At 56.9% G+C, this 115,343-nt stretch carries 92 protein-coding genes, 3 tRNA genes, 1 pseudogene and 1 riboswitch (2 of these 97 cut by a window edge); of the genes and pseudogenes, 17 read left to right on the top strand and 79 right to left on the bottom strand.

Translation table 11 applies throughout. The features are described from left to right. The 14 genes from NTX17_07125 to glmM all read right to left on the bottom strand — a co-directional run. A protein-coding gene (locus NTX17_07125) for a tetratricopeptide repeat protein (GenBank protein ID MCX5801141.1) crosses the window boundary here: on the bottom strand, nucleotides 1-1,160 show its beginning. It extends 2,386 nt beyond the left edge of the window; the window shows 1,160 of its 3,546 coding nt (coding positions 1-1,160); it begins with the start codon at nucleotides 1,158-1,160; the stop codon falls past the left edge of the window. 64 nt (nucleotides 1,161-1,224) lie between these two features. Further along, a complete protein-coding gene (locus NTX17_07120; protein MCX5801140.1) occupies nucleotides 1,225-1,584 on the bottom strand; it encodes a hypothetical protein in 360 nt (119 codons plus the stop codon). Nucleotides 1,585-2,082: 498 nt separating this feature from the next. Next, nucleotides 2,083-3,033, bottom strand: coding sequence for a restriction endonuclease (locus NTX17_07115; GenBank protein MCX5801139.1), 951 nt, complete (start codon nucleotides 3,031-3,033; stop codon nucleotides 2,083-2,085). A gap of 66 nt (nucleotides 3,034-3,099) precedes the next feature. Then, on the bottom strand, nucleotides 3,100-4,851 hold the full coding sequence (locus NTX17_07110) for a sigma-70 family RNA polymerase sigma factor (protein MCX5801138.1): 1,752 nt from the start codon (nucleotides 4,849-4,851) through the stop codon (nucleotides 3,100-3,102). Continuing rightward, nucleotides 4,848-5,153 carry a hypothetical protein gene (locus NTX17_07105; GenBank protein MCX5801137.1) on the bottom strand — a complete coding sequence of 102 codons (306 nt, stop codon included), beginning with the start codon at nucleotides 5,151-5,153 and terminating at the stop codon, nucleotides 4,848-4,850. Before NTX17_07105 ends, NTX17_07110 begins: the two co-directional genes overlap by 4 nt. Nucleotides 5,154-5,456: 303 nt before the next feature. Further along, a complete protein-coding gene (gene dnaJ, locus NTX17_07100; protein MCX5801136.1) occupies nucleotides 5,457-6,608 on the bottom strand; it encodes a molecular chaperone DnaJ in 1,152 nt (383 codons plus the stop codon). A gap of 65 nt (nucleotides 6,609-6,673) precedes the next feature. Next, nucleotides 6,674-7,342, bottom strand: a complete 669-nt coding sequence (lepB, locus tag NTX17_07095; GenBank protein MCX5801135.1) for a signal peptidase I — start codon at nucleotides 7,340-7,342, stop codon at nucleotides 6,674-6,676. Nucleotides 7,343-7,361: 19 nt separating this feature from the next. Then, nucleotides 7,362-9,167, bottom strand: a complete 1,806-nt coding sequence (gene lepA / locus NTX17_07090) for a translation elongation factor 4 (GenBank protein MCX5801134.1) — start codon at nucleotides 9,165-9,167, stop codon at nucleotides 7,362-7,364. Between the two features lie 51 nt (nucleotides 9,168-9,218). Next, complete coding sequence (locus NTX17_07085; protein ID MCX5801133.1) at nucleotides 9,219-9,890, bottom strand: DUF5683 domain-containing protein; 672 nt, start codon at nucleotides 9,888-9,890, stop codon at nucleotides 9,219-9,221. A gap of 52 nt (nucleotides 9,891-9,942) precedes the next feature. Then, nucleotides 9,943-10,040 (bottom strand) — tRNA-Sec (locus tag NTX17_07080). Nucleotides 10,041-10,049: 9 nt separating this feature from the next. After that, the gene (gene selD, locus NTX17_07075) at nucleotides 10,050-11,039 is read right to left on the bottom strand and encodes a selenide, water dikinase SelD (GenBank protein ID MCX5801132.1); all 990 of its coding nucleotides are present in this window, start codon (nucleotides 11,037-11,039) and stop codon (nucleotides 10,050-10,052) included. Between the two features lie 104 nt (nucleotides 11,040-11,143). Further along, nucleotides 11,144-11,539, bottom strand: a complete 396-nt coding sequence (locus NTX17_07070; protein MCX5801131.1) for a RidA family protein — start codon at nucleotides 11,537-11,539, stop codon at nucleotides 11,144-11,146. 162 nt (nucleotides 11,540-11,701) lie between these two features. Continuing rightward, nucleotides 11,702-13,528, bottom strand: coding sequence for a glutamine--fructose-6-phosphate transaminase (isomerizing) (gene glmS, locus NTX17_07065; protein ID MCX5801130.1), 1,827 nt, complete (start codon nucleotides 13,526-13,528; stop codon nucleotides 11,702-11,704). Between the two features lie 36 nt (nucleotides 13,529-13,564). Next, the gene (gene glmM / locus NTX17_07060) at nucleotides 13,565-14,908 is read right to left on the bottom strand and encodes a phosphoglucosamine mutase (protein ID MCX5801129.1); all 1,344 of its coding nucleotides are present in this window, start codon (nucleotides 14,906-14,908) and stop codon (nucleotides 13,565-13,567) included. 322 nt (nucleotides 14,909-15,230) lie between these two features. On the opposite strand from glmM, the gene NTX17_07055 reads away from it, so the two are divergent. The 3 genes from NTX17_07055 to rarD all read left to right on the top strand — a co-directional run bounded on the left by NTX17_07055 (nucleotide 15,231) and on the right by rarD (nucleotide 19,235). Further along, nucleotides 15,231-16,682, top strand: coding sequence for a pyridoxal-dependent decarboxylase (locus tag NTX17_07055; protein ID MCX5801128.1), 1,452 nt, complete (start codon nucleotides 15,231-15,233; stop codon nucleotides 16,680-16,682). Between the two features lie 84 nt (nucleotides 16,683-16,766). Continuing rightward, nucleotides 16,767-18,290, top strand: coding sequence for an aromatic amino acid ammonia-lyase (locus NTX17_07050; GenBank protein ID MCX5801127.1), 1,524 nt, complete (start codon nucleotides 16,767-16,769; stop codon nucleotides 18,288-18,290). A gap of 39 nt (nucleotides 18,291-18,329) precedes the next feature. Next, nucleotides 18,330-19,235, top strand: coding sequence for an EamA family transporter RarD (rarD, locus tag NTX17_07045; GenBank protein ID MCX5801126.1), 906 nt, complete (start codon nucleotides 18,330-18,332; stop codon nucleotides 19,233-19,235). 34 nt (nucleotides 19,236-19,269) lie between these two features. On the opposite strand, the gene NTX17_07040 is transcribed toward rarD, so the two are convergent. From NTX17_07040 to NTX17_07025, 4 genes are all read right to left on the bottom strand, one after another. Next, nucleotides 19,270-19,345: transfer RNA gene (locus NTX17_07040), tRNA-Thr, on the bottom strand. A 44-nt stretch (nucleotides 19,346-19,389) separates the two neighbouring features. Then, a tRNA-Phe gene (locus NTX17_07035) sits at nucleotides 19,390-19,465 on the bottom strand. A gap of 119 nt (nucleotides 19,466-19,584) precedes the next feature. Continuing rightward, nucleotides 19,585-19,953 carry a response regulator gene (locus NTX17_07030; GenBank protein MCX5801125.1) on the bottom strand — a complete coding sequence of 123 codons (369 nt, stop codon included), beginning with the start codon at nucleotides 19,951-19,953 and terminating at the stop codon, nucleotides 19,585-19,587. Nucleotides 19,954-19,982: 29 nt separating this feature from the next. Then, entirely contained in the window at nucleotides 19,983-21,932 is a 1,950-nt protein-coding gene (locus NTX17_07025; protein MCX5801124.1) for a GAF domain-containing protein, read from the bottom strand. Nucleotides 21,933-22,182: 250 nt separating this feature from the next. Between NTX17_07025 and NTX17_07020 the strand changes: the two genes are divergently transcribed. Continuing rightward, nucleotides 22,183-22,473, top strand: coding sequence for a DUF3467 domain-containing protein (locus tag NTX17_07020; protein ID MCX5801123.1), 291 nt, complete (start codon nucleotides 22,183-22,185; stop codon nucleotides 22,471-22,473). A 31-nt stretch (nucleotides 22,474-22,504) separates the two neighbouring features. Here NTX17_07020 and NTX17_07015 read toward each other — a convergent pair whose 3' ends face one another. The 48 genes and pseudogenes from NTX17_07015 to NTX17_06780 form a co-directional block, all read right to left on the bottom strand. Continuing rightward, nucleotides 22,505-23,395 carry a lysophospholipid acyltransferase family protein gene (locus tag NTX17_07015; GenBank protein MCX5801122.1) on the bottom strand — a complete coding sequence of 297 codons (891 nt, stop codon included), beginning with the start codon at nucleotides 23,393-23,395 and terminating at the stop codon, nucleotides 22,505-22,507. Further along, a complete protein-coding gene (locus NTX17_07010; GenBank protein MCX5801121.1) occupies nucleotides 23,395-24,516 on the bottom strand; it encodes a DUF362 domain-containing protein in 1,122 nt (373 codons plus the stop codon). Before NTX17_07010 ends, NTX17_07015 begins: the two co-directional genes overlap by 1 nt. Then, nucleotides 24,516-25,622 carry a DNA-processing protein DprA gene (dprA, locus tag NTX17_07005; GenBank protein MCX5801120.1) on the bottom strand — a complete coding sequence of 369 codons (1,107 nt, stop codon included), beginning with the start codon at nucleotides 25,620-25,622 and terminating at the stop codon, nucleotides 24,516-24,518. The genes NTX17_07010 and dprA overlap by 1 nt, the downstream gene beginning before the upstream one ends. Further along, entirely contained in the window at nucleotides 25,594-26,313 is a 720-nt protein-coding gene (locus tag NTX17_07000) for a hypothetical protein (GenBank protein MCX5801119.1), read from the bottom strand. Before NTX17_07000 ends, dprA begins: the two co-directional genes overlap by 29 nt. Before the next feature lie 43 nt (nucleotides 26,314-26,356). Further along, entirely contained in the window at nucleotides 26,357-27,343 is a 987-nt protein-coding gene (gene obgE / locus NTX17_06995; GenBank protein ID MCX5801118.1) for a GTPase ObgE, read from the bottom strand. Between the two features lie 14 nt (nucleotides 27,344-27,357). Continuing rightward, nucleotides 27,358-27,858: a 3-isopropylmalate dehydratase small subunit gene (locus NTX17_06990; protein ID MCX5801117.1), complete on the bottom strand. Its 501-nt coding sequence runs from the start codon at nucleotides 27,856-27,858 to the stop codon at nucleotides 27,358-27,360. Continuing rightward, on the bottom strand, nucleotides 27,858-29,111 hold the full coding sequence (locus NTX17_06985) for a 3-isopropylmalate dehydratase large subunit (GenBank protein MCX5801116.1): 1,254 nt from the start codon (nucleotides 29,109-29,111) through the stop codon (nucleotides 27,858-27,860). The genes NTX17_06990 and NTX17_06985 overlap by 1 nt, the downstream gene beginning before the upstream one ends. Nucleotides 29,112-29,257: 146 nt before the next feature. Continuing rightward, the gene (locus NTX17_06980) at nucleotides 29,258-30,616 is read right to left on the bottom strand and encodes an FAD-binding protein (protein MCX5801115.1); all 1,359 of its coding nucleotides are present in this window, start codon (nucleotides 30,614-30,616) and stop codon (nucleotides 29,258-29,260) included. A gap of 31 nt (nucleotides 30,617-30,647) precedes the next feature. Then, the gene (locus NTX17_06975; protein ID MCX5801114.1) at nucleotides 30,648-30,977 is read right to left on the bottom strand and encodes a zinc ribbon domain-containing protein; all 330 of its coding nucleotides are present in this window, start codon (nucleotides 30,975-30,977) and stop codon (nucleotides 30,648-30,650) included. Nucleotides 30,978-31,052: 75 nt separating this feature from the next. Beyond that, a complete protein-coding gene (gene coaD / locus NTX17_06970) occupies nucleotides 31,053-31,544 on the bottom strand; it encodes a pantetheine-phosphate adenylyltransferase (protein ID MCX5801113.1) in 492 nt (163 codons plus the stop codon). After that, a complete protein-coding gene (rsmD, locus tag NTX17_06965) occupies nucleotides 31,541-32,227 on the bottom strand; it encodes a 16S rRNA (guanine(966)-N(2))-methyltransferase RsmD (GenBank protein MCX5801112.1) in 687 nt (228 codons plus the stop codon). The genes coaD and rsmD overlap by 4 nt, the downstream gene beginning before the upstream one ends. 93 nt (nucleotides 32,228-32,320) lie before the next feature. After that, nucleotides 32,321-33,967, bottom strand: a complete 1,647-nt coding sequence (locus NTX17_06960) for an AMIN domain-containing protein (protein MCX5801111.1) — start codon at nucleotides 33,965-33,967, stop codon at nucleotides 32,321-32,323. Further along, on the bottom strand, nucleotides 33,957-34,451 hold the full coding sequence (locus tag NTX17_06955; protein MCX5801110.1) for a hypothetical protein: 495 nt from the start codon (nucleotides 34,449-34,451) through the stop codon (nucleotides 33,957-33,959). The genes NTX17_06960 and NTX17_06955 overlap by 11 nt, the downstream gene beginning before the upstream one ends. Beyond that, nucleotides 34,423-35,022: a type 4a pilus biogenesis protein PilO gene (pilO, locus tag NTX17_06950; GenBank protein MCX5801109.1), complete on the bottom strand. Its 600-nt coding sequence runs from the start codon at nucleotides 35,020-35,022 to the stop codon at nucleotides 34,423-34,425. The genes NTX17_06955 and pilO overlap by 29 nt, the downstream gene beginning before the upstream one ends. 9 nt (nucleotides 35,023-35,031) lie before the next feature. Continuing rightward, the gene (locus NTX17_06945; protein ID MCX5801108.1) at nucleotides 35,032-35,586 is read right to left on the bottom strand and encodes a PilN domain-containing protein; all 555 of its coding nucleotides are present in this window, start codon (nucleotides 35,584-35,586) and stop codon (nucleotides 35,032-35,034) included. After that, nucleotides 35,583-36,632: a type IV pilus assembly protein PilM gene (gene pilM / locus NTX17_06940; GenBank protein ID MCX5801107.1), complete on the bottom strand. Its 1,050-nt coding sequence runs from the start codon at nucleotides 36,630-36,632 to the stop codon at nucleotides 35,583-35,585. The genes NTX17_06945 and pilM overlap by 4 nt, the downstream gene beginning before the upstream one ends. A 168-nt stretch (nucleotides 36,633-36,800) precedes the next feature. Further along, the gene (locus tag NTX17_06935; protein MCX5801106.1) at nucleotides 36,801-37,568 is read right to left on the bottom strand and encodes a prepilin peptidase; all 768 of its coding nucleotides are present in this window, start codon (nucleotides 37,566-37,568) and stop codon (nucleotides 36,801-36,803) included. Nucleotides 37,569-37,673: 105 nt separating this feature from the next. Then, complete coding sequence (locus NTX17_06930) at nucleotides 37,674-38,381, bottom strand: hypothetical protein (GenBank protein ID MCX5801105.1); 708 nt, start codon at nucleotides 38,379-38,381, stop codon at nucleotides 37,674-37,676. After that, a complete protein-coding gene (locus NTX17_06925; protein MCX5801104.1) occupies nucleotides 38,381-39,148 on the bottom strand; it encodes an ABC transporter permease subunit in 768 nt (255 codons plus the stop codon). The genes NTX17_06930 and NTX17_06925 overlap by 1 nt, the downstream gene beginning before the upstream one ends. Before the next feature lie 42 nt (nucleotides 39,149-39,190). Then, nucleotides 39,191-40,318 (bottom strand): ABC transporter ATP-binding protein, encoded by a 1,128-nt coding sequence (locus tag NTX17_06920; protein MCX5801103.1) that lies wholly within the window; start codon nucleotides 40,316-40,318, stop codon nucleotides 39,191-39,193. A gap of 555 nt (nucleotides 40,319-40,873) precedes the next feature. Further along, nucleotides 40,874-40,963, bottom strand: a pseudogene (locus NTX17_06915) (prepilin-type N-terminal cleavage/methylation domain-containing protein). A gap of 229 nt (nucleotides 40,964-41,192) precedes the next feature. Continuing rightward, complete coding sequence (locus NTX17_06910) at nucleotides 41,193-42,572, bottom strand: sigma-54 dependent transcriptional regulator (protein ID MCX5801102.1); 1,380 nt, start codon at nucleotides 42,570-42,572, stop codon at nucleotides 41,193-41,195. Between the two features lie 11 nt (nucleotides 42,573-42,583). Beyond that, nucleotides 42,584-44,329, bottom strand: a complete 1,746-nt coding sequence (locus NTX17_06905) for an ATP-binding protein (protein MCX5801101.1) — start codon at nucleotides 44,327-44,329, stop codon at nucleotides 42,584-42,586. A gap of 29 nt (nucleotides 44,330-44,358) precedes the next feature. After that, the gene (locus NTX17_06900; GenBank protein ID MCX5801100.1) at nucleotides 44,359-45,567 is read right to left on the bottom strand and encodes a type II secretion system F family protein; all 1,209 of its coding nucleotides are present in this window, start codon (nucleotides 45,565-45,567) and stop codon (nucleotides 44,359-44,361) included. Nucleotides 45,568-45,582: 15 nt separating this feature from the next. Then, entirely contained in the window at nucleotides 45,583-46,659 is a 1,077-nt protein-coding gene (locus NTX17_06895) for a type IV pilus twitching motility protein PilT (GenBank protein ID MCX5801099.1), read from the bottom strand. Between the two features lie 6 nt (nucleotides 46,660-46,665). Then, complete coding sequence (gene pilB, locus NTX17_06890; protein ID MCX5801098.1) at nucleotides 46,666-48,357, bottom strand: type IV-A pilus assembly ATPase PilB; 1,692 nt, start codon at nucleotides 48,355-48,357, stop codon at nucleotides 46,666-46,668. Between the two features lie 231 nt (nucleotides 48,358-48,588). After that, nucleotides 48,589-49,071 (bottom strand): helix-hairpin-helix domain-containing protein, encoded by a 483-nt coding sequence (locus NTX17_06885; protein ID MCX5801097.1) that lies wholly within the window; start codon nucleotides 49,069-49,071, stop codon nucleotides 48,589-48,591. 111 nt (nucleotides 49,072-49,182) lie between these two features. Then, the gene (locus tag NTX17_06880) at nucleotides 49,183-51,267 is read right to left on the bottom strand and encodes a TonB-dependent receptor (protein ID MCX5801096.1); all 2,085 of its coding nucleotides are present in this window, start codon (nucleotides 51,265-51,267) and stop codon (nucleotides 49,183-49,185) included. A gap of 17 nt (nucleotides 51,268-51,284) precedes the next feature. Then, nucleotides 51,285-51,869, bottom strand: coding sequence for a hypothetical protein (locus tag NTX17_06875; GenBank protein MCX5801095.1), 585 nt, complete (start codon nucleotides 51,867-51,869; stop codon nucleotides 51,285-51,287). A gap of 85 nt (nucleotides 51,870-51,954) precedes the next feature. Continuing rightward, a riboswitch (cobalamin riboswitch) is annotated at nucleotides 51,955-52,133 on the bottom strand. Nucleotides 52,134-52,306: 173 nt separating this feature from the next. Then, the gene (locus NTX17_06870) at nucleotides 52,307-53,179 is read right to left on the bottom strand and encodes a PHP domain-containing protein (protein ID MCX5801094.1); all 873 of its coding nucleotides are present in this window, start codon (nucleotides 53,177-53,179) and stop codon (nucleotides 52,307-52,309) included. After that, entirely contained in the window at nucleotides 53,176-54,426 is a 1,251-nt protein-coding gene (locus NTX17_06865; GenBank protein ID MCX5801093.1) for a tetratricopeptide repeat protein, read from the bottom strand. The genes NTX17_06870 and NTX17_06865 overlap by 4 nt, the downstream gene beginning before the upstream one ends. A 31-nt stretch (nucleotides 54,427-54,457) precedes the next feature. Beyond that, nucleotides 54,458-55,996 carry a glutamate formimidoyltransferase gene (gene ftcD / locus NTX17_06860; protein MCX5801092.1) on the bottom strand — a complete coding sequence of 513 codons (1,539 nt, stop codon included), beginning with the start codon at nucleotides 55,994-55,996 and terminating at the stop codon, nucleotides 54,458-54,460. A gap of 48 nt (nucleotides 55,997-56,044) precedes the next feature. Further along, nucleotides 56,045-57,367: an imidazolonepropionase gene (gene hutI / locus NTX17_06855; GenBank protein ID MCX5801091.1), complete on the bottom strand. Its 1,323-nt coding sequence runs from the start codon at nucleotides 57,365-57,367 to the stop codon at nucleotides 56,045-56,047. 40 nt (nucleotides 57,368-57,407) lie between these two features. Continuing rightward, on the bottom strand, nucleotides 57,408-59,069 hold the full coding sequence (gene hutU, locus NTX17_06850) for a urocanate hydratase (GenBank protein ID MCX5801090.1): 1,662 nt from the start codon (nucleotides 59,067-59,069) through the stop codon (nucleotides 57,408-57,410). Then, nucleotides 59,066-61,195: a hypothetical protein gene (locus tag NTX17_06845; protein MCX5801089.1), complete on the bottom strand. Its 2,130-nt coding sequence runs from the start codon at nucleotides 61,193-61,195 to the stop codon at nucleotides 59,066-59,068. The genes hutU and NTX17_06845 overlap by 4 nt, the downstream gene beginning before the upstream one ends. A gap of 47 nt (nucleotides 61,196-61,242) precedes the next feature. Continuing rightward, complete coding sequence (gene thiC / locus NTX17_06840; GenBank protein ID MCX5801088.1) at nucleotides 61,243-62,532, bottom strand: phosphomethylpyrimidine synthase ThiC; 1,290 nt, start codon at nucleotides 62,530-62,532, stop codon at nucleotides 61,243-61,245. Nucleotides 62,533-62,701: 169 nt separating this feature from the next. Next, nucleotides 62,702-64,528, bottom strand: a complete 1,827-nt coding sequence (locus NTX17_06835; GenBank protein ID MCX5801087.1) for a BamA/TamA family outer membrane protein — start codon at nucleotides 64,526-64,528, stop codon at nucleotides 62,702-62,704. Between the two features lie 38 nt (nucleotides 64,529-64,566). Next, entirely contained in the window at nucleotides 64,567-68,127 is a 3,561-nt protein-coding gene (locus NTX17_06830; protein ID MCX5801086.1) for a hypothetical protein, read from the bottom strand. Continuing rightward, nucleotides 68,105-69,055: an NHL repeat-containing protein gene (locus NTX17_06825; GenBank protein MCX5801085.1), complete on the bottom strand. Its 951-nt coding sequence runs from the start codon at nucleotides 69,053-69,055 to the stop codon at nucleotides 68,105-68,107. The genes NTX17_06830 and NTX17_06825 overlap by 23 nt, the downstream gene beginning before the upstream one ends. Before the next feature lie 74 nt (nucleotides 69,056-69,129). After that, on the bottom strand, nucleotides 69,130-69,963 hold the full coding sequence (locus NTX17_06820; protein ID MCX5801084.1) for a hypothetical protein: 834 nt from the start codon (nucleotides 69,961-69,963) through the stop codon (nucleotides 69,130-69,132). Nucleotides 69,964-70,026: 63 nt separating this feature from the next. After that, nucleotides 70,027-70,833: a hypothetical protein gene (locus NTX17_06815; protein MCX5801083.1), complete on the bottom strand. Its 807-nt coding sequence runs from the start codon at nucleotides 70,831-70,833 to the stop codon at nucleotides 70,027-70,029. Between the two features lie 73 nt (nucleotides 70,834-70,906). Continuing rightward, nucleotides 70,907-74,104, bottom strand: a complete 3,198-nt coding sequence (locus NTX17_06810; protein MCX5801082.1) for an immune inhibitor A — start codon at nucleotides 74,102-74,104, stop codon at nucleotides 70,907-70,909. Between the two features lie 15 nt (nucleotides 74,105-74,119). Next, the gene (locus NTX17_06805; GenBank protein ID MCX5801081.1) at nucleotides 74,120-75,103 is read right to left on the bottom strand and encodes a PorV/PorQ family protein; all 984 of its coding nucleotides are present in this window, start codon (nucleotides 75,101-75,103) and stop codon (nucleotides 74,120-74,122) included. Nucleotides 75,104-75,235: 132 nt separating this feature from the next. Then, on the bottom strand, nucleotides 75,236-79,402 hold the full coding sequence (gene porU / locus NTX17_06800; protein ID MCX5801080.1) for a type IX secretion system sortase PorU: 4,167 nt from the start codon (nucleotides 79,400-79,402) through the stop codon (nucleotides 75,236-75,238). Between the two features lie 68 nt (nucleotides 79,403-79,470). Beyond that, nucleotides 79,471-79,635: a Trm112 family protein gene (locus NTX17_06795; protein ID MCX5801079.1), complete on the bottom strand. Its 165-nt coding sequence runs from the start codon at nucleotides 79,633-79,635 to the stop codon at nucleotides 79,471-79,473. 31 nt (nucleotides 79,636-79,666) lie between these two features. Beyond that, nucleotides 79,667-80,632: an acetyl-CoA carboxylase carboxyltransferase subunit alpha gene (locus NTX17_06790; protein MCX5801078.1), complete on the bottom strand. Its 966-nt coding sequence runs from the start codon at nucleotides 80,630-80,632 to the stop codon at nucleotides 79,667-79,669. Between the two features lie 8 nt (nucleotides 80,633-80,640). Continuing rightward, a complete protein-coding gene (locus NTX17_06785; protein MCX5801077.1) occupies nucleotides 80,641-84,222 on the bottom strand; it encodes a DNA polymerase III subunit alpha in 3,582 nt (1,193 codons plus the stop codon). Nucleotides 84,223-84,227: 5 nt separating this feature from the next. Next, nucleotides 84,228-86,564, bottom strand: a complete 2,337-nt coding sequence (locus NTX17_06780) for a M23 family metallopeptidase (protein MCX5801076.1) — start codon at nucleotides 86,562-86,564, stop codon at nucleotides 84,228-84,230. Between the two features lie 520 nt (nucleotides 86,565-87,084). On the opposite strand from NTX17_06780, the gene NTX17_06775 reads away from it, so the two are divergent. Beyond that, nucleotides 87,085-87,540 carry a fibronectin type III domain-containing protein gene (locus NTX17_06775; GenBank protein ID MCX5801075.1) on the top strand — a complete coding sequence of 152 codons (456 nt, stop codon included), beginning with the start codon at nucleotides 87,085-87,087 and terminating at the stop codon, nucleotides 87,538-87,540. Nucleotides 87,541-87,707: 167 nt separating this feature from the next. Here NTX17_06775 and NTX17_06770 read toward each other — a convergent pair whose 3' ends face one another. Beyond that, nucleotides 87,708-91,127 (bottom strand): S8 family serine peptidase, encoded by a 3,420-nt coding sequence (locus NTX17_06770; protein MCX5801074.1) that lies wholly within the window; start codon nucleotides 91,125-91,127, stop codon nucleotides 87,708-87,710. 354 nt (nucleotides 91,128-91,481) lie between these two features. Between NTX17_06770 and pyrE the strand changes: the two genes are divergently transcribed. Next, nucleotides 91,482-92,069: an orotate phosphoribosyltransferase gene (gene pyrE / locus NTX17_06765; GenBank protein MCX5801073.1), complete on the top strand. Its 588-nt coding sequence runs from the start codon at nucleotides 91,482-91,484 to the stop codon at nucleotides 92,067-92,069. A 411-nt stretch (nucleotides 92,070-92,480) separates the two neighbouring features. Continuing rightward, on the top strand, nucleotides 92,481-94,631 hold the full coding sequence (locus NTX17_06760) for a S8 family serine peptidase (GenBank protein ID MCX5801072.1): 2,151 nt from the start codon (nucleotides 92,481-92,483) through the stop codon (nucleotides 94,629-94,631). An 85-nt stretch (nucleotides 94,632-94,716) separates the two neighbouring features. Here the strand turns inward: NTX17_06760 and NTX17_06755 are convergent, their stop codons facing one another. Together NTX17_06755 and ade are read right to left on the bottom strand one after the other, a co-directional pair. Beyond that, nucleotides 94,717-94,983 (bottom strand): hypothetical protein, encoded by a 267-nt coding sequence (locus NTX17_06755; protein ID MCX5801071.1) that lies wholly within the window; start codon nucleotides 94,981-94,983, stop codon nucleotides 94,717-94,719. Nucleotides 94,984-95,124: 141 nt separating this feature from the next. Next, on the bottom strand, nucleotides 95,125-96,837 hold the full coding sequence (ade, locus tag NTX17_06750; protein MCX5801070.1) for an adenine deaminase: 1,713 nt from the start codon (nucleotides 96,835-96,837) through the stop codon (nucleotides 95,125-95,127). An 853-nt stretch (nucleotides 96,838-97,690) separates the two neighbouring features. Here ade and NTX17_06745 point away from each other — a divergent pair. Next, complete coding sequence (locus NTX17_06745; GenBank protein ID MCX5801069.1) at nucleotides 97,691-99,457, top strand: SpoIIE family protein phosphatase; 1,767 nt, start codon at nucleotides 97,691-97,693, stop codon at nucleotides 99,455-99,457. Nucleotides 99,458-99,488: 31 nt separating this feature from the next. Here NTX17_06745 and NTX17_06740 read toward each other — a convergent pair whose 3' ends face one another. The 3 genes from NTX17_06740 to NTX17_06730 form a co-directional block, all read right to left on the bottom strand. Beyond that, nucleotides 99,489-100,652, bottom strand: coding sequence for an FAD-dependent oxidoreductase (locus NTX17_06740; GenBank protein ID MCX5801068.1), 1,164 nt, complete (start codon nucleotides 100,650-100,652; stop codon nucleotides 99,489-99,491). A 40-nt stretch (nucleotides 100,653-100,692) separates the two neighbouring features. Further along, nucleotides 100,693-102,816 carry an FAD-dependent oxidoreductase gene (locus NTX17_06735; protein ID MCX5801067.1) on the bottom strand — a complete coding sequence of 708 codons (2,124 nt, stop codon included), beginning with the start codon at nucleotides 102,814-102,816 and terminating at the stop codon, nucleotides 100,693-100,695. 85 nt (nucleotides 102,817-102,901) lie between these two features. Next, entirely contained in the window at nucleotides 102,902-104,908 is a 2,007-nt protein-coding gene (locus tag NTX17_06730) for an FAD-dependent oxidoreductase (protein MCX5801066.1), read from the bottom strand. A 546-nt stretch (nucleotides 104,909-105,454) separates the two neighbouring features. Here NTX17_06730 and NTX17_06725 point away from each other — a divergent pair. From NTX17_06725 to NTX17_06705, 5 genes are all read left to right on the top strand, one after another. Next, on the top strand, nucleotides 105,455-106,279 hold the full coding sequence (locus NTX17_06725; GenBank protein MCX5801065.1) for a hypothetical protein: 825 nt from the start codon (nucleotides 105,455-105,457) through the stop codon (nucleotides 106,277-106,279). Nucleotides 106,280-106,320: 41 nt separating this feature from the next. Then, nucleotides 106,321-106,395, top strand: a complete 75-nt coding sequence (locus NTX17_06720) for an SEC-C metal-binding domain-containing protein (protein MCX5801064.1) — start codon at nucleotides 106,321-106,323, stop codon at nucleotides 106,393-106,395. Between the two features lie 208 nt (nucleotides 106,396-106,603). Beyond that, entirely contained in the window at nucleotides 106,604-107,152 is a 549-nt protein-coding gene (locus NTX17_06715; protein ID MCX5801063.1) for a hypothetical protein, read from the top strand. Further along, a complete protein-coding gene (locus NTX17_06710; protein MCX5801062.1) occupies nucleotides 107,145-107,396 on the top strand; it encodes a hypothetical protein in 252 nt (83 codons plus the stop codon). Before NTX17_06715 ends, NTX17_06710 begins: the two co-directional genes overlap by 8 nt. Before the next feature lie 120 nt (nucleotides 107,397-107,516). Further along, nucleotides 107,517-107,834, top strand: coding sequence for a cupin domain-containing protein (locus NTX17_06705; GenBank protein MCX5801061.1), 318 nt, complete (start codon nucleotides 107,517-107,519; stop codon nucleotides 107,832-107,834). A gap of 33 nt (nucleotides 107,835-107,867) precedes the next feature. Here NTX17_06705 and NTX17_06700 read toward each other — a convergent pair whose 3' ends face one another. The 7 genes from NTX17_06700 to NTX17_06670 form a co-directional block, all read right to left on the bottom strand. Beyond that, nucleotides 107,868-108,245: a NifB/NifX family molybdenum-iron cluster-binding protein gene (locus NTX17_06700; protein MCX5801060.1), complete on the bottom strand. Its 378-nt coding sequence runs from the start codon at nucleotides 108,243-108,245 to the stop codon at nucleotides 107,868-107,870. Then, nucleotides 108,242-108,715 carry a DUF134 domain-containing protein gene (locus NTX17_06695; GenBank protein MCX5801059.1) on the bottom strand — a complete coding sequence of 158 codons (474 nt, stop codon included), beginning with the start codon at nucleotides 108,713-108,715 and terminating at the stop codon, nucleotides 108,242-108,244. Before NTX17_06695 ends, NTX17_06700 begins: the two co-directional genes overlap by 4 nt. Before the next feature lie 224 nt (nucleotides 108,716-108,939). Next, nucleotides 108,940-110,217, bottom strand: a complete 1,278-nt coding sequence (locus NTX17_06690) for a citrate (Si)-synthase (protein ID MCX5801058.1) — start codon at nucleotides 110,215-110,217, stop codon at nucleotides 108,940-108,942. Between the two features lie 453 nt (nucleotides 110,218-110,670). Beyond that, on the bottom strand, nucleotides 110,671-111,615 hold the full coding sequence (locus NTX17_06685; GenBank protein MCX5801057.1) for a hypothetical protein: 945 nt from the start codon (nucleotides 111,613-111,615) through the stop codon (nucleotides 110,671-110,673). 36 nt (nucleotides 111,616-111,651) lie between these two features. After that, complete coding sequence (locus NTX17_06680; GenBank protein ID MCX5801056.1) at nucleotides 111,652-112,221, bottom strand: periplasmic heavy metal sensor; 570 nt, start codon at nucleotides 112,219-112,221, stop codon at nucleotides 111,652-111,654. Nucleotides 112,222-112,233: 12 nt separating this feature from the next. Next, entirely contained in the window at nucleotides 112,234-112,731 is a 498-nt protein-coding gene (locus NTX17_06675; GenBank protein MCX5801055.1) for a hypothetical protein, read from the bottom strand. A 44-nt stretch (nucleotides 112,732-112,775) separates the two neighbouring features. Beyond that, entirely contained in the window at nucleotides 112,776-113,348 is a 573-nt protein-coding gene (locus NTX17_06670) for a sigma-70 family RNA polymerase sigma factor (GenBank protein ID MCX5801054.1), read from the bottom strand. Between the two features lie 124 nt (nucleotides 113,349-113,472). On the opposite strand from NTX17_06670, the gene NTX17_06665 reads away from it, so the two are divergent. The 4 genes from NTX17_06665 to NTX17_06650 all read left to right on the top strand — a co-directional run. Next, nucleotides 113,473-113,718: a hypothetical protein gene (locus NTX17_06665; protein MCX5801053.1), complete on the top strand. Its 246-nt coding sequence runs from the start codon at nucleotides 113,473-113,475 to the stop codon at nucleotides 113,716-113,718. 401 nt (nucleotides 113,719-114,119) lie between these two features. Then, nucleotides 114,120-114,548 (top strand): type II secretion system protein, encoded by a 429-nt coding sequence (locus NTX17_06660; GenBank protein MCX5801052.1) that lies wholly within the window; start codon nucleotides 114,120-114,122, stop codon nucleotides 114,546-114,548. A gap of 15 nt (nucleotides 114,549-114,563) precedes the next feature. After that, on the top strand, nucleotides 114,564-114,920 hold the full coding sequence (locus NTX17_06655; protein MCX5801051.1) for a prepilin-type N-terminal cleavage/methylation domain-containing protein: 357 nt from the start codon (nucleotides 114,564-114,566) through the stop codon (nucleotides 114,918-114,920). Between the two features lie 19 nt (nucleotides 114,921-114,939). After that, nucleotides 114,940-115,343: the 5' portion of a prepilin-type N-terminal cleavage/methylation domain-containing protein gene (locus NTX17_06650; protein MCX5801050.1), read on the top strand. Its footprint extends 181 nt past the window's final position; only the first 404 of its 585 coding nucleotides appear in the window; its start codon is at nucleotides 114,940-114,942; its stop codon lies beyond the right edge, outside the window.

Here is a 115,343-nt window from a genome sequence, read left to right as displayed (position 1 = left end):
GGGAAGCTGATTTCGCGACGGGCATAGTGGACCGGCACGATCCAGTCTTCGAGTGGCATCAAACCTCTAGGGCTGGGACGCAGGGCCCTACGGTGTAATTCACACCGTCCTTCTATGACGGCTTGAGAAACCGAGTAGCCAGCAAAGAGAGCTTCGTAGAAAAGCGCCATGAACTCTGCGGCTGCCACAGCGTACACGCTGTAACCCATGGCCACCACAGCACCGGCACCTTCCTGCAGCAGACGCGTCGCCACAGTAGCCTCTGGTCCCACTCCCGACACCACCGTCCCAGATCTGCACGCATTGAAGATTAGTAGCGGAATCTCGGCATCCTTCATGAGTGTCGCGAAATCAGTGGCACTCACCGGGTCCGGTTCACCTGACTCTTTCTCAAACACCAGATACCCTTCTGGTGACCGGTAACGCCATGGATCAAGCTGAGCGCGCCCCCCCAAGACTTCTCCGAATGTCCCGTGTCCGTCGAAGTGAAAAATATCAAATGGGTCACCGTTTTCCTTGACTTCCCTAAGCCGCGCCCTCAGTGCTTCAAATGTGGGCGGACGCAGCACCTCCAGACTCACTTGCCCTGAGATCGCTCTCAGAAGCTCCAACAGGGGTCGCGCAATCATCTGATACGGGACGTCTCTCGTTGCGTATGGTCTGGCAATCACCATCAGCACTTGCAGGCGATCACCGCGCCGGATCTCTGCAGCCTTCTCACCTGGCGTCGGAATGGTTCGGTTGATCCCTGCTGGAGACAGGGCCACAGCAGTAGGACGCTCAGGATCATGGAGGAGTTCCCAGGGTAGGCCCAGAAATGCCGGTGACGACGATTGCAGCCATAGGTCGAACCTACGACTTTCGCGTGCTTGAACGTAGGCGTCCCGACCAGGCTTGCCTGTACCGAAGACCGCCTCGAATAGCTGCTCGCCCCACCTCCTTAGCTCGGTCTGTATAGCTAATCCTCTGTTTTCCCAAACTGCAAACGGGGCCCGCAAGTATTCTTCCAAATACCAGCGCAGGTCCTCAAGATTTTCTTGAGTCAGCGGAGATGAAAACGAGAGCTCAGTACCGAACTGTTCGGGTGAGACCTGACCCTTTCGATGCAAGAAAACGCGGATCCGACCCGCTTGCTCCTGAACAATTAGCCTATTGGGCATACGAAACTCCCCTTGCGGGGTCCAAACGACATGCAGCGACTCCGTACTGCCAACCCACGTGTCATCAAGGGATTTCCATCTTCATGGCCTCGTCAATCACAACCTCAATGATGCGGTCACGTTGTGAAACCGAAACTCCATCTGGCCGACCCACCTTCAACGTGATCCTACGCTGGATCACGTCCCGATTCGACTTGGAGGTCTTTTGGGGCCGATCCTGACACATACTCCACACCAGACTTGCAATGCTCACCACTAGCGAAGCCAAGTTGATTGCGGTGGCACTGTCAAGGTATTGATCCGGCACCCCACGGGCATCTGGCATGTCGAGCGCCTTCTCGGTCATCTGTGGCAGTTCCGAGCCCAAGGTAGCAGCAAGCCTAGCCGCAGCGTTCCGTGCAATCTGCTCATACGGTTCTAGCATAGGTCGTCCTCCGTAGCATGAATGACACCGTAGTCAAGAAGCCCAATGTTACTTCCAGCTTGGTTGTGTGAAGTACAGTCATCTGGTTGGATCCGTAGTGTTGTCGAAGTGTATCACACGAGTGGATTAGCATCCACAAGAAAGTTCTGCTGGAGATGGGAGTGCCACTGCGAGCTAGTCCTGTCACTCGTCCTTGCAATGCGCAAAACGGAAGGCACTCACACAGATGTGCGGGTCCCTTTCACCCAAGAACTCTAATTGCTTGTATCCCTAAAACCTCAGCACCCTTGCATACACCCACTCATTCTGCCGCAAGTGAAGCAGGGTTCGTTGGGAAATCAGTCGCACGCTGAGGTCGCCGCGGGGTCAAAAGGTCGGGAAACTCTGCTTCTTGACTGGATCAGTTTCTGGATAGGGCTCATAGATGGCCGATGTTAAGTGACCCCTGACAGAATCCGGCCCCGCAGGAAGGGAAGATATCCCAGCTTTGATTCGATACTAGAGTCCATAGGCTCGGATTAGATCGCGAATGGCTACACCGTCTTTTAGAAACAACCGCAGTCGATTCTCTGGGAGCTGGGATTCTCTGATCACACCAGCAGAAAAGCGCCCGGATGTCACAAACATCAGCGCAGGGAATTGGCGGTTCTGGTAAAGAGCCTTGTCGAGCTCGGGCCGATCAACGTATTGTCGGTGCTTCACTTCTATCGCTATGTACACTAATTCAGTTCCCGGAATGAGAGCTCCTCTAGCGACAATATCGCGGCCACCCTGAGGAGAATTCCTGATTGCGTGAATCTCCATGCCACTGGCCCGAAGTACTTCAGCAACAATGTCTTCGAATTGGCGCCAAGTAAGGTCCTTCAGTTCGCGTTTCTGATGCTGGAGAGCGATCAATATAGGCAGAGCGCAACTCTTAAGCTGTTCGCTTTGCTCTCTCTGCATTCTCGGGGTCCACAGCTGCGGCGAAATAAGAGTAGCTGGTCCAATTCGAGGACAGCTAACTTGCTTCTCCAAGTTCTGAATTATATCCTGCGCGGAAGGTAGCACGACTGAGGGATTGTCGACTATTTCATCAATTAACTCACTTCTCGTTTCTGCCAATCGCCCCATTTCCAATATCTGGCTATAGGTCCATGCCCGCCAAGGCACCTCTTGCGCGCAGTCTATATGACCGGGCATGAACCAGACTCCCTCTGGAGTCCTGAAAAAGGGATGAGGCGTTGGATCAACTACTTTCGGATGAATGTCGAATTGCAGATTTCCCCCGGCGACGTATTCTCTAAAGCCAGACGCAATCAGACATTGCGGATGCTCGTTCAGCCAGTTGAGGAATTCAGACAAAGAATCGCCAAAGCGACGCTTCTGGGTGCCTATATAAGCATATCCAGTCTGGAAATCAGAGTAGGCTTCGATAAACTCCTGGACATCTTCAGATCTGATAATCATTTCTCGGCACGAACCCACCCGTACTGTAATACAAACCTAGACTCTTCGTTCTGACATCATAGGTTACTATCCGTTCTGCAACAGTCTGCGTGAAAGCTCACTAATCAACATTCTCTGATTCTTCTTCAATGCATTCAGTTCAATGAAGTGCACCTGTAGGAATGAAAGGCCGAGATGATCGGCTATCTCGGCGATTGCGCGAGGAGTGCCATCTCGGATACCGTAACGCATCTCCACTACTGCTCTCTCGATCTCTGACAATTCGCTTATGAGTTGCCTCATTTGCACGCGGAGCATCGCGCGGGCCGCCGACTGGTCAGGGGCCAGGGCGGAGGTGTCTTCGAGCAGGTCGCCCAGGCTGGCGTCGTCGTCCTCGTCAATCTGTCGGTCGAGCGAAATCGGCTCGACCCTCGCTTCCATGAGACTCTTGACCTTTCCGACCGAGCAGTTGAGCTTATGAGCCACTTCCTCAGGGCTGGGCTCGCGTTCGAGCTCTTGGATGAGCCTGCGCTGCGTCCGTGCCACCTTGTTGATTGCCTCGATCATCTTGACAGGCACCCGGATCGTGCGCGCCTGATCGGCGATGGCCCGCGTGATGGCCTGCCTTATCCACCAGGCGGCGTATCCGCTGAACTTGTAACCCTTTCGATAGTCGAACTCATCGACGGCACGCATGAGCCCGCTGTTCCCCTCCTGGACGAGATCAAGGAACTCCAGGCCGCGGTTCGTATAGCGCTCCGCGATCAAGATGACGAGACGCACGTTCGCCTCGATCATCTCCTGTTTCGCCCTCTGTGAGCTACGCTCCCCTTCAACGATATCCTGAACGATCTTCCTCAGATCGTCGTAGCGAACGTTCTCCTCTCTCTCAATTGCGTGCACAGTGTTCTCGAGATCTCGGATTCTCTGTGCGAACGTGAGGAGGTCGGCTAGCGCCCACCGACCTTTCCTCTTGTTCAGGGCTTGCGGACTCTCTGGTGAGTCGTGCGCGATCACCCTGATCGAGCGATCTATCTCTGCAGCACTCATCCCTGCCAGCTTCTCGCATTCTTGGATCTGCTTGCGCGAAAAGTCCATGCGCCGGAGGATTTCCTTAGCCTTGCCATCTAGCTCATGGACCAGGCGCGGACTGAACCTGATCTTGCGATACTCTTCCCGGAGCTCGTCGTTACGCGCCTCGAGCTGCTTACGGAGCTGCGCGGCCGATGCGCCCCTCTGGCACTTGTGGAGCCTCGTGCCAAGCCCAATTGTCTCCCTGCGGAGCTTGATGATCCTCCTGAGGATCCCGACGTACCTCTCTTGCTCCTTCGTGCCGGGAGTGTGCGCATACAGCCAGCTGCTCCCGAGCCCGAAGATATCCTCAGGGCGCATCGTGCCCTTCTCGACCCGCCGGGCGTATCCTATGAGCTCCTTCGTCGCTGCGTCGAGCTTGAAGATAGCCTGGGAGACACGCAGGTGGCCGTCCTCTATGCGCTTGGCGATCTCTATCTCGCTATCGCTGTCGAGAAACGGCGAGTTCCGCATCTCGCGCAGATACATCGCCACGGGATCGTCAAGGCGGATCGGCTGCACGGCAAGCAAGCGACTCTCCGCTCGTCTCCCTTCCTGTCGTTTTGCCTTCTTGAGGTTCTCCCTGGCCTCTTCCACGGTGTCGAAGACGTCGATCTTCATCCCCGCGAGGGATATGTAAACTTCATCCAGCTCGTCGGGAGAAGCGTCTTCATCCAGTAAGGACTCAATCTGCTCGTGAGTCACAAAACCCTGCTTCACGGCCAAGGTCTTGATCTCATCGAAGCTCTGCGTCCTCTTCTTCTTCATTGACTGTTTTCTCTCCTCGGCTGAACCACATTTTCCGACGGCTTTTGACGCCCGCCGTCCAGAGCACTTCTTTCGGCAGCAAGGGCCTGGAGCTTGGCGAACAGGCTCTGCAGCTCCTTGCTTTCGTTAGCTCTTTCCTTCTTCCTGATTTCCTCCTCGAGAGACCTGATAGACTCCTTCAACCATCGTTGCTTGAGCTTGCGAAGGTAGTCCGTCTTTCTATGACCCGGAAAGAGATCGAGAAGGGAAAGCGTCTTGGCTCCCGTCACTGTTCTGGCGGTCCCGCGTTTCCTTCCCGGCATGGTTCTCACTCCGGTGTCTGGTCTTCGAACTCTGAGGGCGGCATAACTACGGCTTATGCCGTTTCCGGATAACACTCGTTGCCCGCACGTCTCCAACGACCCTGCGGTATCCATCGTATCACCAAAGTACCTGCTGTACAAGCGAAAACGCCTAGTGGCGTTCCAGTGGCAAACAACAAGAGGCCTGACGTTTGTCAGACCCCTCAAGACTGGCAATCTCCAACTGCTTAGGCCGCTAGAAGCTCAGTGCCCTCGCATAGGCCCACTCACTATTGCCGCAGGTAAAGCACGGTTCACCTGGACTCAGCCCTCCCCTCGATGGACTTCCCGAGGCCTTCCGACGAATCTCTTCCCTCTTCCCCCGTCCTCTTTCTCCAATCTTGCCAGTTCCTCGAGAAGCTCCCTTTCGCGCTGAGAGAGCTTTGACGGCGTCGCGACGTGCACGTACACGAGCTGGTCGCCGTGTCTTCGACCATGAAGTGGGCGGATGCCCTTTCCCGCAATCTTGAGAATCGAGCCCGACTGGGTGCCACGAGGAATCTTCAGGCGCTCCGGGCCTCGGATCCCCGGGACTTCAATTTCGCAACCGAGGGCGGCCTCGCAGAAAGAGATTTCCGCCTGGCAGACGACGTTGTCTCCGTCTCTGCCGAGTGTCTCGTGCGGCGTCTCCTCGATGAGGACGATCAGATCTCCGGCATGCCCTCCACGCGAACCCGCGTTGCCCAGCCCCCTCTTCGCAATGTAGTTCCCAGTTGAGACGCCGGCCGGTATATCCAGGCTCAGAGTTTCCTCTGCCTCCACCCGACCCTGGCCGTTGCAGTCGGGGCAGGGATTCTGCACGACGCTGCCTGTGCCCCGGCAGCCCGCACACGTTGCCACGCTCACAAACTGTCCCAGGAAAGATCGTTGCACGTGTCTTATCTGCCCGGTCCCTCCGCAACTCTTACATGCAGTTTTCCCGGTCCCGGTTCGCGCGCCTGAACCCTTGCAGGCATCGCACGAGACGAGTTTTTTCACCCGCACCTTCTTGGTCACGCCGTCCGCGACCTCCTCCAGTGAGAGGTTGAGCCGAATCCGAACGTCGCTCCCGCGCGTCTCCAGAGTCCCCGCCGAGGTCACTCCCCCGAACAAGTCTCCCAATCCGAAATCGCCGAAGTCCCTCATGAAGGCACGCAGGGCGTCCGCAAGGTCCAGGGCGCCGAAGTCGAAATCAAACCCGCTCCCTCTCTTCAACCCTTCGTGTCCGTATCTATCGTAGAGCGCTCTCTTCTCTGGATCCCTCAGGACCTCGTATGCTTCGGTCGTCTCCTTGAATTTGTCCTCGCTGCCCTTGTCTTCCGGATTTCTGTCTGGATGGTACTTGAGGGCAAGCGCACGGTACGCCTTCTTTATCTCTGCCTCGCCGGCGCCTTGCGAGACACCGAGTATTTCGTAATAATCTCTTCTTTTCGTCACAACTGAACCGACTTTGCCCTCAAAAGGACGCGGGTGAAGCCAAAGGTAGGCCCGTACGTCCGCTCTCAGTGGATTATGTGGAACAGTCTATCAAACCTGGGTAAATGTCTTTCGCCATTCCATGACCAGTAGAGAATCATGGCTTTGCCTTTCACGAGCCTGACGTCAAGCGGACCCCAGAATCTACTGTCGTGACTGTTGTCGCGATTGTCGCCCATCATGAAAATGTATCCTTCGGGGACGTACAGCGGGGCCATGTTGTCTCGAGGCGAGATTTCTTTCGGGAAAATCCGTGGGTCGCCGCGAATAACGTAAGGTTCATCGCGCGCTACCCCGTCCACGTAAACCACCTTGTCCCTTATCTCCACGGTCTGCCCCCCGACGGCGATACACCTCTTGATGAAATCCCTCTTGAGGTCCGCGGGATACTTGAACACGATAATGTCCCCCGGTTTCGGCTGCCTTATGGCGGGCAGGTTCGAGTCAGTCAACGGGACCTTTGCGCCGTACACGAACTTGTTCACAAAAAGAAAGTCTCCGACAAGCAGAGTGTCCATCATGGAGCCCGTAGGGATTCTGAAAGCTTGTATGACGAAGGCTCTCACGAAGAAAGTGAGCACCAAGGCTATGATTATGGCCTCGGCATACTCCCTGGCAACCGATTTTCTCTTGGATCTCTCGGTCAGGGCGTGCACGGTGGAAGGTCTCATGTTGTGTGACCTTTTCTCTTTCATGTTTCGAATCCTCGCGATCTCATGATCTGTCTCCAACTTTCAGGACGGCAAGAAACGCCTCGTGTGGAACCGTGACGTGACCCAGTAGTTTCATCTTCTTCTTGCCGGCTTTCTGTTTCTCAAGCAGCTTTCTCTTTCTCGTGATATCGCCTCCGTAACACTTCCCGGTCACGTGTTTCCTCAGGGCACCGACTGTCTCCCTGGCAATGACCTTGTTACCCACGGCGGCCTGTATCGCGACCAGGAAGAGTTGCTTCGGAATAATCTGCTTCAGCCTGGCCACCGTCTCCCTGCCCCACGCGTAAGCTTTGTCCTGATGAACAATCGCCGAGAAAGCGTCGACCGACTCTCCGTTCAAAAGTATGTCCATCTTTACCAGTTTCGACTCTCGATATCCACAGAATTCATAGTCAAAAGAGGCGTAACCCCTCGACGTCGATTTTAGCCGATCGTGAAAATCCAGCACGATCTCCGAGAGAGGGAGCTCACATGCCACCTGCACGGTCGTCTCACTGAGATAGTGCATGCCACAATGAATACCACGCTTCTCTGCGCATAGTTTCAGCAGATTTCCGAGGAACTCGGCTTGCGTGAGTATCTCAGTCAGAACGTAGGGTTCTTCCACGGACACAATGTCGCCCGAAGGAGGCATTTTGCTCGGATTCTCAACGTACACGGCCTCGCCACTCTTGAGGTTCACCCTCACCTTCACGTTCGGTGCGGTGGCTATGAGCGAGACGCCGTACTCGCGCTCGAGTCTCTCCTTCACTATTTCCATGTGAAGAAGTCCCAAGAATCCGCACCTGAAACCCAAACCCAGAGCCGCCGACGTCTCAGGTTCAAAAACGAGGGAGGCATCATTGAGCTGGAGCTTTGCCAGCGAATCCTTGAGGGGTTCGAATTCTTCACCTTCCACGGGGTGAATGCCGCAAAAAACCATCGGCTTGACTTGACGATAACCCGGCAGGGGCGTAACGTCTTCGCAGTCTGCGTCGGCCACGGTGTCCCCCACCTTTGCATCCGCCACCCTTTTTATTCCCGCCATCACGTAACCGACATTCCCGGCCCTCAGTATACTACAAGCCACCATCGCGGGTCTGAACGTGCCCAGCTCCGTCACCTCGAATTCCTTCTCGGAGAACAGAAATCTTATCCGCCTTCCGACGCCGAGAGTACCTTCCATAACTCTCACGTACGTGATGACTCCCTTGAACTGATCGAACTCCGAATCGAACGCAAGCGCCCTCAACGGGTTCTTGTCGGAACCCGAAGGAGGCGGGATCTCCCTCACGACTCTGTCCAAAACCTCCAGGACACCCTGACCTGTTCTGGCGCTGCAGTAGCTGATTTGGACGTCTTCTCCCAGCAGCGAGCAAAGCTGCTTCCTTGCATCGTCGGTTCTTGCCGAGGAAAGATCTATCTTGTTTACCACGGGAATGATAGTCAGCCCCACTTCTCTGGCCATGTTGAGGTTGCTCACCGTCTGAGCCTGCACACCCTGCGCAGCATCCACGAGCAGCAGGGCCCCCTCGCACGCCGCCAGACTCCTCGACACCTCGTAGGAAAAATCAACGTGACCCGGCGTGTCTATCAAGTTGATGACGTACTTCTCGCCCGCCAGCGAATAGTGCATCGTGACGGGGTGAGACTTGATCGTGATGCCTCTTTCACGCTCAAGGTCCATGTCGTCAAGCACCTGCTCGCGCATCTTTTCTCGTGATATGGTGCCGGTGATCTCAAGAAACCTGTCCGCGAGCGTGGACTTGCCATGGTCTATGTGCGCGATGATGCAGAAGTTTCGCGTGTTGTCAGACGTGCCGGTCATAATCCGCCTCTCTCAATCGGGCCGTCACTGCGTTGCGGCAGCCCGCTGCCGTCAGAAAACATACTTTATCCCCACGAACCCGCCCTTTGAGTAGCCGCCGGTCGTGAGAGAAATGTCCTTAGTCTGCCGTGGCTCACCGAACTCTTCGTCGAAAGTGAACAGGTGCGCGTCCACGTACGCGTCGGCGAGACTGAAAAGCACCAGACCGGCCGTCCACCAAATGAGAGAGTCTCTTCTCTCAAAGTGTTTCTCATACTCTGCGTACAGCCTCTCGGAAGTGGCCAGGTCGGGCGTGACCAAGTGGTCGTTGTAGGCTCTGGATGCCTCCCTTGATTCGGTGTAGATCATGCCAAGTAGCGTTGCCTCCGAAGCAAGCACTGCCAGCGCCTTCATATACTTTCTGTTGTAAAGCTGCCCCCAGCCCGGATAGACGAGCGACCTCAAGACAATCCTGTAGGGGGGCTCGACATGCGCTTCACCTTTCAACGACTTCGAAGGGGCCTCCGCACTACGGGAACTGTCAACCTGGGAAGAGACCTCCGCACTCACGGAAACATCAGTGCCCGAGGAGATGACGCTGTCAGGAGAGGCATCGCCGCCCTGGGAGGTCACAGTGTCAGGGAAGATCACAATGTCAGGAGAGATCACAGCGTCCGAAGAGGCTCCTGCGCTCACCTGTACAGTCGTGAGGGAGACAAGGAGAACCAGAACAAATACGCCCAAGTACTTCAGGTACTATCACCTCTCATGGTCACGCAGAATGACGACCTAGTGTTGGCGGGAACGTGTGGGAATCGAACCCACCTCGGACGTTATCAGCGCCCAACAGAAGGATTTGAAGTCCTTGGAGTCCACCAGAACTCATCCGCTCCCGCAATCCGGTTAGTATATCACAAGCGGCACTTTCTCTCTGGGCACCACCCTGCCGATGACCGCTGCCGGTCCACCCGCGCTTTGCGTTATTCCACGCACGAGCGCACCGGCCTTTTTTCCGGGCACGCACATGAGAAGTCCGCCGGAGGTCTGAGGATCACACATGCCGTAAACCGCCTCGTCCCTCACTCTTCCCTCGACCCTCATCTTTCCTTTGAGGAATTTGTGGACGGAGGAAAGCCCACCTGGAAACACACCCTTCCCTATGAGGCCCAATACATCACTCATGAACGGTACGGCGGAGGAGTCTATTCTCAAGGTGCGCTTGCTTGCCACCGCCATTTCGCAAGCGTGGCCGAGAAGACCAAACCCGGTCACATCCGTGCAGGCGTTCACTCCGACCCTCATCATGACCCGCGACGCCTCACAATTGAGAGTGGCCATCTGCTTCGTGATCTCTCGCTCTCTCTTCCTGCCCAGCATTCCGGCCTTGAGCGCCGTGCTCAGCACCCCCGTGCCCAGGGGCTTCGTGAGCACCAGCGCGTCCCCGCTTCGCGCTCCGGACTTGAGGACGAGCCTGGAGGGATCCGCCGTTCCGGTCACCGCAAATCCGAACTTCAATTCCTTGTCCTTGACCGAATGCCCTCCGAGCAGCTCGGCCCCTCCTTCTCTGAGCTTGTCTATGCCGCCACGAAGCATTTGCTTGAGGATTCCCAGGTCCATGTCGCCCGTGGGAAAGCAGACTATGCAAAGAGCGCTCAGGGGTCTCGCGCCCATCGCGTAAATGTCGCTCAAGGCATTAGCGGCGGCAATCGCCCCGAAATCGTAGGCGTCGTCCACAATAGGCGTAAAGAAATCCACGGTGTGGACGAGCGCAAGATTCCTTCGAATTAGGTACACTCCAGCGTCGTCCGGGGCAGCAAGCCCGACGAGGACTTTCCTGCTCCGGGACTTTCTAGGAATCCCGGTGAGTAGCTTCTCAAGGTCTCCCGGACCTATCTTGGATGCTCACCCGGAGCACGCGACTCTCGTCGTGAGCCGGATCTTCTCTTTTCTGGTCATCCCATCTCCAATTCCTGCCTCTAGGCCGCGCACCCGCGGAGCTACTTTGCGCTCTCCCTCACGGCGATAACGTCCATTTCAACGAGCGCGCCCTTCGGCAGAGCCTTGACCTCCACGCACGAGCGCGCCGGAAACGGTTCGGTGAAATATTCCGTGTACACCTGGTTCATTACTCCGAACTCTCCCAGGTTTGACATGTACACCGTTGTCTTGACCACGTCAGAAAGACCGAAATCCGCGGCCTCCAGAACCGCCTTGACGTTCTCGAGAACCTGTCTTGTTTGCTCCTCCACTCCGCCAGGTCTCATTTGACCCGTTGCGGGGTCAAGGGGAATTTGCCCCGCGCTGAACAGAACGTCGCCCGGCCGCGCTAGGACTGCCTGGCTGTACGGACCGACCGGAGCCGGAGCGGATTCGGATCTTATGGACCTTACCATGGGCACTCCTCTTCGCAATTCGAGTGTCACATAACTACCCCGAGACGCCGGTGAAACCTCACTCAAACCCGACTCCCGAGACCATCCTTCCAAGGACGGCGTCTCCGGAACGCAAGTTCGGCCGGCAGCACGGTGCTCTTTGCGCAAGAACGCAGCGCTATTCTACTCTACTGTTACGCTTTTGGCAAGGTTGCGGGGCTGGTCGACGTCGCAGCCCCTCTGGACTGCGATGTAGTATGCGAGTAGCTGGAATGGAATGACGGTGAGGAACGGGGTAAGCATGCCCAGAGTGTCCGGGACATAGATGACGTGGTCTGCTCTTTTCTGAATCTCCCTGTCGCCCTCCGTGGCAACGGCGATTATCTTCCCCCGGCGTGCGCGCACTTCTTCCATGTTGCTCATTATCTTGTCGTAGGCGCTGTCCTTTATGCAGATGAACACGACGGGCATGTTCTCGTCGATGAGAGCAATCGGACCGTGTTTCATCTCTGCCGCCGGGTAACCCTCGGCATGGATGTACGAAATCTCCTTGAGCTTGAGCGCTCCTTCCAAGGCAACGGGGAAATTGTATCCCCGTCCAAGGTAGAGGAAGTTGGAGTGCGTGTAGTATTCCTTTGCTATGGCCTCGATTTTCGAGCTTTCGGCCAGTATTCTCTCTATCTTCTCTGGAATTGTGCGGAGCTCATTGACTATGAGCTTTCCCTCATCGATGGACATCGTTCTCATGCGGCCGAAGTACACCGTGAGAATCGCGAGAACGGCGAGCTGCGACGTGAAGGCCTTCGTGGACGCGACACCGATCTCGGGTCCGGCGTGAATGTACACTCCTCCGTCCGCCTCTCGGGCTATGGTGCTACCGACCACGTTGCAGATTCCCAGCACCTTGGCGCCCTTCTTCTTGGCTTCCCTCATTGCCGCAAGTGTGTCGGCAGTCTCACCGGATTGGCTGATGACCGTGACGACGGTTCCCTTTCTCAGGATTGGATTGCGATATCTGAACTCGGAAGCGTACTCGACCTCGACCGGAATCCTGCCGTGCTCCTCAAGCATGTACTCGCCTATCGACGCCGCATGCCAGGACGTGCCGCAAGCCGTGATGATCAGCCTGTCCATCTTGCGCAGCTCGCTGTCGGAGAGATTGAGACCGCCCAACCTCGTGGCGCCGTCCTCGGGAATCAGCCTTCCCCTCATGGCGTTCCGCAAACATTGCGGCTGCTCAAAGATCTCCTTCAACATGAAGTGCCGGAAGCCGGCCTTCTCGATCATCTCAAGGTTCCACGAGATTTCTTCAATCTTCTTCGAGACTCTCTGCTGGCTTATAGTAGTCGTACGGAAGCCATCGCTCTCGAGCACGACCATCTCGCCGTCGTCCAGATAAATGACCTGGTTTGTGTGCCTCAGCATCGCCGCCACGTCGGAGGCAAGCAGGTACTCGCCCTTCCCGATTCCCACGACGAGAGGGCTTCCGTTTCTTGCACCGACTATTTTGTTCGGCGTGTCGGCGCACACTACCGCGATCCCGTAGGTACCCTTGACCATTGAAAGCGCGTTCCCGACCGCCACCTCGAGATTTCCTTCGTAGTACTTCTCGATCAGATGGGCGAGCACCTCGGTGTCCGTCTCAGTCGTGAAAACGTGTCCTTCATCCTGAAGCTTCTCCTTCAGGACGGTGTAGTTCTCGATTATTCCGTTGTGTACGACTGCGATTCTGCGGCTGCAATCGAGGTGGGGATGAGCGTTCTCAGTTGAAGGCTCGCCGTGGGTGGCCCATCTCGTGTGGGCGATTCCGGCGTAACCGCTCGGATGCCCGTGCTTGAGCTTTTCCTCGAGAAGGCCAATCTTACCGGCCGTCTTCTCTACAATCACGCTGTTCTGCGTGAGGACGGCGATACCCGAGGAATCATAGCCCCTGTATTCCAGTCTCCTCAGGCCCTCGAGAAGTATTGGAACGCAGTCTTTCTTTCCGATGTACCCTACTATGCCACACATGATGTTCTTACTCTATGTTACCACGGTCTGGCGCCCCTACGCCCTCGCTGCGCGCACGAGCGTAGAGATTTCCTCAGCGAGAGAAGCGGAATCGTCCGCAGAGGACGACTCCACGATGACCCTGACCACGGGTTCCGTGCGGGATTTCCTCACGTGTAACCATTTACCCGGCCAGGAGATGCGTATGCCGTCTACATAACTTATCGACCCATCCTTGAATCTATTGAGCAGAATCTCTTTGATCGCCTCCCCCGCAATACCCACGGCGTCGATTTTCTTCTTGACCATCTGGTACCTGGGAAACGATCTGTCCAGTTCCGAGAGCTTCTTCCCGCTTTCGGCCATGAATTGGAGCGTGAGGGCCGCGGCCAGGAGTCCGTCTCTTCCGTAGTGAAGGGCGGGGAGAATCGCACCGCCGTTTCCCTCTCCACCCACAATGCTGCCGGTCTTCTTCATCTTTTCAACGACGTGAGCCTCGCCGACCTTCGACCTGTAGAGTTTGCATCCGTGGGACCGAGTGATGTCCTCAAGGGCGGCGGTAGTGGACACGTTTGTGCAGACCGGCCCCTTACACTTGCCCAGGACAAACGCGGTCGAAAGGCAGACCGTTCTTTCCTCCCCCAGAGGGTTTCCTTCCTCACTCACAAGCGACATCCTGTCGGCGTCAGGATCGAACGCGAAACCGGCGTCCACCCCCTCTCTGGAAACCTTGCCGGCCAGGTCGGAGAGGTTCTCTCCGAGCGGCTCGGCCCCGCGAGGAAAGATGCCGGTAGGCTCGGAGTGTATCTCGTGAACCTCGCATCCCAGAGCCTCGACGAGCCTCTTCACCCCTTCGCAGCCGGCCCCGTTGCAGCAGTCGATCGCCACGCGGAATCGCCGTTCGGCGATTCTCGCTGCGTCAATCAGATCGAGCGCCAGAATCTTGGAGACGTGTCGCGCAGAGGCCTCGTTGTCTTTGGAGACGTGCCCGAGTTCGCGATGGCCCGCGTAGTTTATCAGCCGCTTCTTGTAGAGCTTCAAAAGCTCCGCGCCTTGAGCATCGTTCAGGAAGATGCCGCTCGAAGAGACAAACTTGAGCGCGTTCCACTCTTCCGGATTGTGGCTTGCGGTAACGGCTATTCCGCCCGCGGCGCCGAGTTCCTCGACGGCCATCTGGATGGTCGGTGTGGCGCATATGCCCACGTCGACGACGTCAGACCCCCCGGCGACGAGGCCTGACATGACTGCGTGTTTGAGCATCTCGCCCGAAGGTCTCGAATCCCTGCCCACGACGACTCTCCCACGCCTCACCAAAGTGGAGAAAGCGGAAGCAAAACGACTTACCAGCTCGGGAGTGAAGCTCTTGCCCACGACTCCCCTGACCCCAGAGACACCTATCATTAGTCCTTCCAATTAGTACTCCTTGTTCAAATAGAAGCGTCAAAAGGCGCGGCCGGGGCTCAGGCTTGGGCCCTCTCGTGCGGGAAACCGCCCCGTGACACCGGAACTATGGTACAACCGGAAACGACTTCTGTCAAAGGGAGACGAAGCCGGCGCCAGAGGGAAGAGACGTCTCGGCGGGAGGCTTAGCTTCCGTGTCCAATCGCTTTTCTTGACAACACTCGCACTGTATGGAATTCTCGACTCTCGAATCCAGCCTGCCTTCTTGAGGCTCGTCTGCACGTTTTGAAGTGAGAACCTACCCGAACGCACGAGGTTAGCGATGCCCAAAGAACAGAGCTTCCACATGGTACCAGAGGACTTCCGCCGCCACGGCCACGCCGTCGTCGACTGGATCGCCGACTACTACGAACGGATCGAATCGTTCCCGGTCCTGTCGCAGGTAACGCCTGGCCAGATCCGGGCTTCGCTCCCTTCGGAGCCTCCGCTGCACGGAGAACCTTTCGAACGCATCCTGGAAGACGTCCGCAAGCTCATAGTTCCGGGGCTCACCCACTGGCAGTCGCCCAACTTCTTTGCCTATTTTCCCAGCAACGCCTCAGGGCCATCAATCCTCGGGGAGCTGCTTTCGGCGGGTCTTGGCGTTCAAGGAATGCTCTGGGTAACGAGTCCGGCCTGCACCGAGCTCGAGACTCACGTGTTGGATTGGCTCGCCGACATGCTGGGGCTCCCGCCGAAATTCAAGTCTGGCCGGGCCGGCGGCGGGGTCATCCAGGACACGGCTTCGAGCGCGTCCCTCTGTGCGCTTCTGGCCGCGCGGGAGCGCGCTACCGACTACAGGAGCAACGAGCGCGGTTGCGACGGGCGCCTCGTAGCGTACGCCTCCACCCAGGCACACTCGTCCATCGAGAAGGCGGTCAAGATAGTCGGGTTGGGCCGTCAGAATCTCCACTTGATAGACGTGGACGATCGCTTCGCTCTCCGCCCCGACGCACTGGCGAGGCAAATCGGACAAGACCGCGGAGCGGGCCTCGTTCCCTGTTTCGTCTGCGCCACGGTCGGTACGACGTCCTCGAACGCCGTCGATCCCCTGCCGCAAATCGGCCGCATCTGCAAGGAGGAGGGTCTCTGGCTCCACGTCGACGGAGCGATGGCGGGTACGGCGGCAATCTGCCCGGAGTTTCGGCACATCCTCACCGGAATCGAGTTCGCCGACAGCTACTGTTTCAATCCGCACAAGTGGATGTTTACGAATTTCGATTGCGATTGCTTCTACGTGGCCGATCGAGCCGCCTTGATCAAGACCTTGAGCGTGCTGCCTGAATACCTGCGCAACAAAGCCACTGAATCGGGCGCAGTCATAGACTACCGCGACTGGCACATACAACTTGGCCGGCGCTTTCGTTCGTTGAAGCTCTGGTTCGTCATTCGCCACTACGGGATAGAGGGTCTGCGCTACCACGTCAGGCGCCACGTGGAGCTCGCGCAAGAGTTCGCTGGATGGGTTGCGGGGACAAGCGAGTTCGAACTCGCCGTACCTCCGGCATTGAACCTCGTCTGCTTCCGACATGTCGGCGGAGATTCGTTCAATGAGCGATTGCTTGATCGAATCAATGCGGGCGGGAACGTCTACATGACCCACACCACGCTCAACGGCAAGTACACTCTTCGCTTCTGCGTGGGCCAGACTCACACGGAAGAACGCCACGTCAAACGGGCCTGGCAACGAATCCTGGAAACGGCAGCAGAGATCGGCACTCCCAGCTCTGCTTGAACGGATTCCCGGATGTGGTAATCTTGTCTGACGTGTTTCCATACGTTCATCCTGTACGAGGCAATCTTCTATGAGGAGATCGAGATGGCAATAGTTCTTGACGGTTCCGGACTGACAATCGAAAAGCTCCAACGCATCGCGCGCGGTGGGGAAAACGTGGAACTCCACCCGGAGGCCCTCGAACGCATCAAGGTATGCCGCGCCATGCTGGAGGACAAGCTCCGGGCCCGGGAAATCATGTACGGCACGAACACCGGTATCGGCGAGTTGTCGGAGGTCGTCCTGAACGACGACCAGGTCAAAGAGTTTCAGAAATATCTCATATACAACCACGCCGCGGGCATCGGCGGCGCGGCGCCCGTCGATTACGTCCGAGGCGCCATGACTGCCAGGGTGAACGTTCACGCGCACGGGAACTCCGGCTGTCGTCCCGAGATTACCCAGGCCCTGGTCGAAATGCTGAACAAGGGCGTGACTCCCGTCGTGTGCCAGAAGGGTTCAGTCGGTGCGTGTGGAGACCTGGCCCCGATGTCGCAGATCGCCCTGCTCCTGATGGGAGAAGGCGAGGCGTACTACAAAGGCAACCGATTGCCAGGCAGACAGGCAATGGCCGAGGCGGGTATCACAATCCCTGGTCTCGAGGCCAGAGACGGTCTCGCGGTCATCAACGGTTCCAATCTTTTGACTGCGATGAGCGCGCTCCATCTTTACGACATGAACCGCTGGTTGAAACAGACCGAGATTGCCTGCTCGATGACCCTCGAAGCGCTGTACGCCAACTTGAAACCTTACGACACGCGTCTTCACACGTTGCGCGGATTCAAGGGAGCCGTGCGGAGCGCCAAGGCCATCATGAAGTGCATAGAGGGAAGCGATCTCCTGTCCGGCAAGATGAAGACGAAGGTTCAGGACGCATATTCCATGCGCTCGTCCCCTCAGGTCATCGGGGCTGCTCATGACGCAATCGCTTTTGCAAGGAGTCAGGTGGAAATAGAGTTGAACGGCGTGGGGGACAATCCCATCTTCCTTCCCGAATACAACCTCACTCTGACGGGCGCTAATTTCCAGGGTTCACCGGTCTCCCTGCCGATGGACATGGCCGGAGTCGCCATAACCATGGTCTGTGTTCTCTCAGAACGGCGACTCAATCGGCTGACCAACCCCGCCCTGAGCGTCGGCCTGCCCGCCTTCCTCACGAAAGGGGCAGGCATGTTTTCAGGAATGATGCTCAGCCAGTACACGGCGGACACGTTGATCGTGGAGCAAAGAATACTCTCGGCCCCTGCCAGCATCGGCTCCATCCCGGCTGCCGCAGACCAGGAAGACTTCGTCTCGATGGGCATGAACACGGCCATCAAGAACGGGCAAATCCTGGAAAACGCCTGCGGAGTCCTCGGAATCGAATTCATGGCGGCTGCACAGGCCCTGGACTTTCGCGACTTCACACCGGGTCGCGGAGTGCTGGCGGCGAAGCGTGTCATCCGCAAGTACGTGGAGCACCTTGAGGAAGACCGACCGTTGTATCCCGACCACACACGACTGATGGAACTGGTCAGGTCCTGTGAGATTCTGGATGAGGTGGAAAAGGCGGTCGGCAGCTTGGGATGATCTGCTTCCTCAAACACGCGGGGCTTGCGCTCTATCTTTATGAAGAGAGGAATTCTCTACGGAATCGCTGCATACACTTTGTGGGGACTCTTTCCCCTCTACTGGAGGTTTCTCAGTCCCATTCCTGCGACCGAGATTCTGTGCCACCGCGTAGTGTGGTCGTTTCTCTTCCTCGGAATAATCCTGGTGCGCAAGAATCGCCTGAAATCATGGCTACACAAATCAAGAAAGTCTGTCACGATCCTGTACTTCTTCTTGACGGCATGCCTTCTGAGTCTCAACTGGGGCATCTTCATCTGGGCCGTGAACAGCAATTACGTGGTTGAGGCAAGCCTCGGGTACTTCATAAACCCGCTCGTGAACGTGCTGCTGGGAGTGATATTTCTCGGGGAAAGGCCGCGTTTCCTGCAATGGTTCGCAATCGGGATAGCGGCCGCCGCCGTGCTCTTCTTGACTTTCGGCTACGGCTCCTTCCCGTGGATAGCGCTCACCCTCGCGTTTTCCTTCGGCCTGTATGCCCTGCTTCGCAAGATCGGGGCCCTGAGCTCTCTCGAGGGATTGTCTCTCGAGATGACACTTCTGTTTGTTCCGGCACTGGCCTATCTGTTGTATTGTCAGCACGCCGGCACGGCTGCGTTCGGACACGTGAGCGCAATTAAGACCCTGCTCCTTGCCCTCACCGGAATAGTGACGGCGGTGCCCTTGCTCTTGTTTGGCTCCGCCGCGAGGAGAATCAGCCTCACGAATGTGGGGCTCTTGCAGTATATTTCTCCCACGTTTCAGTTCTTGATAGGCGTAATTGTCTTTGGCGAGGCTCTCACGAGTGCGCGCCTGGCAGGATTCGTGGCAGTCTGGATCTCGCTGGCTTTGTATACGTTCGAGAGCCTGAGGACGAATGCACCCATTCCCGAGCTGGAGACGTATAAGGAAACGTGCAGAACCTGAGCGCGAGGACTACGGAGGCCGCGAATTCTCGCTCTGGAGCTGGTGAGCGGAATTGAACCGCTGACCTACGCATTACGAGTGCGTTGCTCTACCTGCTGAGCTACACCAGCCCCATAGTATGCAATAAGATACAGGCCTTATTCGCAAACAGAACTGGTGCGACCCCGCAGAATTGAACTGCGGACACCCAGATTTTCAGTCTGGTGCTCTACCAACTGAGCTAGGGTCGCACCTCATGTGAAATAGATACCACAAAAACGGGGGTGGAGTCAACCAAAAGAGGGTGTAAAGATGGCCGCAGAGTGGCAGACTGCCCTCTTGGCGTCAACGAGTCAGTGCCTTCAGTGCATCAACGGGCGCAGAGCTTTTGTTCAAGGATGGACCTTACGGTGCGCTTGAGCTCATCGAGATTGGAGGATTTCACCACGTAGGCGTCGGCGTTCCATGTCGTGAAGTTGCTCTTGAAGGTGTCGTAGGCAGAGTTAATCACGACAGGGAGATTCCTCTTCGTCTTCATGATCTCACATAGGGTTTCCAACCCATTCATGCCGGGCATTTTCACGTCGAGGATGACGAGGTCGAACTCCGACTCCTCGAGCATCTTCAGGGCTTCGGGACCGCTCGATGCCCCGGCCACAACGTACCCTTCGTCGGAAAACTCGCTCTCGTAGAGCTTCCGACAGTTCCCATCATCGTCTACAATCAGAAGTGCTTTCAATTGCGCTCACCCCCCCGAAAAACTCAGGTCTAGAACTCCTCTTGGAATGACTTACGTCTGTCGGCGCCACGAACTCGCCTATCCTTTGGCGTCCTTCTTCTATCCTGGTTCGTGCTCACCGGCAAACAAACACAGAAAACAGTGCCCCACTCCTTATCGCTTTTTACCCTGATCTCGCCGCCGTGTTCCCTGACAATTTGATAGGCCACCGCCAACCCGAGACCAGTTCCGTCTTTGCCCGAAGTGAAAAAAGGCACAAAAAGGCGATCCATCAGTTCGCCCGGAATCCTCTCGCCTTCGTTCGCCATTATCACGTGGACACTGTCGCCGGCCTTTTTCGTTTCCACTCTTATCTTGCCGCCCACGGGAAGAAACTTGAGAGCATTCTGCAGGATATTGATCAGCACCTGTTTGATCTTGTCGTAGTCAAGAAGGAGCTTGGGCAGATCCATCGACAGTTTCTTCAGAATCTTTGCCCTCCTCCCAAGCGCCTCCTCGCTCACCAACTGAAGTGATTCCTCGACTACGGCGTTTATGTCTTCCATCTGCAACCGGGGCCTCGAGAGTTGGGCAAACTGAAGCTGTTCGCTGAGGATTCTCTCAAGTCTCTCGGTCTCCTTTATGATGATGTCAAGGTAATCACGATTCGGATCGCCTGCCCGCAGGCCCTTGCTCACTCTTCTCGCAAAGCCGCCGATCGAAGTGAGGGGATTACGAATCTCGTGGGCCACCTTCGCGCTCATCTCGCCGAGCGCCGCCAGTTTCTCCGTGCGCAGGAGAAGTGCCTGAGTTTCCCTGAGTCTCTTCTCTGTCTCCTTCACGGCTTCAAAGAGCCTGGCGTTCTGCACGGCTATGGCCGCCTGATCGGCGAGAATTGCCAAGAAGTTCTCGTCGTCGCGGTCAAACATGTTGGAGTCGAAGTCCGAGCGAGCCACCTTGTCGTAGACAGTTATCGCGCCCACGATGTTGCCCAGAGCCACCAGAGGCACTGCCATGACCGATGAGGCAAGACCTTTCTCGATCTCGGCCGATCTCGGGTCAGAGCAGCAGTCCGGCACAAGCACCGGAGCCTTCTCTGCAATGGCCCATCTTGCGAGCTTCTCGCCCAACTCCGTGACGCCTTTCTCAACTATGCTCTCACCGGTCCCGAAGCGCGCTCCCGGCGTCACCTTATCCTCCGCCTCTTCGTAGAGCCAAAGAACGCTTCCCCTGGCTCCGATAACTTGCGCCGATATTCTGGCTATGAGCTCTAGAACCTCTGCCAGGTTGGTCGTCGAGAGGATGCCTTTCCCAATCTCCTGGAGCGTCGCGACCTCGGAGAGCCGCAGCTTCATGCTCTCGTACACGGCAGCGTTCTCCACCGCGCGACCCGCCTGATCAGCGAGACTCAACAGAAGATCTACTTCTTCTTCAGTGATTGGCCTTCGACTGAACACGTTGTCGGCAAGGAGTGCCCCCATCGCCCTTCCCTTGGTCATGATGGGAACCACGACGAATTCGCTCCTGACAAAACTGTCCCGCAGCTTCTGGCTGATCGCACCGCCGTAGGAGTCCAGGTCCTTTATGTGCAACGGCCTCTTCTCAAGGACGCTGTCGACGGTAACGTCTACGCCCGGCTTGAGCGGAAAGACGAGCGACGTCGCAGTGCGAGTGAGCGAATCGTCGGATCCTTCCCCGTCCTCGGTAGACATTCGCACGACGGTCTCGAAGGACACGTTGCTCGCGTCAAGCTCGTTCCAGATGCGCGCTGCCTCCTCCTCATTGGAGGGGCCGGTCCCCATGCGTCCACTGAGCACGCCCTTCTCTTCATCGACCAGCAGAATCATCGCCCTGTTGAACCCAAGCGCGTTCCCGGACGTCACGGAGGCGAGAATGATCTTCAGAATCTTGTCGAGCTCCATCGTCCCGTGCATCACGTTGCATATCTTGAAGAGTATTGATACCTCGCGGACCCTTGCCTCGAGATTCAGGTGTTCCACTGATGAAATCTCCACACGGTCACTGCCAGCGGCCTTGCCTTCGCTCACCGGGTGCTCCAATCTGACGAGGGTAGGAAGCAACGTTCATGCCACAACATGAAGGATCGTCTGTAAGGCCAATATAGCAATCCAATCACCCTTGTCAACAGAAATTGAGCCCGTTACCTCGCTTGACATTTGTCGCGCTCTCGGTTAGCGTCTCACTGAACAGGGGCGGCTTGAGACACATTTTGCAAGGACGGTACTGCAAATGGAAAAAAAACAAACCCCGATCAGCATCGAGCTCGGAGAGAAAGAAGGAGAAGGGATCTATTCGAACATGGTCGTCATCACGCACTCTCCCGCGGAGTTCGTACTGGACTTCGCGAGAGTGCTGCCTGGAGTTCCGAAAAGCAAGGTGTTCGCCAGAATTGTGATGACCCCTCAGCACGTCAAGGGATTGCTGGACGCCCTCAAAGAGAACGTCGCGAAGTACGAAGCGCAGAACGGGGCCATCAAGGCGTTTTCTCAGAACGACAAGCCGAGAGACATCGGATTCTGACGAAAACCGCCAGAGGCGCCCGAACCGTTTCTTAGCGGAGCGGCCTCGTCTTCCATCTCCTGTGAAGCCACAACCAGTGGTCCGGCCTCTCCCTCACGTATTTCTCAAGCAGACTTGTGTATGCTTGAGTGAAATGTGCGAGGTCCTTTTCCTTGTCCCCGGTTATCGCAGGCAATATCGGCGTCTCGAGGACAACGCGGTGGTGGGACAGGTCTTCTCTCAGAATGAATCCCGAAACCAGGCATGCGCCGGTCCTCAGAGCGAAGCTCGCGGGACCGAAGGGCGTTGACGCAGGCCTCCCCAGGAAATCCACGAACACCCCCCGCGAACCCGCGTCCTGATCGGAGAGCATGGCGACGAATTCGTTCTTCTTGAGAGCCTCGAGCACTCTTCTCATCGAGACTCCCATCTTGATGATCCCTATTCCCTTCGAGCGCCGGAGCTGATTCATGAGGTTGTCCACGGCCTTGTTCTTCTGCTCCCCGACGAGAAAATTGACGGGATAACCGAGAGCCCTCAAGGCTGCGCCCATGAGCTCCCAGCTTCCGAAATGACCCGTCACGAGCACCGCCCCTTTCGAACCCGCGAGCGCCTCCCTAAAGCTCTCGAGACCCTCGACGGTGACTCTCCCTCTCATCTCTTCGTCCGACGTCACGGGCAGGCGAGCGTATTCCACGAGCGACATGGCAAGGTTTCTGTAAGTCCCTCTCGCAATCGCAAGGATTTCCGCTTCGCTCTTTTCGGGAAACGCACGTCTCAGGTTCTCGAGGACGACTCTCCTTCTGAGTCTCACGACTTCGAACGTAAAGCGACCCAGAGAACCTCCCAAGCGCAAGGCAGTCTCGTGAGGAAGAATCTGGAACAAGCGCACCAGGACGATTGTCAGGAGATACTCCAAAGGATGTGATAGTCGGCGCTTCATCACGAAATCCTCTTTGCAATCCAACTCATTTCAAACTCAATCGCCTCGTGCGGGCAGATCTCGTGGCAACACAGGCACGTGACGCAGCGCGCGTAGTCGAATCTGAGCGAGCTCCCGCTGTTCCGTATGGCTTCCACGGGACAGCTCTCGACACAGAGATTGCACAGTTGGCACTTCGCCCGGTTCTCCACCGGATGTATCCAGACGTACCGTCTCAACAGACAGAGCAGCCCTCTCGGCACGAGCCTGTGAAGAAAGTTGGACGGAATCTTGAAATCCTTGACTGAAACCTCGTCCAGACTCACGCCGCTCAGTTCAACGTCACGGAGACTCGAAGCCCCTATTTTCCTCGTCGCTGCGACCTTGTTCGTGGGAATCTCAGCCGGGTCGGCCCCGATCAGCTCGCAGACCACCGTGTCCATGGCAACCGCGTCCCGGCTGACGGCCAAGACGCCGAGCCATCGAGGAGTCCCCGACGACGGACCGTGTCCTTCCATGGAGAGTATTCCATCCATGATGCTCAGGCCGGGTGTCGTCAGAGAAAAAATGTCCACGAGAGCCTCGGCGAACTCGTACGGCTTGGGATATCGCTTGTGCAGCTCTCCCTTCGCAAAGCCAGGCACCGAGCCAAACATGTTCTTTACGGCGCCTGTGTACACCTCGAGCGTGTGGGTCTTGAGCTTCGGCAGGTTTATGACGAAATCCGCGTCAAGCACGGGTTTTGAGATGCTGTATGTGTTTCCGTTTGTGCTCCTGGCGTAGCTGCCCGACGCCTCGAACCCGACAAGAGTCACTCCGTTCTTCCCGCACACTTCCTCCATCCCCGTGTTTCTCCACACCCTACTCACACCTCTCAGGGCTCCTCCAGGGCTGTCACCCACTACTGGGACCGCCCCACAACGCTTCACTTCCTCGATCACAACGCCGACCAGGGAAGGATGCGTGGTGACAGCTCTCTCAGGTTCTCGTGCGGAAAGCAGGTTGGGTTTCACCAAGACCCGCCACCCCGGCCGTACCAGCTCACCCAGTCCACCCACCGCCTCAAGCCCTCTTCTGACCGACCTCCTCAGCTTCTCTTCCGAATAGTCTTGGCATTTCTCCAGGTGGACGAGGGACTTCATCAGACGTTACTCCTCACAAAGCGATTTCCCGTCTCCTGTCTCACGAATCCCTTCAGTTCCAGCGATAGCAGCAACGAAAGAATGACTGACGACCCGCGTCCGAGCCGGTCACAAACCTCGTCGACGTGAGCCGGAACAAGAGAGAGACATTCCAGGACTGCCTCCTCCTCGCCCGAGAGTACCTCCAGGAATGGCTGAGCCTGAGGGATGGCCTGCGGCCCGTCGCCTAACCTGGGCAGAAGCTCATCAAACACGTCCTCCGCGTCTGTAATCGGCCTCGCTCCCTCCTTCAGCAATCTATTTGAACCGACGGTTGAAGTGAGGGTCGTATCTCCTGGCACCACAAAGACTTCCCTTCCTTGTTCAAGGGCATAGCCGGCCGTCACCAAGGCACCACTGCCCTCTCCCGCTTCGACGACCACGACGGCCTGACTCATTCCACTTATGAGACGGTTCCGAAGGGGAAAGTTCTGTTTGAGGGGTGGCGTGCCCAACAGAAATTCCGAGACAACTGCGCCCCTTACCAGAATCTCCTTGAGGAGCTTCCTGTTCTCTGGAGGATAACAAATGTCAACACCGCATCCCAGGACGGCGATCGTGAGGCCGCCGGCAGCGAGCGCCCCTCTGTGGGCCGCAGAGTCTATTCCTCTGGCCAGGCCACTGACGACAACGAATCCTCTAGCGGCGATGTCTCGAGCCAGCCTTTCGGCAACATATCTTCCCGAGGGCGAGCAGGCTCTCGAACCGACAATGGCGACGGCCGGTTGTGACGCAATTGTGATATATCCCTTGAAGAAAACAACGGGAGGTGCGTACTGAATGTGTTTCAGAAGGCTTGGGTAGTCCTCGTCAGTCCAGGACACAATCTCGCTTCCGGCCGGGCCTGCGAGTCTGAGTTGCTCATCGAGGTCGTCGGGCCGACCTTGCACCAAGGCGGACATTTCATCGGGGCTCAGGTTCTTCGAGACTCTCTCCAGTTCCGGCGAGAAGAGTCTCTCGGGTGACCCCGCCGTTTCAAGGATCTCGATCAGTCGGGCCCTGGGGATTCCTTTCAGGAGAGCCAGCATTATCCTGGCCTTACAGGCTTCCGTGTTCTCCAGCCTCACCACCGCCCTCTTTCATTCCCTGATTCTCGTTCCCTTCCTCTGTGCTCGTATGGCCGGGCTTCTTTCCTCTGGGCCCCGTCAACTCTTCCCACACCAGGTCTTGGGCTTCGGAGGATCTCAGCATTTCCTCTGCGATCTTCTCCACCTGCTCAGGCGGAGCCTTCATAAGATCTACGTCCCTCGCCAGGGACAGAAAGCCCTGCGCCAGCTCCCTGTCGGACTTCTCAAGAACGACCTGGAGTCTCTTCGTCGTCGCCTCACCCCTCAAGAATCCCGCGCGCGCAACCCAGACGGTGTCTCCACCTATGCACATCCTCACAAGCGCCTTTGCCGCGTTTTCACCCACGGTGGCGTTACAGTCGTCTAGAAGATCGATCAGGCAATTGATGCCCGCCCTGCTCTTGATATTTCCCAGCACCTCCGCGGCGCAAGCCCGCGTGTACCAAAGTGCGCCCGGCACCACCGCTATCAGGTATTGCTCGACTTCCCCTCCCAACTCACTCAGTGCGCGCACGGCCAACTCTCGCAAGTGCCAGCTATCGTCCGCGAGCTTCTTGATCAGCTCTCTTATCGAGGCTTCATCCCTCTTTGACTTCAATTCAGAGATGACTCTGGCCTTTTCTTCGAGCTCCAGTTCCTTGACTCGGAGATCGATCAGAGTCTTACTGAGTGGGATTCGTTCGTCGACCATGACGTAACCCTTTCCTCGCAATCTCGCTGCTGTAGTAATCCTCCTAGGGATTCTGCAGTTCCAGAAGCCTCCACAGCCCGTTGATCAGCTCGCCGAGCCCCTCTCCTTTGAGCGCCGAAATCCTCAAGATCTCCCTTCCGTCAATCTCTTTGGGAAGCCGCATGAGTCTCCCTTCGTCAAGGAGGTCCACCTTGTTGAAACAAAGTAATCGGGGCTTCGTAACGAGTTCCTCTCCGTAGAGTCCGATCTCTTTCAGCAACAGTTGATAATCGCTCCCCGGAATCGTTTCACTACCGTCGAGCAGGAAGAGAAGGACCCTCGTGCGTTCTATGTGACGCAGAAACTCGTGGCCCAATCCCTTTCCCAAATGTGATCCTTCAATCAGGCCCGGTATGTCCGCCACCACGAAATCGTGTTGTTCACCGACTCGAACGAGACCCAGATTGGGAGCCAGGGTGGTGAAAGGATAATCGTCGATCTTTGGTCTGGCCCTCGATATCTTCGAAAGAAGCGTGGATTTTCCGGCGTTCGGGACTCCGACAATTCCGACGTCAGCGATCAACTTCAGCTCGAGCTCAAGAAGTCTCCTTTCCCCCTCTCGTCCCATCTCTCTCTTCCGCGGGGCCCTGTCGGTCGAGGTCGCAAATCTCGCGTTACCCTTCCCGCCCCGGCCCGCCTTCGCCACAACCAGAATCTGACCTGAAGAAACGAGATCGGCGAGATTCTCTTGGGTCTCCAGGTCCTTCACCAGGGTTCCCATGGGCACTCGAAGCACGACGTCCTCTCCACCCTTCCCAGCCATGTTCTTGCCCTTACCGTGCTCTCCCTTTTCCGCCACGAAGCTGCTCTTGAACTTAAAATCCAGAAGGGTCCTGAGGTGCCTGTTGGCTTCCAGGATCACGTTTCCGCCGTCCCCACCGTCGCCGCCATTCGGCCCACCCCTGGGGACGCATTTTTCTCGGCGAAAGCTGACGCATCCGTTCCCGCCGTGGCCGGCGACGACTTCAATTTTTACCCTATCTATGAACATTGAGTGACATCAAGTCAGTCAAACTTGAAGCCCCCGTGCTTTTCTATGTGGGCCAGCAACCCACCATCGTTCAGTATCTTGAGCATGGCCTCTGGAAGCGGAACAAAGGTCAGCTTCTCCCCGCTGGTCTTGTTCTCGACAATACCGGCGCCGAGGTCCACACGGAGTACGTCACCCCGGTTGATCTTCTCCGTGTCACATTCAAGGACCGGCAGTCCCACGTTGATGGAATTCCTGAAGAAAATCCGGGCGAACGATTTTGCCAGAACGGCGCTGACCCCGGCCATCTTTATGATTGTGGGAGCGTGCTCCCTGCTGGATCCGAGTCCGAAGTTGTTGCCTCCGACCACGAAATCACCTTTCTGCACCTTCTTCGCAAACTCTTGGTCCGCGTCTTCCAACACATGTTTGGCGAGCTCTTCAAGGTTGGAGCGAAGATGGAAGAGTCTGCCCGGGGCGATGTGATCCGTGCTTATGTCGTCACCGAATTTCCACGTCTTTCCTTCGAGAATCATCACAGCACCTCCCTTGGATCAGATATCTCACCTTTGATTGCAGATGCAGCGGCCGTCGCAGGAGAAGCAAGATATATGAAAGCTTCTGGATTACCCATTCTCCCCTTGAAATTCCTGTTCTGGGTCGAGAGGCAGACTTCACCGTCTCCAAGAGCGCCTTCGTGTACGCCTACGCAGGGACCGCAGCCGGGGCCGAGCACGGTGGCGCCGGCCTCGACGAACGTCTGGACGTGTCCTGCCTTCAAGGCTTCAAGGTAGACCTGCCTGGAAGCCGGGATGACTATGAGACGCGTGTTGGGATGTCTCTTCTTGCCCCTGAGTATTCGTGCCGCAACCTCCAAGTCCTCGGTTCTCCCGTTGGTGCAACTGCCGATGAAAACTTGGTTGACTTTGGTGCCTTTCAGCTCACGCGCCCACTTCGTGTTGTCCACCGTGTGCGGGCAGGAAACCACGGGCTCGAGTTTGTTGACGTCTATCGCTATCACTCTTTCGTAGGAAGCATCGGGGTCGGGACCGAGTTCCTTGAAATCAGACTCCCTGTCGCTCTTCTTGAGAAATGCGCGAGTCGTCTGGTCAGAGGCTATGAGCCCCACCTTCGCCCCGGCCTCCACGGCCATGTTGCTCAGCGTGAATCTCTCGGACATCTGCATATTCTCGATGGCGGACCCGCCGAACTCCAAAGCCCGGTAGGTCGCGCCGTCAGCACCTATCAGTCCTATGAGGTGCAGGATGAGGTCCTTGGAGTAGACTCCCTTGGGAAACTCACCGCGCGCCACCACTCTGAATGTCGAAGGCACCCTGAACCACGTTTTGCCGAGCGCCATGCCCACCGCGATGTCCGTAGACCCCATTCCGGTCGCGAAGGCGCACAGAGCACCCGCCGTACAGGAATGTGAGTCCGCCCCGATGACAACGTCCCCGGGTTTGGCGAAAGATTCGACCACGCGCTGGTGGCAGACTCCCTCGTTTATGTCGGACAGTACCGCGCCGGTCTTCCCGGCGAACTCTCTAAGAAGGATGTGGTCGTTGGACAGCTCCCTGCGAGGACTTGGTGCAGCGTGGTCGATGAAGAGAATGGAACGCGCAGGATTCGCAACCTTCTCCAGGTTTGCCTTCCGGAGTTGCCTAACTGCCAGAGGCCCGGTCCCGTCCTGAAAGAACGCAACATCGACCCCCGCGATGACAAGTTCCCCCGCGACGACATCCTTACCAGCCTTGGTACCTAATAGTTTCTCTGCCAGAGTCTTTCCCATCGCGGCCTCCACTATTACTAAGAACGGTTCCAGCGTACTACGAATCGTGAGGACGCTGAGTTACGTCCCAAAAGTATCTCAGAATAGCAGATACATGTTCCCCTGTCAAACGGAGCAATTCGCGGGAGTCACTCGTGCGGAGCGCCTCAACCATGAGCGCAGGAGCTGGAAAACGGAGGCTTAACGATGACCTTCCCTGGGTTCAGGATCCCCGCCGGGTCAAAGGCGTGCTTTACCTTGCGGAGAGCTTCCATTCCCACGGCGCCGCGTTCGTCCGGAAGGTACTTTGACTTTGCTATCCCGATTCCGTGCTCACCGCTCGTGGTTCCGCCCAGAAAAAGGGTGACCTCGAACAGCGAATCGACGCAGGCGTAGACCCTTTCCATCTCCTCGCTGTTTCTGGCGTCCGCCATTATGTTCACGTGGAGATTGCCATCGCCTATGTGCCCGAACGCATATATCCTCAGCGCGTAGCGCTTGGCCAGCATCTCCATGTTCGTGATAAGTTCCGGCAGACGACTTCTCGGGACACACACGTCCTCGTTGATCTTCGTCGGCGCCACTCTGGACAGGGCAGGCGAGACCGACCGTCGTAGAATCCAGAGTCTATCCCTTTCACACTGAGACGCTGCAAACTCGAAGCCTAACTGCTTCAAAGTACTGAATGTTCCGACGATCACCTCAGAAAGTGCTTTAACTTCATCCTTCCCCCCCATAACCTCAACGAAGAGAACGGCCCCAGCTCGGGTGTGCGATGGTCGGCCCAGATATTCTTCGACGCACCTCAGGGTCACCTCGTCCATGACCTCCAGGACCGTCGGGAGGACACCCCGCGAACTCAGTTTCACCACGGCGAGAGACGCATCCTCCAAAGTGGCGAAATAAACCATGAAGGTCGACCAGGACTCCGGCAGGGGAACGAGCCTCAGCCCCACTCCCGTAAAGATCCCCAGCGTGCCCTCGCTTCCCACAAGCAATGAAAGCAGGTCATACCCTTTGGTCTTCTCCGACACCGACCAGGCGCGTCCGTCACTGCCCACGACGTCAAGGCCTACGACATAATCTTTCGTGGATCCAAACTTGAGGGCTCTCGGCCCGCTTGCACATTGCGCAACGTTTCCCCCTATCGTGCAGACGTCCAGGCTTGAGGGATCAGGCGGGAAGAAAAGGCCCTTCTTGGCCAGCAGCTTCTGCAGAGTTCCGTTCACCAGACCCGGCTCCACTGAGCAACGGAGATCCCCGGGTGCAAGACTGATGAGCCTGTTCATGCGTTCGAACGAAAGAGCGACGGAACCCTCCAGAGGAACGGAGCTCCCGGCAAACCCGGTGCCCGCCCCCCTGGGGACGACCGGTATGCCCTCAGTCGCCGCAAGCGACACAATGCCGGATACCTGTTCAGAGTCTGAAGGTCTTACTACAACTCCAGGAATAGACGAGAATGTCGTGGCGTCGAAGGAATAACACATTCTGTCTTCAACAGAAGTGAAGACGTCCTGCGCTCCCACGATTCTCCGAAAGGCACGGACTACGGAAGGCCTAATCTTCACGCTTTGCGCGGTTGCCCTTCGATTCCGATCTCTTTTCTCCAACTTTGTGCCCTTCTCCCTTCTCCCTCACCTTTTCCTTGTCCGCAGTTTTCCCTCCAGCCGCCCCCCTCTCGGCCTTTTCCTTCTGCTTGTAGCTCTCGCTTCTATAGTCAGTCGCGTAGAACCCCGATCCCTTGAAGATAATGCCCGCGCCCCGCCCAGGGAGCCTCACAACCGGCCCAGAGCATTTCGGGCACTTGCAGATGGGCTTCTCGCTCATTCTTTGAAATTCCTCAAAAGCGTGACCACATTTCTTGCACTCGTATTCGTAGGTAGGCATCCAGCAGATCACCCTCCTCCATGCCGGGAATCCCGGCCGGCCCCGCAGGGCCGGCCACAATAGCGTCGCGGTGACTCAGAGCTCTTCACGCTGCGCCAGTTTTCTCTTCAATCGTTCCTCGACCGTGGGCGGCACAAACTGGTTGACTGAGCCGCCGAGCCTGACGATCTCCTTGACCAGAGTCGAGTTCAAGTACGAATATTGCTCGCTGGGCATCAGGAATACGGCCTCAAGAGATCCGCTCAGCCTTCTGTTCATCAGCGCCATTTGGAACTCATACTCGAAGTCCGAGATGAAACGCAGACCACGTATGACAACGTCTGCGCCGATGTCCTGCGCGTAATTGACAAGCAGACCTCCGAAGTGGGTCACCTCTATGGCACCCATGTGCCGAGTCGTCTCTCTAAGCATGTCCACTCTCTCTTCCACCGAGAAAAGAACATCTTTTTCGCCCCTGTGGCCGACAGCGACTGTGAGCCGGTCAAATAGTCTGAGCGCCCTTTCCATCAAATCAATGTGCCCGTTAGTAACAGGATCGAAGGTGCCTGGAAAGAGGGCCTTTTTCATCCACTACCTCCTTTTGGAACCATCACAAACACGGATACCTGAGTGTCGCCATAGCGCTTCTTGGTCTTGAGTCGCAGGATACCATGTTCGCCGGCGAGCTGCTCCCTCTTGTCGTGCTCCACTATAACTACGCCATCTTGAGCGAGAATGCCTCCGTCCGCAACGGCTTGAAGACCGGCATGCGCCAATCCCTGCCCGTACGGAGGATCCATGAAAACCACTTGGAATTTCTCACCATTCTGGGAAAGGGCCTCTACGGCCTTCCCCGCTTCACAGCAGAAAACCCGTCCGCGCTCCTCGATCTCAAGCTGTCTGAGGTTTCTCTCAATGATCCTTCGCGCTGTCCCGGAAGAGTCCACGAACAGCACAAAGGCCGCTCCCCTGCTCAACGCCTCTATTCCGAGTGCCCCGGCGCCGGCAAAGAGGTCAAGCACTCTCGCACCGTCGATTCGGTTCTGCAGCAAGTTGAAGATCGCCTCTCTCACCCTACCCGACGTCGGCCTGATCGCTTTCCCGGGACGCGTGGCAACGCTCCTGCCTCTCAGAGTGCCCGCTGTGATGCGCATTGCGCCCTCCGTTTCAAGTATTCTTGCAGAGAGAACATGCCCTGTCAAGCTGCGGGCACCGAGAAAACGAGTTGGCTCAAGAAGACCGACGCTACTGGGCCGAGGGTGGAGCTGCACCGTGTGTCGGAAACGGACTGGAGGCAGGCAAAGAGAGTCCCTGTCCGTCTGGTCGAACAGACAGGGACCGCACGATCATCGCAAAGGCGCCGTCTATTGAGGTGAAGAATGGGACGAAACCGGAACGATCCTCGGGGTTATGAAAATCAGAAGCTCTCGCTTGCTTTTCACGTCGTTCGACGATCTGAACAAGAAGCCAAGCAACGGAATGTGTTGAAGAATGGGCACGCCGCTCTTGTCTTTGGTCGTGTTCTCTCTGATGAGGCCTCCTATCACCGCGGTCTCACCGTCTTGCACGATCACCCTCGTGTCGGCTTCGGTCGTGTTTATGATGACTCCGCCTTGGACGGTCGAAGCGGAGGACAGATCGCTGACCTCCGGATGGATGTCAAGCGTTATGTCTTTCTCGGAGTTTATGTGCGGGGTAACCCTGAGAGTGATTCCTATCTTCTTCAATTGCGTTATCGGATTCCCAGCGTTGTCCTGGACAATCAATGGAATCTCTTTCCCGACCAGGATCGAGGCCTCTCGATTGTTCACCGTCGTGATCCTCGGGTTCGAGATTATGTCCGCCTTGTTCTGCGTCTCGAGCGCGTGAAGCGTTGCGTCCAGCGTTACGTAGTCCCTGATTGCGCCTATCCTCAGCGTGCCGGCAGGGTTCTCAATATCGGCATCCACGGATATGTCCTCGCTGACGTTCTGCTTCCCGATGTCCATGTCTTCAGCGCTCCAGACGACTCCGAGGTTTCTGGCTACGCTGACGTCGACGTCGACCAACTTGGCCGTAATCTCGACCTGCGGCGTCATGGAGTCGAGTTCCCTTGCCATACTCTCGGCACTGGCCACTCTGTCTGCTATGTCCGTGATGATGAGTGAATTGGTCCTCTGGTCAACCTCGATGTAGCCTCGCCTGGTCAGCATTTTCTCGAGAGACACCTTGAGCTCCGCGGCGTTGGCGAACTTGACCTCCACTCTCTCCATTATCAGCGGCAGCAACTCCTCTTTCTTTCTCTCGGCGGTCTGCTTGTCTATTTCCTCGTTACGAAGCTCCTCCGCCGTGGCAACACGCAAGACACCCTGTTCCTCCACGTATGAGAGACCTTGAGTTCTCAAGATGATGTCAAGAGCGTCCCTCCAGGGCATGGCCTTGAGCCGCACCGAGACGACCCCCTTCACCGCCTTGTTGCAGACGATGTTCTTGCCGCCGAATTCAGCCAGGCTGCGCATCACGGTGTTGATGTCGGCCCCCTGGACATCAAGCGAGACTAGCCCATTGCGACTCGTGGGCGGATCAGAATTGTGATTTGAAGACTTAACGGACTTGGGTTCGGCCGTCTTCTTCCCAATCACAATGATCAGCCCCTTCTCGGTTGTGCTGAGCGAATATGACCTCTCCGAACCGAGCTCGACGACGACTCTAGTTATGTTCCGGCCAGGTTCACCCGGCCACTGACTCGCCCTTATCTCACTGATCCCAAGGCCGGAGGGCACCTCGACGGGAGAACTCGAGGCATACAATGCGTCAAAACAGTCAACGACGATTCTCGGCGGGTTCGAGAGGGCAAAATCTCTGTAGGACAGCGGTGCACTGGCGCTGATCACTACCTCCGAGACGTCTCCCTTCTGAGCAACCGTGATGCCTTCCACCTGACACAGATCGGCGCCTCCAAGGGGCGCTGCCCACAGGAAGGGCACGGCTACCATCAGGATCAGAAAGCCGCTTTCGAACCTATTTCTCATTGCGCTCACCCTCTTTGCCTTTCATGCGTATTACTACAGTCTGCGTCTCTCCATAGAAAGTCTGCGAAATCGTGAGGCTGTCCTTGGTAATGTCTGTCACCACACCGCCGATCACCGCGTCGCCTACTCGCAACGCATAACCTCTTCCACGACTGTCCTCAACCATCGCAAGTTTTTCCTTGCTTCCCCACAGAATGCCCACCAACTCCATGTCTCCGACACTCACTAGACCGGTTGCGCCTTCTCCTTGGAACTCACCGCCAATGAGCGACACAAATGGGTCTCTGTTACCCAAGCTCGAATATATAAACCGGGGTCTCGAAAGCAGGAGTTCGGGCTCGCCTGCTCTTCTGATGCCCGCCCCAGCCGTCTTATCTGCGGCCTCTGTCGCTTCCAGCACGACAACAACACACGTCGTCACAAGAAACATGCAAAGCAGACAAACTATGCGGGCCCTACTTGCCCGTGGGAATCGTGCGGACATCCGAAACACCTCTTGTTAGCGTGTAGGCCGAGGCGATAAACGTGGCCTGAACCACCTCGTCAGGCTTGCCTCCAGTGTAGGACGCAAGCTTCAACCCGGAAACGTTCACTATTCTGGAAAGATTCGCGATCTCGCTGAGGAAGGCAGCCGTCTCGTGGAAACCGCCCACGACGCTTACCTCAACGGGGTGCTCTACATAGTAGCCGCGATCCACAGGAGGATTGGGCTTGAAGAGCGTGAACTTGACGCCAGACTGCTGGCCCGCGATCGTGACCCTGCTCAGCAGGGTCGCAAGCTCCTTCTCTTCCGGCAGGAGCTCCTTCGCGAGCAGCCACGACTCGTGCAGCTCTTCGTATTCTTTCTTCAGTCTGGGCAAATTGCCGACCAGTTGCCTCGCCTTGGACAAATCCAACGTCAGTTTCTCGTAATGCTGCTTCAGCTCGTTGTACTTGGAGGCCTGAGCTCTGAATCCGAATGGCAAGAACGACGCCAGGAAGTACAGATAGAGCAGGGCGGCCAGAAGCACCACCCCCATCAGCATCTTCTGATGTTTCGGATTTCTGAGGTCCATCTCTGCCTCTTACTCCGGCCTCACACCTGACGACAAGGAGAACTTGACGACGTCCATCTCATCGATCTTGCCTCTCTCAGCTATGGTGAGGTCCACATTCTGAAAGAGAACGGAACGCTCAAGTCGCGTCATGAAATCGGCAACTATCAGGTTGGAGAACGTGACCCCCTCAAGGACGACAGTGTTGGGATCGGATCGGAAATACGAGGTGAGCCAGAGGTGTTCTGGAATCCGCTTGTTGAGCTCGGCAAGCAACATAACCTCAAAGGCTCGACTGTTCTCCAGCTCGGTAATGACTCTCATGTGCGCGTCAAGCTCTGCGCGCTCTGCCGTGAGCCTCTCGATCTGCTCGATCTGCGGCCTCAATTGTGCCGCCTGACCCTCGGCCTCGGCAATCCTGCCCTTCAGGCTTCCGATTCGCATTCCCTCCACCAAGGAGGTTATGATGATCAAGGCCACTACTCCACCAACGAGAGCGACGAAGCCCATGTTCCCCACGTGGGGAATGGTCATTACTCTCTTCTTGGTTCGTAGCTCGATGGGAAGAACGTTAATCTTTATCATTGGATTCCCGCCCTTCGCAGCGCAAGCCCGATTGCCACCGTAAGCACGGGAGCTACCGTTGAGGGATCACCACCCTCGAAAAGCGACGAGTCACAATTGATTTTCGAAAGAGGATTTGCTATGTCGGCCGGAACGTTGAATTTCTCCGCCAGAAGCTCCCTGAGACCCTGCAGACGAGAGCTCCCGCCGCTCAAGAATAGCCTTGTGAGGGCCCCCGCTTCGCCTGACGTCTTGAGATATGCGAGTGCCCTATCGAGTGTCACGACCAGGTCGTCGCACGCCACTTGAACGAACTGGGGAATATTATAGTTATGAGCGCCCTCAGACTGGCCCTTGAGGACCTTGGTTGCCTCGTCGTGGGAAAGGCCGTGCTCTCTCTGAAGCGCTTCGACCACAGTGTGACTTCCAAGCGAGAGATCCTTGGTGAAGTGAGGAATTCCGTCTTTCACTATGCTGATGTTGGTTCTCTCGGCGCCCACGTTGATGAGTGCGACTACGTCTTCCGGCGCGAAATCATAGTTCGCCTCCAGCGCATTTTGCACTGCAAAGGCATCCACGTCTATGAGCTCCGGGATCAGACCCGCTTCCTTTATTATGTGAGCATGAACGTTGACCATCTCTCTCTTGGCTGCGACCAGGAGTACTTGCATCTGTTTGGGTCCGATGTCGGTCTTGAGAATCTGGAAGTCAAGCACGACATCGCTCACGTCGTAAGGCACATGCTGTTCGGCTTCCCAGTATATCGCCTCCCGAGTGTCCTCTTCGCTGAGACGGTCCATGACGATCTTCTTGACGATCACCGCGCGACCCGATACCGCCGTTGCCACGCGCCTATTCTTGATGCCCTTTTCCTCGACAACGTTGCGGATCGTATCCACGACGCTCTGCCGATCCATGATCTCGCCGTCAACGATGGCCTCCGGCAAGAGCTCGGCGATCCCGAATGTTACAAGTCTCATCCCGTCCGCTGCCTCTTCCAGTTCGGCGAGTTTTATGGCACTGCTGCCGATGTCCAGGCCCACGGAGGATTTCTTCTTACCGAGCATCTCTGCCTCGTTTCCGATTTGTGACTTACAAATTCCCGCTTTCTCTCTAGTGGGCCCACGCTAACAAAGGGGGTACCATGTGTCAAGCGGAAAATCCCGCTCTCGCCGCCGGCGGCATTCTCCTCCGCACAGGGTTGGGCGACGTGCCGAGTTCTCCGTAACGTGAGCTCAGTGGCCGATTCCCGCGTTGGAAAGATACCACTCGACGAGACGGCTCCAACAAAGGAGAACGACGATACCTACCGGCGCGAGAAAACTCCCGAAGGGAATCGGCGTCCTACGACTCATGCGGAACATCAGCATCAGGACAATGCCGAGTGCAGAGCCCGCGAGAGAGGCGACAAATATGACAATCAGGACTGCTTTCCACCCAAGAAAGGCACCCATCATCGCCGTGAGCTTTACGTCGCCTCCTCCCATCCCCTCCACCTTGGTTATCTTCGTGTAGACGTAACCTACGAGCGTCAGGCTTCCTCCGCCGACGATGATCCCGAGAAGACTCTGTGCCAAACCCAGACCGGAGAAGACGCTGCCCGCCAACCCCAACACCATGAAAGGAAGAGTGATGGTGTCCGGTATTATCCTGAACTCCAGATCAACAAATGTGATCACCACGAGCGCGCAACAGAATGCGTAGTACAGAAGGAGCTCGAACGAAAATCCGAACTTGAAGTAGCTGAGCAGGAGCAAGAGGCCCGACGCGAGTTCCACGACAGGATATTGCCATCGAATTCGCGCGCCGCAGTGTCTGCATCTTCCCTTCAGAATGAGGAAGCTGAAAACGGGTATGTTGTCCATCGGACGAATGGGGGTCTTGCACAAAGGACAATGCGAAGAGGGAAAACACACCGAAATCCTGCGGGGCACTCTGTGAATGCAGACGTTTAGAAAACTCCCGATCGCAAGCCCGGCTATGAACAGCAGGACAAAATCCATCACAAAGACTCCCTTCAAGTGTATCTTGAAGATAATGACAACCGGCGACGAGGTAAGACGCCCGCCGTGCTTGAGCGAGCGCGATGAGCGCGTCCCCGTCACCCGTTAGAGGGAGCGTTCCCGATCCAGTCTTTCCCTTTCAAGCTCGTCCTTCAGCTCTGCGATCTTCTCCTCAGCCATTTCCTTGATGTACTTATTGTGAGTTGAAGCCGCGGCCTCCTCCCAGAGTTCCAACGCCGTCTCGGTGTGACCTGCTCGTTCCTCTACGAATGCTGCGAAGCGTGATGTAAACTCCGGAGCGTCAGGCAGCTTGGAAGAGAGAGCGAAGTACCTTCCGGCACTCCGATAGTCGCGAAGCACGGTATAGTAGATGAAACCCGTCTCAAATGCAAGGAGCCAGTCGTCGGGGTTGCTTAGCATCCCCTTTCTCAGGAGCGCCAGACCGTCGCGAGGCCTGCCCGCGTCCTGAGAGAGCACCATGGCTCCGAAAACGTAGGCCTGAATGAATCCGGGGTCCAGCGTCGTCACGATGTCGGATATGTGACCAATCATCTCGTATCTTCTGTCCGTGAGCCTGTGCTGACCGTAGTACTGGATCGCCCTCAGCCAGGCGACGTCAGCCAGAGTGCACTCCTGACCCAGTGCGGTCTGCCTCACGAACGTTCCCGACGGGAAGTACATCAATTCCTCTCCCGGCTGCGGCTCCGTCTTCTTGGCCATCTCCTTCTTGATACAGATTCCCCCGCTCATCAACCCCAGGGCCAGAACCACGAGGGCCACGTCTCTCAGCGCACTTCTCACGGAGAACCTCATTACTTGAAGTCCCTCCTCGAGAACACTACTGTGGAGAGTAGAAGCGCGCCCAGGCTGTAAAGTAGACCGTATGCAGTCGCCGCGAGGATGCGCTCGGTAGGAACGTCGACCCCGTGCACGACCATGCCTCTGACGTTGAAGAGTTGTAGGTCGGGAAGCACGTAGTAAAGAAATTGGCACGCGTGTTGCGCGAAGGCCGATGGCAGTCTCGCGCCGAACGCAAGAACGTCCCCGCTGAAATGGCCGACCACGTAGAAAGCAAAGGTAAAGATCGTGCTCATGCCCGTCGTGCTGAACGAGGAAAACAGTACCGCTATCGAGGTCATCAGGAGAAGTTCTATGTAAGTGAGAAAGCCGGCCTTCAAGACGAGAACGTCAAGCCCCGCCCTCGAAATCAGAAGTGTCCCTTGCAGGACGATAAGCATGAGCACGACCATTGCGATCAAGGCGTCAGCCATTCCGAGAAACTTGCCCAAGATGAACTCGTGTCTCGCGACCGGTTTGGAGAGAATCACGAAGATGGTTTTTCTGTCTATCTCTTTGTGAACGAGACCCGCCCCCATCACTATGATGGCGAGCATTCCGAAGAAGGAGATTGCAGAAAGGCCGAGGTCCTTCGTGATTTTGACCCCCTCTCCCAGGGCCAACGGGCTCATTATGCGCGTGCTCACTACAAGGACCGCGGAAAACACGAGCAAGACATAGAGCGCTTTGTCTCTCAAGGCCTCTCTGAAGGTATTTCCTGCTATCGCAATTACTCTCGTCATGCTGCTCCCTGTGACTCTTCGCCCGACGGAATGCCGTCCGGTTCAAACAAGAGTGAGCTCTCTCGACTCTTCTTTGCCTGACTTCCGGGTGATCTCTCTGAGAAATAGCGATTCCAGTGACTCCTTCTGGGGAGTCACCGAGAGAATCCTGGCTCCATCCCTTGCCAACTTTCCAATGACCATCGTGGCCAGTTCCGAGTTCTTGAGTCTGATTATCGTGGTATCGCCTACACACTCCATCTGCTCCACGTGGGCATCGAGTGCGCAGGCTGTTTCTTCTCTCAGATCCTTGACCGCGATCTCTATGCTTTTTGCCTCTCCCGGCACCAGATCGCTGATGTGCCCGACCCTCTCCAACGAGCCGTCGTTTATTATGCCTACTCTGTCGCATATCAGCTCGACGTCGGGAATGATATGAGAACTGAAGAAGACGGTCTTTCCCTCCTGTTTCAGGCCGAGGATGGCGTCGCGAAATTCCTTTCTTCCTATCGGGTCGAGCCCGCTCAACGGCTCGTCGAGCACGACGAGCTTGGGATTATTGATGAGAGCCTGCGCCAGACCGACCCGCTGCAGCATCCCCTTGGAAAATTTCCTCAATCGGGTGTTTTCCTCTTTCACCAATCTCGAAATGAAGAGAGACTCCGCCATCCGCCTTTCCATTTCTCTCTTGGAAGTGATTCCCGAGAGCGCGGCGCAGAGTCTCAAGAACTCGCCAAGCGTGAGGCAATCGTAGAAGCTGGGGTTTTCCGGAAGGAACCCGACCTCCCTGCGTGAGGCGGGGTCGCCCGGATCCATTCCGAACAGCGTGATTGTCCCGCTCGTGGGCAACAAGAGCCCCAGCATGAGCTTCATCGTGGTCGTTTTGCCCGCGCCGTTTGGACCCAGAAACCCAAAAACCTCCCCCTCGTACACTTGGAGGTTCAATCCCCTGAGGGCCCATTTCTTCTGACGTGTGAAGGGGCTGGTAAAAACTTTCACAAGACCCCTGGCCTCGATGGCAACTCTTCTTTCACCTTCCTGCCAAGTAGTCTCTTCTTGCAGCCCCAACGTCGATTCCGCGCTGCTTACGCTCATCTCTCTTTCGCTGCCCCCTCTCTCACTTAGGACACCCATAGGACACCCATGGCGCTTTGTCTCCTCTTCCTCCGGCGTCGGCTGAGAAACGGCCATGGTTGCCAGATCTCACCACCGCTCAGAGAGAGTCCCGACCATCTTCTTTTGAGCAATTAGCATGCCACGCAGGGCGGCTGCGCGGGCAGCGGAAACAACCTTGTCGGCTGGTCTCCGCACGTCACAACCACACCCTGGCAGGACGACCAGACCAGAGAACCGAGCACGCAGCAGGATCAGGCAAAAAAAAGGGGTGGCTGACTAGACAGTCAGTCACCCCTGCAATCCAAGGGGCCTCTACGTGCCACTTGAGAGCGTAATGACGAGCGCCGTCTTCCCGAAGCCGGTGATTGTGTAGCCGACGTTCGCTCCGCCTGCAGCTATTTCCACGTAGCCTGTCTGGCCCTCGGTGGCAGCAGCAGCGTGGACGGGCTCTGTCGCAGCCCTGGTGAACGGGTTGCGAAGGGCCCCAGCGCCAGGAAGCAATGCGATTACGTCTGCAACCGCCCCGGCGTACACGCCATCGTGCTGAACGGCGTAGTCCTCAGCAGCAAGCTGAACCGTATGGCAGTTCGACTTTACGGAAGCCTCCTTCGCACGGGCCTGCATGGCAATGAAGTTAGGAATCGCTATCGCTGCCAGAATTCCTATGATCACCACCACGATCATTAGCTCAATAAGGGTGAAGCCCTTGCTGTTTCTAATCATTAAGTACACCTCCTTTCTTCTTGGTATTCAGTCATGTTCCACATGCTCTTTGAGCAACTAATATGCCAAGGCCAGAGACATTCCTGTTAGGTCGCAATGTGTGGTGTCGCAAGAAATTAGCTGGTTGGATGAAAAGCAGGTCAGGCGAGATGGAGACATCCCGGCCACGTCATGCTTGCAGGGCGCAATCGCCTGCTGCTTTGTGCAACGCCGCACCGCCTGCATGTCATTTTGCAATTACCTCCAGTTCCTCGTGTTGATCGATTCCGTAGGTCTGGAGTTTCCTGTATAGCGTGGATGGGTTTATGCCCAGTATCTCAGAGGCCTTCTTTTTCTGCCAACTAGTGTAATTGAGCACCTTGAGTATGTATTCCTTCTCGAGCTCTTCCAACGTGAGATTCGGAGAGTCGATGACGAGGCTTCCTCGCCTGGCGCTCCTGTCCCTGATCTTATCCGGCAGGTCTTGAGGAGCGATCACCCCGTTTTCATCAAGCACGTAGGCCCTCTCTATTACGTTCTCAAGCTCTCTCACGTTGCCCGGCCACTCGTAGGCGCACAACCGCTCCATGCACTCTTTGGATATGTCTTTCTCGTGACCGCTTTGGGTGAGCTTCTTCAGAAAGTAGTCCACCAGCATCGGGATGTCGTCGCGCCGTTCCCTCAAAGGCGGAAGTCTCAAGGGAATCACGTTCAGCCGATAGAACAAGTCCGCACGGAACCTGCCTTCGGCGACCATTCTTTCAAGATCTGCGTTCGTGGCCGCGATCAGCCTAACGTCGATCTTTATCGGCTTGTTCCCGCCCACTGGTATAATTTCTCTTTCCTGCAACGCGCGCAAGAGCTTCACCTGAGTCGCGGGAAGCATCTCGCTCACCTCGTCCAGGAAGAAGCTCCCTCCCTCGGCAACCTTGAGAAGTCCCTCTTGATCTCTCACGGCGCCCGTGAAAGAACCCCGTACGTGCCCGAACAGATTGCTCTCAAGCAGGTCCTTGGGAAGGGCTCCGCAGTTTATTGAGACAAACGAGCCGTTCGCTCGCCCGCTTCTGTAGTGAATCTCCTTGGCGATGAGTTCCTTCCCGGTCCCACTCTCGCCGTATATCAGGATCGTGCTGTCGGTATCTGCGACCTTCTCGATGGTCCTAAAAACCTTGGCCATCTCCTCGCTGTTTCCGATGATTTCCTTGTTGTCGTGCCACTTTCGCAACTGCTTCTTGAGGAAGATATTCTGATTCTGCACTTTTTTCATTTCTATCGCATTCCTCACAACGATTTTTACTTCCTCGTTGTTCGCGTGCTTCTCCAGGTACTGAAAGGCCCCTTTGTTTACCGCGTCTATCGCCGTCTTCTGAGACGCAAAGCCGGTCATGATGACCACGGGTGTGCTCGGATTTACTGCCTTGATCTGGTCGAGGACCTGCAGGCCATCCATGCCTGGCATCTTTATGTCTGTTATCACGACGTCGAAATTATCCTCCCTCACCTTCTGGATCGCGGATTGTCCGTCCTTCACCGTCGTGACCTCGAACCCTTCCTTCTTGAGCAGAATGGAAAGGAACTGACACATGCTGTCGTCGTCGTCCACAACCAGAATCTTTTCTCCTGCCATCTCGTTTCACCTCATGTTGCTTTGTGGCTAAGGCAAGCTGTACTCATTCTATCGGCAGTAACGTGCGGAATATGAACCCGCACTTTGGTGCCCCTGCCGGCCTGGCTCTCGATCGACAGTCTCCCGTTATGCCTCTCAACCACTCGCTGTGCGATGCTGAGACCCAACCCGGTACCCGCCCCCTTTGTAGAGTAGAAAGGCTCAAATACACTCTGCAGGTTCTCGGGAGGGATACCGACACCGTTGTCATCAAACTCCACAGTGACGGACGTGTTTGATTTCCCGTTCCCCCTCGGTCCGCCCTCGTCCAAGTACGTCCTGATCGTGAGCTGTCCGTCATCCTCAATGGCTTCAAGCGCGTTCACGGCAAGATTTACAAAAACTCTCTTCATCTGTTCCGCGTCCAGTTCCAAGCACGCACCCGGAGCGTGAAACTCGCAGCTCAGATTCTTTCGCTCCGAATGAGCGGGATGGCGCCGAACGATTTCGACAGTCTCCTCGATGAGCTGCTGCAAATTGACTTCCCTCAGATCAAGAGCTTTGGCCCTCGCGTAGAAGAGCAGTTCGTTCAGGAAGCCTTCCAGCCGGTCGGTCTCCTTGAGAATCAGATTCATGAGCCGTTGCGAATCGGAGTCCAGAGACAGCTCGTTCCTCAAGAGCTCGACGGAACCAATTATGGGGCTGAGACAATTTCTAATCTCGTGTGCTATGCCGGCCGAGAACTGGCCAAGTGCGGCAAGCGTTTCCTGTCGCTTCACGTTCTCTTCGACCTTCTTCACGTCGGTCAGGTCCTGATAGAGGGCGATGACTCCCGCTCTCTTGCCGGACTCCGTGGTGACGAGGCTTGTCGTGATCCCCAAGGGAACTTTTCTCCCGTCTCCGGAGACCACCTCGACTTCCCCTCTCAACACGCTGACGCCTTCATCAAGCCCGCGCCGCAGTAGTTGTACGATCGCGGACATCCCGGGGCCGAGGACTTCCTCGAAATGCCGGTTCTGGACCAGTCCGGGAGCAATGCCCAGGATGCTTGACGCTGCCCTGTTGAAGTGGACGACTTTCCCCTCGCTGTCAATCGACATGAGACCACTCACCATGCTCCGAAGTATCACGTCCGTATTGAGCTTCATCCTGTGGAGTTCGTTCGTGGTGTCCGCGAGCCTTCTGCCCTGCTGCTCGGCCCTTCTTGCGAGGAAACCTCCGAGCAGACCCACAGTCAAGAATAGGATACCGTGAAACAGTATCTTGAGCGTCGCCTCCGAGACGTCATGGCCGAGCTGGGGCGCTCCCCCCGGCAAGAGCTGCGGCCACCATGTAAGCGAATACCCTCCGGCAGAGAGCGCGCCTGCGGCCAGTGCCCCGCGGAAGGACAAATACATACTGGCGTAGAGAATAAGGACGAAGTAGAGCAGCACGTACTGGCTGGTGGACCCGCCCGTCATAAAGACAAGCCCCGTTACCAGGAGGCCGTCCGCCACGATCTGAAGTGCCAGATGAACGGCAGTACGAACGCGAAGTCGTGCCAGCAGGAAGTACAGTCCCGTCAGGATGTAACAGGAAACCAGAATTCGTACTCCGCCTTCTGTCCCTGAAACGAATGATCCCCGATCAAGTGCAATTCCAAAACCCACGGCCAGGGTCAGCACTATCGGCCGGGCCACTACCAACGACAGGACGTTCTTGACGTCGGGCTTCTCGCCCTGCCCGTGCGCGAAATGACGTGAGGACGATGCCCCGAAAGGCTCGCAACGCGGACGCACGTTACCTCCAGACTCAAGCCAGTCAGCAATTAGCCAGCAACTAGTGTCACGAGTTTGAACATCGGCAGGTACATGGCAATGACCATGCCGCCGACCAGGACGCCCATTACCACGATCATCACCGGTTCTATGACGGAGGTAAGGGTGTCCACTGCAGTGTCGACTTCGTCATCATAGAAGTCGGCTATCTTACGAAGCATCTCGTCAAGAGCCCCGGTCTCCTCACCCACGGCAATCATCTGAACGACCATGGCGGGAAAGATGTCACAGGCCTTCAACGGAGCTGCCAGTGTCTCGCCCTCTCGGATGCTCGCCCTCGTTTGAAGGATCGCCTCACTGATGACCTTGTTACCGGCGGTGTTAGCAGTGATCTCCAACCCGGTTAAAATCGGAACACCGCTCTTGACTAGAGTGCCCAGCGTGCGCGTAAATCTGGCCACGCTTGCCTTCCTCAATACTTCCCCCAGGACCGGAACTCGCAATTGAAGTCTATCAATCGTCATCCTACCGGACGCGGACTGGTAGAACTGCCTGAAGCCTACGATTGCCCCTACCAGACCCCCGCCCAGCGCCCACCAGTAATGCCTCAGCATATTACTCATCGCAAGAACGATGCGCGTGGGAATCGGCAGTTGCCCTCCGAAATCGGTGAACATCCTGGCGAAGGTCGGAATGATAAAGAGCAGCATGAAAGTCGTTGCTCCCAGTGCGACAACCAAGACCACGAGCGGGTACATCATGGCACTCTTCACTTTGCGTTTGAGTGCCTCTGCCTTCTCGATGTAGGTCGCAAGCCTCAGAAGTATGTCGTCCAGAATGCCTCCCTCCTCACCAGCCTTCACCATGTTCACGAACAGATCATCGAAGACCTTCCTGTGTTTGCCGAGCGCCCCCGCGAGCGTCGCACCGGATTCCACGTCGTGCATCGTTTCCGTGATTATGTTTCGAAAGTACGGTTTTTCCGTCTGCTTGGACAGGATCTCCAGACATTGCACGAGCGGAAGCCCCGCGTTTATCATCGTGGCGAACTGCCTGGTGAAAACAGCAAGGTCCTTCGTGCCCACCTTTTTCCGGACGGCAAACGAGATCTTCAGATCCTTCGGCTTCTCCGCTATCGAGGTTATCGCAATTCTCTTTCTTCTCAGAAAGCTCACGACCTCGTCCTGCGTGTCGAAGATCGCTTCGCCAGACTGCAGCGCACCGGCCATGCTCTTTCCTTTCCACACGAAGGTAGCCATGTTTCTCAGTCCTTTCTACGCTGCGAATGCCACACTCTTACCCATCATCTGCTCGAGCTCTTTCACGTCCGAGCTGCGTCCGATGGCGTCGTCAAGGGAAATCTGTTTCGACATGTATGCCTTGTAGAGCGCTTGGTTCATCGTCTGCATCCCGTATTTTTGCCCCGCCTGCATGAGACTGTATATTTGATGTATCTTTCCTTCTCGAATCACTGCCCTGACAGCCGGGGTGCAGACCAGAATTTCAGTGACCAGCACCCTTCCTGATCCACGCATCCTCGGAATGAGCTGCTGCCTCACCACACCCTCCAGAACAAACGCGAGTTGAGAGAACACCTGTTCCTGTTGTTCGGAGGGAAAAACATCCACGATTCTATTCACGGACTCGAAGGTCGAGTTCGTGTGCAACGTCGCAAACACAAGGTGACCGGTCTCCGCGATCGTGAGTGCGGCAGATACCGTCTCGAAGTCCCTCATCTCTCCGACGAGGATCACGTCCGGGTCTTGCCTGAGCACGTACTTCAGGGCGGAGGCGAAAGATGGCGTGTCTGAGTTCACTTCCCTTTGATTCACAATGCACTTCTTATGATGATGAACGAACTCGATCGGGTCTTCGATGGTTATGATGTGGGCGTGTCTTTCCGAGTTGATTTTGTCTATGATGGCGGCGAGAGTGGTTGATTTGCCGCTGCCGGCCGGGCCCGTGACCAAGATGAGTCCCTGCTTCTTTGTGGTGAACTCCTGCACTACCGGAGGAACCCCGAGATCCTCGAACGTGGGCACCTGATACGGAATCTGTCTTATGGCGATGGATACGACGCCTCTCTGCAGGAAGGCGTTCGCCCTGAACCTGCTTACTCCCTGTATGCCGAACGAGAGGTCAAGTTCCTTCGAAGATTCGAATCTCTTTTTCTGATCCTCGGTGAGAATGCTGTAAGCAAGTCTCGCCGTATCATCGGGTGTCAGAACAGGATGAGCAGTCGGCATCACACTCCCGTCCACCCTCAACTGCGGTTGTGTCCCTGCAGTAATGTGAAGGTCAGACGCTTTCTTCCTCGTCATTTCCTCAAGAAGTTCTCTCAGCGTTACCACGTATTCCTACCTCTCATCAGGGGCTGTCTCCCTAAGGACTTCTTCGGCAGTTGTTAGGCCGTTCTTTAGCTTGAATATGGCGTCCTCGCGCAGGGTGACCATGCCCTCTTCCCTAGCCTTTTTGCGCAAATCAGACGTGGAGGCCCTGTCCAGGATCATATCCCTGATGGACGGGCTGATGGGCATCACTTCGAAGACACCCTGTCTTCCCTTATAGCCCGTGTTGTTACAATCAACGCAGCCCTTGCCTTCGTACGCGACCAGGTGCTTGGCTTCCTCTGGGTCGAGGCCCAGCTCACGAACCACTTCCGGATGAAGCTTGACCTCGTGCTTGCAGTGAGGGCATATCCTCCTGATGAGACGCTGAGCCACAATCACGTTCGTGGAGGAAGCCACGAGGAACGGTTCGATGCCCATGTCAATCAACCTGTTGACGGAGCTCGGTGCATCATTTGTGTGAAGTGTACTCAGGACCAGATGGCCCGTCAGGGCTGCCTTTGTTGCTATGGAGCCGGTCTCCAAATCTCGAATCTCTCCAACCATGATGATGTTGGGATCCTGCCTGAGAAAGGCCTTCAGGGCGGCCGCAAACGTGAGGCCGATTTCTTCGTGGACCTGGACCTGGTTTATGCCTTCTATGTTGTACTCAACGGGATCCTCCGCGGTCATGATGTTCACCTCGGGCGTGCTAATCTTTGACAGAGCCGAATAGAGAGTCGTGGTCTTTCCGCTACCCGTGGGACCAGTGACAAGCACTATTCCGTATGGGCTCTGTATCGCATGGAGGAGGTTATCGAGCGCTTGCTGTTGAAAACCTGCCTTCGTGAGGTCGATGTCGAGGTTCGACTTGTCCAGGATTCGCATCACGACCTTCTCCCCGAATATCGTGGGGAGCGTGGAAACTCGCAGGTCGATCATCTTGCCCATGGCTCTTAGCTTGATTCGCCCGTCTTGAGGGACTCTTCTCTCTGCGATGTCGAGCTCGGCCATGATCTTTAGTCGCGAGATCATCGCGGCCTTCATCTTGAACGGAGGCGCCATCATCTCGTACAGGACACCGTCCATTCTGAAACGGATCCTCAGCGTTTTCTCGTATGGCTCTACGTGAATGTCGCTGGCGTTCTTGCGCACCGCGTCCGCGATGAGCGAGTTCACGAGCTTCACCACTGGGGCCTGGTCCACTTCGTCCAGAACACCCGTTTCCTCTTCGGGCTGTTCCTCGACGATCTCCACCTCTTCTTCCATGCTTCTCATGACGCTGGCCAGCGATTCCGCTGAATCGTAGTAACGGTCGATGGCCTTCTTGATGTCGCTTTCGGAAGCGATGAGTGGCTGGACCTCAAGGCCCGTCAGGAATTTTATGTCATCGATAGCAAAGATGTTACTCGGATTGACCATGGCCACCTTGAGCTTTCTTCCCTCGCGTCCTACTGGAAGAGCCTGAAACTTGCTGGCCACGTCTCCGGGAATAAGCTTGATGACCGACCTGTCTATTTCGAGTTGGGAAAGGTGAACGACGGGAGTGTTGTACAGCTCGGAAAGGAACTTCGTCAGGTCCTCTTCCGTTATTGCTCCCATCTTGACTAAGTTCCCAGTGACCGAGCTTCCGGCGTCGGTCTTCTGTTTCAATGCCTTGTCCAGAGCTTCTTGAGAGACCAGTCTTTCCTCAACAAGTCTGGTAGCAATGCCGTCGTACAAACCGTAACTCCTTTCCCAGCGGAAAATCGCAGTCCACGTAGAGCGTGACTCAAGCAGGATTGGTGCCAACCGGGCAAAAAGGGGCAGTGCAGGCACGGCACGGGGGCAATCTTCAACTCTCGGCGAGTGTGCCGGTTAGAGCAGTTGTCGCGATTCTAGTGAAAATTCTGTGCGGGTGCACGTGCCGAGAGGATGGCTTTTTGCATGAGGGGTCTGCAAAATGCAACCACCTTATCTCGCAGAAGAGACATAGACCCACTGCCGAAACTTGGCCAGCGTCTTCTCTCCTATTCCGCGCACGTCGAGGAGGTCTTCGACGGAATGGAAATTTCCCGCGATTTTTCTTTGCTCGATTATCCGGCCTGCGAGGGCAGGCCCGATGCCCGGAAGCGCATCCAGTTCCGCGGCCGTCGCTTTGTTGAGGTCGAGCTTGGTCGACGGACGCAGAGTCCCTGCACTCGAGGATGTAGGCCCAGGGGCACCTCCCCCGCTCGCTGCGGCTCCGTCAGTGTCGTGATATGTGATGCTAGCGGCGGCGACGTCCGTCGCCGCGTCCGTCCCGCTCGAGGAATCCTTCACGTCAGGAAGAGCTATCTCTTCAGGTAATTCGAACAGGGAGTTTACGAACTGGAAAAGCCCTCCCCCCACGAGGCAGAGTGAGAGGGTGAGAAAGACCAGCCTCTCCTCTTTGGTGAGAAATCCCGTCCCCCTCATCGTCCCTCGCCCCGGTCCACGCCACCCGCACACCATTCTCGTCGCGCCACTTGGAAAGCGCTCGCGCCCTCATGTCTCGACCACTCGATGTTCCGACGCCCCGGCCCTTTCTCAATCAAGAAGTTGGAACGTTATCCCCACGTCATAGTTTCTCGACGGCATTGGATAATAGACGGCGTCCGGACCTCTCTGACCGGGGGCGAACTCAAGATATCTCGAGGGGTAGTATTCGTTCGTCGCGTTTCGCAGACGGGCAAACGCAGTGAAGCCTGCCAACGAGACCGAGAGTTTCTCTTCCACGACCAAGAACGAACCCTGCGACGAACCCATGGGCTCGAGATGCTTACCTTCGTAAGTGGCATCCATACTCACGTTGACGACGAGATCCGGGAGCGGTTCAAAGCTCTTCGAGAACCAAGAGTTCACTCTCGTTTGAGGCATGTAGGGCAACGACTCATTCTCTCCGTTCTCCACGTTCTGAAGAGTGAGGTTGACTCCGCCCACGCGTTCTCCACGGAAGGCAAACTCGAGACCTCCCTCCACGCCGCGAGCGTCAACTTGTTCGGTGTTGAGCGGAGTGTACGTGACAGTCAAGTCTGGTGCAGAGACACTGGAACCCCACTGTATGAAGTCCGACGTTCTCGATACGTAACAACTGACGTCGGCCCGAACCGAGTTTCCCAGCAAAGAGTAGCTCGAGCCCAATTCGGTCATCCAGCTCGACTCGGCCTTCAGTTTTTCGTTCCCCTTCGTGACGTATGTCCAGCCCTCCCAACTTGACGCCTGCGTGGGCCAGAAGACATCGTTCAACGTAGGAGGGTTGAATCCCCTGCCCGACGACAACCACACCTTGCCATGCTCCATCTCTCGCCACAGACACACGCACGGACTCACTTCGGTACCGAACGTGGAATGCCGGTCGACCCTTATCGAGATCAAGCCCTTCAGCCCAGTGGCCAGAACCAGCTCGTCCGCCGCAAAGGCGTAGCCTTCCCAAGTCTTGGGGTTCCAGGAGGACACGTCTTCGCAATCGAGAGCGCTCCGCGTGAAGCCGCCTCCGGCCGCAACGTTTCCGGTGCGCGTCCCGTACTTGTAGAAATCTACAAGCGCCCCGTACCTTTCCAAATCGCTCAGAGTGGCAGTGTACGGATCTTTGTAGTCCGTTTTCTCTGTCGAATGAAATGCCCTGAGTTCCAGCTTGCTTTCCTCGCTCACCGGAATCGAGCCCACAAGTTGAAGGCGCGTTGCATCAGATTTCTGCTTGGCTTCTCTCACGGTTTTGAGCTCACCTGAGTACGACGAGATGAGGAAAGCTATCTCTCTCTTCTCTCCCACATCGTAGTTGAGTTTCCCGAAATAGCTCCTCCCGGAGTAATTTCTGTAGGCGCCCACGCCCTCCGACGAAACTCCTTCTATACCAAAGAACGTGCCAAGCGTTCCGTAGTACCTGGCAAAATCGGCCGCGTGCTTCGAATAGCCGAAGCTGCCGGACGCAAGGCCTATTCGCGCTACCGGTTTCTCGCCACGCACCGGCTCAGCCGTGACGAAGTTCACGACTCCGACAACTCCGTTACCGCCGTGGAGCAGGCCGAGCGGACCTCTGAGGACTTCGATTCTCTCGAGCATGGAGGAAGGAATGGAGTAGAAATCCACTGCTCCGTTCTGCTCATTGTTGATCTTTACCCCATCCAGAAGTATAGGCACGCTGCCGAAGCGACTGCCTCTCAGACTGATCAGCTCCAGCGCGCCGAGGGAACCATAGCTTCCAGAGTTCACCCCTTCTTTTTCTTCCAGGATGTTCACCACCGTCTTGTCAAACCTTCCCTCTATCTCGGACTTGTCAATTACGAACACGGCAGCAGGCACTTTCTCCACTCCACCGGTCAGCTTCGCAGCGGTGACGATGATGTCCTCCAGTCGAAACGACGGCACGGGGACTGGAGAAGACTCACCGGCATCCGCGCCCACTGCCTCCGTTCCTCGCAGGACTGCGGTGGTTGAATCAGAGGGGGCTTCCTCCGGCGGGATCTCGGCTGCAATTGAATCTGCTGTGGCGCCCGTGCCGTAGCCGAGAGTCTCGCTGGCCGCCGAATCAGGTGGCGCACTCTCTTGCGAGTGAGCCGGCGCCAGGACGGGCAGGACGGAGAGACCGGCAATCAGTGCGGGCAGCATGACCGCCAAGATACACGTTCGCATGTTCTCCTCCTTCAATCTCAAAGTCTCTCTCCCATCGAGAGAAGCACGTCAGCCAGGAAAAAGAAAATCAGCGCGTTCGAGACGAAATGAACCATCGAAAACACGAGCCCTGCCGCCAGCACTACGGCAACGGTCCCCATCGACAGGCCGAGTGCGAGATTCGTGAGGACGTCGTAGGCGATGGTCACCAGAAGACCGGCGGAGGCAAGAATGATATTTCGGGCCGTCCGTCCTTTCCAGACGCGTCTCACGCAGGGCGTCGCAGCACCCGCCGCACCCACCATGGCCATGCCCGCTACCTGAGATACCGTCACCAGGGGGACCGCAACGCCCATGGGGTTTGCGATGGAGTAAATGAGCATGGACACCACGCCTACCAGTAGCCCGCCTCGAAGATCAAGCAAACCACCCGCAACGAACACCGTGAGGGTCATAAGTTCGACGTTGGGAACGGCAATGAGCATAAACCCGAGTGCGACGGCGAGACTCGACAGAAGGCCTGCAAGGGCGATCTTCTTGGGGGTCGTCATCCGCCCCACGGAAGTTATCCTTTCGGTAGCTGGAGTCTGCTCGGCGGGCATCGTCTTTTTCGGGCCGGTCAAGTTTGTGCTCCTCGAAACACCAAAAACCAAAAAACCCTCACCAACGACAGGGTGAGGGTCACGCGCCATCAACCTTCCGTCGAAGGTCTCATGCAATTGCGCAAGCAGGTCTCCTGACTCGCGGATCGTCGGAACAAACCGCGCCTTCCCGGGAGAAATTTCCCAGTGGCTTCTTGCGGATTCCTACCCGCTTACAGTGGCGGGGCCGTGCTGGACTTCCACCAGCTTCCCTGTGCAGAACGCACTTTCCTGCGCAAGTCTTACTATGTTCAGCTTCGCTCTCTTCTCCTTCTCACCTTCCTTTCTGCTCTCTCTCAAACCGTATAATAAATCTCCCCGGGGAGTCAATAGGAATTTCGCGCCGCGATAACGGGGTAGATGTACAACAAAGTATGGGCTCTTGGATTCTTGGTTTGCCGGGCGGCGGGAAGCGAGTCCTACGCGGTGGCGGCCGGCTTGACGATCGCCTGTTTCAGGCTTACGAGCACGGAGTAAGGCACTCTCTCCGAGCCGATGCCGGCGTTTGCGGTCCTGAATCCGTGATAATCCGAACCGCCGGTCACGACGAGACCGTATCTCTTGGCCAGCTCCATGTAATATCTGACGGTACCCCTGTCGTGCTTCGGATGCCAGACTTCGATCCCCTTCATGCCGAGCTCGACGAACTCGGGAATCAAGTCGTCCCTTTGAACGGTGCCGGGATGCGCCAGGACCGATATTCCCCCGGCCCTTTCCACTATTCTGAAGGCATCTCCAGGAGAAAGCAGCATCTTGGGAACGTAGGCAGGAGAGCGATGCCCAATGTATCTGCGAAACGCTTCCTCAAAGGTGTCCACGTATCCGCTGTTCAGCAACGCCTCGGCCACGTGGGGCCTTCCGAGCGAGCCGTTGTCTGCGATCTTGAGCACCGACTCGAGTGCGATGTCAACTTCGAGGTCCTTCAGTTTTGCGAGTATCTTCTTGACTCTCTCGAACCGCGCTTTCTTGAAGCGCTCAAGCTCGTTCCTGAACTCCTCGTCGCCGTAGTCAACGAAATACCCCAGGATGTGGATGTCGGACGCGCCGTCGCTCACACTCAGCTCCACTCCGGAGATGACTTCGATTCCGACCCCGGCACCCTTCTCAGTCGCCTCCTTCACACCCGCGACCGAATCGTGGTCAGTCACTGCGATGGCCCTGAGACCTTTCTCCTCCGCAAGGCGGATTACTTCGCCCGGTGACAGCGGGCTGTCCGAGCAGTTGGAGTGAATATGCAGGTCGATGTAGCCAGAATCCGGACTCTTCTTCTGTTTTTCAGAAAGTCTGCTCAATGCCCCTCCTCGACCCTGTTCCGCAGAGCCTCCAGTTTCTTCTTGAGCCCCGGAAACTCCGGATTGAGCGACTCGATCTCAGAGAAGCTCTTCAGCGCTTCCTCCGTCTTTCCCAACGCCTCTAATGATGTGCCAACACTGAAACACAAACCGGGATAGTCAGGATCTTCCCTCGACCTCTGCCTGATGGCTCTGTTGAATGCTTCAAGCGCTTCCTCGTATTCTCCGATCTCGAGATGGCAGAGACCGGACATCTCAAATGCTTTCACCCTGAACTCATCACTCGCCGAGGCCATCCTGAATTCATTCAGCGCCTCTTCGTACAGGCCCATTTCCTTGAAGGTGACTCCCAGGTCATAGTGGCACTGGTAGTCGTCAGGCCCGACCTTGCTCTCCATCTGCGCCTTGAATTGCTTGAGGATCTGACCTATGTTGACGTCCGAGACCTTTGCCCGAGCCTTGTCCTTTACGGTGAGAGATCCGGCAGCAGCCTCGTCAGAAGAAACCGGGAAGGAAGTATCCTTCGCGACCCTCTCCGGCTCACCCGGAGTCCTGCTCGGCTCAGCCAGGGGGTTCGCGCCGTGCTCGAACATTGCCTCAGCAACGGGCTCTCTTCCCCGTGTCCCATCCTTGCCCTCCGGTGCCGAAAGGGTCCCTGCGCCCACGTTGAGCGCCCTTTCGTGGTACTTCACCGCCCCCTCCTCATCACCCCTGTCTCTCAGTACTCTTGAAATGCGGGCAAGTTCCTTTGCCGCATCCTCGTTCCTCTGGCTTTGTTCGTACAGGGAGCAGAGCTTCTCGGAGAGCTCCACGTCCTGCGGACTGGCCTTGCATGCCAATTCGAGTGCGACCGTGGCATTCTCGGCGTCACCCTCTCTCATTTTTATTTCGTAGTACTTGTTGAGATCCTGCAGGGCCTCGGTGGTAAGACCTTCGCGGAGTCTGATCCTGCCGAGCTGCTTGTACATCTCGGAGAGCCCCGGGTCCAGGCGGAGAGCCCTCTTACCTATGGCAGCCGCATTCTTGTAAAGGCCGAGTTTCTCGTACGCATCCACGGCCTTCTGGTACAGAGACACGGCCCCTGTCGTATCCCCCTTCTTGAGGTGCACGTCCCCTGCAAGGACGTAGTCGTAGGGATCGACTTCTTCCAACGTGAGAAGCTTCTCGTACTCCTCAAGGGCCTTGTCATAGTTGCCGCTCGACAGGTATTTCTGGGCTTGAGCCTTGATGGTCGAGACCTTGTTCAAGTTAGGCTCTCCGGTTCGCTGCTCGATGGGTTCAACCTAAGTCTGAAAGTACCCTGCTTTCAACGAGGCCGCTCACTTCCCTGAAAAGCTTTTCCCCCGACTCTCTCAGAGCTTCGGTCTCATGCCGAATAGAGCTCCGCGTTGACTTGTCCTCCACGGAACCCAGGTTTATGAATACGTTGAGCGAGGCTCCGACGAGCGCGGAGTGAGCCATGCAAGCACTGACTCCGGCGTCGCTCACAGAGTTGACGTTGCCTTTCTCGGCGGCGATCTTAGAGTATTCGAGGATCTTCACGCTCTCCCTACAGACTTCCAAAGGCACGTCGATGGCCTTCATCGTGGCCACCCTCAAGGCCTCTCTTCTGGCGGTTTCTTCCGGCCTGACCTTGAGCGCTCGTCTGGACTTCAGTACCTGCTCGAACGCCCGCGAATCCGCTTCCGCAAGCTTCATCAGTTTCTTGCGCGAAGTTTCGCAGACGGTTCCGAGCTGTTTCATCTCTTCCCAGACATCGGCATACCTTTTCTTTCCAACAGTCAGACCACACACCATCGCCGAAAGCGCAGACGAAAGAGCACCCGCGAGGGCGGACACACTCCCTCCTCCCGGTACGGCAGATGGCGCGGCCACTTCTTCCACATACTGAGCCAGGGTAGATTCCGCACTTCCCGTTGCGCCGAGAAGTCGTGTCTCGAGAATCTGATCCCTTTCAAAGCCTTCAAGTCTCAGATGATGCTCGGCGACATCAATCAGTGCGTCCATGGGTATCAGCCCCACTATCTCACTTCCTAATATCGGCACTCCATACCGTTCAGCTTCAGACTTTATTAGAGCAAAGACCCTGTGAATGGGGGTTCCCTTCGTGTTGACCAAATTCATGGAAACCTGGACCAGGCCGATTTCTTTCAGCTCGAAACCAAGGGCTTTGACGTAGCGCAGGCCGCCGTCCGCAAACCTGATCGCTTTCGCTATGTTCCGGGCAATTGAGATGTTCGAGGTGCCCAAGTTGACGTTGAACGCGACGAGGGGCATTCTGGCCCCAACTGCAACTGCGCCAGCGGTTGGATGGATTTGCTCCGGCCCAAAGTCCGGTTTCCTGCAAGCGTCTCTTCCAATAGCCTCTCTCAAACCCTCGAACTCGCCCGACCTGACTTGAGCCAGATTTTCCCTATCAGGCCTGGTGGCTGCGGCTTCATACAGGAAGACGGGTATAGCAAGTTCCTCGCCAATTCGTCGGCCAAGTCTCTTTGCCAGCTCCACGCATTCCGACATCGTCACGTTCATGAGCGGAACAATGGGTATTACATCCGTTGCCCCCATGCGGGGATGCTCACCTTCGTGCTTGTTGAGGTCAATAAGCTCGTGGGCCTTCTTCGCGCCTTTGAAAGCGGCCTCCACGACCGCCTCGGGCTCACCGATGAAACTGATTACTGCCCTGTTGTGGTCGGCGTTCATTTCTTTGTCCAGGAGCTTGACCCCGTCAACCGAACATATCTCCTTTACGATCGCCTCCACGACGCCGGCGTCTTTCCCCTCGCTGAAATTCGGTACGCATTCCACGAGCCTTGCCACTTTTCCTCCTCCTTTACGTGGCGTTTCCTGAGTCGCCACGGCGAACGACTAAGCGTACGGACCCTCGCCCGTTCTCTGTCGCGCCACTATTGCACCCGAACGTACAACCACCCGACCATTCTTTACCACGTGATGCACGTTAGAGACTCCGTAATGATAAGGCAACTCGCGATAGTCTTCCATATCAAGAATCAAGACGTCCGCTTCTTTACTCGTCTCGAGAGAACCACAGTCGCCGCCACGCCCGACTGCAAAGGCTGCATTGATCGTGGAGGCGATGATCGCCTCCGCCGCGGTCATGCGCATCTCGACGCAAGCGAGCGTGATGACGATCTGCATAGATTCCGTCATCGAGCTACCGGGGTTGCAGTCCGTGGCGAGGGCGACCGGAAGACCCCGCTCCATCATTTTCCTGGCCGGCGCGTAGCGCCCCAGACCAAGGCTGAACGAAGTGCCGGGAAGCAACACGGCGATGACACCAGCGTCCTTCAAGGCATCGATGTCGGATTCCTCCGCGCAAAGCAGGTGGTCGGCACTCACTGCGCCTACGCGCGCTGCGACGGCGGAGCCGCCCGATCTTGCGAACTCTTCGGCGTGAATCTTCGGCGCCAGTCCGTGTCGCTTTCCACAGTTGAGAATTCGCTCGGACTGCTCCACGGTGAACACGCCCGTTTCGCAGAACACGTCGCAGAAACGAGCCAGTCTCCTGCGCGAAACCTCAGGTATTAGCTCCTCGGTGATGAGACTAACGTAGGCCTCCTTGTCTCGCTTGAATTCCTCCGGGATTTCGTGAGCCCCGAGGAAGGTCGGAACCACGCCCATTGGGTGTCGCTTGGATAGCCCGTTGATCACTTCGAGCGCCCTTGTTTCATCAGCCGTCGAGAGCCCATAACCGCTTTTGATTTCGACCGTTGTGGTCCCCATTTGAAGCATTTTATCAAGTCGCTTGAGCCCTTCTTCCTCCAGCCTCTGATTCGACGCCGCCCTGAAGGCCCTGACGCTCGAAAGAATGCCGCCTCCCCCAGCGGCAATCTCCAGGTAGGAGAGACCTTGAAGTCTCATTTCGAATTCGTGAGCTCTAGTGCCCGCAAAAATGGCATGAGTGTGACAGTCGACGAACCCGGGGGTCACGACCCTGCCGGCGGCGTCGATGATCTCACCGTGCGGCGAAAGCCCGTTGCCCCTGAGAACGTCCTCCGTCTTGCCGACCTGAGTGATCTTCCCGTCCGCTATCGCCAGGCCCCCGTTCTCGATTATTCCAAGCTCCTCCATTTGCCGGCCGGATCTTGGAGAGCCTTTCGCGTCCGGCCTGAGCGTGAGAAGCTGCAGGGCGTTGACAATCATGACATCGGCGGTCCCTATAGTACTCACTCCTCTCGCATCAAGAGCGCGACTGTCGTTTTCGACGCGCTCATTCCTTTCGCGCCGGAAGCATCGGAACTCTCAGCCCCTTTTCAACCGCAAATTCCATCGCCTCATCATAGCCGGCGTCGGCGTGTCTCGCTACTCCGATCCCGGGATCGTTGGTCAGAACAAGCTCAAGCCTCTTGTCCGCGCTCTCGGTTCCGTCTGCCACGATCACCATGCCGGCGTGGATGGAGTTTCCGATTCCCACTCCCCCGCCATGATGTACCGACACCCAGGACGCGCCTGAAGAGACATTCAGAAGAGCGTTCAGTATCGGCCAGTCAGCTATGGCATCGCTTCCGTCTTTCATTCCTTCGGTTTCCCTGTAAGGAGAGGCAACGGAGCCACTATCCAGGTGATCTCTTCCAATCACTATGGGACACGAGATCTCCCCGCTTCGCACCATCCGATTGATGACTCGGCCGAACCGCGCTCGCTCTCCGTAACCAAGCCAGCAAATGCGCGCAGGCAGACCCTGGAACTTGACGCGCCCGCTGGCCAGGGGAATCCACCTCTTGAGAATCCTGTCGTCTGGAAATTCTTTGAGTATCACGTCGTCGGTCTTGTGGATGTCCTTCGGGTCACCGGATAGGGCCACCCACCTGAACGGACCCTTACCCCTGCAGAATAGTGGCCGCACGTAAGCCTGTACAAACCCGGGATAGGAGAACGCATCCTTTACCCCGGCTTTGAGGGCCTGTGCCCTGAGGTTGTTGCCGTAGTCAAAGAGAACCGAGCCCCCCTGTTTCATCTTGAGCATTGCTTCGACCTGAATGCCCATGGACTCGATCGCTCTCTTCACGTACTCCTCGGGGGCTTTCTTCCTCAACTCGCCCGCCTCTGAAAGGGTCATCGCACCAGGTACGTATCCCTCAAGCGGGTCGTGCGCCGAAGTCTGATCCGTGACGACGTCCGGCACGACCCCCCGTTTGGCGATCTCCGGGTGAATCTCGCAGGCGTTGCCCACAAGTCCCACGGACAGGGCTTTCCGGCTCTTCAAGGCCGACTCACAGAGATTGAGCGCCTCGTCCAGGTCATTCACCGTCATGTCGCAGTAGCCCGCCTTTAGCCTCCTCTCGACCTTGGCGGGGTCAACCTCCACGTCCAGACACACGCCACCGTTCATCGTTACGGCGAGGGGCTGCGCTCCGCTCATTCCACCCATTCCGGCGGTCAGCACCAACTTGCCCTCCAGGTCCGCCCCAAAATGCTGCCTTGCGCATTCGGCAAGCGTTTCGAAGGTCCCCTGGAGTATGCCCTGAGTACCTATGTAAATCCAGCTTCCCGCCGTCATCTGCCCGTACATCGTGAGGCCTTTGGCTTCGAGCTCCCAGAACTTCTCGAGAGTCGCCCAAGCAGGCACAAGCATTGCGTTGGAGATGAGAACGCGCGGCGCCATTTCGTGTGTCTTGAACACGCCTACTGGTTTTCCGGACTGGACAAGGAGAGTCTCGTCGTTCTCGAGCTTCTTTAGCTCGCGCACTATCGCGTCGAAGCACTCCCAATTTCTCGCGGCCTTTCCGCTTGCTCCATAGACCACGAGTTCGTCGGGTTTCTCGGCGACGTCCTTGTCCAAGTTATTCATCAGCATTCGGAGCGCCGCCTCCTGTTGCCATCCCTTACAGGAAATCTCCGGCCCCCTGGGAGCTTTGATCTCTCTATTCATTCCTCTCGACCTCTCTTTCCGGTCTTCTTCTGCGTGTGATTCCTCGGGCGCGTGGATTTCTCTTCTGCCGCCTTGCCGAACCAGGCCGAGATCCTGCCAGGCAGTTCGCTCGTGGCGCACGGCTCTACTACGCCGGGCAGCGACCTGACAAAAACCGAGCCGTAGCTCGATCTTGTAATCCTTGGGTCGAGTATTATCACTGCCCCTCTGTCGGTTTTTCTTCTGATGAGTCTGCCGAAGCCCTGTCGCAATCTGATGACTGCCTCAGGCAGAAAGTACTCTTTGAACGGGTCCCTTCCTTCGGCCAGAAGAGACTCACAACGCGCGAGCACGAGCGGCTCGTCGGGTACGGGAAAGGGAAGCCGAACCACAATAACCATCTCCAGGGCCTCTCCGGGCAGGTCGATTCCTTCCCAGAAGCTGGACGTACCCAGTAGAACGGCCTTTCGCGACGACTTGAATGATTCGATGAGTTGAGAACGCGCACCGTTCAAGCCCTGGCCCAAGACGGAGAAACCCTTCTCTCTCAACGGCTCGGCAATCATCGCGTAGACTTGCCCAAGCATATCGTAGGCGGTGAAGAGCACCAACGCCTTGTAGGGAGCCGCATCCAACAACCTCGTCAGCAGTTCGCTCGTGGAAGACGCAAACTGCTCGTGCCTTGGGTCAACAAAATCGTAGGGCACACTAACCGTCACCTGACGCTTGTAATCGAAGGGCGAATCAATCACTGCACAGCGGGGTTGATAGTCTCCCTCCAGTCCCATCCTGAACATGAAATGATCGAGGCTGCCGGCCACCGCCATCGTTGCAGAGGTAAGCACGAGGGCTCGCAACTGAGAAAACACATGCTCGCGCATCTCGTCCTTCACCCACACCGGACAGGCTTTCAGAGCTAGATCCTCACCGTGCCTCTGTTCCACCCAGTAGACGAACTCGGATCGAGACGCCTCCCACAAGAATACGAGGTTCGAGGTCAGACTCCTCCAACGTTCGCTCGCCCCTGCGATCTCGGCAGCGAGCTCTTCCGTGTCCTTGATGAGCTCCCCGTTCTCTTTGACGCTCGAGAGGAGGCCGTTCAGAAGCTCTTCGACCCTCGAACATGCAAAGGTCATCTCTTGAAAAGCGCCGGGGAGAGAAAGCCTCTCGTCTCCGAAACGAACCGAGTTGCACACGCCCATCGCCTGCATGAGCTCGGAAAGGCGAGAGAATGCTCTCTCGCTCACGCCGGAAAATTCTTCGAGCGTTCTCTCGATTTCCTGAATCTTGGACGAAATCGCGAGTCTCCTCAATTTGGGAAGCCTGCGGCCCAGCTTTCTTCTGACAGACTGAAAAAGCCCGCCGGTCGAGACGAGCCTTCCCACTTCCCTCTTTGCCCGCGCGCCGGTCACTTCGACTCCGAAGTGCTCGGTCGCAACCCTCTCCACGTTGTGCGCTTCGTCCAAGATAATTGTGTCGTGCTCGGGAAGCAGAGTGCGCTCGCAACCAACGTCCGAAAACAGCAACGAATGATTCACTATGACCACGTCGGCCTGCGAGGCTCTTCTCTTGGCTTTTCGCCAGTAGCAGTTGCCGGCTTGTGCACACGCCGAAGAAAGACAGGTCGTAGGATCCGACGCCACCCTTTCCCAGAGAGAAAAGTCTTTCGAGCAACCGATCTCAGCCAGGTCGCCGGAAGGAAAGCCCGAGAGGCTCGACGAGATGGTCTCGACAAAGGCCTCCATCCTCTTGTTCCTGTCGCCTTCCAGGATCTGCCGCCATTTTCTCAGACAGAGATAATTGCCCCTTCCTTTCAATACCGCCGCGGTGAACCCTCTCCCGAGAATCCCGGCAGCTATGGGAACGTCGTTGTTGATCAACTGTTCCTGAAGGTTCTTCGTGTTCGTGGAGATGATTACGGGGGATTGTCTGGAAAGCGACACGGCGACGGAAGGGATGAGGTAACCGAGGGACTTCCCCACACCCGTGGCGGCCTCGATCAGCAGAGACCCGCCGTCCTTCAAAACACCGAGCACCTGACTTGCATACTCACTCTGCTGAGGCCTGATCTCATACTCAGCTATCTCTCTCGAGAGTTTTCCACCAGGCCCAAAGATGTCTTCTATCTCTGGTAGACCAAGGCGCAAGGCCGGGTTCCTTTCGCTCACAGAATTGTGCCATATCAGCGTAGACGTCAACTCTTGTTTCTGAAGACTGGAGAGCTCTTCTTCATCGCGCAGAAATCGGCGCACATCGTGCAGAGATCGGGATTCTTCGGAGGACTGGATGCCCGAACAGCTTTGGCGCGTTCCGGGTCAATGGCGATCGCCAGTTCTTTCTCCCAATCGAGCGCCCGTCTTGCTTCCGACATACTCTTGTCCCAATCAGCGGCACCAGGCACTCCCCTCGCTACGTCTGCAGCATGCGCGGCAATCCTCGATGCGATCACGCCGACTTTCACGTCCTCCACAGAAGGAAGCCTCAGGTGCTCCGACGGCGTCACGTAGCACAGGAAGTCCGCTCCCTTTGCGGCAGCCAGCGCCCCGCCTATTGCTCCAACAATGTGATCGTATCCCGGCGCCACGTCCGTAACGAGGGGGCCGAGAACGTAGAACGGAGCACCGTCGCACGTGCTCTTCTCAAGCACCACGTTTGATTCGATAAGATGGATAGGAACGTGTCCCGGCCCTTCGACTATCACCTGCACCCTGGCCCTACGGGCCCTGCGCACAAGCTCACCTATGACCAGGAGTTCCCCGAACTGGGCGGTATCGTTTGCGTCGGCCAGGCAGCCCGGCCTCATGCCGTCCCCCAGGCTCAGCGTCAGGTCATACTTCCTTGCGATGTCCAGGAGATCGTCGAATCTCGAGTAGAAGGGATTCTCCTCTCCGTTGGCGTGCATCCATTCGAGGAGGAGCGCTCCGCCCCTGCTGACGACGTCGGTAACCCGCGTCGCCTTTCTCGCCATTTCCATGACGGAATGGGTTACCCCGCAGTGGACGGTGACAAAATCCACTCCGTCTCTCGCGTGAAGCTCCACGGCGGCCAGCATCTCGTCTCCGCTCATGTCGGCAAATTTCCTTCCGGAACACTGGGCAAGCACCGCGGCCTCATAGACTGGAACGCTTCCCAGGGGCACGTCACACTTGGAAACTATGGCCGTCCTCACTTCCCTCAAGTCACCGCCGGTGCTCAGGTCCATGACCGCGTCGGCTCCCGCCTCAACGGCGACCTTAAGCTTACAAAGCTCCGTCTGAAGGTCCGATTCGTCCGGTGACGTCCCAATGTTGGCGTTGATCTTGGTTCTTAAGCCTTCCCCTATGCCGCAGGGCTTCTTCAGCTCCTTCCGTCCGTTCTTGGGTATGACGATTCGTCCCGACCGCAGACCCTCGAGGATTCTCTCGACCGGAACCCTCTCGGAGATCGAAGTCATCTCTATTTCAGGGGTCACGCTTCCCTTGAAGGCAGCGTCGATTTGGTTCATCTCCTCACGTCCTTTCACGTTTCCATTCGCACAAACCCACACCACCACACCGCGTACCAAAAACCGACTATACCTCCGAAATTCCGCGAAGTCAAGGAGCGGTAGATTCCATCAGCCCCGGAGCCACCCCTCCGTGCGACACGCCTCCTATTGAGGCTCGTGCCACGGACTAGAATGTTCCTTCGAGCCCCACGTGAATCTTTCCGGAGCCGAGGGACTCGCCCGAAGGAAGGCCGAAGTCTATGCCTGCCAGACCTATTGGCGACGGAACCCTGAGGCCTATGCCGTAGCCGGTGTGAAACCTTGCAGCCGTGGAGAGGGCTTGGGTCGAGGCATACCCGCAATCCAGAAAACCAAACACCCTACCGCCGTCCTCGCCGACGGCAAGACCATATTCGAATTGAACCGAGCCCACTGTCTGGGCAAGAAACTGCCGTTCCGAGTAGCCTCTCAGCGTTCTCTTCCCGCCGAGAGCGAAAAGCTCGTCCTGAGTGGCGAGTTGTCTTCCTTCCAGAATGGCAGAAGCTTTGACGTCCACGAGAGCGATTTGACTGCCCTTGAGCCTCCTCTGGAGGAACACCCTGCCCGTCAGGGTCGAGAAGACTTCCTTCTCAGTTCGGCTTTCTGAGAGATACGCAATCTTCTTTTCCCCTCTGGTTCCCTCCAGCGTGGCAAGAAAAGAGTTCTCCGAGCTCCAGCTCGAGCCTCCCGACAAAAGCTCAATACCTCCGAGCCAGGCAAGTCGGGAAGTCCTGGTTCTGGTTCCCTCCGTGTTGAGACCCTTTTCAAAGTTCGCGCCTATCTCGCCGGAAACCAGCGAGCTCATCGGCACCTTGAGTACGACACCGACAGCCGTGTGCGCGTAGAACGTGTCTCTCACGACCTGCTCGAAGGAGACCGCAGAGGTAAAGGGCAGACCCATGACCCAGGGCTCTGCGTAAGAGAAATGGAAATTTGACACGTTTCCGCCTGTGGCCTCCCACCCTGCCTTCGCACTTCTTCCGGTACGGGCTATGTTGAGCAGCGAGAGCGAGAGCCCTCCCGTCACTTCATTCGTCCGACCTCTGAAACCGACGGCTCCGGAAACCGACGTCGTTTTCTTTTCTCGAACCGGTATTGTGATCCTCACTTTGCTTTCGTCAGTCGCTTCACGAAACGGCTGTCCCTCCTGGGCGGAGATCGCCACCACCGGTTCTCCCACTCCCGTGAAGAGGCCGGTCCTCTTCAAATAGCTCAGGCCACGCCTGAGGTCCTTCTCAGAGTACTCTTCTCCCAACCTGACGCCCAGTGCCCTTCTCAAGGCCTTCGAGTTCAGGGCCCCGGAGTTTTCCAGCGACACATCACCCACGGTACAGAGCGGACCCTCGTCAACCATGAAGACAAAGTCGAGACTGCGGTCATCCAAACTAAAGTCACCGATCTTTGCGGCGGCAAACGGAAAGCCCCGGTCGGCAAGGTGGCCCACGATCCTCTCGAGAGCCGCGTCGAGTAAGCCACCGGTCAGCGTCATTCCCTCTCGCAGCCCGCTCGCGGCAACAAGCTCCGTGGAAGAAAAATGTCTGTTGCCGACGAATCTGAAGGAACCTATCCTCGTCGATTGACCCTCGCGCACGTGAACCACCAGTCTGTTCCCCCCGCTTGTTTTCGAGACCGAGGTGCTTTCGACCGCGGCGTCCAGGTAGCCAATGTCCCTGTACGCTGCGAGGACACGTTGCGAGACTTTCGCACTCATCTCCTGTTCCGAAAGATCTCCCGAGACTGCGCATGAGGAACGAAGCGAGGAACTACTGAGAATCGTGTTCCCGAAGAACACCATCTCCACCGGACTCCTACGTGGCGCGCCCTTGCCGCCTGCCGGAACCCCCGATGCCGCCCGAGGGAGCCCCGCGCTCACTAGCAAGACGAGAATCAGGAGCGCGGCAGACAGAATCAATCCGGTCTTCTCACGCCTCGTTTGCTCGTTCTCACGATCCGGCATAACGTGCTGCGCATTCATCGTTCGCTGTAACTCCCGAATTTCGTACTCCGCCGTCGCTAGAAGTACGCCCTCATTTCGACGCGGCCGTCCGTCACAACATTCTCCGTGCTCTTTCGAGAACTCACGCTTGATGAAATAGTGAGATGTTGCCCGGCAGTGTGATCGACGGAGAAGACGATCTCCACTCTGTTGGGTGAAACAAAGGCTCCCGCGGTCCCGACGGCAAGCACGCCCACGTCTCCGGCGTACGAGGACAGTGTAAGCGCCAGCCTCGCGCGGGTGGACCTGCCGGCTCCGTAGGTGGCGGACGGCGAGAACTTGGAGACCCTCACGTTGCCTCCGGTATCCGCGTCCCTGAGCCCGGAGATCGAGCCGGAGAGCGACAATTCGATTGCCCTCACGGGAAGATATTTCAAATCAAGGCTAGTCTCCGTCCCGACGGCCTCACTCGCAACCGGCGTGCCCCCCTTCAGCAGCACCTCTCTGCCCCTATCACGCCAGAGTTGTTCCAGTTCCACAGTCAGGGCTCGCCCCGCTTCGCCACGCAGCCTCACACCCTGCCTCGACTCCATCGATCTCTCCAACACGTTCTCGTACTGGTGGTACACACTCCTGGACAGCTCGTAGCGGTACCTCAACGCCACCTTCTTCGAGAAAGACGTCATCTCCAGCTCTTCACGGATGAGTCCGTCGCTTCTGATTGCGTCCGGGGACTCGGTGTACATGGGACTGACTAGCAGAGAGAAAGGCCCGGGCGCGCCTCGAAGCGTCCCGGAAGATCTGAAGAGGCTGGAGGACGAAAGGCCCTCCAAGATTCCTTTCAAGGGGGAGTTTTTCTCCATTCCTCGAAACGGCTTCAGCGCAAGAGTGGCGCTCGTTGTGGCGTCCGCGCTCAGCGCCGAAGAAGCAAGGTCGATTATCTCAACGTCGTAGTCGCCTCTCCCCCTGAAGGTACCCGTGCTGTCGTAGCTTCCCCCGTTCTGGCCGACATAGACGATGTTCTTCGTCCTGGACTGCATATTCAGAGTCGTGACAAGATGGTTGATCTCGTAGCTCAACTTGCCGGAGGGCGTGCTCTGCGAAACGAAGAGCTTCCCAAGCTCTGTTCGCACGCTTTCGAGACCGTTGTAGCCGTTCAGGTCGCGAACCGAGTACTCACACGAGGCGCTCACCGATCTCCACCTGTTTATCTCCATTCCCAGTGAATGCGTGATGGCATCGTAGCTTCTCGTGCGGTTCGCCCTGGTGCCCAGATACTCTATCCTGTATCTCTCCTCGATCTTCACGGACAGCGGAGCTCTCCACGCAGAGGAGAGTCCGCCTCCGACCTCTTCTGCCATCACTCCTGTCCCGTCATCGTTTTCTTTGACTTCCGAATAGTAGCTGATGGAAGGAACGACGTTCCAGCCACCGACGCGCGAACCCAGTGATTTTACGGTTCTGCTGGAGCCGACTTCGCTCGAACCCACTGCGTTGCTGGCTGCCTTCTCAATCCGCCCCGAGACCGAGAACTTTCCGGCGCGCTCGAACGAGTAGACGTTTCTACTCGCGTCGATTCCCGAAGTCGAGGAGAGCTCGCCGTGCTGAAAGGCCAGCGTGACGGTTTGCCACGGACTGTAGTTGGTCCTGGCCTCGAGTCTTTTCTCTCCGTGGTTCAAGAGCGAACTGTCGGCAAGCGCCCAGTTCTCGTATTCGAAAGGTGAGTTGATGCTGCCGAACGTACGAAACTCCTCGTCGATCGATCTGAAGTTCCCCTCAAAACTCACGCGACCCAGGGACAAACTGCCGAGCGAAATCCCCCTCGCTCCGCTCTTGAGCGAGATCGTCCCCGCCTTGCCGAGATTGTCGTCGTCACCGATCGAGGAAAAAGTGTTGAGATCGGTTTGGCTCAGCGCAAACTCGCCCTTGAGATCAAAGCCTCCCACTGAAACGTCGGCCCTCATGTCCTCGACCTTCTTGGAAGTGGGTGCAACGAGCCGTCTACCAGGACGGTACCCGGCGTTGCCGAGGCCCGCGTAGGCGTAATAAACCTTGCCGGTCGTGTCCGCCGTCGCGAAGTAGGATCCGTTGTTCTCGCCCACGTCGATGAAACTGACCAGGTAAGAACCGCCGCCTTCGGACACGAACCTGAAGAATTCGGTGCCGGTCGAGTCATCTGAGATCAGCTCGTAGTCCCCATTCCCGCCGCCCACGTAGATTGCGCCTTCGACGGTTCCGTTTGACGGAGCATCTCCCAACTCTTTCAGCATCCTCTCTTCCTCATCAGTCAAGGAACCCGCCTCCAACGCCTTCTGATCTCCTTCGGAAACGACCAAGAACTCCACTCTTCCCAACCCGCCGCTGAGATTGGTGCCCGCTCCGGCAGCGTAGAAATTCTTCTCGTAGTCGCCGGTTGCGTATTCGTATTCCACCGATATTCTGGAGTACCCGGTGATAGGTCTGCGATTTGTGAAGTAGAGTTTCCCTGAGCCGTAGTCAATCCAATAGTCGGCACTCTCTCCCCTTCTTAGACTGACGCCGTCAAGCCATACCTTCTCCGTGCCTGCAATCACAACACACGAAGCGCCGGCGTCCGTCGTCAACTGATACGCGCCCTGCCTCCCCTCCATTCCCAGGAAATCTCTTGTCACCCATTTGCCCTTCAGCGTGCTCCCGGCCAGCACGACGTCCAATCCCTTGACTGTCCCTCTGGCCTGCGCGCCCTCGAGTTTCCGAGAGACGTTTACCAGGGAGGCCCCGTCCAAAACGAAATTGCAGTCTCCGAGTGCCGCCTTGAATTCCTGAGACTGCAATTCGACTCTGATCTCATCAAGTTCGTTTAGTGCCTCCGTTCTCCCTTCGGCTTGTATCGGAAGGTCCCTGTCCGTGAGAACGGCCGTCAGGCTTAGCCCCTTCGAAATCTCGCCTGTCACGTTCATATCAAGTGACTGCCTCAGCGTGGCATCGCGGTTGGAGCCGACCTCCAGCGAAAGCGTCTTTGTCCCTCTCAACCTGAGCCCGCTTGAAGCACTCCTTGTTCCTTCCTCCCTCAGCTCTCTCTGGATGGGGTTCCCTTCCCCGGCAGCCGTCGCAAGAGAAGTCGCCCCTTCTTCACCCAAACGGGCAACGGCGCCGGGCAGACGCAAGCAGTAAGATCCCTTCAAGTAGATGGGAAGGTATCGGTACTCGACTCTTATCTCTGCAACGGGAGGCACGGGCTCGCTCAGAAAGAGCTCACCTTTTCCGCAGTCCAGAAAGTAGGAGTTCCTCGAGAGAGATCTTCCGTCGACGCTGACTCGCTCGCTCCCAACAAAGATGTTTGTGTCCGGGAGCTTGAGGCGCCGGACCTGCGACGGAAATCTGTAGACAGCGATTCTGCTGGACGCGTCAGGAGTGGAGCACGAAACAAGCGACGAGGCCGCGGACGAGCTGTCGCACGAGACGCTGTCAGGCTCTGCGCAGGGCAGAGACGAAACTGCGTCCTCTGAAAGACAACGCACGGGCCGCACGACGAGCACGGCCAAGAGAACGAGAACGGACAGGAAGGGCAGAATTCGTACCTCTCCCCTCTTCGAACGCTCGTTCGCCGCTTCAGGCAGTACATGTGGCCGGAAGCTATCTCTTAGTCTCGAAGGCATGTACGACATCAGCGCCGCCGTCTACTATGTAGACGATTCCTTTCGACGAAGCAGCCACCGCACACGGAGAGACCAACGAGGGCCCATCTGAGCCTGGTATTTCGCACCTGAACGTCCTGTCAGAGTTGAAAACCAACACCCTTTTCCCGAGCCGATCCACGACGTAGAGACTTCCATCAGGCCCAGCGTCCACGTCGACTGGCTCACACAACGCCCTGCCGGAGCAGGTTTCGAGCAGTGCCACGAAATTACCGAGAGTGTCTAGAATCTGTAGCCTTCCATTTCCGCTGTCGCACACAAGAACTTCTCCCCCCCGCGTGCAAGTAATGCCGAGAGGGTCCGCAAAATGTCCTTCGCCGCTGCCAAAACCACCGATCACAGAAATGGGCTCCCAGAACTTCGAGAGGACGATGACGGCGTCGGCTTCCACGTCGGTCAGAAAACCGTATCCAGATTCTGAGAAGGCCAACTTTCTGGGCCCAAAACCTCTACCAGACCCGTCCAGCGTCTCGCCCGAAACACACACCGATATGAAGCGTCCCTCGGGGCCATACTCGAGGACCCTTTCGTTCATGGAATCGACAACGTAGACGGACAGAGAGTTCTCGACGGCGTCGGTAGGGCGATTGAGTTCCGCCCCCTCCGTGCCGAGTCCCCCGAATTCCAGGAGAAAGTGTCCGTATGCGTCGAACTTCTGTATTCTGTTGTTGCCAGTGTCAGCGACCAGGAGATTGCCGAAGGAATCGACTGCAATGGACGACGGCGTTCTGAACTGGCCGAGTGACTGGCCACTGGACCCAAACGAGAATGCGTGCCTGACGTCCGGTGGGCGTCCCGGGGTGGACGCAACGGGCAGCGAACGCTGCATCTCGCTCGCACAAGAGAGAGTAAGCAGAGCACAAAGCAGGACGACAGTCGGTCTCTTCACGGCAAATTCTCACTTTTGGAGCTTGAGGAGGAACACACAAGACCGCGCGCGAAAGGCGACAGACAAGCAGGTCCTCAGAAGGATCGTGTCAAGCAGACCATGAAGTACTCGGGAGAATCCGGGTCTGTTCGCATCTCAAACCTGAGCCCTTGAGATGTATTCGCCGGCTTTGCCGGATTTGCGACGGAACGGGCCGCATCCATGGCCGACAGAATTCGATTGGCGACGGCCACACCCACCATATACGTGGCCCGGCGAAAAGCCAGTTGACTCTTCTTCCTGAGGTTTCTGTAGTAAGCCTGGTCCTCTTCTGACTGCCACTGCCAGGCGTTCTTGCCAAAATAGCCGTTCTCCTGAACGTACTGATCCTGTTGCTGCTTGTCGTCTGGATAAAGCGCTCTTGCCTCCCTCCGTACGTCCTCATTATAGCTTCCAGGTCCAGGATCGCTTTGCACGTACCGGCCGAGGGCGCGATAGAAATCTTCCGACTTGCCCGCAGCGTCGACACCCGCCATCAGTCCGGCGTAATTTATGTAGTTGTCCTTTCTAAGATGACCCTGCACTTCAAAAACGATAAAGCTGGTCCATATCGCGGATTCAGTCAGAAAAAAGAACTTGGCCCTTCCCTTCCTCCCGCTGTAGTACTGCCCGGCCCCAGGCAGCAGGGTCGATAGAGCGAGTGCCTTGGCCCTCGATTTCCCTCCATTCTTTGACAGGGAGGACGAAGCATCCGAAGTCGAAGAGACGTCAGACGAAGCATCCGCAACCTGAAGAGACTCGCGGAAATCCTTTGTCACCAGGGCCATCGCAGGCGAAGGCGAGATTGCGCCGGCACGTGCCACGGGAGGAAGAACAGCGGCAAGAACGAACGTCAAGAAAACCAGAGGCACGAGCTTAGAATGCTTCACTTCCGAGTACCCTCACGCGGCAGTCCCGCGAACTTCCAGGTCCGCGCCAAGAGGCCGGCCTTCTCAGAATTTCCGAGAGGCAACCATGATGATTCCCATTGAATGCGGATTGGTCTTAAGCTTTAGATTCAGCTTCATTCCGTGACCGAGGCTGGCGTTGTAATTCCGGGCGAGTCTCAAAGCGTCAACGGCACTGACCACGTGGTTTACCACGGCAGCCATCATTGCGTAATTCGAATTCTTGAGAAGCCAGTTGCTATTGTCCCTCATGTCGAGGTAAGACTCCAGGTTCACCGTGGAATCCCAACCGGGCATGCAGAACGGCTGCTTTCCGATGTCTTCGTAGTAATGCTGCTTGTTGTGCACGTAGAAATACTGCATCAGGCTGTCGCGCTGAGCAGTGTAGACCGAGCCATTGTACTCCGAGCCGATGGCCGGAAAAGCCCAGTGTCGGTCGGCAAAGTCCTCGAATTCCTCCTCTTTCTTGTTGCCGCTCTCGCGCAAGAAGTAGCTCGAAGCCCAGGCCACCGCCTCAACTCCCAGGAATATGTATCCCCTCTTTGCCCCCACGTAAAGCTCGCCACTTCCTGGAACCATTCCAGAGAAAAGAAACGCCTTTGCAGGGGATTTCTCGACCTGTCGTGAAGACCCCAGTTCGCCGGTCTTCTCAGTCGCTGTGACGGGTTCTTCGATTGCTTTCTGGGCAAGAAGTAAGGCCGGCTCAGAATCGAGAGGTCCGATTAGCGGGTCTGCCAGGGCAAGATTCCCCTTCACTTCGAGGGCTGCCTGGGCGCAAGCGTTTCCGCAGGCCGAAATCAACAAGCAACTGAACAAGATACACGAGAGCATCAGGCCCAAATACCGAGCCATACACATCCTCCCAGAGGGCCATCCCACCTATTGTGTACCACCGGGCGGCCGGGTAGTTCCCTTCTAGTGTAACTTAGTGTAACACAGATGCCTTCGTGAATGCCACGTCTTTCCTTCCAAGGGCCTCCGCTTCCAACCTGATTATGTAGACTCCGGGAGGAAGACCCGCGTGAGACCAGACGAACGAGTTTTCGGTGGCCTGGCATTCGGTCTCGCTGGAGTAGACTCTCCTCCCCGAAAGGTCGAATATCTCGAGTTTCACGCTTGCCGGCGCTGAGAGAAAGTACCTGATGCTCGTTGTCGGCCCGTGAGAAGGGTTCGGTTGAGGGTAGACTGCACCTCCCGCGAACAGCACCTGTCCAGCAAGCAGCGACAGGCCTCCGCGCCGCTCAAGGCAGTTGGTGCGGGCACTCGTGTTGCCCCTGAGAGGCCACTCGAAGTCAGAGACGGAATATGGCAGTTCAAGGCAGACAAGAAGTGAGTCGCCTGCGGCCTGAAATAGCTCCGGCTTCCCGTCTTCCTCCAGATCCGTCAGGGCGGGGCTACCACAAATCCGGCTGCCGACCGCGACGGGCCAGTCTTGTAGGGGCGTCCCGTCGCTGCCGACGGCGGATATCCCGGAGCCATCGTAGGGAAAGAGAATCTCGGTCGATTTGTCGGAGTTCAAATCACAAGCGGAGACGCCGTTGCGCGTTTGCGTACCGGAGCAGCCAGACGTTATGGGCCATCCCGAGGAGATCACACCGGTCCCGTTGATCACGTATAACTTCCCGGAGGACGAATGCACGACTATCTCCGCGAGGGCATCGCCGTCGACATCCCCTGCGGCAGGCCACGACGAGACAGGATCGTTGAGAAAAACCGGCCAACCTTCGAGAACCTGCCCGGTCGAGTTGAGAGCGAACATGTTCCCGGAACCCGTGGTTATGACAACTTCCAAGGTGCTGTCAGGTTTGCCGTCCACGTCGGCCATCAAGACGTAGGGTCCAGCCGAATCAGCAGGGCCACCCTCCGGCAATTCGTAGGGCGAAAACAAGAACTCACCGTCCGTCGAAGAAACCACCGCAACCGAGTGGGGTCCGCCAAAAGCGACTTCGTAGTAGCCGTCATGGTCAATGTCACCCGCCGCGATCGAGCCCGTGACAGACTGGCCGAGCGAAGTCTGACTACTCCATCTGAGGGCACCTCCGGCGTCGAGAGCGCGCACTTTTCCGTCGGAGCAGCCGGCGATGATGTCGTCGCCCACGGCACACGGAGGCGTTGTGACAGACGAAATGGCCGGCGGCCAGCCCGCCAACACCTGACCCGGCGTCACCGGACTGTGGTCACCATTGACGGCCCAAGCGTAGAGGGTACCTGAATCTCCCAGCACCACGGTGCCTACAAGAGCAGAAATGCCTTCACTGAAACAGAGAGTGGGAAGAAGAGGGCCGGGCGCATCTGCCAGCCTTCCACGCGGCTCTCCCGCAAGGTACGCCGAACCGTCGGCCTTCCAGGCCCTCACGGTGGAACCGGGGCCTGCCAGAAAAACTTCCTTCACGCCGTCCACATCGAAATCCCCAAAACCCGGAGAGGCTTCCTCAAGTGGTCCCACAACGACCGGCCAGCCGTCCCGCGCCCACTTCCTCTCCACGGAGACGTACATGCCGACCTGACTTTCACTCTCCACGCTGACGGAACCCTGGCTCGCCGCACCGGAATTGGCGTCACTGTTGGGCACCGTTGTTGGATCGAACTGCGTGGCATTGCTTACGAAGTATGGGTCAAACTCACTGCCCAGCCAGTAGGAAGAAGAAGGATCACCCAGGTCCACAATCCCGTCGGCTTCCTCCAGGCTTATTCCCCTTTCCGATTGGCCACCGTTCGGGCTCAGCCCGAGCGAGCTGCGTCGTGCGATGATCCCTTCATCGATGTGCCATATTAGGATTCCAGAACCTGGCAGGAGGGCATCATACTCGTTCGACTCTGGACCGAGGATCACTCCCGTTGCCGGGTCCGCTCTGACCTCTACGTAGCCATTGCCGTCAAGATCGCACTCGCGATTCTCTATCATGAAATACTCGCTGCCGCTTGCCGGCACCACCAGCACGCGCGAACTCAATTCAATCGCTCTCAGAGTGTCTGCCCACTGCGCACCGACTTCTATTTCGTCGACCGTCTGTCTTCCAACAATCCTTCCGAGCTCTCTCCTGGACCAGGCATCAAGCCCACCCGGAATGATCCCGAACACGTACACGAGTTCGCCGGTGTTCGGATCCTCCACAATACCCCCCAGATAGTTTCCAGAGTCCATCAGGCTCCAGTAGCCGACGGCAGGCAGGAAATCATCGGTGTTATACACATCAGGCAGTCCGAGCATGTGGCCGAACTCGTGGGTAAGCACACCATTGAGCGCACCTAGCATGCCGTCCTGCCCCGAGGTCTCCGGAATAACCGCGGCCCCATAGACGTAGGCGCTCCCATGGTCGACGAGTATAGGATCGGCGAGGGTCAGCGAGAAAGACGGGAGATCCCACTCGGAGTCGTAGTTCACGTCGCCCTGGAGATCGGCCCCCGCGTGGAAGATTATGACGATGTCGTATTGAGAGAAGTCGATGGACTCTGCGCTATTGTCCGCCGCATGCACTGCGTCAGTTATGAGCGCAACACCGAGCTGGTAGTCTTCGTCAGAGTACGTCCACGGTCCGTAGTCGGCCGTGTCGGAGAGATGAAACGCAGAGTCAGGCTCTTGGGGGAACACATCGTACTCAACCTGGAGCTCCGCGAAGCTCATTGCAGAATAGTATCTCGAAAGAGCTTCCAAGTGAGCAGCGAAGTAATTGCCGTTGTGCGGAGGCGGATCAATGAACTGCGCCGTTCCGGTCCTCAGATCGAACTTGCCGTCCGCGGTAGTAGTCAGAGAGCCCATTCTGTCAGAGAGAAAGTCTACCCTGAGCCCGAGCACGCGCACGGTCAGTGGAGCTTCCGTGCCCTGAGTTCCCAATCCCGCGCGGAAGCCGGGCACTTGTCTCGCCGAAAGACCCGGCGCCGCGAAGTAGTCCCTGACGGCGCGCCTCTTCAGCACTTCATTGATGACATCTCTACCAGGTTCAACAACGCCTCTCGAAGTCTCCGCAGCGACCCTGTCTCGCGAGGAAGCCTCGCGAACGGGAGTCACCCTCAACAAGCGAGAGCCCAATTGGGCCGCCTGCGAGTGACCGCAGAAAAAAGAGCCGACCAAAATGGAAAGCGCAAGCCCAAGGCTTGCGCGCAGTGCGAGGAATGGTCTCAAATCACTTTCCCTGGGTTAGAACTTCGCAGAAAAAGAGAACTTGCTCACCTTGTCTTCGAGTTCCTTTGACTGGGGAACACTCGCGTAGTCGAACCTGACACCCTTGTACTGTAGCCCCAGTCCGAACGTCGGTCCCTCAATAGGATAATCCTTCGTGTACCATCTCTCGGTGATGAAACCTAATCTCACTGCAAGAAGTTCGCTGAAAAGGAACTCCCCACCGCCACTGACAATGGGCCCGTCGTCCGCAAAAACAAAGGGCTTGTTCACGTCGAACGCCGCGATGCATCTGCCCAGACTCCCCTCCCACACGTTGGCGGCAACGCCCACCTTCAGGTTTCTGCTGATCGGGCTTGATTGGTCGGCGTCGATCAGCGTCAGATTGGGGCCGATGTTCTGGAAGCATGCGCCCAGACTCCACCTGTTTCTCCTGTACAGAACGCCGAGGTCAGCGCCGAAGGTCGTACCCTTCCCCGCCTTCCCTTCCATCACGGCCCACGACGGAGCGTAGTTCACGTGAATAATCTTGAGGTTCACGCCGACGCCCAGATCCTTCGCCAGCATTGTCCCGTATGCCAGGGAGGGCGATATTTCATAGCTGGTAAAAGTCCCAGTCGGGTTCCCCTCGGCATCGGTGCCCAGAATATCGCCGTAAGTCAGATACACAAGGCTTGCGGCAAGCCCGCCCCAATCCTTCGTGGATTGGGCGTAGCCCAAGTACTCATAGTAGACGTCGTCTGCCAAGCCCGGGGCCAGTTTGGTATGCATTGCAGAAATGTTCCTGTTCGTCAGAAAAGCGAGGCCGGCGGGATTCCACCATGAGGCGGTCGCGTCGTCGGCAATTGCAACGTAAGCCCTTCCCATTCCCTCCGAACGAGCGCTCGGAGCAAAGGTCACAGATGGCGCAATGGCCTCACCCACAGCCAACGCCCTGGAAGGCAATAGACCCGAGAGAAGCAGAAACATCAAGGCAGCATAAAACGGAATGCATCTCTTCATGCCAATTTCCCCCATTCGAACTACAAAACCAAAACACTTCCTCTTAGTCTAACACGCGATTACAACTCAAGTCAATCAAAACGCACTCGAAAGGTCCCGGAACTCCGGCGCGCCGGCGGGAAGCTGAAGCTGCTATTTCAGTACCGCCGCCCTTCCGATAAAAGAATCCTTGTCCCCCTCCCCGTCCTTCACTTCTATCTTGTAAAGATAGATGCCGTTGGCCACTTCGTCTCCTTCGGCATCCTTTCCGTCCCACTTGAACTGATTGTTTCCCCTCCTTGCAGGGCTATTCTCACAAAGCTTGCGAATCAACGTACCGGACACAGTAAAGATCTTGATTGTGGCCATTCCATCGGCGGTCAGATCGAAGTTTATGTACGTTTCTTCCTTGAATGGATTCGGATAGTTTATGACCTCTTTCAGCAGAAGCGTGTCCCGTTCCACAATCTCAAATCCCAAATCTCCCGCGCCTCTGTTGCCCAGGTTGTCGTGCGCCACCACGAGGACGCTGTGAGGTCCAGTGGAAAGAGTCGGAATCACATAGTCGATCTGTCCCCCCTGGTAGCTGCTTTCGTAATAGACAAAGGCAGACGTAAGGTCGACCGGCTCGATTGCCTTGTCGACCTGAAGAAGGATGGAATTCGACGCGTTCGTGCCCGTTATGCTAATGCCGTGCTCATCACGCAGGATTACGTGGAGCACCGACTGAGACGGAACGTAGCGCGCATCGTTGTCGAATCTGAGCACTACCGAGGGGCCGGTAGTATCACTGGGGGTTGCGCCGGTGTGATCAATCACCATGGGCGAGACGATACCTGTACCGTCGACCGTACCCACGGAATAACCTCTGGCTCGTCCCGTAGAACCCAGTATCAACGTGTCGACAGGAACGACAAAGGAAAACTCGAATCTTCCCTGTTCCGCAGCCGCGGAGCCGTGGAAGAATCTGTAGCCGGGCAGATAGTAAGGGCTCCACCCACCGGGAATACGCACAATTTCGGAGCCAGAAACCTCCAGATCTACATTCGCGTCGTACCACTGCGCAAGCTCCCCGTCGTCCCTTATCTCCCCGCTCACGGTCACAACTTCTCCCAGATGCACGGTGTCAGCACTCGTCGTGTCAAAGGCAACCTCAAGCTCAGGAACGGCGAGCTGGAGGGCCGGGTCACCCATGAGTAAGTACTTTCTGGCGTTCAGAGTATCCTCCTTGGAAACGGCCAGGAGGTTCTTGGCGGCCTGCAAAGCAACACCGATAGCCGTCGTCGAATCGAGCGATGCCCCGGGGAAAACAAAATCGAAGAACGCGCTGTTGAAATCGTAATTCTGATCGCTATACACAAGCCCTGTCGCTGCGACGGACGCAATTGACCCTCCCCCGTCCTGTCTCAGGAGTTTTTCCGCAATTCCTTCTGCATCCTGGCTGCCGGAGGGCTCGTCAAACTTTGCGACCTTGCATGAACCTGCAAAAAACAAGGGTAGCTTCTCTCCGTTGGACAACGAACCTACGTCGTCTAAACGGAATACCTGCTCATGGGCGAGTTGGTTCCCGCTTCCATGCCCAATGTAATTGACTATGAGTGCTCCCTCGTCAAAAGACGAGATGAACGCCTGCTTGGCCTTGGATTTGTAACAAACTCCGGCATCACGCGGAAATTCGGCGAGATATATCTTGTCTTTATCAAGTGCCTTGGGCAGATGCAGCGCAGCAACGGAGTCGCTAAGATACGTATGCCAGTACCCCAACTCGTCGGCCGCGCAGAGTTTATAATTGTCGTCTGCGACAATAATGGCCTTGTTGCGCCACACCCCGTGGCTTGGAGAGTTGACATAGGGCACGGTCTTCTGATCGAGAACCGTGCGTGCCTCTCCGAGGGTCCTGACGGTAGCTCTTCCAACAACGACGTCGGTCAGCACATCGCCGGGACCGTCGAGCAAAACAAAGAAATCGTCATTCACGAGCTGAACCTGCATGTAAAAATCATAGCTATCTTCCCATGCGGGAACCAGGTTCTGGAAACCGGTGCCGAGGTAATTGCGAAAATCGTACGAGGCTTCCCCGACAAGAAACACGTAAGAAACCTGCCTTGAGCTTCCGGCCCAATTCCAGTAAGCATACATAATGAAATCCCTGAGTGCACACGCATCCTCAAGCCCCCAAGAAAATTCATCATAGATCTCCGACGTCAAGACCACCATGGTCGCCGGATCCTCTATCCCAGGAACTGTCGTCTCTCGTAATGACCTGAGCCCCTGGACTCCTTGCGCAAGAGTCGGGTGCGTCACCATGACGTAGTCTGCGCCATTCTCGGTGTCCCTCAAGCGGCGGCTGAACTGTTTCAAGACAACACTCTCGGGGCTCTTGAGGCCGGCTGAAGATACCAGGAGATAGTGTTTTGTTCTGCCTGCTTCGAGAGTGTCCTCGAATTCCAGCGTGAAGTCGCCTCCGGCGTCCTGCAGGTCACACCCCACTATTTCGACTGGAGAGAAGTAGTCGGTCACGTCGAAGAGCCTCAGGCCCGTGGTGTCGGTCACGCCGTTGAGCGGATACCTCACAATGGCCGTAGTGTCAGGGCTTGAGAGCGCGAAGGAGTTGCTGTCCACAGTCAGTTTCTTGCCGTAGAAAAATTCATACCACGCGAGGTACAACACGTCACTCGCGTAGCCCAGGGTGATGATCAGGGAGTCCCTTTCCTGACCCCAGAAACCGCTCCCGGAAAGATCCATCCTGGAGTTCACACTGTACAACGAGTCCTCATTCACCCACTGCCTGTTCAATATGATTCTACCCTTATGCCGGTAGCCGCAGGAGACTTCAGTCACTGTGCAGGGTGCCCACAGTCTTACCATGAGGCTGCATCTGGCGGCAGGCTCGAGGTTGGGAGCTTCGAAGGTGTAGAGATATGACTGGGGTCCGCTTGCGGTGCTGCTAAGCGCCTGGTACCACCACTTCTCCCAGCGCTGGTCTCTCTCCGCCAGTGAAGGATCGTAGAACGTGTTCCTCTCTACGTGAAGCCTCGCGGGAACGTACCCGGGAAAGTACGCGCCGCCCGTCACGGGGACGCCGTTTCTTGACGCGATCCGTACGGGCTCCGGATTCGTGACAAAGCTGCCGTCCCACGTAAGCCAGTAAACGTTCGTGCCCGTGTAACTGTTCTCCAGATACACGGCGGGCTCGGTGGGCTCGAAGTAATCCTTCCAGCCGTCAGTCCCCATCCCGTAGAAAAGGATGAAATCGGTATCGTCGAATCTACCGTCCCCTCCGTCGAAAACCTCGATGGCACACTCGCTCATCCACTCCTCGAGCGAAGAAGGTTCTCTCGCAGCTGGAAGCGGAAGGCCTCCTCCGTTGAAGAGTCTCAACGTGAGAGGGTTTATGCTTCCCAGGTCGCTCACCCCGGCCGTTCTGAGGTCCGAGCCCGTTACCTTGTAGATTCCGCGTCCCTTGACCGACAGTTTGCACCAATTCGATGACGAGGCAAACGAGTCGCGGAGTTGACTGACCGGTCTGGGAACCCGCCTGCCTCTCCAGCCACGGGAAGGCTCGTAATTCACGAGGGTGGCCCGGTAGAGGGCTTCGAGACCGTCCGCCTCACCTGCCTCGATGTTCTGCACTTCGCGCCCGGCTCCTGATTTCACTGCGCCGGGTCGCAACGTGATGGTGACCTTGACTCTTGTCGACACCACGAGGATCCGGGAGACGGGGTTATACCTCGCAGGAGAGACGTCGATCCCGAGGACTCTCTGATTTCTCATCCATGATTCCCGCGCCCCCAGGAGCGGGCTGGGAGGAAGTGACTCGTTTCTGCCGTAAAAGCTCTCCGAGGGAACGATTCGTTCCTCGCTCATCCCGTCGCCACCGACAGAAACGACCGGGGCAGGAAGTATTCTCTTGGACTGAAAAGTCACGTCATCGAGAGGTAGCACTGTGACGTCGTATGCCGCTCCGACAGGAATGCCGACAAGAAAGGTCCTGTGTGGGAGTTGTGCTTCACCGGGTCTGCCGTACGAGAAAAAACCGGGAATTCTGACGGCCTCGAAACTTCCGGCCGCCGTCTCCCTGGTCACGAAATTCGTGCCCTCTGCAATTACGTCAAACTCGATGAGTGTCTGGTCCGAGCGGATGAGCCTGGCCGGCGGACCACCGGGCAGCGGTTCACTCTCAGAGGGGGTCGCCATGAACGCAGCGCAGACCACAAGAGACAGACAAAGTGCCACCAGAGCATCGATCAGACTCAGGCAACTCGGTGTGCCCGTCGCCCGAGGATCACGTCTCGCCGCCCTACAAAACCTGAACTGCATAGACTGCCGTCCCCTCTTCATTGAACAAGTAGGTTCTTGCCCCTTCCCTATCCCAGTCCGCCTGGTCCTCAGAGTTTCTCTGCTTCGTCTATCAACATGATCGGGATGTTGTCCTTAATGTTATACCGCAGCCTGCAAGCATGACAGATCAACTTGTCGTTCGTCCTGTCGTATTCCAGGTCGCCTTTGCACTTGGGACACGCCAGTATTCGTAGAAGCTCCTCGCTGAGCATGGCACCTCCGATCTCGCCAGCTAGTCTCGACTCACTCTTTTTCGAACACTCCCATTGACCGGTACTTTGAGGCTCGCCGGGTCAGTAGCTCGTCGACGGAGAGTTTTGAGAGATCATCCAACCAGCGCAACACGGCCTCCTTAAGAGCGGCAGCCGACTTCTCTGCATCCCTGTGCGCACCTCCAAGCGGTTCCGGAACGAGCTCGTCAACCACGCTCATCTCGAAGAGATCCGTCGCGGTGAGCCGCAGCGCCTCAGCGGCCTGAGGAGCTTTCGCCCTGTCGCTCCAGAGGATTGCGGCGCAACCCTCGGGTGAGATCACTGAGTAAATCGCGTTCTCCATCATCAGCACAGTATCGCCCACAGCCATGGCAAGTGCACCTCCACTTCCTCCCTCACCTATGACTGCCACGACAATGGGCACCGGTATCAGAGCCATCTCCCTGAGGTTACGCGCGATTGCCTCCGACTGTCCCCTTTCTTCCGCACCAACTCCGGGAAAGGCTCCCGGGGTGTCTATGAGACTCAGAATCGGACACCTGAACTTGCCGGCCATCGTCATGAGCCTGAGAGCCTTCCTATAGCCCTCCGGATGAGGCATGCCGAAATTCCTGCTGATATTCTCCTTAGTGTTCCTCCCCTTCTGCTGCCCCACGATCATGATGGGCCTTCCGGCGATCTCGGCCGGGCCGCCTACCACGGCCCTGTCGTCCCCGAAGTTTCTGTCCCCGTGAAGCTCCTGGAAGCTCGAGCACATGGCCTCGACGTAGTCCAACGTGTACGGGCGGCGCGGGTGTCTTGCGAGCTGGACTTTCTGCCAACTGGAGAGACCCGAGTATATCTCGCTCTTCAGTCTGGTAAGGCGTTGCTCCAGCCTCCCCAGTTCCTCGGTAAACTCGATGTTCTCCTCGGTTCCAAAGTCCTTCAAGTCCTGTATTCGTCGCTCCAACTCTACGATAGGCTTCTCAAAATCAAGCCACGTTCCGTCTATGCCCATCAAACCACTTACCTTTGTCCGATTGGCGGTGACCACTGCGCCGTGTCAGCAGTATCCAAAATCTCTCTCTGCGGCCACCCTATTTTAACTCCTTCGGGGCCTATAAGTTCCCCCAACGCGTGAAGGAGCAGGTCGTCCGCACTGACTCTCACGGAGCGGACTCTGACCTTGACAGGGGCTCTTTCGTCGCCCTGCACGACGAGGACGACTTCGCACTCACCTGGAAAACTCTGGAGAACGTCTTTGACTCTCGTGGCAAGCTCGATCCCGCAAGAAGGAAGCAGAATCTCCAGCCTCGGTTTCTGCCGAGAAACCGGAACATCCTCTCCGAGCACCTTCAAGGAAGTACCGTCGCCCGGGCCCCCAGCCGGACATCCCCCACGCCCAAGCTCTTCCGAAGGCGCGACGATCTCAGAAGTGTCCTTGAACTCTTCAATTTCCTGAGCGATGAGCTTTATCTCCTCTTCCTTGCTGCTGGTTCTCCCTTTCACGATCAGGATCGAATCCACGCAAATGTCGCGCCTCGCCTTTTCGTAGAGGTCAGAGAACACTAGACACTCGACCGAACCGGAGAAATCTTCAAGTGTGATGAACGCCATCGGCCTCTTGTTTCTCCCGATGATCATCTTGCTCGACGAGACCACTCCAACGACTTTCACGTTCGTTCCATCCGAGAGCTCCGAGAGCTTCGCTATTTCGAACGAAGCGATCCTCCTCACCCTGTCTCGAAAAGGAGCAAGCGGATGGTCGGAGAAATAGAAGCCGAGCATTTCCTTCTCCCTGGCGAGTTGAATGCTGCGAGACCAGGGACTTACCTCCGGCAGTTCTTCCCCCGCGAACTCGTGGCCGCGCGAATCAAAGAAGGAAACCTGGCCGTTGACCTTCTCCCTCTGTTTTCTCTGTCCGGTTCCGTAGGCCTTGGTGAGTGCGCTCAGGAGCTGCGCTCTGTGACCCGGCAGGCCGTCGCAGGACCCCGCGCATATGAGGCTCTCGAGAACCCGCTTGTTGACCAGACGCAGGTCTACTCGCCTGCAAACGTCAAACGCGCTCTTGAATCTCCCTCCACTCTCCCGCGCCTGGACTATGGACCTTATCGCTCCAGAACCTACGTTGCGTATCGCACCCAAGCCGAAGCGAATCCCCAGAGGAGTGACGGTGAACTCTCCCTGGCTTTCGCAAATGTCAGGAGCCAGCACCTTGATTCCCATTCTTCGGCATTCCTCGACCAGGATCGTCACGCGCTCCGTCCTATCCATTTCGCTGCTCAGCGATGCCGCCATGAACTCCTGAGGATACCTGGCCTTCAGGTAGGCGGTTTGATAACAAATTATGGCATACGCGGTGCTGTGCGACTTGTTGAACCCGTACCCGGCGAAGTTGGCCATCAGATCGAAAATGCGTTCTGCCGTTCTTCGATTTATCCCGTTCTTCTTCGCACCGCCGATGAAGGCCCTTCTCTGGGCGTCCATTTCTTCGGCCATCTTCTTGCCCATGGCCCTTCTCAAAATGTCGGCCTGGCCAAGGGAAAAACCCGCAAGTTTGTGAGCGATCTCGAGCACTTGCTCCTGGTAGAGTATGACACCGTGAGTGTCCTTGAGGATCGGCTCGAGGAGAGGATGCTCGAACGTTATCTTCTTCTGTCCATTCTTGCAGAGAGTGAAGTCCTTAACCATCTCTCCCTGAATCGGCCCGGGTCTGTGGAGCGCGTTCACGGCTATGATGTCCTCGATACAACTTGGCTTCATCCTCCTCAAGAGGTCTCTCATCCCCGAACTCTCCACCTGAAAGACACCCACCGTCTGAGCGTTCCTCAAGAGCTTGAACGTCTCCTCGTCGTCGAGAGGAATGCTTTCCAACGAAAGCCTGGCCTCTCCTTTTCGGTTCACCATTTCCACGGTTTTCTCAATGACGGTGAGAGTCCTCAATCCCAGAAAGTCCATCTTGAGGAGACCGATTCTCTCGATAGACTTCATGTCGTATTGCGTGGTAACGACGTTTTCGCCGGACTTGAAAAGCGGCACGTAGTCCGTGAGCTTCCCGGGGGCAATGAGGACGCCTGCCGCGTGAGTCGAAGCATGTCTGGCAAGTCCCTCGAGAGTCGAAGCGCACCTTATCAGTTTCTCGTAGGTGCTGTCCGAGGTCGAAAGCTCCTTGAGCTCCGGAACGGTCCCCAGCGCCTTTTCCAGCGTCATGTTCGGTTCGTTGGGTATGAGCTTGGCCAGTCGATCAACCTCGCCGTACGAGACGCCCAGCGCCCTTCCCACGTCCCTTACAACGGCGCGCGCCGCCATGGTGCCGAACGTAATTATCTGGGTCACGTTCTCCTTGCCGTACTTCCCAAGCACATAGTCTATGATCTCGTTCCGCCGTTCGTATCCAAAATCAACGTCTATGTCGGGCATGCTGATTCGCTCGGGATTCAGAAACCTCTCGAATAGAAGTCCGAACTTGAGTGGATCGATGTCCGTGATTTTCAGGCAGTACGACACCAGACTTCCCGCGGCCGAGCCCCTGCCGGGACCAACGGGTATTGCCATCTCCCTCGCTTTCTCAATGAAATCTCTCACGACGAGCAGATACTCGGCGAACCCCATTTTGCAGATGGTGTCGATCTCGTACTCAAACCGCCGGACGATATCTTCTGTAATGTCGTGATATCTCTCTCGAAGACCCTGCTCGGCCATGGTACGAAGACAGTGATCGGCGCTGGGGCAGCCGTCGGGAAGCGGAAAGTGAGGAAGATACATCTTGCCAAACTCAAGAACGACGTTGCATTTTTCCGCAATCTCGATGCTGGTGGAGCACGCCTCAGGAATGTCAGCGAAGACCTGCATCATCTCCTGCGGCGACTTGAAGTAGACTTGATCCGTGTCGAAACGCAGACGGTCGGTGTCATCCACGGACTTGCCGGTTTGAATGCACAGAAGAACATCGTGTGCCTCGCTGTCCTCTCTCTTGAGGTAGTGGCAATCGTTCGTGGCCACGACCCGTATTCCGGTTCTCTTGCTCACCTCCAGAAGCCTTGGAAGCACCAAGAGCTCTTCCTCCATTCCATGATTCTGCAGTTCCAAGTAGAAGTTGCCCTCGCCAAAGATCTCGCGAAACTCGGCGGCCACCGCCGTAGCGGCATCCAGGTTACCGCTCGCTGCGACACGCGCCACCTCCCCGCTCAGGCACCCGCTCAGAGCCACGAGCCCGGACGAGTATTTTCTGAGGACTTCCCTGTCGACTCTCGGGGTGTAATAGAAACCCTCGAGATAGCCCGCTGAAACGAGACTCAGGAGATTCCTGTAGCCCTCATTGCTCGCGGCAAGAAGAACCAGGTGGTGAGTCCGGGAACCCGCGTCCTTGTTCTTTTCCTTCCTGTCCCTGGCAACGTAGACCTCACAGCCCAGCAGAGGCTTGATGCCTGCTCGCGTTGCCTTGTCGTAGAACTCTATGGCTCCAAACATGTTTCCGTGATCGGTGATGGCGAGAGCGGGCATTCCGTACGCCTTGGCGGCGTTCACGAGGTCTCCGATTCGGCATGCCCCATCGAGCAAGCTGTATTCGGTGTGATTATGAAGATGAACAAACTTGCAGTGTTCCAAACAAATCACCTTGCAACGCGGAAGTGGGTCTGAGTCAGACTCATGTTCCCCGCCCTGTCTTTGACCTCGAAAGCCACCGTGTGTTCCCCTTCGGTCAACGGTTCGTCATACACGACGCTAAGTCGAGAGACCCTGGGATCCCACTCGCTCAGGACCCTCTTGCCGTCTATCGACACCTCCATCCCTTGCCACTCCAATCCGGAGCCAACGTCCCCGACAACAGCATAAGTGGGAGGCGTGGCCGAGCGTGACACGCGACCTCTGCGGGGATGCACCAGCGAAATGGATGGAGGCGCCTCATCCTTGATCAGCGCAAACTCAGAGAAGGCTCTCACGTTCGCCCCCACGGTTCCGTTCACGCTATCCACGACCGCGCCGACGTAGCTCCAATTCCTCCCAGAAGTTCTCCGATAAACACCGACCCTGTCAGCGGCCGGCACGTCGCTGTCACATCTTATGACTACCGTACCCGCCTTGTCAAAGACTACGTCAACCGGTGCAATGGAAAAAATATCGCTCGCAAACCTGAGGCCGCGGGCGAGGGACTCCCTGTCCTTCCTCTCCATGCTGACATATGTGTCCTGGTAGAAGGTCTGCGGCTTGTAAACCAAGCCCACCCCCAGGTCCGAGCTCCAGAAGTCCCCTTCCCACCCTTTTCTGACAGTACGCACGGCGAGCGGCTTTGAAGCGGCGACAGCCGCGGAGTTTTCGCCCTCGACGAAGCAGATTGCGGTGGCCGCGTCCGACAGGATCGGTTGATACTTGTAGTTGGCAGTGTAAAGCCCCTCTGACTCCTCACTCACCTGAAGCCACAACGTGTCGCCGCTCACCACGCCGATCCTGGGCCTCAAGAAATTGGGAGACACCCTCGCCAGGATTTTCGCCCACTCTTTGCTGCGCTCAACGTCAAGGTGTACGGACACGTCCTTCGGCACATAGTGCCCCAGTAACGTCCTCGTGAACGGTCTTGAGATTCGGCCTTCACCGTCCTTTGCCCAGACTCTGAAAATCCCCTCGACCTCACCCAAGTTCTCGAGACCCGGCGACGACGGAAGTTGAAGTTCCGTGGAGAAGCGGATCGGCGCCCGAGGCCGCCCAACCTGCTCTTCCCTTTCCAGTGAGACCGTTGAGAACGTTCCGTTGAGCGTCCCCATTAGATAATCCATCCGCACGCTGCGAACGTCATTCTCAGGATCCTGAACCTCTGCCTCGACCAGCAACGAAGACTCCCGCTTCCGGAGTGCAACGGAACTGATGAACGGCCTTCGATTGGCAACGAAACTCAGCAGGGCCGTGCTAACGTTTCCTCGGGCATCGCCGGCCTGTATGCGCAAAGTATGAGAGCCGGACAGACCAAGAAGGCCCGTGTCAACGACTCCGGCTCCAGGTTTGAGTCTCTCCAGGAGTCTGAGCTTGCTTCCCTCGAATCGGCAAAGATTGAACGTGTATACCTCCCCCCTCTTTGCAAGCCCGTAGTCGTAGACCAGTTCCACTTCGTGTGATCTGGAAGACTCTATCTCGTCGAACTTGCTCTCGAAGAGCACCGAATCGTCGAGGAAGAGCTTTAGCTCGTACACCGACAACCTGTTGTTCGCCTTTTCCGTTCGGTCAAAGACAGAAACCGACACGAGAAAAGCCCCGGCCAGCTCGGGAACGACCGGCGTTCCGTACGTCTCCCCTTCGCGAGAACGTTTCAAGGAAAACACGCGAGGATCGCTCTTCCCGTCTATCTCCGACTCCGATTCTAACGGAGTGAGCTTCACAAATTTGAAGGTAGGAGAAACGTGTTCCTCGAGGGGAAAAACGTCCAGCAGAGGATTGAACGCCACGTCACCGCGTCTGAGCTCGAAATGGAGATGAGGCCCGAACGAGAAGCCGGTGTTGCCCGAGTAGCCTATTGTCTCACCCGGGACGACCGGAATCTGGAACGGCGGAGGGAAGACGTCTATCTCGTAGCTTCCTCTCTCAAGTTGCTTCGAGTGCACAAAGGACTCTATCTCCCCGGAAAATCTGTCCAGATGCGCGTACAAGGCGAGCATCCCGTTGTCCAGAAGAAGTTCCACCGCCTTTCCGTAGCCGCCACCGGAGACGCGCACCCTGTACACGTAGCCCGCGCGAGCGGCAGCCACTGGCATTCCTATCTCTCCGTCCGTAGAAAGATCGATCCCGGCATGAAAGTGGCCGCTTCTGTACTCCGAGAACGTCGATGTAAGAGCGCCCACATGCTGCAGCGGAAACCGAAACCCGCTGCCGGCCGAGTCCGGCTCGGCAGAATAGACGGCAAGGGGTGTGCAGACGAGGAACAGAGTCATGCTGAACAACAAGGAGTTTCTGATGTTCATTTCTCCCGGTCCGGATCCATACTTCGCATCGGAGCGCATCTTGTCTCCGCAGCGCTCTCTCTTTCCAGGCAGAGTGAGAAGCTAGCACCGCGACGGAAGTTCTGTCAAGATGCACACCGACGCCCTTCGTGACGTGTCGACCTCCGAATGCGCAGTTACTGACAGTCAGGGTTCTGCCGCCTGACGCAGGAAACGGCCACCAGGCGCAAGAAGCCTCGCATTTTGCAAGACAAACATGCAAGTCGCTATTGCCCGCCTCAACATGTTGAACCCGAACCGGAGCGCGGATTCCCAAGTTCCGCCGTCCTCCTCTTCGAATCCTCTTTAATATCAATCAGATGCGCGTTTCTCTCTGAGCGTGCTCGTCACCAATGTGTCGATGGTACGCTTCTTGCGGCTTCCCAAACCCGTTCGCTGGCTAGCCTGCATGAGGTCTAGTGCTTCAGGCGGGTAGAAACGTAGCTCTGGAGACGAGCAGCACTGAGGATCGGTTTTTTGGAACACAAGGAGGATGGTTCAGATGCTCACGAAACGATCCACGCTCATCATTCTTGCTCTGCTTCTTGCACCTTTCGTACTGACAGGGTGTAGCAGTGACAACACAACCAGTCCCATTATCGAAACCCCGGACACGGTGCCCCCGGCGGCCCCGGTTCTCGGCACGCCAAGAACTGCCGACGGGTGGGCTAGCGTGAGGTGGCAGAAAAACACGGAAGCCGACATCGCCGGATACTACGTCTACGAATACGACCCGAGCCCCGATCGCGAGACAAGCTATCAGCGTCTGAACACTCAGTTGGTTGCCGCAAACAGCTACAAGGTGGAAGGGTTGACGACGGGGGCGACGTACTATTTCAAGATCTCGGCCGTAGACCAATCGGCCAACGAGAGTGCTCCTTCGGCGGCGCTCGCGATCACCGTATCGCCAACTTCTGCAGGTAAGGACGACACCATAAAGAGCGACTACTTGGAATAGCTCGTTGTCCCGCAGATTCCTTTGGACATAGTCGAATGGCTGGCATGAAGGGAGGGTCGGTTGACCCTCCCTTGTTGTTTCGATGTGCCCGGCAAGAGCCACCCCCGCCCAACGAGCTACAGCCACCACCAATCTATCGACTCTGGACCGCGACCCAACCGGGTGGATCACTGTTTCAGGAACACCAGTTTCCCGTGCGTCTTCAAGCCATCTACGTCCGCTTCGTACAGGTAGACCCCCGAAGCGAGCTTCCGCGAGGATTCATTTCCGCCGTCCCACGACACGGTCAGCGTACGACCTTCTCCGGCCACGGAGAGCGACGCCACCTGCCTGCCGGAGGCATCGCACACCCTTATCTTGCCGCGCTCCCCACAGCACCAGGGCACGTGAGGGGGTCTGAGCGTACACCGAAATGTGACAGTCCCGGCGAACGGATTGGGATAGGCACTGACGGCAAGCGTGGAAACACCGGCTCTCGGCAAAATCGTGAAGAAACCGTCAGTATCGTCCTGCACTTGATTTAGTAGCCGATCATACGCGATGACCCGCACTCGGCAGACGTCAGAGTACGCCGAGGGAACCTCCCACACGTAGGACTCGTCGTTGGCTTCGCCGGTGGCGATAGTGTCAGGGAAAGTGGCGCCCCCATCTACGGAGTACAGAATCGATACGGAGTCAACGCCTGCGGGAGAATATGCGATCCACACTATTTCGAAGCGACTCCCCTCTCTGAGAACCTCACCTCCGTCCGGGGCGAATACCACGGCGTAGGGCCGGACAGAAGCTCCGGCCTCGAACCCAGACTCCCCGCTCCTGCATTCGTCGTGCCTGTACATCTGCCACGCCATCAGACTGTCCACGGCCTGCGAACCTGCGAGTCGCCAGAAGTGAAGCTTCGTATCGTTGGAGCCCACGGCAAGCTCAAGCAAACCATCCTCGTCGAAATCCCAGATGCACGGCGACGACTTCACGGCTCCACCCGTGCTGCGCGGCCACCCGCTAAAAGGCGTACCTGAAGAAGACCAGACGTGAAGGTTCCTGTCGTCCGAACCGACGACTACCTCGCACTTGCCGTCCGCGTCGAGGTCGACGAGCGCGGGAGAAGACGCAACGGAACCCCCTGTCTCGACCGGCCAACCAGACAAGAGTTGGCCATTCAATTTCCACACGTACACCCGTCCGTCCGATGTTCCGCCCACAGCGTCGGGTACCCGATCGCCGTCGACGTCACCGAGCGCAAGCGAACTGGTCAGGGACGCCGAGGCAGCCCGCGGCCAGCCCGCAAGAAGCACTCCGGTGTCTTCGATTGCATACACGGTTCCGTTTGAGTCGCCAACGAAGACCTCGCTCAGACCATCGCCGTCTAGATCCACGGCGGAAGGCGCGCCGAGAAGAGCAGAACCCACCGTGATGGGCCAGCCCGGCAGAGCGCTGCCGTCGAGTTTGAGCGCGTTGAGCCTGGAGCCGGAAGTAGGAATCAGAATGACAGACGCCGTGTCTGCCCCCATGGCGGCAAGACAAGGCTGCGAGGAAGCGCGACCGGTGAGTTTGACCGGCCAGCCAGTCTCAGGCGAACCGTCTCCGGACAAGACGTACACTGTCGAATCGGCGCAACCAAACACGATCTCCCGCGCACCGTCCTCGTCAAGATCGCACAACATTGGACCCGAAATTACGGCACTTCCGAAACTCTGCGGCCAGCCCGCCTCGACACTGCCTGAGGCGCTCCACACGTGTACGTTGCCTGAACCTGTGCCTACCACAAGCTCCTGTCGTCCGTCGCCGTCGACGTCGCCGGCAGCGGGGGACGTGAGCGAGGAGCCCAAACCACACTTCGGCCAACCAGAGACCGCTTCACCGCCGGAGTCGAAAACGTAGAGACACCCGTCTGAACTCGTCACGGCCGCGTATGTCTCGAGGCCGGCTTCCACTGGCACGGGAGAACCGGTCACTTGACCCTGCGTCTTCGCTTGCCAATCGCCGGTCCCGAAGCTCAGAGCGGCGTAGGCGTCGATTCGTCCTGCCCCCAGTTGACCCGAATAGCTGGGATTGAGTGCGTCAATCGGATCGCAGGTGGAAGAAATGATGTCGAGCACGTCCGCTCTGGTACGTGAGGGGTCTTGCGAAAACACAAGAGCCGAAAGCGCCGAGACAAAGGGAGCCGCCATCGAAGTGCCGCTGTAGTAAGCGTAGGCGTGCTCGCCGGTGCTGTACTTGTAGTAAGTGCTCGCGATAGTGTCGCCGGGCGCACAGAAGTTTACCCAGGTTCCGTAGTTACTGTAGTATGGCTTCTGGTCCCTGCTGTTCGTCGCGGCCACCGCAAAACAATCTCCTCTTGTGCCCAGATAGTTCGTGGCCTGAGAAGACGTGTGATCGTTTCCCGCCGACACAACGACGATGGCACCCCGCGCTATTGCAGTGTCAACGGCTACGCCGAGCCCTCCCGAGTTGTCGTTGGCCCAGCTGCAGTTGATGACGCGTGCTCCGTTCCTGGCCGCGTAAAGAATGGCGCTGGCGCAGAAATCCATGGCCACCACGCCGGTAGGCTTTCCTGTTCCATCATCCGTGCCCCAGCCTGCGCGCACGGGCATTATCTTGCACCCGTTGGCGAGACTGGCGACGCCCGTCGTGTTGTCCGTGAGGGCGCACGCAATCCCGGCGACGTGCGTTCCGTGACCGAAGAAGTCGGAGGGATCGTTGTCGGGCGTGTCCGCGTCCTCACCCGAAAAGCCCACAACGTCCGTGACAAAATCCCAGCCTCGCACGTCGTCGATGAAACCGTTGCCGTCATCATCGACGCCCGCCGCACCATAAAACTCCGTCCAGTTTGTCCAGATGTTTCCACCTGTGTAAGGCGCAACCCCTCCCAGATCCGGATGCGACCAGTCTACTCCCGTGTCCACGATCGCCACGACTATAGACGAATCCCCCTTCTCAACGTCCCACGCTTCAGGCGCGTTTACGTCGTGGTCCAGCACCTGGTTCAGGCCCCATTGAATACTCTGGACAGAGAAGAAGTAGTCGTTGGGGTAATAGTCCACAGGATGAACTCCCACCGGCTCCACACTGGCCACACCGCGCGTCTGCCCGAGTTCGTTCATCAACGATTCGAGATCGACGTCTCCGGGAAAGGTGAGCCTCAAGAAGTTGCACGTGCCTCCGGCGTTCTTCTCACAATCCCAGGGGAAAAGCCGTTCGGCACGAAGTAGACCGCGCGCCTGAAGTAGTTCGTCCAGCCCGCGCTCGGTCGTGCTGAGCCTGCCGCCTCCGTCAAATGTCGGTTCGAGATCCTGGGCAAGCTGGACGACCAGGACTCCCTTTGCGAAAAACACGCCGGGCCGGGAGGAAATATTCGTCGTGTGAAGCCTCACGTAGGAACTGGCAGCGAAGGTACCGGCATCCACACCCGAGGGCGCCCGGACAACGGCGGTAAGGTCGCCGACGGTTGGTTGAGCCGGCTCACTCTGACACCGTTCGACACCCACACCTCCACAGAGCACAAACGCGGTCGCGAGGAACATGCTTACGCACGAAAGCGGTTTCTTCTTGAACCGAGAGCCGCTCGAGAATGGGAGAACTCCCGTCATCTGACTTCCTCCTGCTATTGTCGTCAAGCTGTTGCTCGTAGGTGTCTCGCCGTGAAATAGTCCGTTTCCCTAGTATAGCAGTTGGCGGCGTCGTGTCAAACTGTGTTACGGACGGCACCGCGCGCGACAACCGATTCGCTGATTCGGCACAAATCCGCTCGGTCACCAAACCGCGCCGTCCCTCCGCGGTCCGAGGCAGAACGTGAGGACCGCGAGGGACTCGCGGTACGTCGTGGCGCTTTCGCTTGACAGTCGGCGCGGATTGCCTACACTTGCCGGGATCAAACGACAAGCGCCTACCGGTGAGCCATATCTTCACCAGCACGGGCTCGGCTCGCGCATCGAGGAGACATCGTGGAGGAGAGCGACAAGAGAAGATTGAAGGAACTTCTGGTGGAGCACGCCCTCTCCTACGGTGATTTCGTTCTGTCTTCGGGCAAGAAGAGCCCGTATTACCTGGACGTGCGAAAGGTCAGCACGCTTCCTGAGGGCGCGTTCCTTCTTGCGAAGATTCTCCTCTCGATGCTGGGCGAAGGTGAGATCCAAGCGCTGGGCGGACCTACGATCGGCGCAGATCCAATTGCAGGGGCGGTGGCCGCCGTTAGCTTCTTCGAAGGAAGGCCGCTGCCGACCTTCCTCGTCAGGAAGGAAGTGAAGGTCCACGGGACGGGCAGAGCCATCGAGGGAAATCTGGAGAACGGATGGAAGGTGGCAATCGTGGACGACGTTGTCACAACCGCAAACTCGATTCTCTCCGCCGCGCGCACCGTAGAAGAGACGGGATGCGTGGTCGTGCGGACTCTGGCAGTCGTTGACAGAGAAGAAGGAGGCGCGGAAGAAATACGGAGTGCCGGCTACCCTTTTGACGCCATCCTGAGAGTGTCAGAGATTCTTGACGCGGGCGCAAGCGCAACTAAACGCCCCGGGAAGCCCCTCGCTTGAACCGCGCTTCCCTTGTGTGGTATAATTAGGTGAGGTGGTGTGCCTGAGCCACCGTCGGGACAGGACGAAGGAGATCCCGTGAGAACATTCTGGTTGTCAGCATGCCTCGCTGTTGTCGTTGCGGTCCTCGTATTCCACTGCCATGCTGTTTTCGCCTCCGATGGGCTCAACAAATGCGGCCCCTCGCTGAAACTACTTCTTGCCTCAAGGGTAAAGCATCCCCGGCTGGCGGAGGGCTCGCTGTCACAGGCTGCGGCCCGCGATGAATGCAACGTGACGATACGCTTCGGCAACGTACTCGCTCCGTCCGAGATAACCGGCCTCGAAGCGCAGGGCGTCAGGTTCGAAAGAATCAACGGGAACGTCTGCAGGGTCGGGACCATCTATGGCGCCTTCGTTCCCTGGGAACTCATGGATGCTCTTTCACGGCGACAGGACGTTGTGGCGGTAGAGTCGGTGTGGCACCCCCGGATACTCCCCACTCTCGACGTGAGCGGACCGGAGATACGGGCAAGCGACGTGTGGGAGCAGGCAGACGAGTTGGGCAGATCTCTGACAGGCCAGGGCGTGATCATAGCCGACTTCGACACGGGCATTGACGTCTTCCATCCGCAGTTCTGGAGAGCCGACGGTGATACATTGCAGTGGCTGGACGTGAACCTGAACGGCGTGTTTGACCCCGGCGTGGACGGAGTCGACTTGAACCAAAACGGTCTTTGCGACAACGGTGAACGTCTCAATTTCTTGGACGGGGAGATTTACGACCCGGCGCACACGTTCGGCGGAAACGGAACCAGCAACAAAGACCATATCTTCCAGGCGCACTGGGACTGGCTGTACAACGACGCCAACGACAATGGCGTCAGAGACCACGGAAGGAGTGCGGGCTTCAGCGAAAGCACTCCGACGTACGGCGAAGGGCTATTCATTCTGGCTGACGCCGACGGCGACTTGACGGTGGACCCCGGAGAAGACCTGATCGCGCTCGGCAGCTCCAAGGTCGTTGCCACGCTCAACGCCGGAAACATCGAGAGGGTTCGAGGAACAGACCTCATAGACACCGCACGGGACACGGATGGACACGGAACTTCGGTGTGCGGAATTCTTGCAGGAGGCATACGAGGCAGAAGCAGGTTCTGCGGAGTTGCACCAGATGCGGAACTGCTTGTGGGAAACTACTTCTCACAGGACTTCTCTGTGCCTGCCTTCCTCAACTGGGCGAGAACGAGGGGGGCCAAGATCGTGCTCTACGAATTCGCGGATTTCGTCTTCACTCCGCTTGACGGTTCGACAAACGATGAGCAGGCGCTCGATGCTGCCTCGGACAGTATGCTCCAGGTAACACCCGCAGGAAATCTCTGCCGTGGTTATAAGCACGCGCAGGTCACCCTGGAACCGCTGGGATCACAGAATCTCACATCGCATGCGCCCAACACGTACAGCGGTATCACGCTGACTGAGATATTCGAAACCTTGCTCTGGCGAACGCCGTCCAACAACATCTCCTTCTCGCTAACTACGCCTGAGGGTATCAGCGCCCTGTTGCTCGGCAATGGCTCCTACCAGTTCATCGGAGCCTACTGGGTCTATTCAGCGAAGGACACTTCCGCGAGAGGAACGGTTGAATTCGACGTGTACGTGTATCGTGGCGCCGGCGTCGGCGGAAGCTGGAAACTCGGCATCACAAGCGCAGCGGACTCAAGCGAGGAAGTGAATGCTTTCATTGCCGACAACGTGACGTCGTGGTCCGGAGGCATGGAGTTCACGAGCCACAGAAGCACTGACAAAACGATCTGCTGGCCCGCCACCGCTGACAGCGCGTTCACGTTGGCTTCGTACAGTACTCGTGGATATTCCAGCTACTCAGGCGTCGGAAGCGGCACGGTGCACCCGGGCCAGCTCAGCGAGTTCAGCAGCAGAGGCAAGAGAATAGACGGCTTGTCCATAATGGAGATTGCCGCTCCCGGCAACTACGACGTCTATTCCTCAAGATCACACGATGATTCCGGCGCGCCGTTCGGTGGCTTCCGTCAATTCAGCGGAACAAGCGCGGCCGGACCACACGTCGCTGCGGGAGCCGCCATCGTGCTCCAGGCTTATCCAGACCTCACGCCGGCCCAAGTCAGGGACAGAATCACTGCATCGGCGGCTCGTGACGCCTTTACCGGCCTTGATTACACGGATTCCTGGGGCTTCGGCAAGATCAAAATTCTAGACGCCGTGGCTCCTACCTTCCTGGTCGCACATGATAAGACGATAGTCATGCCCGGGCCGTCCGCTCTACGACAAAACTTCCCCAACCCGTTCAACCCCGTCACGACAGTCAGGTATGTGTTGCCTTCAAACGGAGCGAGAGAGAAGTTCGCCATACGGGTTTTCGATTCCAATGGCCGCTTCGTCAAGACAATCAAGCAAGGCGAATGGGGACCGGGGACGGTCGTCGGAGCTGCAAGCTGGCGTGGCACCGATGAGGGCGGCAGAACGGCTTCCTCTGGAATCTACTTCATCCGATTGGAGGCAAGAGGAATCTCTTCTTCCGTAAAAGCGGTTCTCCTCAGATAGGACTCAGGAATTCCACTCTACGGCTGCTGGCTACGGCCGATGACGCAGCAGAGCCCTGCTGTGCGGATTGATGGTCGTCAGTCCTTCACTCGATTATCTTGAACACCTCGTCGTGATCTCTAACTTTCTGGCTGATCTTCACTCCGATGTCCGCGCCCTTGTCAGCCTTCTGGACCGAGTCATGTTCTATCTGGATGGAATTGATGATTTCCTCCAGATCAGTCGTGTGCCCTTTGATGTGGACCTTGTCACCCACGGCCAGACTGCCACTAGTCAGCTTGATGGCAGCCACATTTATCTTGTCAAAATAGTGCTCGACGAAGCCAACCTTCTCTTCCTTCAAAACGTTCACCCCCTTCCTTGCGGCCACTATGCTGAAACTCTCTTCTTCTAAGAAGAATACGCAGTCACAACTCGTTCTTCAAGGAGAAATTGACCGAGCGAGAACAGACACCGCGTTCGTCACTACGACGGGCTCACTGGCCTCGACTCGTCACTGCGAGAACAAATCAATGATCTTAAAACCTTCAACGTCCACCAGTCCCCTGTCTGTCAGCTTGAGCTTCGGAATCACAGGCAGCGCGAGGAAAGATACGATCGTGAAGGGGTCACTGACGCCCAGGCCCAGCTCCCTGGCCGCCGCCGCGTTGAGCGTTTTGAGCTTGTCTCGCACCAGCCCCATGGGTTCCTCGCTCATGAGGCCGGCAATCGGAAGGGCCAAAGACTCCACGCATTTCCCACCGCTGCACACACAGAGCCCTCCCTGCATCTCTACTATGCGCTGCACGGCGCAGAGCATGTCGCCCTCGTCGACACCGACGACAATTATGTTGTGGGAATCGTGCGCGACACTCGACGCAAATGCGCCTCTCTTGAGGCCAAAACCCTTGACAAGACCGAGGCCGACGTTGCCGGACGCGTGATGTCTCTCAACCACTGCAAGCTTCACGATGTCCGAGGAGACGTCGGCAAACACTCGGCCGTTCCTCACGGTAGGTTTCTCGCGAAACCACTCCGTAGTGATCTGCCCCGGCACCAGACCTATGACGTTTGCCTTCCCCTCTCGCGCGGGAATCACAAAGTCTTCCACGCTCACCGCCTTGATATTCATAGAACTCCTGAGGGGATGTCTATCTCTCGATGGAAGCTCGTACACCGGGTTGCCGTCTCTCGCGACGACCTCCCCGTTCTTGAGCACAAGGCTCGCCCGGCATTCTTCGAAACTGTCGATCACCGCAATGTCGGCGTAGTAGCCAGGCGCCAGGGCCCCTATCTTCTCCAGACCGTAATACTCCGCCGCATTGAGCGAAGACATCTTCACTGCAAGCGCGGGATCGATTCCGTGTGCGACGGCGAGCTTCAACATGTGGTTCACGTGTCCCTCGCCCAACAAATCCCCGGGATGCTTGTCGTCAGTCACAAAAATAAACCTGTCTGCGTTTCGCTCGCTCACCAAGGGAAGAAGGTCGAGGAGGTTCTTACTTGCAGAACCTTCGCGCAGCATGATGTGAAAGCCTACCCTCAGCTTCTCCCTTGCCTCCTCCACGCTGACGGACTCGTGGTCAGACTGTATGCCGCCGGCGGCGTATGCGTTCAATCTGCAACCCGTCACACCTGGTGCATGGCCATCGATCCGCTTCCCGCTCGCGATCTTTATCATGTCCATCACGTCTTCGTCCCTAGTGATTACACCGTGGTAGTTCATCATTTCGCCAAGACCGAGAACCCACTTATGAGAGAGAAACGGGAACAAATCAACCGCCTTCAGCTCCGCACCGGCGGTCTCCAGATCGGTTGAAGGAACACATGAAGGAAGCATCACAAACACATTTAATGGGTTATACTTACTGGCCTTGAGGGTGAAGAGAATTCCTTCGGATCCCATTACGTTGGCAATCTCATGCGGATCGACAACCACCGTGGTCGTGCCCAGAGGCACCACGACTCTGGCAAACTCAGGGACCGAAACCATCGAGCTTTCGATGTGAACGTGCCCGTCAATCAAACCGGGACAGACGTACTTTCCCTCCACGTTTATGGAGTTCCTGCCCGAATACGATCCCACGCCAGCTATTTTCTTGCCCTGAATGCTTACGTCGGCTTTGTAGATCTCCCCGCTGAACACATTCACCACCATGCCGTTCTTCAGTACGAGATCCGCGTCCCTCTCCCCCGCCGCTACCGCTATGAGTTCTTCAATTCCCACTTGCTAGCTCCTTGGTTGAAGTGAGCCCGGCGAGACAAACCGCACCGAACCCAACACGTCCGGCGTCCAGTCTCCACAGAGCCTTCGATGCCCGAACCTCGAAATGCACAAAGCTCCGAATGCACTAACCTCGGCACGTGCGACACCTCTTGATCAGGAGTGCCGTCCCGTTCCGGATGCTAGAAATATAGCGAGGAACACGAAGAAATGTCAAACCAAAAGGTCGGCGGCAAGGCGCCAGGACGGCGACAGTGAGGAAATTCTAGAAAAGGCCGGCACGATGGGACATCGCCAGACGCGAGCGAAGCCAGAGAGTGAGTTCAATGTACGGCCTGGGCGGGAAAAGTCGCACCAAAAGCAAATGGGTCTTCAGGGGAGGCGTCGCTTCCGCGCCAGCACTGCTGCCGTGCTGACAGGCAAGATGCGGATTGTTTGGTAGGTCTGTTATTTTTGGCAGCTTATCTCCCGGACCCGAGGGCTGCTGACGGGAGAGGCTGACACTTCCGCGACGCCCGCCCGGAAAACCCAGGCAAGACGGACCCTATATTTTCTGTTCATGTTCATTATTCCGCATCCGCTCCTATTTGTCAAGAGAAAACGGTCGATACTTCCGTGACTCCTCACTCCACCACCATCCACGCCTCTTTCCGCCGAGAGTGCTTCGTCTGATTTTCTCGCCGGCGCAGGAAGCCCCTGCCGGCGCGTTGCATTTGACTTCGACGGCGCGCGATGATACATTGGCTGTGTCGCTTGCATGGCTCCTCGGGTTGCGTTCATCACGGCCGTTCCGGGCGTCTTGCCCGGTGCCGCGTGGAACGGCCTGAAGAGCATGGCAAGATAGGAGTGACAAAGCGTGAGAGAGAATACTATTGATGTCGAAAAAGTTGCACACGAGGATTGCTTGTTTGCGCTCCGGTTCACTGAGGAGCTGAACGGTGCAGGCACCTTTGACCAGCTCGTAGAGATTATCCTTCTTAACTTGGCCACCGCTCTCTCTGCGGAGAGGTCGGCTCTTTTTCTCTTCAACAGGCTGAACACCTCGCTCTCCGGGTTCGTCAATCGTCCTTCCCACGACACGGCATTCTCGAACATCAAATTGCCGGTCGAAGAGCCCTTTATCGCTTCTCTGATTCACTCCGGAGTCCCCACGATGGGACGCAAAGAGGTTGTCGAGGGAAGGCTCGATCAGCGGCTCAAGGACTTTCTCAAAACCAGTCTGAACTCGAGCCTCTGCGTGCCGCTCTTGGGCGAAGAAGGTGGCTTCGGCGTGATATGTGCGTTCGATAAGCGAGCCGGCGAGGAATTTTCCAACAGAGACCTCTCGCTTGCCGCGGCAATGGCCGCACCGATTTCCCTGGCCCTGAGGCTTTCCAGCAACAAGAACGAGCTCAGAAAGAGCGTGCTAGAGTGGGAGATGCTATATGAAGTCGGCAGGGCCGTGGGGTCTTCATTTGACGTTCAGGCCGTCCTCAACTCCGTGCTGGAGGCGCTGCACATGGTGCTTCGATATGAGGCCGCCGGAATCTACTTGATTCGTTCCGACACGATGGAAATACGAGCCATAACTACGAAAGGCTACGACCCGGGGGTCGAGGAAAAGATCAAGTTGAAGGTCGGCGAGGGTCTCGTCGGATGGGCCGTGAAGACCGGTCGTGGTCTGATCGTTCCCGAGACGCAGAACGATCCGAGGTACTATCAGGTGAGGTCCGCGACCAATTCAGAAATGGTCGTTCCGCTGACCGCCGGAGACGCCGTGATTGGCGCCTTCAACGTGGAGAGCGACAAGCACAACGCGTACACGGAGGACCACCTGGAGTTGCTGACGGCCTTCGCAAACCAGGTGGGAATCTTGATAGAACGCACCAGACTCCACGACGAACTGGAGAAAAGGCGCTGGATCGAGGACGAACTCAAGATTGCCCGCCAAATCCAGACGAGCTTTCTCCCCTCCTCGTGCCCCGCGCTCACGGACTTCGAAGTGTGCGGAACAAACATTTCGTACGAGGAAGTCGGGGGTGATTATTACGATTTCATAAACATAGTGAAACATCAAATCGGCATCGCAATCGCCGACGTGTCGGGAAAGGGCATCCCCGCCTCACTGATAATGGCGAGTTACAGAGCGAGCCTCAGGGCGGAGATAAGAAACAACTACGCCATAAGGACAATCCTGGCCAAGGTCAACGCCCTTCTCTGCGAAAGCGTCGAGAGCGGGGCTTTCGTCACTGCTTTCTACGGTGTCCTTGACACGAAGAACAAGGTACTCACATTTTCAAACGCCGGCCACTACCCGCCCATTCTCATAAGAAAAGACGGCCGGATGGAGCTCCTCACCGAAGGAGGACCGGTCTTGGGTGTCATCCCCGGCACAAGTTACGAGGAGAGACCCGTGGGCCTCTCGAGCGGCGACCTACTGGTCCTCTACACCGACGGCGTGATCGACGCAATGAATGTCTCGCGCGAACAATTCGGGCAGGAGCGGCTCGAAAGGCTACTGCTTTCTTCAATCGACGCGCCCGCGGAAGCAGTGATGCAGCGCATAATCGATGAGGTCGCCTCGTTCAGAGGAGCCGCAAAACAGAACGACGACCTCACACTGGTCGTGTTGAAGGCACGTTGACAGACTTTTCCCCGTGAGGGCATGCCGAGTGCTAACGCAGCGCTTCAGCTTTCGCCGCTGAGAAATCCCGATGAACGCTCATCCGTTCGAAAATCTCTTCCTCCATCAGAGGCCGACCGGTGGAGATAAGCTCGGCGATGTTCCTCCCGACACCCGGCCCCATCATCAATCCCTGTCCGCACGCGCCGACGGCCAAGAACAGACCTTCGGGCTCTGCAACCTTGCCGATTATGGGATTGCCGTCGGGAGTCATCGGGTAAAGACCTCTCCAGCACCTTCGAACGAGTAGGTTTCTGAGCCTCGGCATCAACTCCACAAGCCTCCTACCCACGCTGGGCATGAACTCGGAAAGGCTTCTTCTTTCCCCGCCGACGAACGGATCAGCGGGGGTGTAGCAAAAAATGATCTGCCCCTCGGAGGTCTGGCCGAAATAGAAGTTCGAGCTCTTCCCGTCGGACCCGGGCCTCATGTCCACAACAAGGGGTTCGAGGAACATCTGAACGGGAGCCGAGATTCCACCTTCGTGACTGTCGGGGACAACCGGAATGTCCTGGCCGCACAATTTGCCCAACTCCCTCGCACGGGCGCCCGCTGCGTTTAGGAGAATTCCCGAAGAATAGTCGTTCATGTTTGTGCGAATCGCCTTTATCTTTCCTCGACTCTGCGTGACCTCTACGATTTCCTCCTGAAACGCGAACTTCACGCCTTTCGATACGCAGAGCCTGTAATAGGAGCTCGCCACAAGCAGAGGAGAGACCTGGCCGTCGTCGGGCGAATAGGTTCCTCCCCTGAGTTCATTCGGATTCACGCCGGGAATGAGCCTCTTTATCGTCGCGGGGTCGACCCAGTCGATGTTGAGATCGAATTTCTTCTGGACGGGCAGAATCCCCTTGAGTGTCTTCTCTTCGGACTCTCGGTAAACGGGAAAGCAATAACCCCCCTTCTTCCACCCTACGTCCTCCCCGCGATCATCTTTCCACGAAGAGAAAACCTTGAGACTCTCCTGGCAGAGCCTTATCTTGGCAGGGTCAGAATGCGTCGCCCTCGCGCCTCCTATGGCGGCCTTGTTCTGACCCTGGCCGACCGAAGGCTCCTTCTCTATCACGCAGACGCTGAGTCCCTTGTCTGCCAGATAGCAGGCGCTAGGAAGTCCGACGCTACCTGCGCCGGCCACTATGACATCGTAATTCTCCACTAAGCTAGTTCCCCTGGCTCTCTCGCTTCTCTCGGCAGTCTCAGCCTCCGCTCTTCTCGTTCTTGCATCCGCAGAAGGCAGCCAGCGGCACCTCTGCTTCAAAGGGCCGATACGTCGACGGCGTCACTTCAGAAAGCCTTATCCCTTCTTCCCTGCAAATCCCGAGGATAAGTTCCCTGCAAGTTTTCCCTCCACACGATCCCATCCCGGGCCTCAGTACGGCCTTGAGGTGGTTCATGTCCCTCACGCCGGCCCTGAGCTGCTCTACGATCGCCTTCCTCCCGACCCTTTCGCAGCGGCAGATAATGATGTCTTCATCTTCAATGGAGGCCGTTTTCGCAGACGCGCCGACCTTGCCCGTGTCCGCGCAGATTTCGCCCGGGATCGGAGATTCCTCTTCTTGAATTCTTATCCCGGCGACCGATAGAGCATCCGCGTACGGAACCTCGAGCAGGACGAGCCTGCACCTATTCTGCGTGGGATTGTTCTTCACGGCCACCACGGTTCCGTGGCCCAACCGCTTCCCCTCGAAATCCGCGGTTTCGACTTGCTTTCCTTCAGGAATCACTTCCTCCGAGAATTCGAAGGGCACGGTGAGGAGGGCGACTTTCCCTTCGGGGTCGTAATCAAGCTCCACCATCACGATGGCAAGACCCGGGCAGCCTGCAACGCACCTCGCGCAGCCGAGGCACGCCCGCCTGAACTGAGGTCTCCCCATGAGCGAATCACCGGGAATGAATATCGCCTTCTTGGGGCAGACTTTGGTGCAGGGGTTGCACGGGATCTCCTGAACGCATCTGATCACGGGGAATCTCAACAGGCCCGGCGGAGGCGCGTCCGGTTCGTGCACGGGGCCCGGCTTGCTGCGCAACACGCAGGCGAGTCCTTCCCATTCAGGAGGAATGTCGCATTCCACGTTGAGCCGACGCGCAATCTTGCGGCCAAGGAGCTTCCCGCTGAAAATGGCTGCGCTCGCTTCGGCAATCTCCTCCGAATCTCCGGCCGCGTAAACCTCCATGCCGCACTCTTTGGCCTGGAGAAACAGTTCGTTTACAGAGGAAAGACCGACGGCAATGAGGATTGTGTCAACTTTGAAGGATTTCTCAGTGCCTGCGATGGGCTTAAAGTCCTTGCCGCACCGGGCGATTGTGACGCCGGTCACTCGGCCCTTTCCTTCTGCTCTGACTACGGTGTGGGAAGTGAAAACGGACACGCCAAGCCTTCTGATCTTGTCGAGGTGCACCTTGTAACCGGTACACTCCGGCAGGGCTTCGCACAGTCCGGCAACCTTGATGCCGGCCTGAAGCGCATGATAGCTTCCTATCAGACCGACGTTCCCACCGCCCACGACAAAGAGCTTCTCTGCGGGTCTCACCAAGTCCCTGTTGGCGAGAGTCTGAAATGCACCCGCGCCGTACACGCCGGGCAAGTCACAACCGACAAAACCAAGGCTCTTCTCTCGTGCCCCGCACGCTACAAGAAGAATCTTGGGTGAGACGAGAACGTACCGCCCGGAACGAAGGACTCCGACCTTTCTGTCCAGGAACACTCCGACGGCAAGTGATTGAGTCCACACCTCCACGTTGGAGAGCTCGGCCAATTGTCTGGATAAGAGCTCTGCAATGTCAATCCCTCTCGTGCCAGCGAAACAATCAGTTCTGGAGCCGAAGAATTGATGCGTCTGAAGGGTCAGTTTTCCCCCGAGCGCCGGCTTGTCGTCGATGAGAATTACGTTCAGACCAAGCTTCCCAAGCTCGATACTTGCGCAGAGGCCTGCGGGGCCGGCGCCGATGACGAGCACTTCCGTGTCAAACTGGGGAACCTCCTCGAAAGAAACGGGCTCATCGAACTCGGGGAGCGAAGGCAGGCCCTCGCAGCTTCGCACATCGATGTCCTTCCGGACGAGAGTCATACATGCCTTGACAGGCACGCCGTCCGCGATGACCAGGCACTGAGAACACTGGCCGTTCACGCAGAATATTCCCTGGGGACTCCCGTCCCTGGGATGATGGCCGAATTCATGAACGCCGTTCGCGAAAAGCGCCGAGGATATGACTTCGCCTTCCTTGGCGGTGAGTTTCGTGCCGTTAAACGTGAACGGAATCTCCCGCCTCTCGACGACGTCTATTATGGGATGATTTGTGATTCTTGCTGCTGAACTCATCTTTGTTTTGCGGCATGGCGCGCAAACGCCGGCGACTTCCCGGAACCCGAGGTTGGCGCAAACATCAGAGTGAGAACGGGTGTCCTCACGAGGTTGCCGTAGCAGCTTCTTCCCCCACTGGGGCGAGATGCTCCTTCAGTGTTCGGATAATCATTTCGTCACTGAAGTATTTCTGTTGCATCGCACCCGACGGACACATCGCGACACAGGTGCCGCAACCCTTGCATTCTTTCTCGTTGACGGACGAAATGAGCGCTCCGCGCTCCTTCTTGTAGCTCACGCGTGGAGCGGCATAGAGACAAACTTCTTCGCACTTTCCGCATCCACGGCATAGCTCTTCGTTCACGGCAGCAACGATATTCACGAGAGTGCCTTCGATCTGAGTCTCCGCGGTCCCGGTCTGCCGACCCGCCTCAGGCTTGGCGTCCGAAGTTGTCGCAGAAAGTGACAGGACGGCGCGCGCGCCGTCGAGAGAGTCGCGCGCGTCCTCGGGAACTCGTACCACAAAAGGAAAGATCTCGCTCCGAGAGCTCCCGAACACCATGACTTCTTTCTCACATTCCTGAATGCAGAGCTCGCACTCGAAGCACGGACCACAGCGCATGCACCTCAGCGCTTCTTCCATGGCCGCGGCCTCGGTGAAGCCGAGTTCGATTTCCTCGAAATTCCCTTTGAAACTCTTGACCTCGTGCTTCTCTATGGACTTTCTGGGAAGAACGGGCGGCTCGGGCGGCTTAAGCTCGTATTCGCGTCTCGTCTCACCCATCCCCGGCGGAAGAACCATCCGTTCTCCACTCAAGAAACTGTGTATGGCGGAGGCCGCCCTGTGACCTGAGGCTATTGCCCCGACAACGGTGGCCGGACCGGTCACGGCGTCACCGGCGGCATAAACTCCTTCCATAGAGCTTCTGAGCGTCTCGCTGTTTGTTTCCACGGTATTCCAGCGCGTGATCTTGAGGTCTTTCATCTCCTGCGCAAAGGACACGTCAGGTTGTTGGCCTATGGCACTTATGACGTGATCGATTTCCACGACGTATTCGGAACCCTCAATCGGAACCGGCCGTCGTCTACCGCTGGCGTCCGGCTCGCCGAGCTGCATCTTCTGGAGCTTCATGGCCGTAACCTTGCCGTCCTTCCCAATGACCTCGACGGGGGCCACCAGTAGGTGTACCTTAACGCCTTCGTGTTTTGCCTCCTCCACTTCCGTCTTCGCTGCAGGCATCTCTTTTTCAGTTCGGCGATAGAAGATCTCGACGGATTCCGCGCCCACTCTGACCGCCGCCCTCGCCGAGTCAACGGCCGAGCTTCCTCCGCCGATCACGGCGACTTTGCCGGAGAGACCGGGATGTTTACCTTCGTTCACTTTGAAGAGAAAACCCAGACAATCGTGGACGCCGTTCAGCTCTTCACCAGGCACGCCGAGCTTGAGACTCTTGTAGGCGCCTATGGCAAGTAGGAAGGCCTTATAGCCTTCGGCCTTGAGAGAGTCGAGCGTGACATCTTTTCCGAAGGTGGTGCCAGTCTTGATGGTCACGCCCAGGTCCTTGATCGCGGCTATTTCGATATCAATGATGCGGCGCGGAAGCCTGAAGGTGGGAATCCCCGAGTAGAGCATCCCGCCCGGTTTGGGCAGCGCCTCGAACACTGTGACAGGATAACCCTTGAGTACCAGGTCCTTGGCAGCAGTTAGGCCGGCAGGCCCGGCGCCGACGATGGCGATCTTTTCCTTCCGCCATACGTTGGCGGGCTTGACCTTGTCCCTTCCGCGGCGAAGCTCATAGTCCGCCGCGAAGCGCTTCAGCCACGCTATGGCAACAGGGTCATCGCGCTCGCTCCGATTGCACTTGTCTTCACACGGATGCGTGCAGACGCGTCCACAGATTCCGGGAAAAGGATTCGGTTCGCTCGCCACGGCAAGGGCTTCGTCGAATCTGCCCGTCGCAATCAGAGAAACATACGCTTTGACGTTCGTCCCGATCGGGCAGGCCTGACTACAGGGAGACGGCTGGACAAGTTCAGCACAATCCTCGCGCTCGTGAGAAGCTGACGTAACAAGAACCCTCGAATCAGAGGTGACGACATCTTCGTTCATTTCTCATCCGACTCCGTTGATTCGACTCCGTTGTCTTCGAGGTCGCCCCTCTATGTTATCACGAGGAGGCCACCCTGCATGGGAAGTAACTCACTCAGCATCAAGAGCGCAGTCTTCCAGTGCTGGAAGCACGCCCCGCTGGCCACCCCTTATCATCATACTGCTCAGGTGCTGGACGGGTCCTCCGCTCCTGGGGCACCCGACTTGGCGCATGCAATCAAACTAGACGAGTCTACCCTGTCGCCGGCCCCTGGTCAAGGCAAATGCTGCGCGGCACACCCTCTTGACACCACCTTGATCTTGTGACAGGCTTCGTAGGACGGGGTGTGTCTTCTTTACTGGCATCAAAAGCTGCACGCCTTCATGTACAAGGAGTCTATCCGCTTGACCTGAGTGTTGCGACAGCGAGGATCTGTGGACAAACAAGACCGACGCTGACAATGCTGCTAGGTATGTGCCGTTCCAACGAAAGCAATCCGTCTTTCCAGGAAGAATCATGGGGACAAAGAGTGAGTCTAAGCGCCGAACCAAGACGCTGCTGTCTCCTTGAGAATGGTGGACTATGTTCAAAGTATCATTGCCTCTATAGAACCAGATGAGTCCATCGAAGAAGAGGTGTCTGAGGAAGACTGGCAACAACTCAGAAAATCGGTCGGTGATCTTTTCTCGCAGCTTGACTCGGAGTACCACGTTTGTCGCACGGCGTATGCTCGCAGAACCGATCCGCATTACGACAGAGCTTTTGATGAGTATTATGTCAAAGCGCAATTGTACTGGTGCAGCGTCAGGGGAGATCGCTATCTTGTGCATGATATACCTTTTCTCCGGTTCTTGTTGTCACCCCACGATGACGTGCTCAGAGAGCTATTTGGTATCAGTTTCCAAGGACTGATCGATTCAATTCAGAAGATCCAGGATTCACTGACACTTGGTCTCGGCATACTTAGCAGAGATTTTCGTCAGTTCCATGCAGTCACCACCAGGGAGCTTGAGAAAAAGATCGAAGTGCTGCAATCGGTATCGCGGGAGAACCTGCGTGGTTTAACGTCTAAAGTGATTGAGGAAAACGCTTGGGAGGAACGGCGAGACAGTGTTCTGGGAAGGCTTCTCGGACTTGATCTCTTTGACCGCAACCACGATCAAATCGGCAAGATATCAAAGAACAACTTTGAGCATGTCACCGTATGCGCCATCACACTTGATACCTTTAGTGAATTGGCAGCACGGGTAGAGCATCTAAGAAGGATCGGCATGGATGTCGGAGAGCACCCAGCGTGGTCTGTATCCATAAGCGATCTAATGGTGTACGCCGACATTTTTGATAATCCGCTATCTTTCCTCCACTATGTTGAGCAGAGGCTGATGCGCTAAGGAGCAACAGGCTCAGTGCTGCCAAAAGCGCCCGCGGGAAGATCCGTCGAAACGATCCGTGTCCTTGTGGAACTGGAAAAAAGTACAAGAGGTGTTGCCTGTCGTCTAATCACTGAGCTTCCGCCGTGCGACTGATACACATAACAACCGCTTGGAGTCTGACGAGCAAACATGAGGTGCACATTAGGCGGTCTTTTCTCGAAGCTCTTTGGTCGCGTGGCGGCCGCCGCTGAACACGACCGCTCAGGTGACCCAGCCCGATGCCTTTGAACCGCAGTGACGTCTCTCTTGCAGCTCCGGCCAATGTGATATAGACTATGCCACATGGACGAGCAGCTCGCATTTCTGAAATCCATTGTCTCTCGACTGAATTCCATCCACATACCCTACATGCTGACAGGTTCTATGGCCATGGCTGTCTATGCTCCGCCAAGGATGACACGTGACATCGACTTTGTGATCGAGTGCCAGCCGCAGGACGCGGAACGGCTCGCGAAGTTGTTTGAGTCGGATTCCTACGTTGACGTAGGCAGTATTCGTGAAGCCGCAACGCAGAGATCTATGTTCAACATTATTCACAACAAGTGGATCATCAAGGCTGATTTCATTGTTCGAAAGGGCGATGAATATCGAGAGGAAGAGTTCGGACGGCGGCGTCCATTTGATGTCGAGGGAACCACGATATACGTGGTGACCCCGGAGGACCTGATCCTATCGAAGCTGGTTTGGTCGAGGGAATCTTCGTCAGAGCTTCATCTGCGCGACACCCGTGCCATCATTGACAATGTCACTAACCTTGACTGGGCCTATCTGGAACGCTGGGCCGTTGCTTTGTGTGTGGCGCAGCTTCTGCACGAGGTTCGACATGGATGAGCATGTTACGCGATATATCGAGACGAATTTTCAGAAGATGATCATGAGCCAGTCGCCCGGGACGCGAGTGGCAATGGCCTGTCGCATGTTTTCTACGGGCGTGGCACTGGTACAGGCGGGGCTGCGGGGCCAAACTCACGGGCGGATCGAGGACCTTCGCCCACTGGTTTTCCTCAGGCTTTACGGGCACGAGTTGAGCTCATCCCAGCGGGTTGAGATCCTTATGCACTTCGAGGCGAGCTGATCTGGCCACACAACTGGCGGTGCGCTTCGAGACTCACAGGTGATGTCCACCGCGCCGGCCCGATGAAGTTACACTGCCACTGACGGGCTCGCCGCCGGGGATGCAGAGAACAAGGTTCCCGTGCCGAAGTTGATCGTGCTGGATTCGACAGCAAAGGAATACATGAGGGTGCTCGCCGGCCCACCTGAGACGGTGACGATGCGCTCCGGCCTTGTCGTGCTAACCTCTGGCAAATCGGTCGGGACCCACAACACGGATAACTATGAGGAAGTCCTCGTCGTGCTGGAGGGTAAGGGCAAGATGGTGATCACCGGTGGCGCCACGTTGCAGCTCAAGTCCGGTGCCGTGGCCTACTGCCCTCCCAAGACCGAGCACAACGTCTCTTGCACGGGGCCCGGGCGATTGAAATATCTGTACATCGTGGCACGCGCCGAATGACAGACGAGTTGCAGCCCCGCACATCTGTGCGTGTCACTCCGTTTTCGAATGGCACTCGTGTCTCCGACAGGCAGTCTCGGCATCCAGACTTCTTGTGCTCTTCGCCTTGAATTGTTCGATTGCTTCCGACACGGTCTTCGCGTCGACAAGAAGGGCTTTGATTCCTGCCTCTCCGAGCAGACCGACAGCTCTTGCTCCCATTCCTTTGCAGAGCACTGCGTCGGCTTGAAGCGTCTTCAGCACGGCAACCGGCATGCATCCACCGTGTGTGTGCTCGCCGTGCGGATTCTCCGTCGCCGCAATCTCGTTGCTCTCCGTATCAAACAGAGTGAAATACGGTGCACTCCCAAAATGGTCAGAGACAATGGAATCAATCCCCTTGGCATCGATAGTAGGTATACACAGCTTCATTTCGACCCCCTGCAACATGATCCGTGGCCACGACCTTGGCCGGCTCTTCGTCCGACGCAACGTTGATCCTCCGAGCGCTGTACGTTCGCGTTCTTACACTGGGGACACTCGCACGGTCTTCCGGTTCCGAACGCCACCGGCCACACGTGCCCGCACTGGCCACACGTGAAACTACGCTCTCGCATCACGACAACACCCCCTTCTACGGTCAGATTCTTGGAATTGACCAGGAAATCCGCCACCTTCCGGTGAGCCGAGGAAACTATGTTTCCAAAGGTCTGCCGGGAGATGCGCATTCTCTGGGCGGCATCCTCCTGATACAATCCTTCAAGATCCGCAAGCCTGATCGCCTCCAGCTCGTCCAACGTCAAAGAGACGGCCTCAAGGTCCCTGAGCGGTATCCCGCATGGCTTGAAACTCACGGCATCAGGGTCGCACATCACTCTTCTCAACTTACAGGGTCTGGGCATCGAGGCTCCTCGTTATTAGCATATGCCAATAATAAGTCCATTCGCGCTTCCTGTCAACAGATTCTTTCGCCCCAAGATCCAACAACAAGAACGCCGGAAGCTCATTGAGCTCCCGGCGTTCAGCATTGCGCCGCAATTTGGGGCCACTATTTCGGCCGCAGCTTAGCCGCCGCACAATCCCTGGCATAGCCCAGAGCAGGCGGCGTTCCAGCCCCTCCACTACCTCACTTGCTGGCGGTCTTCTTCATCCACTCGGTCGAAACCGACTTGGGACGCACGATGGCAGAGCCGATGGCTCTGTTCACGATCGCCTGCGCGCAAATCCCCATCGCACGCGATACGCTGAAAAGCACCGTGTAGTACGAGAATTCCGTGAGACCGAAATGATAAAGGAGCGAGCCGGAGCCGGCGTCCACGTTCGGCCACGGGTCCTTCGCCTTGCCCTGCTCTTTAAGCACGGCAGGGACGATGGCGAAGATGCGATCCACAATCTTGAATATCGGATCCTCGGGGCAGACACGATTTCCGAACTCGAGAAACGCCGTGAATCTCGGGTCTGTCACTCTCAAGACCGCGTGCCCGTAACCCGGAATCACTTTTCCCGAGTTGAGCGTCTCCCATGCAAATTTCTTCAACTCCTCGTCTGTCGGAACACCCTTGAAGTGCTCCTTGAGCTGAATCACGAAGGCGAGGCACTCCTGGTTGGCAAGACCGTGCAGCGGTCCAGCCAGACCGTTGAGGCCCGCCGAGAGCGCATAGTAGATGTCTGAGAGAGCGGAGGCAACGGTGTGCGCCGAGAAGGCGCTGACGTTTCCACCTTCGTGATCACTGTGAAGCACCAGGTACAACCTCATCAGGTTGGCAAACTCGCCTGTCGGATCAGGAAGTCCGAGCATGTGGACATAGTCTGCGCCCATGTCCAGACCGGGCTTGGAAGCAATTCGCTGACCCTTGCCGAAGCGCATGCGGTACACACCGGCGGCAAGCTCGGGCAGTCTTGCAATCAACGTGAGAGAGTCCTCGAGCATCGGTTGCCAGTATTCATCTTTCTTCATGCCCTCATCGTAGCGCTTCCTGAAAAGTGATTCCTTCTCCATCACCAGAATGCCGGTGTCGAACATGACCATGGGATGGGAATCGGCCGGCATGGCCTTGAGCACGTCCCACACGTAAGAAGGCACGCCCGAGCGCTTCTTGAAATCATCCTGCAGGGCCTTCAGAGCGGCCTTGTCTGGGAGCTCGCCGGTCAGAAGCAGATAGAAAATCTCCTCCGGAAGTTTGTCCGTCAGCTTGGCGATGGGAATGCCGCGTATGATCAAGCCCTGGTCAAGCTCGACAACAGAGGTATCACAAACGAGGCCTTTCACACCTCGCATTCCTCCGTAGGCTTGCTCAACCGTCACCTCTGAGATGACCTTGCTTCCGTGGTCTTTGACAAGCCCGCGGATGTCTTCCCTGATCTTGGGAATCTGCTGAGCCAGTCTTTCTTGCAGAGTTGCCATCAGGAACCTCCTTTGGTTCAGACAACGTGACACTCTGGACCCTGGTGACGGACCTCGATACAGGGTCCTGAGGTGCAAAAGCCCTCAAATTATCGCAGGGATGTTACAGAACCGCCAGACGGAGCGCAAGAGAAAAAAGAAGCGCCGACGGCCCACGCAGATGTGTGCAGACGCCTGGAAGACTGTGAGCCTGGCGGACGGCGATGCTACGCTGCAGATCTCCACACTGCTTCCGGGTAGAGCGTGGGAGAGGCGACGGTAGCCGCCGCTGCTACTTCTCTGACAGAGGGCAGCAGCGGTGCCCTGTAAACAGCCACACGCGCCTTTGCAGCGACTGCGTCACACGCTATGGAGGCCAAACGAGGGATTGTGTTGCAAGCTAGCGCGACGCAATCATGAAAGACAAAAGCATCCTTCCGCCCGCCAGTCTCATCGCCGGCAGTAGTCACTCAGTCACTTTCCTGTCGGTCCCGAGGCCAGTGTGACTTTCAGCCAGACCTCTTGCTTCTCTGTTGACTCCATTTTCGGCCCCCCCGGAGAACCACCGGAAGGAGGACCACCAGAACGAGGACCACCACCCATGGACCCTCCTCCACCCATTCCGCCTCCACCAAACCCACCAGGCCCGCCACCTGAAGGCGGCCCACCTCCCATCATTCCACCACCCATGTCTCCCGGAGACCCACTCGGTCCGCTCTTGTCCATGCCGCCCCATTCGAAACCGAGACACACCTTCTGCCCCGGCTTCGCATCGAGAGCACAGAAATCTACACAAGAATCCGCACCACTAGCCTTGAGCGGAATACTGAATTCGTAAACGTAGATGCTCTTATTGCTCCCGTAGCGCGCGGCCGGACCACACGAGCCGTCCGCAGATACAATCGTTGTCTTGTTGCTCTTCTTCTGAACGATGGCTATTTCTTTGGCCGCAGAGGCCTGGCGCTGCGCAAGGCGCTCCTTGAATTCTTTAGGCATGCTATTCGAGAAGCCGCCTTCCCCTTTCGTTTCAGCTTTCTGCATCTCCGGGACGGACGGCCCGGCGGAGTACCGGATGCTCAAGTCCCTTTTCTTCTTCGCAGAATTGTCGAGCCACACAGTCAGACCACTCATGCTGATGGCTCGTGCCCACTTCTCGTCTCTGAAACAAACGAGGACGTAGAGTCTCTCACCATCGTTGCTCACTCCCACTCCTGCACCGCTCGCTTCGAAATTGGTGAGCGCAAGCTCCACCCACTCGGCCATCTGACCGTCTATCGTCATTGGTTTGTCACACCACGGACTAGCCACGTCCCGACTTGCGGCGCAACCGACGGACCCCGTGAGTCCCACCAGCACAAGCGCAGTCAACGCTCTTGACAATAGCTTTGAGAACACTGCAACGAACTGCTTGGTAGTCACTTTCTCTCTCCCGCAACGCGTGAACAACCGGCGCGCTCACCCTCCGTGTCCCCGTTCCTCCCTGGATCCTTCTCGCGGTCCCTCCGGTGGCCTCCCTCCAGGCCCTCCTAGCTGCGGCCCACCCTCCGGTCCTCCCATCGAAGGTCCGAACATCGCGTCCCGACGATGCATGCGCTCTTGCAACAGCGAGAAGAGCTTCGCGCGCTGTTCCGACGTGAGTATCGCGTTTTGCTGTAGCATGTGCCGGATCACTTGTTTCTCAAGCGTCATCTGGAGCATGGCGATTTCCTCTACTAACTGATTGGCGCGCGTGCTGTCCGGCGCATCTGCGGCAAGCTCTTTCATCAGAGATTGTCTCTTTTGCTCCAGCTCCCGCTGTACTCCACTCATACTCGCTTCAGAACGGACTCTGAGCGACTCCGACTCTGCCACCTGAGTGTCGGTCAGAGAGAGCTCCTTGCGAAGGAAGTCGACCATGCGCTCAGGGTGGTGCGGAAGCCGGTGCTTCGGAGGTGTGAACCAACGATGATAGACCAGGGTACCCAGGGCTGATAGATTCAGGATAATCAGGATGACTACTGCCAGACTAAGCCAGTGTCTTTTCATGGTCGGACTCTCCTAGTTGTTCTCCGCAACGTTCAGGTACATGTCTGCCACGGAACCCGACGGGAAATCGTCGAGAGGACCCAAGTGATATTCAACCAACTGTTCAGTCGCGACATCACGTCTCTGCCCCAAAAGTTGCGCGACTTTCTCTGCTGGGAAATTGCCGAGATAATGTCCGGCGACGATACCTATTAGAACGCTGGCCAGAGCAATTGCAGGTCGCAGCAAGTGTTCTGGTTTCGCCAAGAAAGACGTAAACCACGGCCTCCTGACCTCTGAAGCTCTGAGCCTCTGTTGCAGCCGGGTCCAAAAGAAAGGCGAGGGCTCAGCGGGTGCGGTCTCTCCCCACACCGCCCAGAGCCGCCCAAACCGGTCAACCAGGCTCGCGCACTTGCCACAGGACTGCAGATGTATTTCAAGCTGTACGTTGGCCTCAGGCTTGAATCTTCCTTCAACGATATCGATGAGATTTTCTCGCACGAACTTGCAGTCCATATTGTTCTTTCTCACCTCATTCTTTTTGACACACGAGGTTGCCAAAACTTGCGGGCTGTTCAGGTTTCCTCGGCAAAGGGAAGCAGCCTTCTCTGTAGATTGCGTTTGGCACGGTGAATAAGTGATTCCACGGACGGCAACGACGTCTGCAGCACATCCGCAATTTGCTGATACGAAAGCCCTTCGAGCTTGTGCAGAATCATTGCCGCACGCTGCTTCTCCGGGAGGGCGTCCAGAGCCTGTCTCAGAATCTCGCTAACTTCTTTCTTCTCAAGTAGTTTGTCCGGTCGTTCGTCTTCGGCTGCCACGTGACTGTCGGGATCGTTTTCCTTATCCTCTGGAGAGCCGAACGCCCCCAGGTAGCGATTCCATTTTTGCTTGCGGCGTCGATTCAACGAAAGGTTGACGGCAACACGATAGAGCCACGTGGAGATCCTGCACTCGCCACGGAAGCCTGCAGCTTGCTCGTAAACCCTGAGGAAAACCTCTTGCGCCAAGTCTTCGGCATCTTGCTCGTTACCCAGTATCTGATAGCACGTACGATACACCCGGGATTGATAGTGTTGAACAAACGATTGAAAGGCAGCGTGGTCCTTCGCGACGATTCTCTGAACTAGCTCTTGATCTTCCACAGAACGCCCCAAGGTGACTCAAGAAGACCTAATGTGATTTGATATGACTTGAAATGAACAAGGCACTGCTTCGCTTTCTCATTAGACACCGGAAACGGCAAAAACCTCCGCTGAACGGCAAAAAATGTGCTCGACGTTACGCTTCCCGTGGAATTGTCCGCCGTTTCACCAGGCGCCACTGTATGCGAAAAACCGCCGCGAGCGCAATGAATTCATGGTCCTCCTTCGCCTTCTTGGCGGTCTCGTCATGAAATTGGCAACCGGCCGCGGCTTCAGCTTTCGCTTCAACCCGTCCAGCTTTGCGGTGGCAATGATTGGCTCGATCATTCTTCTGGCCATCTCCGGATTGGCCACCCGTGGCAGGGACTAGATCGTGATTCCCTTTGCAGGAGTCACCCTGGCCGGGGACTGAAAGTCACCCAGGGCGCACGCTGCAATCTGCTCCTTGGCACATTGCAGCGTGCAACTCGTTGCGAAATACCAGGCTCACCCCAACACCACCGCGCCACACTCCAAGCCGTTCGTGTCGGGGTTCGAAGGCGCTGCGGCCCCGTAGATCTCTCGATTTACCGGCAGAGACCGGCCCGTGATTGGCCAACGGCGGCACCATCGGAGCCCCCAACGACCGAAATCCATCCGTCGATCACCACGACGAAAACCCTGGTCCCCACCCCCACGACAGAAGGAGCGGCAGAGCGACCCCTTGGGGCCTCCATTCCCTCTCGATCATCTTGGCATGCCTATTGCATTAAGACCCGTTGGTGAGATGTCATGAAAACAAGATGTAACATAAAGGGACAAAGCGGGTTTTCACTCCTCGAGTTGACCTGGGTCATGATCATCTTCGGCCTGCTGGTTGCTCTCACTGTACCTTCTTTCTCGAGATACCTTGAGACCTCCCGCCTGAACGGGGCTTCCAGCGAGCTCATCGCAGACATCCATTATGCCAGTTCATTGGCCCAGGCCAGACATAAGACTTACCACATCGCATTTCAAGCGAATCAGTATCGCATTATTGAGACCGCCACGGGCGTGGTCATCAGAACCCGCGCAGTGCCTGTCGGCTTCGCCTTCAACGCATCCGCCAATCCCAGTTTTTACGCATGGGGGCTGACCGACGCAGCGAACATCACCATCTCAAACGGCAGCAAAGGCGAGACCCTGGTTTTGTCGTCCAACGGAACCGTCCTCTGCGACTGAGGTAATGTAGGCATAATGTCACTTTTATGGAACAACAAAGGCGTCACCCTTGTGGAACTGATGGTCGTGATGATCATACTGGCCATAGGACTGCTTCCTCTCGCCTTTGTGCAGACCTTGTCTCAGAGGGACGTCTTTCACTCCGGTCAGCGAACCCAAGCGCTAAACATTGCCCAAATGCAGATGGAGCGCGCGAGAAACCTGGGATTCAACTCTGCAGTACCCGATTCCGGAACCACCGGCCCCTTCATGTGGCGTACGCACGTCGAGTCGGCAGGAGTAGGTCTCAATTTGGTGACAGTGACGGTACAGTGGCAGGAAACAGGTGACGAAAGAGCCGTCACCTTCCGAAACTTGCTATCGTGGCGATAGCGCTGTTAGAGGAAATGACATGAGATTCCTTAGGAGATTAGCGCAGGGCAACAGAGGGTTTACCCTCGTTGAAATGATGTTAACGGCGGCGATGCTGGGCATCGTGCTCGCCGTCGTCAGTACTGTCTTCTACTCAAGCAACGACACTTACAGGAAGACGAGTCGGCGAGTCAACATGCAGAGAAATGCCAGGCTTGGCATGGACATTATCGTCAAGGAACTTCGCCATGCCGGGTGCGATCCTTCAGGCGTGGGTGTTTCGGCCATCATCGTTGCCTCGTCAGATAGCCTGCGCATACAGGCTGATCTGGACGGAGACGGCGTCATCGAGACGGCGGAGCCGTCGGAAGACGTAACCTACTACTACGACGTCGTCTCGCAAGTTCTCTTCCGCGACCCGGGCACCGGGCCGCAGGTGCTCGT

The sequence above is a fragment of the Candidatus Eisenbacteria bacterium genome (assembly GCA_026388185.1).
Taxonomy (GTDB): domain Bacteria; phylum Eisenbacteria; class RBG-16-71-46; order JAFGJU01; family JAFGJU01; genus JAPLKG01.
The sequence above is the reverse complement of the archived record's forward strand: the minus strand, read 5'-3'. Positions and strand labels throughout refer to the sequence as shown.

Coding starts and splice junctions, on each gene's coding strand:
- NTX17_07000 (MCX5801119.1), bottom strand. CDS start 26,313: ATGGTCGACGAACGAATCCCACTCAGTAAGACTCTGATCGATCTCCGA.
- NTX17_06990 (MCX5801117.1), bottom strand. CDS start 27,858: ATGATTCTCGAAGGAAAGACGTGGAAATTCGGTGACGACATAAGCACG.
- NTX17_07110 (MCX5801138.1), bottom strand. CDS start 4,851: ATGAAGAAGAAGAGGACGCAGAGCTTCGATGAGATCAAGACCTTGGCC.
- coaD (MCX5801113.1), bottom strand. CDS start 31,544: ATGAAAAAGGCCCTCTTTCCAGGCACCTTCGATCCTGTTACTAACGGG.
- NTX17_07050 (MCX5801127.1), top strand. CDS start 16,767: ATGGCAATAGTTCTTGACGGTTCCGGACTGACAATCGAAAAGCTCCAA.
- NTX17_06960 (MCX5801111.1), bottom strand. CDS start 33,967: ATGAGAAATAGGTTCGAAAGCGGCTTTCTGATCCTGATGGTAGCCGTG.
- glmM (MCX5801129.1), bottom strand. CDS start 14,908: ATGATAGGTGTCTCTGGGGTCAGGGGAGTCGTGGGCAAGAGCTTCACT.
- NTX17_06925 (MCX5801104.1), bottom strand. CDS start 39,148: ATGACGAGAGTAATTGCGATAGCAGGAAATACCTTCAGAGAGGCCTTG.
- rarD (MCX5801126.1), top strand. CDS start 18,330: ATGAAGAGAGGAATTCTCTACGGAATCGCTGCATACACTTTGTGGGGA.
- NTX17_06775 (MCX5801075.1), top strand. CDS start 87,085: ATGCTCACGAAACGATCCACGCTCATCATTCTTGCTCTGCTTCTTGCA.
- hutU (MCX5801090.1), bottom strand. CDS start 59,069: ATGAATAGAGAGATCAAAGCTCCCAGGGGGCCGGAGATTTCCTGTAAG.
- NTX17_06795 (MCX5801079.1), bottom strand. CDS start 79,635: ATGCTCAGCGAGGAGCTTCTACGAATACTGGCGTGTCCCAAGTGCAAA.
- pilO (MCX5801109.1), bottom strand. CDS start 35,022: ATGGACCTCAGAAATCCGAAACATCAGAAGATGCTGATGGGGGTGGTG.
- NTX17_06665 (MCX5801053.1), top strand. CDS start 113,473: ATGTGCTCGACGTTACGCTTCCCGTGGAATTGTCCGCCGTTTCACCAG.
- NTX17_06710 (MCX5801062.1), top strand. CDS start 107,145: ATGGATGAGCATGTTACGCGATATATCGAGACGAATTTTCAGAAGATG.
- porU (MCX5801080.1), bottom strand. CDS start 79,402: ATGCAGTTCAGGTTTTGTAGGGCGGCGAGACGTGATCCTCGGGCGACG.
- NTX17_06690 (MCX5801058.1), bottom strand. CDS start 110,217: ATGGCAACTCTGCAAGAAAGACTGGCTCAGCAGATTCCCAAGATCAGG.
- NTX17_06945 (MCX5801108.1), bottom strand. CDS start 35,586: ATGATAAAGATTAACGTTCTTCCCATCGAGCTACGAACCAAGAAGAGA.
- NTX17_06780 (MCX5801076.1), bottom strand. CDS start 86,564: ATGAACATCAGAAACTCCTTGTTGTTCAGCATGACTCTGTTCCTCGTC.
- NTX17_06910 (MCX5801102.1), bottom strand. CDS start 42,572: ATGGCAGGAGAAAAGATTCTGGTTGTGGACGACGACGACAGCATGTGT.
- NTX17_06930 (MCX5801105.1), bottom strand. CDS start 38,381: ATGAGGTTCTCCGTGAGAAGTGCGCTGAGAGACGTGGCCCTCGTGGTT.
- NTX17_06885 (MCX5801097.1), bottom strand. CDS start 49,071: ATGAGGGGGACGGGATTTCTCACCAAAGAGGAGAGGCTGGTCTTTCTC.
- NTX17_07055 (MCX5801128.1), top strand. CDS start 15,231: ATGCCCAAAGAACAGAGCTTCCACATGGTACCAGAGGACTTCCGCCGC.
- NTX17_06700 (MCX5801060.1), bottom strand. CDS start 108,245: ATGAAGCTGTGTATACCTACTATCGATGCCAAGGGGATTGATTCCATT.
- NTX17_07105 (MCX5801137.1), bottom strand. CDS start 5,153: ATGCCGGGAAGGAAACGCGGGACCGCCAGAACAGTGACGGGAGCCAAG.
- NTX17_06680 (MCX5801056.1), bottom strand. CDS start 112,221: ATGAAAAGACACTGGCTTAGTCTGGCAGTAGTCATCCTGATTATCCTG.
- NTX17_06955 (MCX5801110.1), bottom strand. CDS start 34,451: ATGTCCGCACGATTCCCACGGGCAAGTAGGGCCCGCATAGTTTGTCTG.
- NTX17_06760 (MCX5801072.1), top strand. CDS start 92,481: ATGGATGCTCTTTCACGGCGACAGGACGTTGTGGCGGTAGAGTCGGTG.
- NTX17_07115 (MCX5801139.1), bottom strand. CDS start 3,033: ATGATTATCAGATCTGAAGATGTCCAGGAGTTTATCGAAGCCTACTCT.
- NTX17_06935 (MCX5801106.1), bottom strand. CDS start 37,568: ATGGATTTTGTCCTGCTGTTCATAGCCGGGCTTGCGATCGGGAGTTTT.
- obgE (MCX5801118.1), bottom strand. CDS start 27,343: ATGTTCATAGATAGGGTAAAAATTGAAGTCGTCGCCGGCCACGGCGGG.
- NTX17_06835 (MCX5801087.1), bottom strand. CDS start 64,528: ATGAATGCGCAGCACGTTATGCCGGATCGTGAGAACGAGCAAACGAGG.
- NTX17_06815 (MCX5801083.1), bottom strand. CDS start 70,833: ATGGCTCGGTATTTGGGCCTGATGCTCTCGTGTATCTTGTTCAGTTGC.
- NTX17_07015 (MCX5801122.1), bottom strand. CDS start 23,395: ATGAAGCGCCGACTATCACATCCTTTGGAGTATCTCCTGACAATCGTC.
- NTX17_06805 (MCX5801081.1), bottom strand. CDS start 75,103: ATGAAGAGATGCATTCCGTTTTATGCTGCCTTGATGTTTCTGCTTCTC.
- lepB (MCX5801135.1), bottom strand. CDS start 7,342: ATGAAAGAGAAAAGGTCACACAACATGAGACCTTCCACCGTGCACGCC.
- NTX17_06735 (MCX5801067.1), bottom strand. CDS start 102,816: ATGAGTTCAGCAGCAAGAATCACAAATCATCCCATAATAGACGTCGTC.
- NTX17_07120 (MCX5801140.1), bottom strand. CDS start 1,584: ATGCTAGAACCGTATGAGCAGATTGCACGGAACGCTGCGGCTAGGCTT.
- NTX17_06695 (MCX5801059.1), bottom strand. CDS start 108,715: ATGCCCAGACCCTGTAAGTTGAGAAGAGTGATGTGCGACCCTGATGCC.
- NTX17_06715 (MCX5801063.1), top strand. CDS start 106,604: ATGGACGAGCAGCTCGCATTTCTGAAATCCATTGTCTCTCGACTGAAT.
- pilM (MCX5801107.1), bottom strand. CDS start 36,632: ATGCTCGGTAAGAAGAAATCCTCCGTGGGCCTGGACATCGGCAGCAGT.
- NTX17_06880 (MCX5801096.1), bottom strand. CDS start 51,267: ATGCGAACGTGTATCTTGGCGGTCATGCTGCCCGCACTGATTGCCGGT.
- NTX17_06655 (MCX5801051.1), top strand. CDS start 114,564: ATGTCACTTTTATGGAACAACAAAGGCGTCACCCTTGTGGAACTGATG.
- NTX17_07010 (MCX5801121.1), bottom strand. CDS start 24,516: ATGAAGTCCCTCGTCCACCTGGAGAAATGCCAAGACTATTCGGAAGAG.
- NTX17_07020 (MCX5801123.1), top strand. CDS start 22,183: ATGGAAAAAAAACAAACCCCGATCAGCATCGAGCTCGGAGAGAAAGAA.
- NTX17_06920 (MCX5801103.1), bottom strand. CDS start 40,318: ATGGCCGTTTCTCAGCCGACGCCGGAGGAAGAGGAGACAAAGCGCCAT.
- NTX17_06770 (MCX5801074.1), bottom strand. CDS start 91,127: ATGACGGGAGTTCTCCCATTCTCGAGCGGCTCTCGGTTCAAGAAGAAA.
- thiC (MCX5801088.1), bottom strand. CDS start 62,532: ATGAACCAAATCGACGCTGCCTTCAAGGGAAGCGTGACCCCTGAAATA.
- glmS (MCX5801130.1), bottom strand. CDS start 13,528: ATGTGTGGCATAGTAGGGTACATCGGAAAGAAAGACTGCGTTCCAATA.
- NTX17_07070 (MCX5801131.1), bottom strand. CDS start 11,539: ATGGTAAGGTCCATAAGATCCGAATCCGCTCCGGCTCCGGTCGGTCCG.
- NTX17_06975 (MCX5801114.1), bottom strand. CDS start 30,977: ATGCCTACCTACGAATACGAGTGCAAGAAATGTGGTCACGCTTTTGAG.
- NTX17_06730 (MCX5801066.1), bottom strand. CDS start 104,908: ATGAACGAAGATGTCGTCACCTCTGATTCGAGGGTTCTTGTTACGTCA.
- lepA (MCX5801134.1), bottom strand. CDS start 9,167: ATGACCGGCACGTCTGACAACACGCGAAACTTCTGCATCATCGCGCAC.
- NTX17_06830 (MCX5801086.1), bottom strand. CDS start 68,127: ATGCCTTCGAGACTAAGAGATAGCTTCCGGCCACATGTACTGCCTGAA.
- NTX17_06985 (MCX5801116.1), bottom strand. CDS start 29,111: ATGGGAAAGACTCTGGCAGAGAAACTATTAGGTACCAAGGCTGGTAAG.
- NTX17_06660 (MCX5801052.1), top strand. CDS start 114,120: ATGAAAACAAGATGTAACATAAAGGGACAAAGCGGGTTTTCACTCCTC.
- NTX17_06790 (MCX5801078.1), bottom strand. CDS start 80,632: ATGGGCATAGACGGAACGTGGCTTGATTTTGAGAAGCCTATCGTAGAG.
- NTX17_06900 (MCX5801100.1), bottom strand. CDS start 45,567: ATGGCTACCTTCGTGTGGAAAGGAAAGAGCATGGCCGGTGCGCTGCAG.